The following is a 113,915-nucleotide window of genomic DNA, read 5'->3' as shown; positions in this document are numbered from 1 at the left end:
TTAAGGCACAGAAAATCCGCGTTTCGGCGCGCTAAAATTCCACCCAGTGCCGCCAGACCCTTATTGCTGGTGGTATCAACATAGATACCCTTCCCGTCTTTGTGCATGACGGCCCGGCCGGTCAGCAGCGCGTAGTAGTGGTAAAGAGAGTTTGTAACCGAAATATTATCGCCAGCCCGGAAGGTACTGGCTGCGGTTGCGGCAAACTCAGGGGCAAACTCCTCGCCAAGTTCGGCCAGTACTGACCGTCTCAGAGGTGCCGCGCTATGTTCTAGATGGTGGGTGGTGAAGGCGCCAAAGCGGTCCCACAAGAGCCGGCGATTCACGCGGGCAGAGTTTTCAAAACCGCTACGCTGTGGCTCACTAACGCCGAGCCCAATCCTGTTTGGCGAAAGCATGAAGCGGGTTATGCCGCCGGGGGTGAAGAATAATTCCGGCGAAAGTGGCCGGCCAAAGAACATGTCGTCATTGGAATACAAGAAGTGTTCGGCCAAGCCGTCAATGAGGTGCAATTGCGACTCCACCGCCATGGAATTGTGGGTGGGCAGCACTGAGGGGTCCGCAAAATGCTCGTGGCTGCGCACAAGTGTGACGTTGGGGTGCTTGGCCAACCAAGCCGGTGCAGGGGAGTCCGTGGCAATAAAAATGCGCCTCACCCAAGGGGCAAACAGGTACACGGAGCGCAGAGCATACTTCAGCTCGTCTACGTGGCGAAAGCGCGATTCGTGCTCATCGCCTTCGCCAAGCAGCGCGCCTGCTTCCATTTCCCGGCGTGCATCCTGATACGTCTGAGTGCTGCCATCAACCCAGGAGAAGACCATGTCAATCTCAAAACGAATGTCAAAAACATGGTCCATGAACATGTTTTCGATCGTTGGCCAATTTTGACCGTACATATTTACTGAACTGCGAGTGGCACTTGCGCGATCAACGGTTCGCCGCGTCAGGGAATTTTCCACCGGGAGATCAATGTGGGTATCAGTGAAAGACCAGAGTTCGATCTGGACTCCCCACGCCGCACCATAATACAAACCACCGCGTGGCTCAATGCGGGGGCGAAACAACCTCATAATGCGTGTGTTGGGTGCGGCTGCCAGCTTCCCCTCTGCAAGCAACACAGTGATTTTCTTTGCATCAACACTGCGCGCGTAGAAAGGCTCATGCGCGAAGGCAGTGGCGAGTGCTTGTTCTAGCGCTGGGCGCAGTGTGCGCTCAATTGCAAGCACCGGACGTTGATCATTGCCTCGGACTAGCAGGTAATCGATTGTGCATGCATCCAACACTGCCCGGATAGCCAGGAGGTCCTCCACCATGGCCTCGTGCGGCGTCAGCCCATTTTTCCCTGCGCCATTTTTCCCTGCGCCATTGAGCAGGGCCAGCCGACCACGGTTCAGCACCACATCATCACGGCTGAGAATAAGTTCCGCCTGGGGGCTCATTGCTGTGGTGGGACCATTGATGGGCGTGCTGGTCAGGGCTGGCTCCGGGGACTCAGTGTGGCTGGATGTGAAGGGGAACCAACACGCGGACAGAGTCCGGTGCTAGTCACTGCAAGAGTTTACCGCGCGTGTGCTTTCTATTTCTTTTGTTCTTTCCTTTTTTGTGTACGGCATGTCCGGTTGAACAGCAGTGCCACAGCAATGCCTGCCAACCAGAAATCCTTAGCCATGGAGGTGCCCTCGGGAGTTGGGCGGATACTGCCGGGCGCTGTCATGCCCGGGGCTTTGAGGTAGGTGGCCACCAGTCCGGTAGAAAAGACACCCAACGCAAGTCCGGCCAAGCGGCTGGGAATAAATGGAGTTAATATCAGCGAGCCAAGGGCAATTTCGGAAACACTTAAGGAGCGCCCAAACTGGTCAGCTGAGAGCTTCGCAGCCTGTGGGATGACGCGTTGTGCGGAAGTTTGCAGGCCCGCGGCCTGATCGGAAGTGAGGCTGAGCTTGCCAATCCCGGCGTTGAGTATGAAAGCTCCGGAGACGAGTCGGAGTGCTGCGTTGCTGATGCTAAATCCCATGGTGAGCTCCTGTGCATTCTGGTGGCTGTCTAAAGGTTCAGCCTAAGGTTGCTGGCCCTGTGTGGCTAGTGTTCTGGCACGTTGGCCGATTCAACGCGCCGAGTTGCCACTTATGGTGCCCAAAATCGAGTTTACGACACCATAAGTGGCAACTCGGCGTGAGTTTGCTGTGAATTAGCCGCTGGGAGGTCCCATAGTGGCTGCGAGTCCTGCGATCATGGCCTTTAAGCCCAGAGTAAATGCAGCATCCGCATCATTTCGAGGTGAAGCGGAACCCTCTGAAGCCCCTGAACCCGAAGGGCCGCAGCGGCCCCGACGGGCGACGGCGGCGCTGAAGTTCGGTGATTGCGGCGCCATGGTGCCGGCGTCGAAGATGTCAGCTGGGGCATTTGCATCGTAGGCGGAACCGTAGATGAACGATTCCAGGGCAACCACCGCGTCAATGATTCCCTCGGGTGCCCAGCCTGCGGCGAGAAAGCCGTTGGTGACGGCCTCATACATGGTGATGGTTTTGGGGGCGTTGGTTACCGGCAGTAGGGCAATGACGGGGATGAGCGGCAAATGCGAGGCAAAAACGTTCCTGTAAGAATGCGCCCAGGTGTTGACGGCCGTTTCCCAAGACTCGGTGGCAAAGCTTGAAACATCAACTCTTCCCATCAAGTGGTCTTCCACCAGTAGCAGTACGTCTTGTTTGGAGCGAACATGGTTGTACAGCGCCGATGGCGCTACATTCATTGACCTGGCTAGTGCCGCCATGGTGAGGCCTTTGTAACCATCGTGACTGATTAGTTTCAGGGCTGCCCTGGTGATCCGGGCGGAACTGAGCAGCGCGTGCGGGGGGCGACCTGCCCGGCGTCGTCCGTCTCCTGGCACTTCTGCAGCTGAAACCAAGGCGGGTACTCCTTCTCCACCCCGGCTGGGGCACAACTTATTTACTCACACCACTTTACGGATGTGGTGATGTCAGTTACAGTCTATTCTAAATGAACGGCATTCATTTAGTGAGGCCCATCACTGGATGCTGCACAAGAGAGGTAGTCATGAGTTCTGCAGGAAACTCCACCATCGAGCGCGAACGTAACTGTGATGTGGTCATCATCGGCGCAGGCCCATCGGGATTGACCGCAGCCCGTGAGTTGAAGAAAGCCGGGCTGAGCGTTGCAGTTGTTGAGGCGCGCGACCGTGTGGGAGGACGCACGTGGTCCAACACGATTGACGGAGCATGGCTGGAAATTGGAGGCCAATGGGTTTCCCCGGATCAGACTGCCTTGATTGGTTTACTTGAGGAACTCGGCCTGGACACGTACTCCCGCTATCGCGATGGGGACAGCGTCTACATTGCCCCGGACGGCACCCGCACCCGGTACACCGGTGAGATGTTCCCGGTCAGCTCTGATACCGAGGCGCAGATGGACAAACTCATCCAAACCCTGGATGAGTTGGCCGCCGCCATGGATCCCGCCAAGCCATGGGAACACCCGCAGGCGCGTGAACTGGATATAGTTTCCTTCCACCACTGGCTGCGCGGCCAATCCGATAACGAGGAAGCCTGCAATAACATTGGCCTGTTCATCGCCGGCGGGATGCTGACCAAACCCGCGCACGCTTTCTCGGCTCTGCAGGCTGTCATGATGGCCTCCACTGCTGGCTCCTTCACCAACTTGGTGGATGACAATTTTATCCTCGACAAGCGCGTCGTGGGCGGTATGCAGGGCGTTTCGGTAGCCATCGCCAACGACCTCGGTGAGGATGTTTTTCTGAATTCTCCTGCCCGCACCATCCGCTGGGAGAAGTACGACGGCGACTACCGGGCCACCGTGATTGCCGACGGCGTCACCGTGACTGCTCGCCGCGTCATCATGGCCGTCCCGCCGAACCTGTACAGCCGGGTCTCTTACGATCCGCCGCTGCCGCGCCGTCAGCACCAGATGCACCAGCACCAGTCGTTGGGTTTTGTGATCAAAGTTCACGCTGTCTACGAGACTCCGTTCTGGCGTGAAGATGGCCTGTCCGGCACCGGTTTCAGTGCGTCCTCGCTGGTCCAGGAGGTTTACGACAACACCAACCACGAGGACTCCCGCGGCACCTTGGTTGGCTTCATCTCGGATGAGAAGGCCGATTACGCCTTCACCCTCTCTCCCGAACAGCGCAAAAAAGAAATCACCGCAGCGCTCGCAGAGTTCCTAGGCGACGCCGCCGCGGACCCCGTTGTCTATTACGAATCCGACTGGGGAACAGAGGAATGGACTCGCGGGGCCTATGCCTCCAGCTACGATCTGGGCGGCCTGCACCGCTATGGCGCGGACCAGCTGACCCCCGTTGGACCCATCCATTGGTCTTGCTCGGATCTGGCCGCTGAGGGCTACCAGCACGTTGACGGTGCTGTCCGCATGGGTCAGTTCACCGCGGCTAACTTGATTGCCGAACTGAAGTAAAACAGCCACTAGGCGCCATCAGCAGCACAGTGACAATGACGTCCTAAGGAGGACCTTATGCGGTATGTAGTTGGGTATAGCGCCAATGCTCGTGGCGGTGACGCCGTGAACTTGGCAGTGGGTTTGGCTCGTCGGCAGGGTGCCTCCTTGGACCTCGTCATGGTCATGCCAGAAGGTTCGCCGTACAACGGCGTTTATCCGCCGGAGACCGGGTTCGGCACTATTTTGGCCAAGCAGGTCTCAAAATGGCTAGATGAGGGCTTGGCGCTCATTCCGGCTGATGTGCCGGCGCAGGCCCACATCCGTCGGGGCGACTCTGAGGCGCAGGCGCTTATTGCAGCGGCAGGGGAGTTGGGGGCCGCAATGCTGGTGATTGGTGCCAGCAGTGCCGGCTTGTTCAAGCGATTCTCGGTTGGTTCGGTTGCCAGCTCCCTGCTGCACGCCTCCACAATTCCTGTTGTCTTGGCCCCGGCAGGGTATAGCCGCACAAAAGCACTCACGCGCCTGACCTGTGCACTTGGCACCCGGGCAGGAGCCGAAGACGTGCTGCGAACAGGGATTGCTATGGCAAGACGCCGGTCTCTGCCATTGCGGCTAGTTTCGCTGGTGGCCTTGGGCTCCGGCGATTCGGGCGCCACTGTAGAGGATGCTGAACGTCACCTTAGACAGGTTGCCGAAGCTAGCCAAGGCGTTGAGAGCAGCGAGCTGGAGAAGCTGGACATCGACGTTGTGGTTGGCCACGGGCGCACTATTGAAGACGCTGTGGACAACCTCGATTGGAAAAAGGGCGAGATCCTACTGATTGGGTCAAGCCGTTTAGCTCAAAATAAATCGATCTTTTTGGGGGCAACGGCCAACCGCATCCTGCGAGCCCTGCCAGTGCCCATGATCGTGGTGCCGCGCAACTACGTGCTGCAACCGGAAGAACTCTTCCAGACAACCCAGATCCCCGTCGTCAAAGCAACGAAGCCTGAGGCCGCGGGACCAGCAGAGGTGATGAAATGACAAGTCCAGACACAGTTAGGAACGCCGCCGGCGACCACGGACTCAGTGAAAAGGGCCTTAAGGCCGGCTCCGTTGGGCTCATTGGTGCTGTTGTCATAGGCATCTCCTGCATTGCCCCGGCCTACACCCTGACAGCCGCCCTAGGACCCACGGTCTCGGAAGTGGGCGTGCACCTGCCAGCGATTTTCCTTGTGGGGTTCATTCCCATGTTGCTGGTGGCGTTGGGATACCGGGAATTAAATAATGCCATGCCCGACGCCGGTACCTCCTTCACTTGGGCAACCCGAGCCTTTGGCCCGTGGCTGGGCTGGATGGGCGGTTGGGGGTTGATTGCTGCCACCATCATTGTGCTCTCGAACTTGGCGGCGGTGGCAGTTGATTTCTTTTACCTGATGCTGGCGCAAATATTTTCCAATCCTTCACTGGCGGATCTCACCCGAAACCTTCCACTAAACCTGGCCACCACCATGGTGTTTATCGCAGGTGCATGTTGGATTTCATACCGGGGTATGGAGACCACCAAGTCCTTCCAGTACATTCTGGTTGCGTTCCAGTTACTGGTTCTTGGCTGGTTCGCCTTCGCGGCCTTCGCTCACGTGGCCAACGGCACGGCATTTGATGCCACAGCCATTCAGGCTGACTGGTTCAATCCCTTCGCCGTTGAATCGTTCTCGCAGTTCGCCGCAGGTGTTTCGTTGTCCATCTTCATCTTTTGGGGTTGGGACGTCACGCTAACAATGAACGAGGAAACGAAGAACCCGAAAAAGACGCCCGGCCGGGCAGCTACCGTTACGATCATCGTCATTGTGCTGATCTACATGACGGTGTCCTTGGCCACGCTGTCCTTCGCTGGCATCGGTACTACAGGACTCGGCGCTGGAAACCCGGAAAATCAGGGCAGCATCTTCGCCGTCCTTGCCGGACCTGTCATGGGGCCTTTCGCAATCTTGATGTCGCTGGCCATTCTGAGTTCCTCGGCGGCGTCTTTGCAGTCAACGTTCGTTTCGCCGGCCAGGACGCTGCTGTCCATGGGGCATTACCGTGCACTGCCTAAGAGCTTCGGCAAGATCAGCCCCACGCACAAGTCACCTGGCTATGCGACAGTGGCAGCAGCCATTGCTGCAGCAGGGTTCTACATCATCACCCGGACCCTGTCCGAGAACGCCCTGTGGGATACGATCACGGCTTTGGGCATGATGATTTGTTTCTACTACGGCATTACTGCACTAGCCTGTGTCTGGTATTTTCGCGCAGAAGCCTTCCACGGGATCAAGAATTTTATTTTCAAGTTCCTTGCCCCGCTCATCGGCGGTGTGATTTTGCTTGTCATGTTCTTCAAAACGGCCTATGACTCGATGGATCCCGATTATGGTTCAGGTTCCAACATTGGTGGACTAGGACTGGTATTCATCCTTGGCGCCGGGGTCATTGCCCTCGGAGCGGTGCTGATGTTCTTTATGTACCGCAGCCACCCTGAATTCTTCAAGGGTGAGGTACTGGGGAAGGCCAGCCAGCCGTACAACCCCTAGAAGCTCGCTACATAAAAAGCCACCGTTTGCGGTTTAGGCCACCCGTGGCAGGGTGGCCTAAACCGCAAACGGTGGCTTTTTTCACTTCACGGGGCTGGAGATGCCCTTTTAGACGCTAGCTCTTGGGCCGACGAGCCGTTTCCCGCTCTTTCGCCAGCTTGGCCTCGGCACGAGCCTTGGCGTGGACGGCACGCTCCTCAACCAGCCACGCAGGGGGAGCCTGCAATAGCGCGGTGATATCCGCCGTCGTCAGTGCCTCGGAAATATTCGAACGGTTAAGACCGCCAACGGAGATGTTTAGTTTCTGGGCAATGACCGGACGCGGGTGGGGTCCGTTGCGGCGCAGTTCTTCCAGCCAAGCGGGAGGCTCCTCCTGCAAAACCTTGAATTCTTCCCGGCTGATTGCGTTCTCTTGGAATTTCGCTGGTGCTGCGGGCAGGTGGATGCCCAGCTTCTTGGCTGCCGTGGCGGATTTCATGGCCTGGGGTGAAGGTTCAATGCTCATGCACTAAGCGTACCGGTGGCCAGAGAGTAGTTTTAGAGGAAAGCGGTAGGTTAGGGTAAACAGGTGCCTGAATTCCGCGAACTTACAGTGACCTTTGTCCCGGGTGTGACCCCTGGAAAGTGGATCCACCGCTGGCAGGAGCGTATGCCGGACGTGCCTTTAGTTTCGCACCCTGTGCCGGAAACGCGCCAGTTAGATTCCGTGCGGGCCGGCGAGGTCGACATGGCTTTTGTGCGGCTGCCCGTGGATAAGACGGGGCTGCACGTGATCCCGCTGTACAGCGAACTCTCGGTTGTCGTTGCCCCCAAGGATCACCCCATTGCCGCCTTCGACGAGCTTGATGTTGCGGATCTGGCGGATGAATATCTGCTTGCCGACCCCGATGACTTCCCACAATGGCGTGATATTTCTAGCGAAATTGCGGCAGGTACCCGCAAACCGCTGCCTCCCATGGCCGGGATTGAGGAAGCACTGGATCTGGTGGAGGCTGGCCTGGGTATTCTCATCCTGCCAATGTCCGTGGGCAGGCACTACAGCCGGAAAACCTTGCGTTCGCGACTGCTGCACGGTGTGCCAGAAACGAGCATTGGGCTGGCCTGGATAGACAACCCTGTCCCGTTGTCTGCAGACGATGAGGCAGTGATCCAAGAGTTTATTGGTGTGGTGCGCGGGCGTAGTGCCAATAGCTCGCGCCAGCCCTCCGTTCAGGCGAAGCAGGATGCCGCGCCTAAAAAGGGTGCCAAAGTCGCAAAAAGTTCGACGCCGGCCCGCACCGGCGCGGCCAAGGGCAAGTCCAGTGGGGCGAACCTGCGCGGCGGCGGTCGGCCTGGCGGTAAGGCTCGCGCGCAAAAGCGCGGCCGACGCTAGCGCTTCTTCGCAGCTTTCGCGCGTCGGTGTAGCTTGCGCAGCGAACCGGCACTAGCTGGCAAATAGCGTTAAACCAAAGCGCTGGCTCCCGCCCAATGGGCGGAAACCAGCGCTTTGGTTCTTGCTGTGCTTCTGTGAGCTGTGCTTACTTGGAAGCGTCGAGCTGCTGCTGCTTCTGCTTGTTCACAATGACCTTGACGTCGCCGAGGTCGCTGATGACGCGGGCAAGTGACTTCTTGGACGTGGGCCACTGGGTGCCCTTGAAGCGGGTGGCGTCGGGGCCTTCCCACTGAACGGACTGTGCCTTGCTGTCCAGGGTAGACATGACCTGAGTGATCTGGTCAATGGCGGTGCCGAGCTTTGAGGCCAAATCGGCCATGTCCTGGGGATCGTTACCAATCATTCCAGCTGCCATGATGCACTTCCTTCACTAAAAATTTGCGGTATTACCGCTGTGGTTTCACTGCGACCGGAGAGTTCCTGCCGAGCGATTACTTAGAATCTATCCCGACTTGGCCACAGCCGTCGATGGGGTGCGCTACCCATGCAGCGCTACCCATCCGGCACCGGCCTACGCAGCGGTGTCCAGGACTGGACATTGACAGGGCAAATACACCGTGCCATATTGACGGCAATGGCCTAGGACCCGCCCACGCCAGAGTTTGTCAGCTCAAAGGAGAGACGACTGTGAAAGCGGCATTGTGGGAAATTGAAACATTTGACTATCACACAGCAGGTGAGCCGTTCAGGATTGTCCCGGCCCTGCCTTTCGACATTTCTGGAAGTACCGCGCTGGAACGGCGCGAAAATGCCATTGCAGGGGATGCCGATAAAATTCGGAAGCTCCTTGTCAACGAGCCTCGCGGGCATGCCGATATGTATGGTGGTTTTGTGGTGCCGCCCAATGATTCCGGGGCCCATTTTGGCGCCATATTCTGGCACCGCGAGGGTTTCTCCACTGTCTGCGGACACGGCACCATGGCGTTGGGAACGTGGGCTGTGCGCAGTGGACTTGTCAGGGCCCCGGACGACGGCGAGACGGACGTTGTGATTGATATTCCTTCGGGTCGCGTCACGGCGCGGGTGACGATGGGAGGTGGCAAAGTCAGGGAAGTGGCATTTCACAATGTGCCCTCCTACGTTGTGGCGCGAGACATTAAGGTGAAAACCGCGGACTTTGGGTTGTTGCGTGTTGATTTGGCATGGAGTGGAGCTCTGTACGCCTCGGTTCCTGCCGCTGCTGCGGGTCTTGAGGTCACGCCGTCGAACTTGGCGAAGGTGGTTTCCGCCGGGCACCAAGTGGCGGGCGCACTAGCGGGGCACCCGGCAGCGCAGCACCCGGGGAACACCCAACTGGAAGGTATTTTTGGCACGATCTTCCACGAGCCCGTCAAAGAATCCGGGTCCGGACTTGCGCAACGCAATGTGAGCGTTTTTGCTGATGGGCAAGTGGACAGGTCGCCCAGTGGGTCAGGAACTGCCGCCCGGGTGGCGTTGCTGAGCGATTCTGGGCAACTGGCGGACGGGGACGTGCTGGAAAACTATTCAATTATTGACACTCGATTCACCGCCCGAGTTGTTGACAGGGTTACTGGCAGCATGGGCGAGAAGTTGGGCGGCTCAAGTGAGAGTGTAGTGGTTGAAGTCAGTGGCCGGTCCTTCCCTGTTGGCGAAGGTAAATTCACTTTGGACGCTGACGATGAGCTGGGATTGGGGTTTGTACTGCGGTGATGTGCCGCGCGGACAGCGCAATACGGTATGAAACGGTACATTATGCGAAAAAACTGGGACGATTGGTCAATGAACACATCCAGTTTCACCATTCAGGGGCTTCCTGCATGCCTTTGTCAGCTCGCGGATGCCTTAGTTTCATTGAAGGGCCGGTTCTGAGTTGCGCCTAATACCGGAGAAGGTCCGGGGTAGTTCGAACTATGCCGGGGTGCTGAAAGTTGGCAGTTCACCGATTCCGGCGTGGGTATCTTTCCTTGTCGCAGTTCTAGTCACTGTTTCGGCTGTTGATGATACGCGCCTGTTCATCATGAAAGCGCAGACTGGACAATTTCCCTGGTGGGCGCTGGCCGGCACTGCCAGCTACTGGGCTGTATGGATGACAATCGCGTTCTGGCCTCGCCTGACAGCTATAGCTTTTGTGGTGATGCTGGCAGCCATGTACCCAAGCACGCAGCCGGGCGGTGCACTTATTTTGGCGTTTGGGGCGCTTGCCGTTGCCGCATACCGAGTCTCCACCCGAAGTTTGGCAGTTATAGTTGGTTTTTTTCTAGCGTGGCAGATTATTTGGATATTTGGTGTCTCAGAGCTGAGCGTGGCGGCACTTTGGGCCTATTTATTCGCCACGTTGCTGCTCATAACACCAGGATTAGCGGTAAAACTCTTGAGAGAGAAGGCCCTCCGGGTTGAACGCGCTCAAAAGGAAGCAGAGGAAAAAGCCGCTCAGGCGGCCCTTGAACAGCGCATGGAATTGGCGCGTGAATTGCATGACGTTGTTACTCATGGGCTGACAATGATTGCGGTGCAGGCAAACCTTGGCACGATTTCTAAAGAGGAGAGTGACCGCGCGCATGCCTTGACCGAAATTGGTGGGATGGCGCGGAACTCACTTGATGACCTGCGCAGGCTTCTCCAGACAATGCGCGCCGATGAGGTTCCCCAGGGCGTACCTGGAACGGACTCTGATGTTTCGCCCAACCCGGCCTGTATAGATTTGGCACAGAGCATTGCCGATGCGCAGAAGATGCTCAATGGACTTAGTGTCCCCACACGTGTCACAACATCCGGAGACTTGGAGCGGACTCCCAATGGGTTGCGATCCACTGTCCTGCGGGTGTTGCAGGAAAGCGCTACTAATGCCGTCAAGCATGCCGGTGGGGGCAGCGAATGTGATATCTCCGTGGACGTAAAAGAAGAATGTATTGAGTTGAGCGTGCAAAACCGGATGACTCCTGGTAAGCCGGGCCTGCCGGTCTCCGGCACTGGTCTGGCTGGGCTGCGAGAACGGGCTTCGCGATTGGGCGGCACACTTGAGGCCGGGCCTATTAATGGGTGGTGGCGTGTGCACGTCGTGTTGCCCTTCGCCGGCCGCCCGATGTGACTATTTGACCAGTCTCTCTCTTCTAGTGCCCGATTCCCTCGTCCCTTTGGCCAGACTTGACGAGAGAGCATTGAATGCAGGCTTCTCCTTGCATAGCGTAATAACGTACGCGGGGCTGATGACAGCACAATTTCTTAAAGATGTTGCCGACTCCCCGCCTAATAGAAGGAGAAGGCCATGAATGAACTGCGCTTGCTTGGAGCTGCCCGCCCGGGACAACAGGGTGCGTCAAAGCCGGGAGGAATTTGGCCAGCCGGTTCTTTTCCCACAACGCCGACTCGCTGAGAGTTGCTGGTACCTATGGCCACTACTATGGCCACTACTATGGCCATCACCGCGAATCTAGGTACGTAGACTGTGACCATGACTTTGAATGCGGTAACAACTAAATCAATTGACGTGGTCATCGTGGACGACGAAAAATTCGTCCGAGGCGCATTGCGCACTTATCTTTCCCAAGCAACTGACGTATCGGTGGTAGCCGAAGGCGAGAACGGCGCACAGGCCGTCCGGTTGGCCCACGAACACCACCCTGACGTCATGCTCATTGACATTCAAATGCCTGTCATGGACGGCATTGCGGCAATTCGACGAATAGTGGCCGAACTGCCAGAGGTACGCATACTTGTTGTGACGGGCCACATTTCCGATGTGTACCTCAAATCCGCCCTCATTGCCGGGGCCAGCGGTTACGTAGTCAAGGATGCCAAGCCCGAGCGCATCGTGGCAGCGGTCAGAGAAGTTCATGCGGGCGAGTGCCCGATTGACCCAGGGGTCACGCACCTCCTCGTTGCCGACGTTCGCAAGAGCCTTCCCGCCACCAGGCAGCGAAGCGCCATTGAACTCTCAGAGAGAGAAGAAGACGTATTAAAGCTGCTGTGCGAGGGGCAAAGCAACAGTGAGATCGCCTCCGCCCTGCACCTTTCGGAATCAACGGTGAAATATCACTTGGTCCGTTTGGGGCGGAAATTCTCGGCTCGTGACAGGTTGCAGATTGTTATCACAGCGCTTCGAACAGGGGTCATCGCTTAGGATTTATTGGATCGAAAAGTTCCAAACCCGGCCAAAGACTGTCCAAAAAGACAGGGGTTTATAAGGTTCTTGATGTCCTTTTGGCGCACGCGTGGCCCTAAGCTGGGGAGCAGCCATGTCATGGTGATTCGCATCATTGATCTTGAAAGGTTTCCTCATGAAAAACCCCATTGCCTCCGTCGGCGTAGCCGCAGTTCTTGCCGCTGGCCTGATCCTTGCCCCGGGGCTGTCACCTGCCCAGGCCAGTCCCATTAATGCCAGTAATATAAATATTTCAATGAAACCTGGCAATGTAGCCACTACTTACGGCATGTGGTTTGTTCCATGCAACGTCTTTGGCTTTCGTATGTGCTAAAACTCCCCAAAACAGCTAACCGTCAACGATTTTAACGTTGCTGCAGTTGGCGCACTTTATGCATCAAAAGAGAGTCGCCTGTGCACTATCAGGAGAAATCCTGATAGTGCACAGGCGACTCTCTTCATTGCCAAACTACTGATTGCCAAGCTTCTGATTGCCCAGCCAGTCCGCTAGAACCCTTGGGCTTTGCGATAACGCTGCATTTGCTGATGACGGCGAATTAGGCTGTCTCGGCGTGGGGTCGCCTCGGATGAAGGGTCTTCGGCAGTGAGATCAATATGGCTTTCACCGAATTGCCACAGGAGCAGGTCATCCAGGAGCCTGTCAGGACCGGGGGAGTACCTGTGGTCCAGGGCTTTGCGCACATTAGAGATAATTTCGGGCTGCAGAAGTGCTGCAAGGTCCACTGTTTTACCTAGTCCGTGGGCCGCCACGAGTTCTGCAGACCAGCCCCAGTCGTCGTCGGACTTCCTATCAACGTGAGGCAGCAGGGTCTGCCACACAGCCTTGATCCTGTTCGGCGTCAGTGAGATATTGCCTTCACCCTCGGTGTCCCAGTAACTTGTGACAGTTTCATACCTGTCGTGGAGCTCAGAAAACGCCGACTCAACTGTCTCAAGCATGGCCGCGGTGGCCGTGAACTGCCTGTCAAAGTACGGGCTCCACGCCCGCGGATCCTGGGACTTGAAACGTATGTCGTGCTCAATTTCACTCCAGGCATGAGCAAAGATAGTCCTGATCTGGCACTCAAAAAAGTAGCTGCCATTGGCCTTGGTGCCGGGGTCAAGCTGTTCCTGATAGGCCCGCACCACATCGTTTTGGATGGTGCGTAGGATCAAGTGGCGGCTGGAATAACCATAAGTGCCGGACTCAATGGAGCCAATGTCCTTCTCCGTGTCGCCCCGGCAATCAAAAATGCTTCTTTTGCGTTTAATCAGGTTTGCGGCCAGAGCGTTTTCGCCAGGCAGAGTGGTAATGACCCGGACACCCACCATGTCAGTGAGGTTACGCAGCGGCTCAGGGAATTGCAGGGCAGGGGCGGCATCCGGCTCGGACACCATCCGGGACGCTTTTTCCCTGAAAGAATCAATGCTCTTGGTGCGGCTGGTAACAAAAAGTGGCTTATCTTCGGCCTCGCTGAGAACGTCCCTGACAAGGGATTCCATTTCAGCGGTGACTCGCTGCAAAGCCGGCAACGTCCGTTCAAAGTCAGCCACCGAAGCAGCGACAGCCGGGCGCAGTGATTCATCGAGGCGTTCCCAGTTACTACTCATACATTGAGCCTAAGCTCCCGAGCTGGCCCCAGGCGAGCAGCATCGCCGACTATCACACAAATATTCGGATAACGCACGGGTTCGGACGGCTGTTTCAATCGCACGGGCAATAGGCTAGTGCCATGTTGACAGTTATTGGTGAAGCCTTAGTTGATGAAGTGGTACATATTGGCAAGGATCCACAGCCGCATGTGGGCGGCAGCCCCATGAACGTGGCCGTCGGGTTGGCCCGCCTGGGACACCCCGTTCAGTTCCTTGGTAGGTTCGGCCGTGATGCTTATGGGGATATGGTTGCTGGCCATCTTCGAGCCAATGACGTCATGGTGCCCATAGCCCCTGATGACCAGCCAACCTCCGTGGCCCGGGCGGTCTTGGATGCGGACGGCGCCGCAACGTATGAGTTCGCGCTTGACTGGTCCCTGCCGGAGATGGGTGGGGCTGAGGGGCAACCCAACTTTATGATGACCGGGACAACCCTGCTCCACACCGGCTCCATCGCCACCATGCTGGCACCGGGCGCCGAGCAGGTCCTGGCCGCAGTCATGGGTTCACACCCTCACGCCACCATCTCCTACGATCCCAATTGCCGCCCCAGTATCATCAGCGACGTTGACTATGCCCGGGAGCAGGCGGAGAAATTTGTTTCTCTGGCAGATGTCATCAAAGCCTCCGATGAGGACCTCGCATGGCTTTATCCTGGCGTTGACCCCAAGGAATCGGCCCGCAACTGGCTTGCTCTGGGCGGTACTGAAGGTCCCGCCGTCGTGGTTCTAACCCAGGGCGGTGATGGCCCATGGGCGGTGTGTGCGGACGGTGAGAGTGCATGTGCGGTACCTCTGGTGAAGGTTGTGGACACAGTCGGGGCAGGAGACTCCTTCATGGCGGCCCTCTTGTCAGCACTTGTTGACAGGGAGCTGGACGGGGCTCAGCGGCGCCCCGATCTGCGTGCCATAGGAACCGCAACTTTGACGGAAGTGATCAATTACGCGGCCCGAGCCGCCGCCATGACCGTGTCCCGGGCTGGAGCCAACCCACCTAACCGTGCGGAAATGCGTACGTGAGCCGCACGTGAGGGAAGTTGGATAGCCTTGAGTATGCGTTTAATTGCCAGTGACATTGACGGAACTATTTTGGGCCACGACGGAAAGATCAGTAACCGCACCGTGGAGGCCTTCTTGGCTGCGGCCGAAGCGGGTATTGACATTGTGTTTGTGACGGGCCGGCCGCCGCGCTGGCTGGATCCTATCCGTGAACAGATTGGGCACACGGGCACTGTTATTTGCTCCAATGGTGCTGTGACGTATGATCTTGGCACCGAAAAAGTCCTTGATTCCCATGTGCTTACCTGGGACACGGTGGAGATGGTCCGCAACATCGTCATTGAATTGGCTGCCAAACCCTACTTTGCCCTGGAGTCTTTGGCCGGTTTGCATATTGAAGAAGGGTTTTATGGCACACGCGCCCCTGCCAGTCGTGCCGATTTCATGTCCCAGGTTCTCACCCCCGACATGGCGGATAGCGGGATCGTGAAGATGCTTGCGGTTCTGCACACTGGCAACGCGGATGAATTCATGGAGCTCGTGACCCCGAGGGTGGGCTCGCTGCTTGCAGTGACCCACTCAGCTCCCGAGATGGCCCTGCTTGAAATGGGTCCACTAGGAGTGAACAAGGCCGTCACACTGGCCCAATATGCTGGCGCCCGTGGGATTGCGGCCGCTGACGTGGTGGCATTTGGTGACATGCCAAACGACGTTGAAATGCTGGGTTGGGCCGGTGCTGGCTATGCGATGGCCAGTGGTCACCCCCAAGCGCTCGCAGCTGCAGCGCTGCGTGCACCTCGTTTTGAGGCCGACGGCGTGGCCCAAGTTATCGAGTCCCGCCTGGCTGCGCTGCGCCTGGCCTGATTGACCAAGGCATAATCGAAAATGAAGACAACCCGCAATTCAGTAAAGCCTTTTCTGGATTCAGCACAGCCACTTGCTATTGCACACCGTGGCTTTTCTTTGGACGGCCTGGAAAATTCGTTGACTGCGTTTCAAGCAGCGCTGGGACTGGGCTACGAATACCTCGAAACTGACATTAACACCACCTCTGACGGGGTTGGGGTGGTGTTCCACGATGCAACCCTTGACCGCACCACGGATCTGGCCGGCACCATTGCACAGTTGCCGCACTCGGTGGTGAGAAGTGCCCGGATTGGCGGCAGGGAGCCGATTGCCACGCTCGAAGAATTCATTACCGCGTTGCCAAACGCAAGGTTTAACGTGGATGTGAAGGATGCTGGTTCCGTGGAACCCCTCGTTGCGGCGATTGAAACCTACGGCCTGCATGAGCGCGTTTGTATTGCCTCCTTCTCAGACAAGCGCCGCCGTCAAGTGCTTGCGCGGCTGAGCCGTCCGGTGGCAAGTTCGGCGGGAATGAAACTACTTCTGACGTACTACCTTTTGACCCCGTTGTTGCCAAGGGTGCTCACCCGTTTCATCATGCGTGAGGTCGATGTGCTGCAGATTCCCAGGACCTACAGGGGGCTAAACCTTGCCAGCAGGGCAAAGGTGCGCCGGGCGCACCGGATGGGTCTGAAGGTCCATGTCTGGACTATTGATGATCCGGCACAAATGCATGAACTCTTTGAGCTTGGGGTGGATGGCATCATGACGGATAGAGCAGACCTGCTCGCCGAGGTTATGCGCCAGCGAGGTTACTGGAGGTAATCATTGAGCCATGTCGGTGAGCGGTGGCAGGATAGAGGCATGCGAATCCTCATTGCCCCCGACAAGTTCAAGGGGACCCTCACCGGCCCGGAAGCGGCCGCGGCCATGGCTGAAGGTGCTCTGCGGGTTTACCCTGACGCGGTGGTGACTGCCCTTCCCATCGCCGACGGCGGGGAAGGTACCGTTGAGGCTGCTGTCGCAGCCGGCTTTTCGGAACGCTTAAACACTGTGATTGGCCCCATTCTCAAACCCGTGGCTGCTGTGTGGGGCTTTCAGGAGAAGACCGCTGTGGCCGTCATTGAAACTGCTCAGGCCAGCGGCTACCTGCTCAGTGAGCCCACTGTTGAAAATTCCCTGCGGGCGCACTCCTACGGTTCCGGTCAGCTGGTTGCCGCCGCGCTGGAAGCTGGGGCCACGGAAATTATTATTGGCTTGGGCGGTTCTGCCATGACGGATGCCGGAACCGGAGCCCTGCGCGCCCTAGGGCTTAAATTATTGGATGCGCACGGAAATCTAGTTCCCCTAGGCGGCGGTCCGCTGGTGGACGTGGTGGCAGTGGATGCTTCGGGACTTGATCCGAGACTGGCAGGGGTTAAAGTGCGGATGGCAGTAGATGTGGATAATCCGCTGTACGGACTCCAGGGTGCTGCGCATGTATTTGGCCCACAAAAGGGAGCCGACGCGGACGCCGTCGAACATCTCGATGCTGGTTTACGCAACCTAGCATCGGTGGTCAGGGAATCCACTGGCACCAACATCAATATCTCCGGCGCCGGTGCAGCCGGTGGCTTCCCCTCCATGTTTGTGGCCTATGCCAATGCCACAGTGGAACGCGGCTTTGACTTGGTTGCAGCCCTGATCGACCTGGAAACAGCCCTTGAAAGCGCCGATCTTGTCATTACCGGAGAAGGCTCCCTTGATGCACAGTCGCTTTCCGGGAAGGGACCGCTTGGAGTGGCCGATGCCGCCCATGCCAGGGGGATTCCGGTGGTGGTTGTGGCTGGCAGAATCACTGTGAGCCCCGCGCAATTGGCCGAGCATGGAGTTGTGGCTGCCGTCAGTGCAACGGATGTGGCGGGCTCGCCCGAGGCGGCCCTTTCGGATGCGGCACGGTACACCACGATCGCCACCTCAGAGGCGCTTAACGGTATCTGAAACTCCCGGTTGAGGTTGGAGATGATGACACCCCATGGTCCTGAACTGCTCCCCGAAAGTTGGACTGAATAATTCAGTACCTTACTTTCGGGGAGTTTTTCATGCGTCCACGTAGTTCATTGACAGCCGAGCAGCGGCTAGCTGCCGTCGATCTGTTTGAGGAAGGGTTTGGGTATCGCGCGGTATCCTCAAGGCTGGGAGTCAGCGTGTCGGCTATTTGCGAGTTGAGAAGTCGTTTCAAGATCTGGGGTAGAGCAGTATTGGAAAACAAAACAACTAAGCAGGCGTATTCCTTTGATTTCAAGCTGGCGGTTGTTCGCCAATATCTCGACGGTAAGGGGACGCTGCAGGACCTTGCCCAGATGCATCAGCTCAGTTCTCTAGGCCTCTTGCGATCATGGATCCGCGCCTATCGGGACTATGGCCAGGAGGGCCTGCGCCCCAAGGCCAAGGGCCGGCCCAAATTTGTGCCTGAGACCCTATCGGTTGAAGTCAGTGAGCTGGAGAAGCTACGCCGCGAGAACGAACGTCTGGCGGCAGAGAACGCCTACCTAAAAAAAATACGGGCCTTGAGGAACCAACCACGGCGCTGAAAGTCAGCACCGTGATTTCCCTCAAGGCATCCCATGCCCTGCCCCTGTTGCTTCAAGCAGCGGGATTGGCTCGTTCCACATTTTTCCACCGTCAAGCGGCACTCAAAACCCCTGACCGGCACGCTGAGCTTCGAGCTCAGATCCACGAGGCTTTCACCGTAGCTAAGGGCCGCTACGGCCACCGGCGCATCCACGCAGTCCTGAGACGCCACGGCTGGCAGATCGCACGCAAGACCGTGCTGAAGCTGATGCGTGAGGAGAACCTGATCTGCAAAGTCCGTACCCGTCGCAAATATTCCTCTTACAAAGGCCAGGTCGGTAAGATCGCCGAGAACCTACTCAAACGAGAATTCGAAACCGATGCGCCGAACACCAAATGGGTGACCGACGTGACTGAGTTCAAAATCGCCGAACGCAAGGTCTACCTCTCACCGGTGTTAGATCTGTTTGACCGCTCGATCGTTTCCTACTCGGTTTCCCAGTCCCCGACCGTTTCCTTCACCAACGAATCACTCATCGCTGCGATTGGCACCCTCGCCCCGGGCGAGACCCCGATGATGCATTCAGACCAAGGATTCCAGTACCAAAACTCCAGCTGGCAGAAACTCCTTAGCGACGCCGAGATGGCCCAATCCATGTCGCGCAGGGGCAACTGTTTAGATAACTCGGTAATGGAAAACTTCTTCGGTCACCTCAAGGAAGAGATGTTCCATCGTCAAGAATTCACTGACACAGAAGTGTTCACCACCGAACTCCGGGACTATATCCACTGGTATAACACCGACCGCATCTCGTTAACGCTGCAGTGCCTGAGTCCGATGGAATATCGGGCTCAGGCACTGGCTGCGTAGACTCTTATTTATCGAGTCCAACTTTCGGGGAGCAGTTCATTCCTCCGGGGTGTCATCATCTCCAACCTCAACCACAGGGGCTAGGTGGTCTTTTCTATTGACGGTTCCTGAGCAGCGGCGTCAATCTCAGGATCCAGTGGATTTGTGGCAGTTCCGCGCCACTTCGCCAGTGCGCTCATGCCGTGATAAACAATCAGCGCGGCGGCGGTGCCCAGAGCAATACCCTCGAAGGTGAGGTTTCCCGCGGACCAGGTGAAGTTGGCGATGCCCACAATGAGCGCCACGGCAGCCGTGGTCAAGTTGATGTTGTTGGAGAAGCTGACCTTGTTCTGTACCCAGATGCGTACTCCCAGCACGCCGATCATGCCGTAGAGCAGGGTTGCGGCTCCGCCCAAAACGCCCAGTGGAACTGTTGCGATTAATTCGCCAAACTTGGGTGAGAAACTCAGAAGTAATGCTGCGATTCCCGCCACCCAGTAGGCCGCTGTGGAGTACACCTTGGTGGCTGCCATGACCCCAATGTTCTCCGCGTAGGTGGTGGTGCCGGAACCGCCGCCAAACCCTGCCAGGGTGGTGGCGACGCCGTCTGCGATGATGGCTCGGCCCGCGTAGGGGTCAAGGTTCTCTCCCGTCATAAGGGCCACTGACTTCACATGACCGATGTTCTCGGCCACAAGTACAAGGACTACGGGGATGAACAGGCCCAGCACTGCGAAGTGGAACGTGGGGGTCTGGAAGTGTGGCAGACCGATCCACCCAGCCTCATGGATTTTGGAGAAGTCCACTTCGTGGCGCAGCACCGCTACGCCGTAACCCACCACTACGCCAACAAGGATGGCTAAGCGGCCAAGGATTCCACGGAATAATACGCTGACAAGGATGATGACAAGCAGTGTGATGATCGCTGTGACGGGGGCTGCTTCAAAATTTGTTCGCGCTGAGGGAGCCAGGTTCAGCCCGATCAAGGCAACGATGGTGCCCGTGACGGGGGCTGGCATGAGCCGGTTGATCCACTCGGAGCCAAACTTTTGCACTATCAGGCCAAGGATGGCCAGAGTAATGCCGGCGATAACCACCCCGCCCAGAGCGCCCGCCACACCAAATTGCTGCTGTGAGGCCAAGATGGGAGCGATGAAGGCAAAGCTTGAACCCAGGTAGCTGGGGACGCGGCCCCGGGTTAGGACTAGAAAAAATAAGGTGCCGATACCGGAGAAAAACAGCGTGGTTGCCGGCGGCATGTTGGTGATCAGCGGGACCAGGAATGTAGCGCCAAACATGGCCACCACGTGCTGTAAACCAATGCCGATAGTTCGTGGCCAGCTCAGCCGTTCATCAGGACCAACAACCTGCCCCGGCTGGATGCTTTTACCATCTCCGTGGAGTCTCCATTTTGTGCCCAGCAAACTCATCTCAGCTTCTCCAGTTCTAGTCCTGGGCCCGTGCAGCCCGCAGCTAAGAATATCGGAGCCTGTTCGCTCTCGGGCGCGCAAGGCGGCTGAGCCGGGCATGGTGCTTGAATTGAGCTGTGAGTTCCGTGCCTCTCCGGGCTCCCGCGCGGCTGCATTGGGGGCTAGGATCACGGTATGTGTCGGCTCTTTGGAATGCATGCCGGAGCGGAACCGGTCAAGGCCACGTTCTGGCTGCTTAGAGCTCCACTCAGTCTTGCCGTGCAGAGCCGGCGGGAACCTGACGGGAGTGGGATTGGGGTCTTTACGGCGCGCGGAGATCCTGTCATAACCAAACAGGCCGTCGCCGCATTCAAGGACATAGAATTCGCCACGGCGGCGAAGGAACTGGAAAGCACCACCTTTGTGGCCCATGTTCGGTATGCCACCACTGGCGCGCACACGGAGGTGAACACTCACCCATTTGAGCAGGATGGCCGAATTTTCGCTCACAATGGCGCATGTGGGGAGCTAGCCAAGCTTGACGCGCGGGTGGCCGAGTTTGGCGGGGCCGATTTTGTTCGCGGGCAGACTGACAGTGAACGTATATTTGCTTTGATCACATTAGAAACTAGGCGCCACAGCGGCAACGTGGCGGCCGGCATTGAGGCGGCTTTGGGTTGGATTGCCGAGAACCTGCCGGTTTATAGTTTGAACTTAATCATCAGTACTGCCACGGACTTATGGGCACTGCGCTATCCGCAAACGCACGAACTCCATGTTCTTCAGCGCGCACCCGGTGGCAATGGAGCTGGCCGATCCTTGGCAATAGATAGCAGCCGAATCCACGGACACAGCCGCGCACTGGCCCGGAAGCGCTCGGTCATCATCGCCACCGAACCCATGAGCAGCGATCCTGGCTGGCGGATGATGGGGCCAGGTGAGCTGCTCCATATTGACGTGGGGCTGGGCCTAAGCAGCAGCTACCCCTTGCCGCAAAAGCCCGCCCGCCGGCTGCGGCTGGTCCCAGCGGAACTGCCCATGGGCACTCTTGGTAGGTCCGGCCCTACGCTGCAATAAGTAGACACGGCGAACACGCTACGGGTGCGGTATGTGGCCTTCACTGGCAAGAAGTACGACGCCGAGAAGGTCGTTGAGAGCGTGCGCCAGGTCTGGATGGGCTAGTTCATACCGCGAGCGGCGTCCTTCCGGGATAGCGACCGCCAGTCCACATTCGCGCAGGCAGGAGAGGTGGTTGGAGATGCTTTGGCGAGAAACGTTTAGTTGGTCAGCTAAATCGCCCGGGTACTGGGGTTCCTTGGCCAGGGCCATCAGGATTTCTGCTCTCGTGGGGTCTGAGAGAGCATAGCCAAAGCGGGCTAGTACCGCTGCGTTGCTAATGGGCTTCATTCTCAATATCATACAGTACTTGCTGAATTCATCGTTGGATGTACTATTGAGGCATGTCTGCTCATAGTCACTCTCATTCCCACGCGGGACCCCCCGGTGAAAGCCACCAGGGCCGCATTGGCATTGCTTTGGGAATCACACTGCTGGTTTTTATCTTTCAAGTCATTGGTTCAATCCTTACGGGATCACTGGCGCTGCTCTTTGATTCCGCTCACGTCCTCACCGATGCGGGCGGACTGGCCATGGCCCTGCTCGCAGCCCGGCTAATGACACGCCCGGCAACCAGCAAACGCACCTGGGGATTTGCGCGCGCGGAGGTTCTTGCCGCAACAGCACAAGCCGCCATCCTTCTCGCCGTCGGACTTTTCGTTTTGATTGAAGGAGTCCAGCGGCTGTGGAACCCCACGGAGATCGCCTCCAACGAAATGATCGTTTTTGGGGCGATTGGTCTGCTGGGCAACATCATTGCGATGTTCGTTTTGATGGGCGGGCGCAGCAAAAACTTCAACATGCGGGCTGCGTTCCTTGAAGTTGTCAACGACGCACTCGGGTCGGTGGCGGTGATTGTGGCGGCAATCGTGATCTCCACGACTGGGTGGATGCAGGCGGACGCCGTGGTGGCCATGCTGATAGGTTTGATGATCCTGCCGCGCACCGTGAAGTTGCTGCTGGAGACCATCAGTGTGCTGCTGGAATCTACCCCGTCGGGTCTTGACCTTGACGAAGTCCGCAGACACATTTTGGGCATCGGGCACGTGATCAGTGTCCATGACCTGCACGCAAGCCAGATTGCCACCGGGCTGCCCATTTTGTCCGCGCACGTGGTGGTTGACGATGAGTGCTTTTACGATGGTCACGTGCCGCAGATGCTCGATGCCCTCCAGAGGTGCGTAGCAGGCCACTTTGAGGTCAGCATTGAGCACTCAACGTTCCAGCTTGAAACTGCCGGGCACGCCGAACATGAGCTTGGCGCTCACCACTAAATCCACTAATGGGCCCCTGGTCCCCGGGGAAGTTATGAGATCACACCGTCCACAATAGCCTTCGCCTCTGCCTGAACTTCAGCGAGGTGCTCTGATCCCTTGAAAGACTCCGCATAGATCTTGTACACGTCTTCGGTGCCGGAAGGGCGGGCCGCGAACCAGGCGTTTTCGGTGGTGACCTTCAGCCCGCCAATGGGTGCCCCGTTACCGGGAGCCTGCGTCAGCTTTGCCGTAATTGCTTCGCCGGCCAGGGTGGTGGCTGTGACGTCGGAGGCTGAGAGCTTGCCCAGGGCCGCCTTTTGCTCGCGGGTGGCGGCTGCGTCAATGCGGGCGTACGACGGCGAACCAAAGCGATCTGTCAGATCACGGTAGTGGACTGACGGGGATTTGCCTGTGACTGCCGTGATTTCGGAGGCCAGCAGAGCCAAAAGAATGCCATCTTTGTCCGTGGTCCAGACCGAACCATCCTTCTTCACAAAAGCTGCGCCGGCTGATTCCTCCCCGCCAAAAACACCTTCGCCGGAGAGTAGACCGGGCACAAACCATTTGAAACCTACGGGGACTTCAACGAGCTTGCGGCCCAAGTCCGCCGCCACCCTGTCGATGATGGAGGAGGACACAAGTGTTTTACCAACACCGGCCGTTGCCGGCCACTGGGAACGGTGCGTGTAAAGGTACTGGATTGCAACTGCAAGGTAGTGGTTGGGGTTCATCAAACCGGCGTCGGGGGTGACGATGCCGTGCCTGTCGGCGTCGGCGTCGTTCCCCGTGGCAATGTCGTAAGGAGCGCCGTCCTTGAGCTTGTTGATCAGTGAGGCCATGGCGAAGGGGGAGGAGCAGTCCATACGGATTTTCTCATCCCAATCAAGGGACATAAAGGCCCACTGCGGATCAACTGTGGGGTTGACCACCGTTAGGTCAAGGTTGTGGCGTTCGCCGATCTCACCCCAGTAATCCACCGAGGCGCCACCCATGGGGTCAGCGCCAATCCGGACTCCGGCGGCACGGATGGCGTCCAGATCCAGTACCGACGGGAGGTCATCGACGTAACTGGAGAGGAAATCGAATTTGCCGGTGGTGGAAGCGGCCAAGGCCTCGGGGAGCTGGACCCGTTTTACCCCGCGTAACCCGTTTTCAAGAAGTTCATTGGCGCGGTTGGCAATCCAGCCCGCGGCGTCGGAATCGGCCGGTCCGCCGTGTGGAGGGTTGTATTTGAAGCCACCGTCTCCGGGAGGGTTGTGAGATGGTGTCACCACAATGCCGTCAGCCAAGGCTTCGCTGCGGTCCTTGTTATGGCTGAGAATGGCATGCGAAACCGCCGGTGTGGGTGTGTAACCGTGGCGTGCATCAATCAGCACCTCAACGCCATTCCCGGCCAAAACTTCAAGGGCGGTGTTTTGTGCGGGCTCACTGAGCGCATGGGTATCTTTGCCCATGAAGAGCGGCCCCGTGATTCCCTGCCCTGCCCGGTACTCAACAATGGCCTGGGTGATGGCTGCTATGTGGCCTTCGTTGAAGGAGGCTTTCAGCGAGGAGCCACGGTGCCCGGACGTGCCGAACGCAACACGCTGTGCCGGATCGCTAAGATCGGGGGAGAGATCGTAATACGCATCCATCAGCGTGGAAAGATCAATAAGGTCCTGGGGAAGGGCAACAGTGCCCGCGCGGCTAGCCATGCTCACAGCATGCCAGAGCATGGGGTGTATTGGCACCCGCTGACCATATTATGAAACTAGCTCTAAGCGGTGCTGCCAACGTAACTCAATTGCTGCACTACTATGGGAGGCAACTTTACCCCGCACGTTTCCCGCTCGCGGGATCAACCTTCAGCAGGAGATAGCAGTGTCGAATCAGCCGGAGCAGCCGCAACCTTACCCGGGGCAACCCGCCAACTACACACCCCCGGGGTACATTGCCCCGCCGGTGCCGCCGCAGTATCAGACACCACCTGCTGCGGATAATTATTCCGGAGGACAGCAGCAATTCCCGAATGCGCCGGCTCCTCAATACGGCCAACCACAGTTCCAGAACCCCCCGGGCTCGCAATACTCTGCCCCTACGTATTATCAGGGCGGGCCAGGCTACGTGGGTGTCAACAGTGGCCCACGGGGGTTTAGCCTGACCAGTATGATCCTGGGCTTAAGCTCACTTATTCTGGTTGGTTTCATGATTGTCCCGCAGATTGTTGGCATCGTGTTGGGCCATATAGGCCTGCGCAGGGAAAGCCCGCAGGGTCGCGCCTTTTCCATCACCGGATTGATCACTAATTACTTGGCCTTGCTGATATGGGGCGTCATCTACGCTTTTTATATCTTTTTCTTTGCCATAGTCATGAGCGATGTTGGTACAGATTACAGCTCTTATTAAGAGAATTGATAGGCGCCATATATTTTAACGAATGAGGGCATCCACCTGACGCGAAAGCGAAAAGGTGGATGCCCTCATTGGTTCGTGCAGGAAACGCTAGATAACTCCGCTCATCAACTTCTTGATCGGTTTCTTTACCGCGAACAGCAGTACGCCGAAAGCAATGGAGACCAGTCCTATAACGAGGAAGTATGGGGTCTCATTGGCTGGGTCGTACCACTGGGCCAGTACGCCGGACATGGCCGTACCAAGCGAAACCGAGAGAAAGAACAACGCCACCATCTGCGTCTGGAATGCAGCAGGTGCCAACTTCGTGGCCAGTGACAGGCCCACAGGGGAGAGCATCAGTTCAGCCACCGTGAACAGCAGCAGGATCAAAACAATCGCCATCAGCGGCACCGCGGCCATACCCGCGAACGGAATGAAGGTCAGGTAGGCAAGCCCCATCACAATCAGTGCCACAGAGAACTTTACCGGGGTCCCTGGCTGGCGCGGACCCCACTTGGTCCAGATGGCAGCGAACACCCCGGCCAGGATGATGATGAACACCGGGTTGATGGAGGTGACCCAGCTGGCAGGCATCTCCCAACCAAGAATTGTCCGGTCAAGGCGCTTGTCAGAGTACAAGGCAATGACAGTGAACTGCTGCTGGAAAAGGGACCAGAAAACGGCGCTGGCAAGGAAGAGCGGCATGAAGGAATATACGCGGCTGCGCTCGTCTCCGGTCACGCTCTTGTTGGCGAGAATAACGGCAAAGTAGGCGATCGTGGCCACAATGACAACGGCCACGATGACCCACTTGAGATTCTCGGCCGTAATAAGCTTTAGCACTACGGCGGCAACAATGACCACCACGGTGGCGCCGGCCAACCCCGCGAACTTGCCGTACTGCGACTTCGGCAGCGGGTTGGGGATTTCATGCGCACTCTGGGGGAGATTCTTACGGGTCAGCCCATATTGGAGCAGACCAAAAGCCATGCCGACGGCCGCGGCGGCAAAGCCAATATGGAAACCCCAGGTGACCTGAAGCCAGCCTGTGGCCAGGGGGCCGATGAGTCCGCCAATATTGATGCCCATGTAGAAAATTGAGAAACCGGCGTCACGCCTGTCATCGTCTTTGGAGTAGAGAGTGCCCACCAGTGAGGTGGCGTTGGCTTTCAACCCTCCGGAGCCCACACCAATGAGGATCAAGCCAGCCGCCAGGCCTCCCGCGCCCGGCAACAGCGCCAGTGAGAGGTGGCCGGCCATGATCATGATGGCGCTATAGAAGAGTACTTTTTCCGAGCCAAGTAGCCGGTCGGCAACCCAGGCACCAAGAATCGTGGAAAGGTATACGCCACCGCCGTAGGCGCCTACGATCCCGAGGGCGGTTCCCTCGTCAATGCCAAGCCCGCCGCGGGTGACGGAGTAATACATGTAGTACGCAAGGATGCCCTGCATACCGTAGAAGGAAAATCTCTCCCACAGCTCAACGCTGAAGAGGTTCAGCAGCATTTTGGGCTGGCCAAAGAAGGATGTGTCGCGGGTAATTGGGGGTGCCTTGGCCGAATCGGCGGGGCTGTTTGGTGAGCTCACAACACCAATTTTTGCACTACTGTCATGGATCTTCACATTCGGGATGTCTGAACAGGGCTACCCTTAACCAGTATTGAGCTTTAGATCCAAGGAGAAAACACATGTCAGAGATCATGAATGTCACCGTTGCCGAACTAGGTGGCGACGCGGTGATTCTAGATGTCCGTGAAGATTATGAATGGGTTGCAGGGCACGTTGATGGTGCTATCCATATCCCATTGGAGCAGTTGCCTGAACGCCTGGAAGAACTCGATCCCGACACTGACTTGAACATCATCTGCCGTACAGGAGGCCGTTCATTTCGGGCCACCACGTGGCTGAACCAAAACGGCTACAGTGCCTTCAATGTGGTTGGCGGCATGGGCGCATGGTTTGAAGCACAGAAGCCCATGATCTCCACTAACGGGGAACCCCCGCGCGTTCTTTAGAACATTAGAGAATTGTTAGCCTCAATTTCGTAGACAGGTTTTCCATGATTTCGGTGCCCCATGCTTCCTCCCTGCCCCTGACATTCCTTGGGCCGGAGGGGACGTTTACCGAGGCCGCCCTGCTGCAAGTACCAGGGGCGGTCAACGCGAAGAGGATTCCCTCAACCAACGCGGCCGCGGCGCTGGCCAAGGTGCGCGCCGGTGAAGCATTTGCTGCGATGTTGCCGATTGAGAACTCCATTGAGGGTGGCGTGCCAGCAACTCTGGATGCTATTTCCAACGGTGTGGAGCTACGAATCCTCCATGAGGTGGTGATGCCTGTGAGCTTTGTGCTGGTAGCACCTGCCGGGATCGGGCTTTCTGACATCACCGCTGTGGGAACTCACCCGCACGCTTGGGCGCAAACTCGAGACTGGTTTGGCGAACACCTGCCGTTGGCAACCCATGTGCCGGCAAATTCAACAGCGGCTGCCGCACACGCGCTGCTCAGCGGTACCGACGCGTTCCAAGCTGCGGTTTGCGCCCCATTGGTGGCTGCACAAACCGGACTCACGATTTTGGCCTCAGGCATTGAAGACAACCTGGGAGCCGTGACACGGTTTGTTCTGGTTGGCCAGCCCGGCTCACTACCCCAACCGACAGGGGCGGATAAAACTACTCTTGCCATTCCGCTGCCCGAAGACCACCCTGGGGCGTTGATGGCCATTCTTGAGCAGTTTGCCAGCCGCGGGGTGAACTTGAGTCGTATTGAATCCCGCCCTACAGGACAATTTTTAGGCCACTATATTTTTAGTGTTGACGTTGACGGCCATATCCATGATGCTCGCGTGGCCGATGCGTTGCGCGGTCTGCACCGAGTAAGCCCGGGCATGCGGTTCCTGGGTTCTTATCCCCGGGCAGACAAGGTCCCGCCACTGATCCGCCCATATAATTCCGACTCAGCCTTTGAGGATGCAACCGCTTGGGTTCAGTCGCTCTGCGGCTAGCCAGGCATGACGCGGTTTGCGTCTCCTTTGGTTGTGACCCGGGGTTTGGCGCCTAAGTAGTTCACAGCGTTCGCATCCCCTTGGATGTTGACTGTGGAGATCGTTGCTGCGCCAGCAGAACTGGCGAAGCCCTCCACATTGACGGTGCCAACGTTGTTGCAACTAACTACCAGTTAGCCGCCGGTTGACGTCAGGTTTTGTGTTTTGATCTGGCCCCTAGGGTTACTTGGGGGGACCACGGTACTCACACGTAGGCATGCGCTGCAGTGGCGGGCCTTGACTCTGGTGTCAACCGGCACGGGACGCCCTGAAGTTGCGGTGGCCGGCATGATCCGCTTGCGGCGATAGATGATGACCGCATGCTTATGCAGGGTTTAGCCGCATGGATGGAGCCACTAGAGGATGTTTTGCTTGTCATAGTTGCTGTGACAGTCCAGGAGTTCATCGACGCCAAATGCGCCGTCGATGTTGTTTTGCTTGATCTTAACCTGCGAGATGATTCCCAGCCGGCACAGAACGTCCGTCGAGTTTTGGACAGCGACGCCGCGGCAGGAACACTTGAAGTCAGCCCGGAACTGGTGTTCCTTCTCAGCACCGGGAGTAAGCACCGATAAGCGGGAGCCGCGTCCGCAACTCTCCAGCCAGGAAGCACTGGTATTGCGCGCTTATGCCTCTGGCGCCACTTTGGCGGCAACAGCCCTCAAAGCCGGGGTTGCGTATGGCACGGCTCGGGAATACTTCGAGCCGGTTAAGCGAAAAGATTCGGATGCTGGTTGGCCCACACACACTAAGTTGGACCTGGCGGATCGTCTTCGTGAAGAAGAGTTGGGACCGTAGCGCCACGGCGACTGGGCGCTAACCCAGAAAGCGTGATTTGGTGTGTTACTTCCCGCCGGAGCTCAGCAAGCCTATGCTTTGAGTATTCGGCGAGTAAGCCGGGCACCGAGCGTAAACACAGCAGGAACAGAAAGGGGCTGGTAGCCATGGACGCCCAAGGAGCCAAAGATAGCCACCAGGACGGCACTATCATCAATCCTGATCAGGATGAGGGTCCGGATACCTCGGTGGGGGATGAGGGCGACGACGCCAATGAGTTGCGCTTCGATGAAGAGCAACGCCTCATCAATGAACAATCGCAGCGCCCCGAAACCGACTGATCCCGTTCGGCCCTGATGCCTCCGGCCCTGAAATCCTTCGGGGCTGAACTGGCGGCGCTACACGGGATTATTGGGCGCGGCCACGCGCACCAAGACCGCTTTGGTTTCCACACTGACCTTCACGCACGTGGCAGGGCCCGTGGGATCGCCGTCAATCTGGGTTTCAACGGGCATGACTGTGCGAATAACCAGATTTTGGGAGCGGTAAAAGTCAATGACCGGCAAGTGATTCTTGTGCTGAAATACCACCTTGCCTGCCATCGCCATCCAGCCAAAAGCGCTGCGTGGGCTGATCACCACAACGTCCAAGACGCCGTCGTCAATCAAAGCGCCAGGAACAAAATCAATGCCACCGGGCAACAAGCCGCAGTTGGCAAACAGCACCGAACGGACCTTGCGCTGCTGAGCCGGTTCATCATCTAAAGCAATGCTGACTTTTTTGCGCGCCCCAGCCATGTGGCGCAGCCCGGCCTCACTGTAGGCGAGCCAGCCTACGTGCGCTTTCAGCTTGGATTTGGTGTCGTTCATGACGTCGGCGTCCATGCCGAGTCCGGCGATCACCATAAAAGAATGTTTGGAGACGGACCCTGTAACGCCATCCTCAATTTCCATCAGACCGGCATCTATGTGGCGTTGATGCCCAAACAAGGCAATCTGGACGTTGCCAGCAATGTCAGTGACATCCAGTTTCAGGTTCCGGGCCAGCAGGTTCCCGGTGCCCAAGGGAATGATGGCAAGGGGCACCTCGGTATGCCGTAGGGTCTGGGCCACAGCGCGAACTGTGCCATCACCACCGCCCACAATAACGACGTCGGCCTTGGCATCCAGCGCCGCAGCAGCCATGGAAAAACCAGGATCTTCAACGGTGGTTTCCAGAAAAATGGGGGCGGGCCAGCCAGCTTTCGACACGGAGCGGGTGATGAGCGTCTTGGCATCCGTGGACCCATGCTTGGCGGGGTTATAGATAAACACAACCTGCTGTTTTGCAAGATGGATCTTGTGCGGGAAATCGCCCACAGCGCTGCGGGTATGCTTCTGGGCGAGTTTGCGCACACCCAGCCAGCTGATGGCAGCGGCGAGCACAATGGCCGCCACAATGATGGCTACAAGTATTTCAGTTGGCATGATTATCCAATCTTATCCCGTGAAGTTGTTTTGATTGGATAGGCTAAGGGAGTGATCGATGTACGAGACCTCTGCGAAAATCCTGAAATATACCGTGCCAGCCAGCGTGCCCGCGGTGCCGAACCGTCTGTGGTGGACTCCATCATCGCCGCTGATAGCGCCCGCAAGGCCGCAATTACCTCTTTTGAGGCACTGCGCGCCGAGCAGAATGCGTTTGGTAAAAAAGTTGCGAAAGCCAAGGGTGAAGAAAAGCAAACTCTTCTGGCTGAGGTCAAGGAGTTGGCGTCCGCAGTAAAGGCCGCCTCAGCCGCCTCTGATACGGCCGCTGCCACGGCCGATTCGCTTTTGCGCAGTATGGCCAACCTGATCTCAGAAGGTGTCCCCGAGGGGGGCGAGGATGACTTCATCGTCCTGAAGACCGTTGGTACCCCGCGTGAATTCCCGGACTTCAAGGCCAAAGACCATCTGGAAATCGGTGAACTCATCGGTGCCATCGATATGGAACGTGGTGCCAAGGTTTCCGGTTCGCGTTTCTACTTCCTTAAGGGAGTGGGCGCACGCCTGGAACTGGCGTTGTTGCAGATGGCTATGGACCAGGCCATCGAGGCCGGCTTTACACCCATGATCACCCCCACTTTGGTCCTGCCTGAAACCATGGCCGGCACAGGCTTTGATGTTGAGCACGACGCAGAAATTTATCGCCTGGCCGAAGACAACCTGTACTTGGTGGGCACTTCCGAGGTGGCTCTTGCGGGCTACCATGGCAATGAAATCATCAACGTTCAGGAACCCCTCAGGTACGCCGGATGGTCCTCCTGTTACCGCCGCGAAGCCGGTTCGCACGGCAAGGACACCCGCGGTATTATTCGCGTCCACCAGTTCAACAAAGTGGAAATGTTTGTTTACACCACTGTGGAGAAGGCCGCGGAGGAACACCAGCGCCTGCTCGCATGGGAAGAGGAAATGCTTGCCAAGGTGGAGCTGCCCTACCGTGTCATTGATACGGCGGCAGGTGATTTGGGTGGTTCCGCAGCCCGCAAGTTCGACTGTGAAGCATGGGTTCCTACGCAGGGGGACTACCGTGAACTGACCTCCACCTCTAATTGCACCAGCTATCAGGGACGCCGTTTGAATATCCGCGAACGCCTCGCAGCGGACGACGGCGGCAAGGGTGGCACCCGCGCGGTTGCTACACTCAACGGCACGCTAGCAACCACTCGCTGGATCGTGGCCATCCTGGAACACCACCAGAACGCCGACGGCTCCGTCAATGTCCCTGTTGCGCTGCGCAAATATTTGGGTGGCATGGAAGTGTTCCCGGTCCTGTAGCGGAACGGCTACTAACGCCTGTTTCTGCTGGCGCTGTCTGTGGCAGGTTTCTGCCGCGAGGTGAACACCGGGTTAATACTCACAGTGTGCATAAGAGTGTGAGTATTAACTCCTCTCACTCCTAGGCCCAGTAGCAGCTATTTACCCACTGTTCATTCAATGATGTGGGCCACGCCATGGCAACTTCAAAGCACGCTCTGTTCTACTTGAGGTATGACAATTACTGCAAATTCCGCAAAACCTGGCATCGATGACCGGTCAATAGCAACACAGAACTTCCTGGTGGCCCTTGATGTAGACGGCACCCTGGTGGACCATGACGGAGTAATGACCGACACTGTTAGGCACGCTGCTCGCGCCGTTGTCGCAGCCGGTCACGAGGTCATTATCTCCACCGGGCGCTCCTTAGGCGCAGTGCTGCCCGTCCTTGAGCTACTGGGCTTGGTCCGCGGCTACGCCGTGTGCTCCAACGGCGGTGTGACCCTCCGGCTGGATCCCGCACTGGATCTTGGCTATGAAATTATTGACCGCGAAACGTTTAGCCCCAAACTAGCCCTGACCACGTTGCGAGAAAAAATCCCTGGCGCGCGCTTTGCCTTGGAAGATGCCAATGGGGACTTTCTCTCAACCTCCCGTTTCCAAGACCCCAGTTTCGGCATTGAAGCCCGCGGGGTGGACTTCCATCACTTGCTAGAAGCTGAGGCGGTGCGGGTTGTGGTCAATTCTGCCGAGGCCAGCACGGCAGAATTTAGTGCCGCCATTGCCGCAGCCGGCCTGCATGGGGTGACCTACGCGGTGGGTTGGAGCGCCTGGCTGGACATTGCCGCAATGGGCGTCACCAAAGCCTCTGCGCTGGAGAAGCTGCGCGTGAGGCTGGGCATCACTCGGGAACTGACAGTCGCCGTGGGTGATGGTTCCAATGACATCGATATGCTTCGTTGGGCAGGCAGGGGAGTTGCCATGGGCCAGGCCGAACCGGACGTGAGAGCCGCAGCAAATGAGATTACGGCCTCCGTATACGACGACGGTTTGGCCACCATCCTGCACAGCCTGCTCTAGCCCGAGCCCTTTTGGGTTGAAAAGCGGCGCCACCTGTGAAGGTGAGCGCCGCTTTTTTGTTTCAGGAAATAATTAGTGCTGGGTGTCTTTGAACCGTTGAATGGATGCGTTCAGCTCGGTCTCCGCGGCGGCGCGGTTGTCCCAGCCCGCAGCCTTGACCCATTTGCCGGGTTCCAGATCCTTGTAACGGGTGAAGAAGTGCTCGATTTCCTTGACCAAGAAATCGTCCACGTCGGAGAGCTCCTGGATGTGATCAAAACGCTTGTCATCAACAACACACAAAACCTTGGCGTCTCCGCCGGATTCATCGGTCATGTTAAAAACTGCGATGGGGCGGGCATCAACAACTACGCCCGGGTGCAGATCAAAATCCTGCAGCATCACGAGTGCGTCAAGAGGATCGCCGTCTTCGCCCAGAGTGTCATCAAAGAAGCCGTAATGGGTGGGGTACGCCATGGACGTAAACAGCACACGGTCCAGGCGTACACGGCCGGTCTCGTGGTCAACTTCATACTTAACACGTGATCCACGGGGGATCTCGATAGTGACGTCGTGCTTCATCGTTGTGCTCCTGAATATGTTGGTGTGCGAGACCGGGCGAGCCCGCGCACAAAAATTCCGTCTAGACTGAGGATATAGGCGCTTTCGCTGCGCCGAAACCCGCCTGGACCTTCTAGGCCCATTATTGCCCAATTCCTGCAGCCAATTGCACGCAGGGACCATCACAGACGAAGGAATTGCCTGCAGTATGGGACGCACGTCAAAAGTGGTGACGAGCGGCCTGCTCGTATGTGCACTCGCCGCTGTGAGTGTTCCCGTGGGCCTGCAAGTGATCCCGGCGTTCTTCCCGCTTGACCCGGGCTCGGTAGTTGTGCTGCCGGCGGCACAGCAGGCACCCACATCACTTGGCGAAATTTCCGGTGTCTCCCCGCTTGCGGCCACCGCGCCCATCCCCGATCCTGGTGCGCTTTCTGCCGGGTTGAAGAAAGCCTTGATGTTCGACGGCGAGGGAACCTTCAGCATGTACGTCACCGATGCGCTGACAGGCGAGACGCTGTTCTCCCAGGACGGCGAAAAAGCCAGGACTCCTGCCTCTAACCTGAAACTTTTGACAGCGGGTGCCGTTCTTAAAACGCTCGGACCAAGCACACAGTTCAGTACCCAAGCCATAGCAGGGTCCAAGGCCAATGAGATTGTGTTATTAGCCGGTGGTGATTCGCTGCTGACAGCAGGTGCCAGCCGAGCGGACTCAACGATGGGGCACGCTGGACTGGCCACCTTGGCGCAGCAAACCGCTAAAACTCTGGCAACGGCGGGAGTCACAGGTCCAGCAACGCTGAGCATTGATGACACTTTGTTCACGGGACCTGCATTGAACCCCAAGTGGGGTGATGGTGATGTTGAGGTAGGCGAGATTGCCCCCATTTTCCCCATGGCACTTTATGCAGGACGCTATATCCCGGGAGTTTTATCGGGTCCTCGTCCCCAAGATTCGGCTGTTGCCGTGGCGGAAGCGTTTGCACAGGCGTTGGAGGATGCAGGAGTTAAAACAACCGGGGCCATCACCCGAGGCAAGGCACCTCCTCCGGCTGATGGTGCGGGGACAAATCAGCCTGGTGCGGTACTTGGGACCGTGAAATCGGCCAGTGTCACCGAACAGGTCAGGTACATGCTTGAAGAGTCGGATAATTACGTAGCCGAAGTTCTTGGCCGTATGACGGCGGCGAAACTGGGCAAGGAAGCCAGTAACTCTGGGGCAGTGGCCGCGGTTCGACAGGTGGTTCAGGAGCTGGGGCTGGAGATGACAGGTATTTCCATCACAGATAATTCCGGTCTGGCAGCCGGGAACTTGATCAGCTCCCAGCAGCTAGTTCAGATGCTGTCTCTGATGTTGGCGGACCCGGCAGCAGAGATTGGCCAGGCCCTGCCTGGCCTTCCCATCGCAGGGCTCACAGGTTCTTTGGCGCACCGTTTTGTTTCAGCACCATCGCTTGACGGAGCAGGGTTGGTCCGCGCCAAGACCGGATCCTTGAACCTTGTCACATCGCTGTCAGGCTACGTAGTGAACTCACAAGGGCGCATACTTGTCTTTTCAATGATGGCTAACGGATTGACCGGTGGCCCCATCCCCGCCCGGTCAGTGGTTGACAGAGCCGCGAGCGTCTTGGCGTCAAGCTAGGGGCGCAGGGCGCAGGGGCCAGCAGGCAGTCAGGGTTTTGTGGTCTGATGGTTCCATGACTCCGCAGAGCAACTCCGCAACGACACCGTCCACTTCTCCCAGCATGGTCAATTGGGAGTTGGCCGCTAAGACGGCCGCCAACTTGGCACCGGCCGGTCCGGCGCTGACCGGTTCCGAAATCTCCGCAGCCGTGGACAACCTGCGCCTGATGGCTGAACGCTCAGTTCCATACGTGCATGAAATCAGTCGGCTTGAGGCCGCCAAGGACTTGCATGACTCCGAGGTACTGGTGGTAGACCGGGCCTCATGGGCCAAGGCCAATACGCAAAGTTTCGCCGTCATGATGGACCCCGTGCTGCGTGCCGTGGCAGCCAAGCAGGCCCAGAGTGCACAAGAAGCCGGGGGGAAACCGGTCCCCGGGGGCTCAAGCACGGCCGTGAGTGCCACCGTCACTGGTGCACAGCTGGGCGGCGCCCTGGCGTTTCTCTCTAGTAAAGTGCTTGGGCAGTATGATCCTTTCTCCGCGCTGGCGCCAGCTACTTCCGATCGAGAGCAGGCAGCGGGTGGGCGCCTTCTTCTCGTGGCGCCAAATATCATCACCATCGAACGCGAACTGAAGGTGGCACCGGCCGATTTCCGCCTTTGGGTGTGCCTTCATGAGCAAACCCATAGGGTGCAATTCGCCGCTGCACCCTGGCTTCGCCACCACATGCTCAGTGAGATTGAAAAACTGGGGGCACTGTTAGTGGGGGATTCGGAGAACTTTGGGGAACGCATTATGCAATCCGCCAAGCAGCTTGGCAGCAAGTCCAGCAAGCCCAAAGAGTTGGCGAAACCGGGTGAGGGTTTGCCATTGGAAGATCAACCTCGTGGCGGGGTTCTGGATTTGCTTCAGAATCCTGAGCAAAAAGCGGCACTTTCACGCCTGACGGCTGTTATGAGCCTGCTTGAAGGACACGCCAACGTTGTGATGGACGGTGTTGACCAAAGCATTGTTCCTACAGTGCGTACTATCCGCCAACGCTTCAACAGCCGAGGAAAGGACCGAGGCGTTGTTGAAAAATTCTTCCGAAACCTTCTAGGTCTGGACGCAAAAATGCGCCAGTACAGTGACGGTGCCAAGTTTGTCCGGGATGCTGTGGCAGTGGTTGGCATGGAGGGGTTCAATCATGTGTGGACGCAGGCGGAGAACCTGCCCACAGAAAAAGAAATCCACAACGCCCGGCTTTGGGTTGAGCGGATGGGTTTGTAATTGCGTCCCGAAACGAGAACAAGAAGCCCTCAACCGCGCCGCCGCCTTGACCCCACCGTTGGCAAGGCTCGGGCCATGGTGGGGGAACTTTTGGGACTGAAAACCACAGGTAAAAACCGCGAGGTTCAGAACCCGCCCCTAATCTTGGTTGGTTGCAGCGGCGGGCCGGACTCGCTTGCGTTGGCTGCTGTTTGCGCGTTCTTTGCCAAACGTGGGGAAGTTCGTGTTGGCGCCGTCGTGGTTGACCATCAGATGCAAGCCGGCAGCGCCGAGGTTGCTCAGGCTACTGCGCTCCAGCTCCGCACGCTGGGACTGAACCCCGTACTTGTGCGCGAAGTTGAGCTGGACTATGACGGCGCCGGCCCGGAAGCGGCTGCCCGGGCTGCTCGCTTTGGGGCGCTTGAGGCCGCGGCGCATGAAGTGGGTGCTCACAGTGTGTTGTTGGGACATACCCTCGATGACCAAGCCGAATCGGTGTTGCTGGGACTCGCCAGAGGGTCAGGGACGCGTTCGTTGGCCGGCATGCGGGCACGCCGGGGGATCTATCTACGACCCTTTTTGGGACTGCGCAGAAGTGAGACTTTGGCCATATGTGATGCGTTAGAACTCACGCCATGGCATGACCCGGCCAATCAAGACCCGGCATACCTACGGGTCAGGGTCCGAAACGAGCTGATCCCCCAACTACGGGCCGAGCTGGGCCCCGGGATCACCGAATCCCTGGCCAGATCAGCGAACATTTTGGGTCATGACGCGGACTTTCTTGATGAGCTTGCCGCAACCGAATACAACAAAATTGCCATCCGGACCAGCGCGGCCAACCACACCAGCATAGCCAGAGACACGGGTGATTCTCCGGGGAAACTTGCGGAAAACCGTGCTGACAACTGCCGGAAAAACCATGCTGATGACAGTGGCGCTGATGAGATCATCCTGTCCGAAGATGCGCTCAGATCAGCGGCTCCGGCCCTGAGGATGAGAATGTTGGCGCTGGCCGTCGTCGAACTTGGCGGAGTCCAGCCAAGCCTTGAGCGACTCGGTGCGGCCGAAAAATTGCTGGACCGAACAGGCTCTGCCGGGCCCGTTCAACTCGCAGGAAAAGTCAGTGCCTACAGAATCTCCCGCAACCAGAGTGTTCCCCACGAGGGCCCCGGCTATGGGAAGCTAGTTCTTAGACGCAACACGTAAGCGCCCAATAGTACTAAAACCAGTACCAAAACCTTCACAATCAGGAGTCATTGGTGGATTCACAAGACGTCCAAGCCGATCTTAAGCACGTTCTCTATACAACAGAACAAATTCAAACCCGCGTAGCCGAGCTGGCCGCACAGATTGATGCTGACTACCAGGGCCGTGACGTCCTCTTGGTCGGCGTACTCAAGGGTGCTGTCATGGTTATGGCGGATTTGTCCCGGGCCTTGCACAGTCACGTCACCATGGATTGGATGGCGGTTTCCTCCTACGGCTCCGGCACCCAGTCCTCAGGTGTTGTGCGTATCCTGAAGGACCTTGAAACGGACCTCATGGGCAAGCACGTACTCATCGTTGAAGACATCATTGATTCCGGTCTGACCTTGTCATGGCTGCGAGCCAACCTGATGTCACGTGGACCGGCATCCGTTGAAATTTGTACTTTATTGCGTAAACCAAAAGCCGCAAAAGTTGAGATTGACGTTAAATACGTTGGCTACGAGATTCCCAACGAATTTGTTGTTGGTTATGGCCTTGATTTTGCTGAAAAGTACCGCAACCTGGACTTCATCGGCACCTTGGCTCCGCACATTTACGAGTAGTCACATCCGCGCGTGAGCGGATGTGGGCATGAGCCTGCCCTTGGGGGCGATATTTTTTGTAGGTGAGGAACAGCAGACCCTCAAGCCGTTGGTGGCTGACGGGTCGCAGATTTGCCAAGGAAATCTCGGCCCCAGGGCGGGCTGTTTGCGTCTAAGGCACCGTTTAGCGGGAAATCTTTATGCCCACAGGGAACTAAAGGCAATTCCTGTACGTGTACTTAGGCGAACGGTGTAAAGCTATTACTCGAGGACGTCTCGCAGCGTCTTGTACAGGTATGAATTGGTTGAGCGGGAGGGACGAGGCCTAGCCTCGAACACATGAAAGTCAAAAAACTCTTCAAAGGTCCATTTGTCTGGATCATTGTGGTGGTTGTGCTCATTGGGGCCGGCCTATTCACGTTGACTGGCACAGGGCAGAGCCGCGTCGGCACTTCTGAAGCCTTGGACCTGCTCAAGAATGACAAAGTTGTCTCGGCCAAGATTTTTGGGTCCGAAGGCCGCGTGGACTTGGTCCTCAAGGACGACTACACAACGCTCGATGACCGCAAGGCTGGCAAGAACGTCCAGTTCTACTACGGCGGCTACCGGGCAACCACCATGGTTGATGCTATTGACAATGCCAAACTGGAAAAATTTGACGACCAGCCGGCGTCCAATAACTTCTGGTCAAGCATGCTTTCCTTGCTGATCCCTTTCGTGCTGATCGGCCTGATTTTCTGGTTCCTGTTCTCCCGCATGCAAGGCGGCGGCAACAAGGTCATGCAATTTGGCAAGTCAAAGGCCAAGCTGCTCACCAAAGACCACCCGCAGGTGACGTTCAATGACGTTGCGGGCGCGGATGAAGCGGTGGAAGAACTCCACGAAATTAAAGACTTCCTGCAGAACCCTGACAAGTTCACCGCCGTTGGCGCCAAGATTCCCAAGGGTGTTCTTCTGTACGGGCCTCCCGGAACCGGTAAAACCCTTCTGGCCCGTGCCGTGGCAGGCGAAGCCGGCGTACCGTTCTACTCCATCTCCGGATCTGACTTTGTTGAGATGTTTGTTGGTGTGGGTGCCTCCCGTGTCCGTGACCTCTTTGAGCAGGCCAAAACCAACGCCCCAGCCATCATCTTCGTTGACGAGATCGACGCCGTGGGCCGTCACCGTGGTGCCGGGATTGGCGGCGGCAATGACGAGCGCGAGCAGACGCTGAACCAGCTGCTGGTTGAAATGGACGGCTTTGATGTAAAAACCAACGTCATCTTGATTGCCGCCACCAACCGTCCGGATGTCCTGGACCCCGCCCTGCTGCGGCCAGGCCGCTTTGACCGTCAAATTCCTGTTGAGGCGCCCGATCGTTTGGGCCGCGAACAAATCCTGAACGTTCACTCCAAGGGCAAGCCCATGGCGCCCGGTGTGGACTTGAACGCCGTTGCCAAGAAGACACCCGGTTACACGGGTGCTGACCTGGCGAACGTTCTTAACGAGGCCGCACTGTTGACTGCCCGCTCCAACGCGCAGCTCATTGATGACCGTGCCTTGGATGAGTCAATTGACAGGGTTATGGCCGGGCCGCAGAAGCGCACCCGCGTCATGAAGGAACTGGAACGCAAGATCACCGCCTACCACGAGGGTGGTCACGCATTGGTGGCTGCGGCCATGCACAATACTGCCCCCGTCACCAAGATCACCATTCTGCCTCGTGGCCGTGCGTTGGGCTACACGATGGTTGTTCCCGAGGATGACAAGTACTCAATCACGCGTAATGAACTGCTCGATCAGATGGCGTACGCGATGGGTGGCCGTGTCGCTGAGGAGATCGTGTTCCACGATCCCTCAACCGGCGCCTCAAACGATATTGAGAAAGCCACCGCCACCGCCCGTGCCATGGTTACCCAGTACGGGATGAGTGAGCGGATTGGTGCCGTGAAGCTTGGCTCCGGCGCAGGCGAGCCGTTCATGGGTCGTGACGCTGGCCAGGATAGGGGCTACTCGGAGTCTGTTGCCGGGGTTGTGGATGAAGAGGTTCGCAAGCTTATTGATCAGGCGCACGACGACGCCTATGAGGCGTTGATAGCCAACCGCGATGTCCTTGACCGTTTGGCTCTTGAACTCCTTGAGCGTGAGACCCTGAACCAGGCTGAGATCGCGGAGATTTTCACGAATCTGCGCAGGCCGCCCCAGCGCAAGGTGTGGCTATCTAAGGATTCCCGCCCCGTCTCTGATCTGCCCCCTGTCATTACCGACAAGGAACGCCGTCAGGCGCTGGAAGCGGGTGTCCCTGCTCCGGATGCTACCTCCCCTCAGGACCAGCTTGCCAACGCCCACCTGGACGGTGAAGTAGATGCGCCAAACTCCCAGCAAGGCATCAATCTTGGCAAGGGCGATACCCCGCAACTGCCAGGACAGTCATAATCGGCGATAGAATCACATCCGTGACTGATTACGACGACGAACTCGACTTCCAGCAGGGCGGTGCCAATGGCGCCGCCCTCGCGGGTGACGAAGCTGGGATGGATCTGCCACGTATTGAGGCGGCAGTCCGGGAGATACTTTTAGCTATTGGTGAGGACCCGCAACGCAGTGGACTCCTCGACACTCCCAAACGTGTAGCCAAGGCCTACCGAGAAATGTTTGCCGGCCTGCACCAAGACCCAGCCGATGTTTTAGGTACAACTTTTGATATTGCCCATGAGGAAATGGTGCTTGTCAAAGACATCCCGTTTTATTCAACGTGTGAACACCACCTGGTGCCATTTCATGGCAGTGCGCACGTAGGTTACATCCCGTCGTCGGACGGCAAAGTCACCGGGTTAAGCAAGCTCGCGCGGCTGGTGGATATATTTGCCAAACGTCCACAGGTGCAAGAACGGCTCACGAGCCAAATTGCTGATGCTTTGATCGAACACCTCAAGCCCCGCGGCGCCATTGTTGTCGTTGAGTGTGAGCACATGTGCATGTCCATGCGTGGCGTGCGTAAACCAGGGGCCAAAACAGTCACAAGCGCTGTCCGCGGTCTGCTTCACGAGCCTGCCACCCGGGCCGAAGCCATGAGCCTGATTCTTGGAAGGTAACTAGACACACAATGGATTCTCTCGCAGCGGCACCCGGCACGGGGCCGGCCACTTCTCCTTTGCCTGTCCTTCGCGCCCGGCGGTCAAATGCAACATTTGCGGCCTTGCCGACGGACCGTCTGGTGGTGATGGGGATATTGAACTGCACCCCGGATTCCTTCAGCGACGGTGGCGATTATGACTCCACAGAGACTGCCATTGCGCACGGACTGCGGATGTTTTACGGTGGCGCAGACATTATTGATGTGGGTGGCGAGTCCACCCGCCCCGGCTCCCTCGAGGTCGATGAGCTCGAGGAGCAACGGCGCATCCTGCCCGTCATTTCAACCCTTGCAAAGGCTGGGGCGTTGATCAGTGTGGACACACGTCACGCCTCAACAGCTGCACTGGCACTGGATGCCGGCGCCGGGTTGATCAATGATGTTTCTGGTGCCCGCGTCCATGAGGACATGATCGCGCTGATTGCGCAGCGTGCGGTCCCCTACGTCTTGATGCACAGCCGTGGGAACTCCCGTTCCATGGACTCCCTGACTCAGTACACGGATGTAGTTGATGACGTGGTGCGTGAGCTGGGCGAGGTGCGCGAGAAGTTCTATGCAGCAGGAGTTAGCCCTGAAAATTTGATCCTTGATCCGGGCATTGGCTTCTCCAAGAACGCCGATCAGAATTGGGAATTGCTGGCTAACCTGCATCGTGTGGCTGACATGGGCAACAAGGTATTGGTGGGGACCTCTCGCAAACGCTTCCTGGGTTCTTTGCTGACAAGTGCCGGAAAGGCTGCCGCACCCAAGGAACGTGACGACGCTACATCGGCAACCACAGCACTTGCCGGTACCCAGGGTATTTGGGGTGTTCGCGTGCACGACGTTGGAGCGAGCCTTGACGCCGCGAAGGTTGCCGCCCGGCTCCTAGTTGGCAACGCTAACCGCAACGCCCGGTTGGCGGCGGCGCGCCAGACAGAACCCTCCTGTGTGGATACACAGTGATGGGCCAAGACAGCATCAAGCTGACAAGCGTGACCGCCATCGGCTATCACGGCGTTTTTGAGCATGAGAAACGTGACGGTCAGCCGTTCATCACTGACGCTGTGTTGCATTTGGATGTCTCCGCCGCAGCTGCCACGGATGATCTGCACAAAACAGCAAACTACGGCGCTGTCGCTGAGACCATTGTGGCTATGGTGACAGGGCAAGCATTTGATTTGATTGAGACATTGAGTGTTCGCATGGTTGAGAAAATCCTCATCGACTTCCCCATCCTCAACGCCGTTGAAGTGACAATTCACAAACCCAAGGCTCCGATTCAGGTACCTTTTGGTGACGTGAGCGTCACTGTTTTTAGGTCCCGTGAACAACTCCGCGCAAGCGAGCTCGAGGCCGGAAAAGTCAAGGAAATCGAGTCTGTCACCAGTGAAAGCAAAGCCGTCCTGGCGGGTAAAGCGTGACTGCGCTCCACCCACTTACTCGAGCCATCCTGGCATTGGGAAGTAACCTAGGTGAGCGTGCAGGCACACTGCAGAGTGCCGTTGGGGACCTAGTTGATCCACCCGAAGTTCGGCTATTAAACGTTTCACCTGTTGTGACCACCAAAGCAGTGGGTGGGCCCGAGGGGCAACCAGATTTTCTGAACATGGTCATCGCCATTGAAACGGCGCTGACATCAACAGAACTTTTGGCCCATTGCCAAGCGGTTGAGCTCTCCCACCACAGAACCCGGACTGTTCGTTGGGGTGCGCGAACCCTAGACGTCGACATCATCACGTATGGGGAAGAAAGCAGTGTGGATCCAGTGCTAACCCTGCCTCATCCACGCGCTGCCGGTCGGGCCTTCGTGCTGTACCCGTGGTCGTTGATGGAGCCCAATGCCAAACTCAGTGGCTCTTCGGTGGCAGAACTGGCGGCCGCGGCACCAGACATGCCCGGCATCAGCGTTGAGCCAGATAACTCCGCGAACCAAGACTCCTAAACGGCAACGGGCGAACCACCGTCAGTAAAAATCCCAAAATGGGAAAAACCGGTACGGTTGAATGTGTAGTCCAACGCGAATCGAAGAGGCAACAATGAGAAGCACAATGCGGACCATCAGGCCTGCGTGGCTGGTGACGGTGACGGTTATTGTGGCCGCGGTTGGGTGGGCCACCACCGAGCTGACCTCACGCGCCAGCCTGGCCCTGCCGGTTCTACCTTTGAGTTCCTTGATCACCATGGCCCTGATCGCCGTAGTGTCCCTGGTCCTTGGCTTGAAGGTCCGTCGCTGGCGGGACGGAAATCGAGATAAAGCCCTGGATCCGCTGATGGCAGCCCGCACAGTGGTGCTGGCCCAAGCCTGCGCTTATGCTGGAGCCGTGCTTCTTGGCTGGCACCTGGGCATTTTAGTTGATCAGCTGCCCACCATTGCCATGCGCGCAGATCTGGCCGTGATCTGGCAGATGGTTGCCCTGATAGCGGGTGCCCTGGTGATGGTTGCCGTGGGCGTTATCGTAGAGCGTTTTTGTAAAGTTCCGCCCGAGGACAGTGAACCCACAGCAAAACCCCGCCCCAAACATGAGGGGCGAGGAGAGGAAGAATTTGCGTAAGCAAAAAAGCAGTCTGATTGACCCGCAAGACGTTACCTTTCTGCGCGTCTCTGACAGGCTCATCACGGCACGCTTCATTTCCAGTGGTATTGGCGCCCTGATATTTTTGGCCGTGACAGCAGTGCCGCTGACGCTAAAGCTGACAGGAGTCTGGAGCGGCTACCCGGCATGGTTAGCATGGGCAGCCCCTGCAGTAGTTGTCATCATCATTGTGTGGGAAATGATCCTCATCCCCCGACAGGTGCGTGCTATTGGCTATGCGGAACGTAACGAGGACCTACTGATCCGCGGTGGCATCATGTTCCACCGGGTCATGGTTGTGCCCTACGGTCGCATGCAGTATGTGGACGTGACCATGGGGCCATTGGAACGCTTGCTCGGGCTCAGCACCATCCACCTCCACACGGCATCCCCTGGCACTAATGCCCTGATCAATGGTCTGCCGGCAGTTGAGGCCGCACGCCTCCGTGAGCAGCTCTCTGCCCGTGGTGAGGCAAAATTGGCTGGCTTGTGAACGAGGAAGCTCGCGCTCATGAGCAGTTTTTCCGGACCGACGCCGAGGACTCCTGGCATCGAGTACACCCTGTCTCGCCCTTTGTCCGCGGCTGGGTTGCCATCGTTGCCGTTATTTTCGTTTTTGGCAGGAACTCGCTGAGTTCTCTATTTAGCGAGGATTGGGGCGGCGGTGGTTCCCCCACTGGTGGCGCTCCAGCGTTATTTATTGCGATGGTTGTAGGTGCTGCCATAGTCATTTTTGGTGTGGCGTTCTTCCTGTCGTGGCGCTTCACCCGCTACCAAGTAACCGATCAGCACGTGCACATTAACTCCGGTGTGGTGTTCCGGCAACAGCGCAGGGCCCGCATTGATCGGGTACAGGCGATCGATGTGGTGCAACCGCTGGTGGCAAGGATGTTTGGGCTTGCGGAACTGAAATTTGAAGTGGCCGACGGCGGGAAGTCGGCTATGAAACTCTCCTTCCTTAAGCTCACCGAGGCCAAGCGGCTGCGGGCAGCAATTCTTGCCCGTGCGGCAGGGGTGAGCGTTGATCCGCAAGCCCCGGAGCAGGTCCAGGAGGCCCCAGAGCATCACGTGCTTAGTCTGAATACAGGCCGGATTATTGGTGCGGCAGTTATCAGCAGCACAACAGTGTTTGCCCTGCTTGTCATTGCCGCAGCCGTGGTGGCCGTTGTCTGGAGTGGGAGCCCCGGAATCCTCGTTGCCGCTATCCCCATTTTTATCGGTATTGGGGCGGCGTACTGGAAATCCATCACGACAGATTTTAATTTCAGGGTTGCGGTTTCCCCGGATGGTGTGCGGCTCCACTATGGCATGCTGGAAACCCGTTCCCAGACTATTCCCCCTGGCCGAGTTCAAGCTGTTGGTATCAGCCAAGGACCTATATGGCGCCCATTTGGTTGGTATCGGGTACATGTGAATGTTGCCGGCTATGGCGCTGATGCCTCGGATAATGGTTCACGGACGGTGCTGTTGCCGGCTGGAACGCTTGAGGAAGTCATGACGGTGCTTTCGCTGGTGTTTCCGGATCCGGGAGTTGAAAATCCCTTTGACGTCTTCACCGCCGGGCTGCGCGGGCCGGGTAACACCGAAGGATTTGTTCACTCGCCGCGCTCGGCTCGTTGGATCGACCCTTTGGCATGGCGCTATAACGCTTTCCGGGCTACGCAGACGGCTCTGCTTTGCCGTCACGGAGTACTTTTTAGAAGGCTCCAGGTTGTGCCCCATGAGCGCACCCAGTCGCTGGGCCTGCGCCAGGGACCACTTATGGCAGCACTTGGTTTGGTCGACTTTGAACTGCATTCAACAGTGGGCCCTATCCGTCCACTGGTGCACCACATGTCGGTGGCAAACGCTCTGCAGCTATTCGATGAACAGGCCGTCCGGGCTGCCACGGCACGGCGTTTGCATCGCAACGAGAGATGGCTTGAATCTGAGGTAGACCCTTTTCCGGGGATCTCCACGCAGCCGCCGCGTTTAGTGAAGACAGCTGACGAGCAAAAATTCTTCCCAGAGGAGCATGAACGTGGCCATTAAGCCAGGCCGCCTTGGCATAGGAATCATCGGTGCGGGCAAGGTAGGTGCCGTATTGGGTGCGGCACTGCGCTCCGCCGGGCATGCTGTTGTAGGAGTGTCAGCTGTTTCGGAGGCGTCTTTAGAGCGTGCTGAACTGCTGCTGCCTGGGGTTCCGGTGCTTGAGGTCTCTGACATTGTTGAACGCGCGGAACTGGTTCTACTTGCCGTTCCGGATGATGTGTTGGCTGACTTGGTGGCTGGTCTTGGGGCCATGGGTGCCTGGCAGGTGGGCCAGCTGGTGGCTCACACCTCGGGTCGTTTTGGCACCGGCGTTTTGGCTCCGGTAAAAGCGGCCGGTGGAATTGCGTTGGCGCTGCACCCCGCCATGACGTTTACCGGAATGAGCCTGGATTTATCCCGGCTCTCCGATTGTTGCTTCGGGGTCACTGCGGACCCGGCCATGCTGCCCATCGCCCAAGCCCTTGTGGTTGAGATGGGTGCCGAGCCGGTGGTCATCGCCGAAGCTGATCGGGTCCTGTACCACGGCGCATTAGCCCACTCAGCGAACCATATGGTCACACTTGTAGCCCAGGCAGCACAAATTTTGGGTGATATTGGTGTGGAATCGCCCAACCAGGTCCTGGGACCGCTGCTGCGGGCCGCCTTGGAAAACGCTCTCACTTCGGGTGAATCGGCACTGACGGGCCCGGTAGCCCGGGGCGATGTTGGGACAATCGCGGCCCATTCAGCCGCGCTGCGAGAACACGCTCTTGACACGGGCTCGCGTGACGTACTGGATGCTTATCTGGCCATGTCAGGTGCAACGGCGGCCCGCGCGGCAAGACGCCGGCTCTTGTCCGCCGAAGCGTATTTAGGAGTCCAAGCAGCTTTGGCCAACGACGACGCTGAAACGGACCCCGGGGCACCGCTTAGCTAGTCATTGATACAAGTGAACAAGTGTTTTTCAGACCTTGCCGAAAGTGAAGATCATGAGTATTGCCCTAGTGAAAACCATCGCCGAACTCAAGGCTAGGACGGCGCAGCTGCTGCACTCTCGCGCGCAGAGCCAGGGCTTAAGCGCAGAAACGGCGATTCGCCCGGGCACGCTTGGGTTGGTTCCTACGATGGGGGCGCTGCACCACGGACACAGCGAACTGGCCGGCACTGCCGTTGCGGAAAACTCGGTGGTGGTTGCTTCGGTGTTTATCAACCCTCTGCAGTTTGGTGATGCCGGGGATCTGGCCCGTTACCCCCGGAGCACTGAAGCCGATCTTGCCCTGTTGGATCAGGCCGGCGTTGACTTCATGTTCTGCCCGTCCGTGGCGCAAATGTATCCCGGTGGTGAGCCGATGGTTAGAGTGACTGCTGGAAAAATGGGGGAGATTTATGAGGGTGCCTCACGTCCTGGACACTTCGACGGTGCACTGACAGTTGTCTCGAAGCTGCTGCATGTGGGGTTGCCCGACGGCGGCCTGGGCGCCCCCGAGCTGTCTGGGCGTCCGGCTTACCGGGCGTATTTTGGCCAGAAGGATGCGCAGCAATTGACCTTGGTGCGCACAATGGTGAAGGACCTGAATTTTCCTGTTGACATCGTGGCCGTGCCAACAGTGCGTGACGCGGATGGGCTTGCCTCCTCCAGCCGGAATCGCTTTCTCTCAACGCAGGAACGGGAGGCAGCTCTGGTACTTTCACGTGCGTTACGGCTTTTAAAGCAGCGTGCCGATGCCCATGAGCCACTTGATATCTTCTCAGCCGAGGAATTGGTCCGTAGCGCGCCCGGGGTGGAGCTGGATTATTTGGAAGTTGTGGATCCGCAGACACTTGCCGCGCGTGGTGAGAACTGCCAAGACACCCCGTTCACTGGAGAGGCATTAGCCCTTATCGCGGCCAAAGTGGGGGCTGTCCGGCTGATCGATAACATGCTCCTGGGCTGATCTCTAAAACTCGCGGACCACGATTTTTCCCGCCGCTTCCGTTGATATTGGAGATGATGACACCCCGGAGGGGGTGTCATCATCTCCAATATCAACGGAAGTTCCAGATCACGCACACCCGATTACGTGTTTTCCTCCCGCTCCGTCTAACATTGCTCAAGCGTGCCCTGCGCCACAATCGTGGTCCGTATTCTCGCGTTTTTGCAACTGCTTCGACCCGAGGATCACCATGAAACTGTTGAAATCAATCCCGCTACTTGGCTGGATTATCCTAGCCATCGTCCTAGGTATTCTTACGGGCCCGGTGATGCCCGTATGGCTCGGCAGCGTATTCATGACTTACAACTCGATCTTCTCGGGTTTCCTGGGCTTCGTTGTCCCACTGATCATTTTGGGGCTTGTCATGCCAGCCATTGCCGAGCTTGGCAAAGGCGCCGGCAAGTGGCTAGGGATTACGGCCTTGATCGCCTACGGGTCCACTGTCCTGGCGGGACTGCTCGCGTACTTCGTGAGCAGGTGGCTGTTCACCTCGACCCTCTCAGGGGGTGGGCTTGATGCGTTTGGTGATGAGTCCGGCTCGGGGTTCAGTCCCTACCTGACGGTGGTGGCCAGTGCCAGTGACTCGGCGACAGAGATTGTCCTGCCTCCCGTGATCGGCGTCATGAGTGCTCTGGTGCTCGCGTTCATACTTGGCATTGGACTCACAGCTTTCCACAGCAAGGTGCTCTTTCGCGGAGCCGTCGAATTCCGCACAGTCATTGAGTCAGTGATCCGGCGCATTATTGTGCCAGCACTGCCGCTATTTATCTTTGGCATCTTCATGGATCTTTCAGCCAGTGGCTCCGCCGTTACCGTTGTAACAAAGTTCCTGCTCGTAGCCGTTGTTTCCTTTGCCCTGACGTTCGTGGTGCTGCTTGCGCAGTACTCCGTGGCGGGGGCAATGTCCGGCCTTAACCCGTTCAAAGCACTATGGAACATGCGTGATGCGTATTTCACAGCATTGGGTACCTCATCCTCAGCTGCGACAATTCCTGTGACGCTTGCCTCTACCAAGAAGAATGGAGTTTCGGACTCGGTATCGGGCTTTGTCGTGCCGCTGTGTGCCACCATCCACCTGTCGGGTTCGATGGTGAAGATTACCTGTTTCTCAATCGCCGTCCTATTGCTCACGGGCGGCAGCGTCACCTTAGGCTCTTACCTGCCGTTTATCCTGATGCTCGGAGTGATGATGATTGCCGCGCCGGGCGTTCCTGGCGGTGCGATCGCTGCTGCCGCGGGACTACTTTCGCAGATGCTTGGGTTTGGCGAGGCCGAGGTGGGGCTCATGTTTGCGGCGTACATCGCGCTGGACAGCTTCGGCACGGCCACGAACGTGACAGGCGATGGCGCCATTGCCTTGATAATGAACAAGCTCACGCGGGGGCACTTGGGTAGCCAGGCGCAGGATCCGGCAGATGAAAATGTGGAAGCTGGAGAAGGCGGCACGGCCACCTCACACGCTCTGGCCTAGAGGTGGGGGCCTAGAGGTGGGGTGGCCTAGAGATGGGCGGCCTAGGGATGGGGCGGGAGACCAAGCATATCTTCCATCAGCTCAACACTCTGATCGAAGAGTTCCGCGTAATTGCTGAAGGCCCCTTCCAAGTGACCAAACACTTCTTGGCTGATGATGCCCAGCACTTGGCTCCAGGCGGTGAGGGCACGAATGAGAGTGGCAGGGGCAACTGTGCCGGCAGGGGCAACTGTGTCGGCAGTGGCCCGGTAGTCCGTGACGAACGAGCCGTAAATCAGGGTGAACTCTCGTGGGTGCGCTACCGCCCAATCTCGGACCGACTGGCATACGGCACGCCACCGGCCGCTGTGATCGCCTCTAGGCGTGTTTTTGACTGCTTGTTCTGCCTGCTCGCCCAGGGCGTCGTAGGCCCCAATGATCAACGCTGTGAGCAAAGCATCGCGGTTCTCAAAGTACCGATAGAGCCCAGAGGGCACCATCTCCAACTCCTGTGCCACCGCTCGAAGGGATAACTCACTAGCCCCGACAGTGGCTAGTTGGCGGTGAGCCACGTCCAGGATTTCTTGGGTCAGGGCAGTGCGAGCTCTAGCGCGCGCGGTTCCAGATGCAGTCGTGGATTTAGCGTAGCGGTATGAGAACGCTCGACTACATAGTGAACGGTGTTCTTTAGGTGTTCGGTGAGGTTGGAGATGATGACACCCCATCCTCCGGGGTGTCATCATCTCCAACCTCACCGGGGTGGGGCAGGCGGCAGGGGGCAGTGGCGGTGGATGAGGCGGTTAGAGGTGCGCCTGGAGCTGATCTGCCGTTGGGTAAGCGGCTTGAGTGCCCTTCTTTGTTGCGGCCAATGCTGCGGCAACTGATGCGTAGCGGGCGGCTTCAATCAGGCTGTCCCCAGCTGCCAATCGCGCGGCAACAGCGCCGGTAAAGGCATCTCCGGCCCCGGTGGTGTCTACAGCGTCAACCTTGGTTGGCGATATCCGAACCACCTGCTCGGAGGTGTTCAGCGAATCCAGCACAACGGATCCGGCAGCTCCTAAAGTGAGAAGAACCTTGTGCAGCCCGCGCTGGCCAAACTGCGCTATTGCACCATGCCAGTCAGTGACCGGGGCGTCCTGGGCAGGCATGTCAAAGCCGTCAAGGAACTGGGAAGCCTCGTGGGAGTTGACGAGCAAAACATCGGTAAGCTCGGCCAGTTCCTGGGTGATGGGAGCGTAAGGCGAAAGGTTTAGCAACACTGTTGCTCCGGCGTAGTGCCCGGCCTGTGCGGCGGCTTGGACGGTATCCAGGGGAACCTCCAGGCATAGACAAACCACCCCCGCATCAGCAAACACGGCTGGAGACATGTGGTCAGCGGACAGTGTTCCGTTGGCTCCGGCGGAGATAATGATGGTGTTCTCGCCGTTGGCATCCACGGAAATCACGGCAACACCTGTGGGCTCAACGACCTGCTGAACATGGCTGACATCAACGCCAGCGCCGGCCGTTGAAGCAAGTAACATCCGGCCATTGTCATCGCGCCCAACGGCGCCAAGCAAGGTGACAGTGCCGCCCAACTTGGCGGCGGCAACAGCCTGGTTGGCGCTCTTGCCGCCGGGATTGACGGCAAAACCATTGCCGTGCAGAGTTTCTCCCGGAGAAGGGAGCCGTTCACAATATATGGTGAGGTCGGCATTGAGCGAACCCGCCACCACTATTTTCTTTGTGGTCATGGTGCAACCTCCGCATCAAGGGGTTTGGGCACTAGCAGGGAGGCGGCAAAAGCTGCCGCCGTGATGGCGATCGCCACGAGAACTACGCTTAGATAAGAGCCATGGCCATTGAGCGGGCCGGTCGCCACCAGAATCGCCGGTAGAACCAAAAAGCTCAGGCCGGCACCCAGGTTGAAGGCTCCGGCGTTCATGCCGGGCAGGAAACCGGGGTTGCCCTCGGGGGAGAGGACCACGCCAAGGCCATTGAGCATGATGTTCACGGTACCGGCGTACATGATTCCCAGCAAGACGGTGCCCGTAATCATCCATGGCAAGCTATGCAGGCCCAAGAATCCGATGATGGCCAGCGCTGCGATGCTACCCAGCAGCCCAACCCGCAACATCTTGGTATAGCCAAAGACGGGTGCGATCCGGCCGGTAATAGGTCCAAAGAGCCACCCCAGCAACGCGTAGGGAGTCAGGATCAACAAACTCATCTGGGTTGCGCCAATTCCAAAGCCGGGGTCCACTGCTTGGACGAACGCCGGAACAATTCCGTTGATTACGGCAAAGATGCCTGTCATTGTCAGTGTTGTTGTTAGAAGTGGGGCCCAGGTGGAACGTTGGCGCAGATGTACTGTCTCAACCATGGGATGTGTGGAGCGTTTTTCCACAGCCCAGAAGGCCATGAAAGCAATAACGGCAAGCACGCCCAGTGCCAGTGCACTGAGCAGTGGACCGGTTTCCATGCCACCAACCAATTTGGTGGCCTCATTCAAAGCAGTCAGAAGGGCGCCGACGGCAACAACAATGAAGAACACGCCAAGCCAGTCCATTGTGGTGCCTTCGCCGGGTTTGCTCTCTCCTGCCAAAACGGCGATCAAGACGGTGGCGATCGCGGCAATGACAACCATCAGCCAGAAAATACTCCGGAAACCAAAGTGTTCGGCAAAGTAGCCGCCCACAAAAGAATCAATGCCAGCGATGCCTCCGTTGACGGCCGTGATCAGGCCCATGAGTGCGCCGTACTTTTTGGGATCCTTAACGGCTGAGTGCAGCATGATCAGGCACAGCGGAACGGTGGGTCCGCTAATGCCTTGGATGATGCGGCCAACAAACAGCCACGTGATATCCGGTGCCATGGCGGAAATGACCGAGCCAATGCCCATCAGGACCATCATGGCGATGAGCACCTTCTTGCGCCCGATGATGTCGCTCAAGCGCGGCAAAAATAGTGAGAAGACGGCTGCCGCTGTGAAGAACCAGGTCTGGGAAAGGCCAATCGATGCCTGATCGGTTCGCAGTTCCTCACCCATTGTCACAAGTGCCGGGCTGAGCATTGAGGCGTTTAGCTGGAAAGCCACACAGGCCGTCAATAATGCAATCATTAAAGCCGTGACGTTACCGGGCTTGGTTAGTGCTCCGGACTTTGCTAGCTGGGATGGCCGGCTCAAAGTTCAACCTCGCCAATGCGTACAAGAGCGTCTGTGATCAGGTTCCAGAACTTTTTGTGGTCAAGGCTCACAGCCACGGAGGTTTTGCAGTCAACAGGAGCTGGTGCGCGGAAGTCAGCTACTGTCATGCCGAGGGTCAGGGTGCCGGTCAGCTCAATGTCAACGGGCACCTTGTGCGTTGTCATGACTGTGGGGTCAATGACATAGGCGACGGCGCAAGGGTCATGGACGGGCGGGTAGTCGAAGCCCTGGATGTCCTTGTATGTTTTGGTGAAGAACTCCATCAATTCCATGACGAACTTGGCCGGTTTGGTGCCCACTGCCTCGATCGCGGCAACAACCTCAGGGGTTGCCAGCGCCTGGTGCGTGAGGTCAAGGCCCACCATCACTACTTCCCACCCGGCGTTGAACACGATATGGGCAGCTTCGGGATCGATCTTGATGTTGAATTCAGCCACGGGGGACCAGTTGCCCACGTGGTAGCCGCCGCCCATGAGGACAACTTCCTTCACGCGCTGAACAATGCGCGGCTCCTTGCGGGCAGCCATGGCAATGTTTGTTAGCCCCGCAGTGGGGACAAGGGTCACAGTGCCGGGCTCGTGCGTCATGATGGTTTCAATGATGAGGTCGACGGCGTGACGAGGGTCAAGAGTGATGCTCGACTCAGGCTGGGCTGGTCCGTCCATGCCGGAATCTCCATGGATGTCGGCGGCGGTTTCAATACTGCGCACCAAGGGGCGGTCGCAGCCGGCGGCAAACGGCACTCCTGTGATCCCGGCAATTGTGCCTACGCTGAGCGCGTTGCGCGTTACTTTTTCCAAGGTCTGGTTGCCCACAACAGTTGTTACTGCCAATAGTTCAATGTTTGGGTTGCCGTGCGCTAGCAGGAGCGCAACTGCGTCATCATGGCCGGGATCGCAATCCAGAATGATCTTGCGAGGTGTTGTGAGCGCATGTGCGGCGTCAACTGGCTGGCTGAGGATTTGTTCCGGATTCACTTTTTCTCCACGTCGTTGGGGCGATTCAGGGTCCAGGGACCGTGCGCAGGATTCAGTCTGACATTGAGGTCTTACGTACGTCAAGCGCTTAACGCGGTTCACGTTAAGCGCTTGACGTCCGTTGGTTGACGCAGCGTGCTCAACGCACCGATACGATCGATTCATGCAGCTGCCAACAACACAACAGTCCGGCAGTGCCGTGAGGCCACGCGTCACTGCAGCAATGGTCGCCACCCGGGCGGGTGTTTCAGCGGCAACCGTCTCCCTTGTGACAAGCGGCAAGACCGCCGGGCGGGTCTCCGCTGAGAACATCGCCAAGGTTGATGCCGCCGTCGCAGAGTTGGGCTATGTGGTCAATGGGTTGGGCAGTTCTCTGGCCAAAGGTCGCAGCAACATAGTGTTTCTCGTGGCTCCAGATGTCTCCAACCCGTTTTATGCAAAGGTCATTGCGGGTGTCAAGGAAGCCATTGGCAAAGACTTTCAGCTATTGCTCTCCGTTACCGAGGCTGGGCAGACACCGAAACCGCAGGACGTGCGAAGGCTGCTTGCACTGCGACCGGCGGGACTACTCATTGACGCGCCCAGCGCGGAGTTCCTCACAGAGCTGCGGGCCAGCGATCCCATGGTGCTCTTGGACGCTGCCGGGATTGAAAGTGAAGTCCCTTCCGTAAACTTTGATGTGGCCCATGGGGCACGGATGTTGGCGGTGCATTTGGCCGAGCAGGGACATAACACAGTCTGCTATCTGGATAGTTCAACAGGTACTGGGACCTTCCGGGTCCGCCGGGAAGCTTTTTGTGAAGAAGCACAGCTGCGGGGGATTGCTGTTGTCGCCACGGCGTCCACAACCGTCGATGTTGGCACGGCGGCGCTGGCGTTCACCAGTCACTGGCCAGCCTGGTCAGCTCAGGGGGTGACCGCTCTCGTATGTGCCACGGACACTCAGGCTTATGGGATCTTGCAAGAAGCTCGTGTGGCAGGAGTTGCGGTACCGGAATCTTTGGCCGTTACAGGGTTTGATGACTTGCCGTATTCAGAAACATCCAACCCGGGACTCACATCCGTGCACCTGCCCGCCGGGGAAATGGGAAGTTTGGCAGGAGGGGAATTGCTGAAAATAATATCCGGGGAAGATACCACCGGCACACATTTGACTCTAGAAGCCACCCTCGTCATTCGGGGGTCCACACGCGCAACTTTGCACAGTGATTAGTCACCAACTGAGTGTTTAGTAAAGGGCACGGAGGGTTCACTCAGATTCACCAACTAAGCTGTTATATCGTGAGCGCAGAAAATAACCCCACCCCCGAGCCCAGTGACGCCTCCGAGCAGATGCTCGTCCGCATGGACAAGCGTGCCAAATTGCTTGAGCGAGGTGACCAGGCCTACCCGGTTGGGGTGGCACGAACCCACACGTTAGAAGAAATTCGGGCCAAATACCCGGATTTGGAAGCGGATTCCGCGACAGGCGAGATCGCAGGAGTCACAGGACGCGTTGTTTTTGTGCGGAACAAGGGAAAGCTCTGCTTTGGCACATTGCAGTCAGGCGCGGGAACACGCCTGCAGGTAATGCTCTCTTTTGCCAACGTTGGCGAAGATGCCCTGGTTGACTGGAAGTCACTTGTGGATCTTGGTGACCACGTCTTTATCAAGGGTGAAGTCATCAGCTCCCGCACCGGCGAGCTTTCCATTATGGCCACAGAGTGGGCCATGGCCTCCAAGGCGCTACGGCCGTTGCCGGTGTTGCATGCGGAGCTGTCCGAGGAGATGCGCGTACGCAGGCGCTATGTGGACTTGATTGTCCGTGACGCTGCCCGTGAACAAGTCAAAACGCGCTCCGCTATTGTCAAAGCAATCAGGGACACTCTTCATGGCGAGGAGTACATTGAGCTGGAAACACCCATTTTGCAGCTCGTCCACGGTGGAGCCTCCGCCCGACCGTTCCACACACATCTTAATGCGTTCGACCAACCGATGACGTTGCGTATTGCTATTGAGCTTTACCTTAAACGGGCCGTTGTTGGCGGTATGGACAAAGTCTTTGAAGTTGGCCGAATCTTCCGCAATGAGGGTGTTGATTCCACGCATAGTCCCGAATTCACCATGCTTGAAGCGTATGAAGCGTATGGTGACCAATTCACCATGGCTGCAACCATGCAGCGAATTATTCTTGCCGCAGCAGACGCAACTGGTTCGCGAGTCATTGAAACGGCTCGCGGACAGATTAATCTCGACGGCGAATGGCCTTGGCTTCCTGTCTACAAGGGACTTTCGGATGCTGTTGGAGTTGAAATTACTCCGGCCACCACAGCACAAGAATTACGGGATATTGCAGCCAAGCAGGAAATCGGAATTGATTCGGCCTGGGATGCGGAGAAACTGGTAACCGAACTATTCGGTGAAATTGTTGAGCCAACACTTATTCAACCAACATTTGTTTGCGATTATCCTCCGTCGGCTCAGCCGCTGGCGCGTCAGCACCGTGAAAAGCCTGATCTGATTGAAGCCTGGGATCTTGTTATTGACGGTCGCGAAACGGGAACCGCTTTTTCTGAACTCATTGATCCAGTTGTTCAGCGTAACCGTCTCACACAGCAATCTCTTGCGGCCGCGGCCGGAGATCCTGAGGCAATGCAACTTGATGAAGATTTTTTGCGTGCCTTGGAATACGGCGCCCCGCCCATGGGTGGACTCGGGTTGGGCGTGGACAGACTAGTGATGCTCTTCACGGGTGTTGGAATCCGCGAAGCCATTCTCTTTCCTTTGATGAAACCCGAGTAGGAACGGCGAAATTATGGAATATGTTGCGGTTATCCTGCCTTCTTTAGGTGTAGGAGCCCTTTTCTACTTCGCAATGAAGGCGATATTTAATGCTGATAGGTCTGAACGTGATGCGCTAGCGCGGGCTGAACAGGATGCGGATAGCGACCAGGACCACGCAGCGCAATAGTCATTACACTGATCGTTCTTTGACGTAAATGAATTTTAGAACCATAATTTGTTATGTAGCATTCATTAAATCTAATGTGAGGCGATAACCCCCATGGCACAAAAAATTCACATCACACTCGTGGACGATATTGATCAGAGCCCTGCAGATGAAAATGTCACGTTCGGTTTAGACGGAATCAATTACGAGATTGATCTGTCTGCAGAGAATGCGAACTCATTGCGCGAAGCCTTGGCCACGTACGTTGGCGCAGGCCGTCGCGTAGGTGGCAGAGCTGTTCGCGGCCGCGGCCCGGCAACCGCAACAAAGTCCAGCAGCGATGTGGCACAGATTCGCGCCTGGGCGCGTGAGAACGGCTACACAGTGCAAGAACGTGGCCGCATTCAAGCTGAAATTCGCGATGCTTACTACGCGGCGCAGGGCTAATACTTGCGTGATCCCATAAATCGGTAAATCGATTTTTTGGAAGTTGGCCAGAAGTCGGCCGGAAGTTAAAGAAGTTTCTGAGGTATCTGGTGGGTGTTGAATCAGCACCCGTTTGGGGAGCCAATTACCATAGATCAACGGCGGGATCACCTGAGATGGTGGTCCCGCCGTCGTACTTTAAGAACACAGTGCCGCGCCCGGATGCAAACTTGCTATTTCCCCTGTGGCGAACATGCCCCCATAACGGCCGGGCACTGCGTAGCATCAAAGTACGCAGTAAGAGGAGTGTGGCGAAATGTTTGAGCGATTTACTGATCGAGCCCGACGTGTTGTTGTGCTGGCCCAAGAAGAGGCCCGCATGCTCAACCACAATTACATTGGCACGGAGCATATTCTGCTCGGCCTCATCCACGAGGGTGAAGGTGTTGCCGCCAAGGCCCTAGAGTCCTTGAACATTTCCCTTGACGGTGTCCGGGAACAAGTTCAGGAGATCATTGGGCAGGGGCAACAGGCTCCTAGCGGGCATATTCCCTTCACCCCGCGCGCCAAGAAAGTTCTTGAACTTTCACTGCGGGAGGCCCTACAACTGGGCCACAACTACATTGGCACTGAGCACATTCTGCTTGGACTGATCCGTGAAGGCGAAGGCGTTGCCGCTCAGGTACTAGTGAAGCTCGGCGCTGATCTGGGCCGTGTGCGCCAGCAAGTCATCCAGCTGCTCTCCGGTTACCAAGGCAAGGAACCAGTGGCCAGTGGTGGCGGCCAGCCTGAAGGGCAGCCCGCGGGCTCGGCTGTTCTTGACCAGTTCGGCCGTAATCTGACACAGGCTGCACGGGAAAATAAGCTTGACCCTGTCATCGGACGCGAGCATGAGATGGAACGCGTCATGCAGATCCTCTCCCGCCGCACCAAGAACAACCCTGTTCTCATCGGTGAGCCCGGCGTTGGCAAGACTGCAGTTGTTGAAGGTTTGGCCCAGGCCATTGTGCGCGGAGACGTCCCTGAGACCATCAAAGACAAGCAGCTGTACACCCTTGACTTGGGCTCCCTCGTGGCAGGTTCTCGGTACAGAGGTGACTTCGAGGAACGTCTGAAGAAGGTGCTCAAGGAGATCCGCACCCGCGGAGACATTATCTTGTTCATCGATGAAATCCACACGTTGGTGGGGGCAGGTGCCGCCGAGGGCGCCATCGATGCCGCTTCTATTCTGAAGCCCATGCTGGCCCGCGGTGAGCTGCAGACCATCGGTGCCACAACACTGGATGAGTACCGCAAGCACATTGAGAAAGATGCCGCCCTGGAGCGTCGGTTCCAGCCCATTCAGGTGCAGGAACCAACGGTTCCGTTGACCATTGAAATCCTCAAGGGCCTGCGCGACCGTTACGAGGCACATCACCGTGTCTCCATCACCGACGGTGCACTGACCGCGGCTGCCACCTTGGCAGATCGTTACATCAGCGATCGGTTCCTGCCAGATAAGGCCATTGACTTGATTGATGAGGCAGGTGCGCGTCTGCGTATCCGCCGCATGACGGCTCCGCCGGAGCTCAAGGCCATGGATGGTGAAATTGCTGCCGTGAAAAAGCGCAAGGAAGACGCCATCGACGCCCAGGACTTTGAGGGTGCCGCATCCTTGCGAGATGACGAGCAGAAAATCATCACTGCCCGTGCCGAAAAGGAACGTCTTTGGAAGTCCGGTGGATTGGATGAGATATCCGAGGTGGATGAAGAACTCATCGCCGAAGTTCTTGCCAACTCCACAGGTATCCCTGTCTTCAAGCTGACCGAGGCCGAGTCCACGCGTCTGCTGAAGATGGAAGATGAAATCCACAAGCGCGTGATTGGCCAGAATGAGGCCATCAAGTCAATTTCGCAGGCCATTCGCCGGACGCGTTCGGGGTTGAAGGATCCCAAGCGTCCAGGCGGCTCGTTCATTTTTGCCGGCCCCACAGGTGTTGGTAAGACTGAGCTGGCCAAGGCGCTTGCTGACTTCCTCTTTGGCGATGAAGATGCGCTCATCACGCTGGATATGTCCGAATATTCAGAGAAGCACACAGTGTCTCGACTCTTCGGTGCTCCTCCGGGCTACGTTGGCTATGAAGAAGGTGGGCAGCTGACCGAAAAGGTCCGCCGTCGTCCGTTCTCCGTGGTTCTGTTCGATGAGGTTGAAAAGGCCCACGCCGACCTGTTCAACTCACTGCTGCAGATCCTTGAAGATGGCCGTCTCACAGACAGCCAGGGCAGGGTTGTGGACTTCAAGAACACCATCATCATCATGACCACGAACTTGGGCACGCGCGATATTTCCAAGTCGATCGCCACCGGGTTCCAGTCAGGTTCAGATACTCAGACCGGTTACAACCGGATGCGAGCACGGGTAACAGAGGAGCTCAAGCAGCACTTCCGCCCCGAGTTCCTGAACCGTGTTGATGACGTTGTGGTCTTCCCGCAGCTCACCCAGGATGAGATCATCGAGATCGTTGACCTGATGATTGCACGTTTGGAGTCTCGTCTTGCAGATAAAGGTATGGGCATTGAGCTCACACCGGCAGCCAAGATTTTGCTCGCCACCAAGGGCTACGACCCCGCTATGGGTGCACGGCCGCTGCGCCGCACCATCCAGCGCGAGATCGAAGATCACCTCTCCGAGAAGATCCTGTTCGGGGAACTCAAGGATGGCGACATTGTCACCGTGGACGTTGAAGGCGAAGGTGACGAGGCAAAATTCACTTTTGTGGGCGCAACCAAACCGAATGTTCCGGAGGCCATCACTGCCTCAGCTGAAGCAATCGATGTAGTAAAGCACTAAAGCACCAAAGTACAGCGAAGGGCGCATGACCTGAATGGGTTGTGTGCCCTTTTTGCGTGCTGGTTTATTACGCAGGCCGGATTTGCGACGTCGAAAAACTCCGGCCAAGGGTCGTAGACTGAAATGGTGACTACCAATACCTCCAACCCAGCTATTTCACTGCGGGCCGCCCGCACTTCCGACGTTCATGCCATCAAGGAACTTGTGGCGCCCTTGGCGGAAAAACGAATCTTGATTTCCAAAGAATCAGTCACCTACTTTGAAGCTATCCAGGAATTCCTTATCGCTGAGGTTGACGGGAAGATCGTTGGCTGCGGGGCGTTACACATCATGTGGGAAGATTTGGCGGAAATCCGCACATTGGCCACCGATGATGGATGGCGAGGGCATGGGGTTGGCCGGGCGCTGGTTGATCAACTACTTGCAAACGCTCAAGAGTTGGGTGTGGGACGGGTATTTTGCCTGACCTTTGAGGTGGACTTTTTTCTTCGCAACGGATTCGCAGTCATGGCCGACCAAAGTGTTGTGGACCCTGCTGTTTATTCTGAACTGTTGCGCTCGGCAGATGAGGGTATTGCCGAGTTCCTTGACCTGGCTAGGGTCAAGCCCAACACTTTAGGCAACACACGCATGATCCGGACGCTTCCGGCCTTACCAGCAGGGAACTCTCCGGGGTAAGGTTCGGATGGGAGCCAGACTGAAACTGGTTTGCCATTCACCGCTGTGCGATTCGGAAGGTTTTGCCTTGAAAAAGCTCATCAATGATCCCAAAACAGTTGTCGATGAATCTGTGGAGGGGTTTGGTCAGGCCCACGCAGACCATGTAAAAGTTCATCCGGACCCGTTGTTCATTACGCGCAAAGATGCGCCCAGGGAGGGCAAGGTTGGCCTGGTCTCCGGTGGCGGTAGCGGGCATGAGCCCTTGCACGCCGGGTATGTTGGTTACGGCATGTTGGATGCGGCTGTGCCGGGGGCCATGTTCACCTCACCCACGCCGGATGCGATCATTCCGGCAACCCTCGCAGCGAACGCGGGCGCCGGCGTCGTCCATATTGTGAAGAACTACACCGGTGACGTACTTAATTTTGAGACGGCGGCGGAAATGGCTGAAGCTGAAGGTGTCTTAGTGCGCACCATTTTAGTGAACGACGACGTAGCCGTGGAAGATTCGCTGTACACGGCTGGCCGGCGCGGGGTTGCGGGCACGGTTCTTGTAGAGAAGATCGCCGGGGCAGCCGCGGAACGCGGAGACGATCTGGACGCCGTCGCAGCTATTGGTAACAGGGTCAATGATAATGTGCGCAGCATGGGGGTCGCACTATCAGCGTGCACAGTCCCGCACGCGGGTGTCCCCAGCTTTGAGCTGGCAGAGGACGAGATTGAGATCGGCATTGGCATCCACGGCGAACCGGGCCGGCACAAAATACCGATGGAGAACGCGGACGGGATCACCGAAAGACTGCTTGAACCCATTCTGGCCGACCTCAAGCCAAAAGCGGGGGATAAAGTACTGCTGTTCGTCAACGGGATGGGTGGTACACCAACAAGCGAGCTTTACATCGTTTACCGCCATGCTGCCAAAGTTCTGGCGCAGGCCGGCCTGGTGGTTGAACGCTCACTGGTGGGCAACTACATCACGGCCCTTGAAATGCAGGGCTGTTCCATCACAGTGCTTCGGCTGGATGATGAAATGACCAAACTATGGGATGCTCCGGTGAACACGCCGGCACTGCGTTGGGGGATGTAAATGTCAGAGACAACACTTGATGTGGCGTGGGCCGTGGACTGGCTCCGCCGCAGTGCAGCAGTAGTGGGCGAAAACCGGGTGGCACTGAGTGAGCTGGACAGGGCCATTGGAGATGGAGACCACGGTGAAAATATGGATCGTGGATTCAGTGCCATCCTCCAAAAGCTGGACGCCGAGCCTCCTGCCACGCCGGGAGCTGCATTCAAACTTGCTGCCATGACCTTGATGTCCAAGGTGGGCGGGGCGGCCGGACCGTTGTTTGGCACAGCCTTCCTGCGCGCGGCAACCGCAGTGGGGGATGCCACTGATATTGATTCCGGCATGCTTGCTGCGGCACTGGGAGCTGCCCGCGATGGAGTTGTTGCCCGCGGCAAGGCTGCTGTGGGAGAGAAAACGATGATCGATGCCTGGAGCCCCGCCGTGGATGCGGCAGCAGCTGCTTCCTCTGCCGGGGCTTCGCCGGCGGTGTTGCTGGAGAACGCTGCCGCGGCGGCCGAAGCCGGCGCAGTATCTACCGACCCGCTGATCGCGCGAAAGGGGCGGGCCAGCTATTTGGGGGAGCGGGCAATCGGGCATAGGGATCCCGGAGCGGCCTCGTCGGCGCTCATTTTGCGTGCTGCAGCGCAAGCGGCAGGGGTTAGCGCATGAACGTTGGATTAGTGATCATCTCGCACAGCGCCCAGCTAGCTGCCGGGGTGGTTGAGTTGGCCGCCCAGATGGCCCCGAATGTTGTTCTGGTTCCTGCCGGCGGCATGGACGACGGCGGCATTGGAACTTCCCTGGAAAAGGTCATGACGGCGCTGTCGCGAGCAGATACCGGCAGTGGTGCCGTGGTGCTGACCGACCTAGGGTCAGCCGTTATGACTGCCGAAGCGGCTCTTGAGTTCATGGGCAACCCCGAGGAGCTAAAACTGGCAGAGGCTCCATTAGTGGAGGGTGCGGTTGCAGCCGCCGTAGCGGCTGAATCGGGCGCCTCCCTAGCCGATGTATGTAAAGCCGCTGAGACGGCGTTGCAACCAAGCGCGGTGGCAACGCTGCCAGCGGAGGAAAACGGTTCGGATCTAGATGGTGATGGCGCAGTAAGTGCCGTTCTGACATTGCTGAACCCGATGGGCTTGCATGCACGGCCGGCTGCGGTCTTAGCGGGAAAGTTGGGTGCCATGGATGTTCAGATCGATATCAACGATGTGGATGGCCAATCGGTCATGATGCTGATGACCCTGGGCGCAGGGCAGGGGACCGAGCTGAACGTTTCTGCCACTGGACCGGATGCGCAGCGTGCGGTTGATCTGGTGCGCAGCGAAGTTGCCGCTGGTTTCGGAGAGCTCTGAGGGCCCGCTTTCCAGGGGAGAATTTTTTCTTGCTCCTGATCCCCCGTCTTTACTGGGGGGATCAGGAGCAAAAGGAGAGTCAGGTCAATGCGGTAGGTGATAGCCGGCGTCGGAGAGCTCTGCCAAACCATCTGCCACCAGCCCGGTTAGGGCACGTTGCAGCTGGGGGGCGTGTGTGTTCAAACTATGTAGCTTGCTTAACTCGGAACCGACCTCAGCATGCACCAAGGCTGCCGCCGCGTCCCAGAAGAGATCCGCGTGCACCGGGGAGCTTGCGGCGCGCAGCACGGCCATGACCGCGCCACGAACTTGCCTGTCGGTGCCTGCCCAAGGCTGCCCCTTGGGAATGTATGTGGGTTCGGGCTGGCCGGCCGCGATCCAAGCACACTTATCTAACACCGGGCAACTCTGGCACTTTGGATTGCGGGCAGTGCAAATTAGTGCACCCAACTCCATCACACCCGCATTCCAGAGCACCGATTCTTGGGTGTCTTGGGGCAGCAGCTTAGTGGCCAAAGCCATCTCGGCAGCTGTGAGAGTGGGCGCCGGCAGGGCTTGTCCAATAACGAGCCGGGCGTGTACACGGCGGATATTTGTATCAACAACTGTGCTCCGCTGACCGAAAGCGAAGGCGGCAACTGCGGCGGCCGTGTAGGTGCCCACGCCTGGAAGGGCTAACAGTTCCGCGTAGGTACCTGGCACGGCACCATTGTGCTGTTGAACAATCTGTTGCGCGGCGGAATGCAATCGCAGTGCTCTGCGTGGATAACCTAGTTTGCCCCAGGCGCGAAGCACATCAGCTGCGGGTGCGGCGGCGAAATCAGAAGGGGTGGGCCAGCGCTCCAACCACTGCTCCCACACTGGCCGTACCCTCACTACGGGAGTCTGTTGGAGCATTATTTCACTGACAAAGATTCCCCACGCTGAACAATCCCCACGCCACGGCAGGTCTCTAGCCTCGCGGCTGAACCACTCCTGGATTTCTTTGTACACCCAAACTCCTTGTAGCTTGCTGTTTCTCATGTCGCTGCTGGTGGATACCATGGCGCAGTGGCAGTTCCACTGTAGATTACCCACGGCTCAGTGGCGCCCAGGCCGCCTCATCATGCGGGCTGGGCGCTGCGTTGATCCATCCCACGACATCATTTGGCGGCGTGGTTAGCGATGGGTGGAGCACGATTTAGATAAGCTGAGGATGTGGGAACAAAAGGGAAGTCCGGAGCGGGCAGGGGTCCTTCCTCCGCGCCTCGATCCAAACCCAGAGTTTCGGCCAAAGTGTACCGACGGCGCCGGTTGGTGGCTCTTATTTTGCTGATGGGCGTCATTGTTGGACTTGTTGTTGGTGGGTTCTTCATCGCGGGCTTGCTTGGAACAGGCAGCAGTACCCAGGATTCCCCCGGCCTCGATTCAGGCACAGCGAATCCGAAGAGTGCGCCGAAACCCGGCACACCGCCGTCGGCCGTTTGCGATGAAGCTGGCATCAAGGTAACGGCCGCTGTAGATAAACCGGCCTACGGGCCGGAGGAAACACCTATTCTGACATTGCAGGTGACAAACTCCGGCAAAACATCTTGCGATATCAACGTGGGAACAAGCCAAATGGAGTATCAAATCACCAGCGGAGATGACATCATCTTCAACTCCAGGAACTGCCAGCTGGATCCGAGTGATCTGGTGAAAAACCTCAAACCGGGGGCCTCAGAGTCAGCGAATTTTGTCTGGAAAGTCAACAGAAACGCACCTGAATGCGCCGAGGTTCAGAGCAAGCCAGGCCGGGGCGGGGCAACCTACATGTTTGTGGCAACGCTAGGTAAGTGGTCAAGTGAGAAGGTCACCTTCACCTTGCAGTGACAGCACTAGTGCGGACCTCTCATTCAAGGCAACGCGTAAGCCTACGGATTAAAGGAAACGGTCCAGCAGGCTGGCTTCTGCAATCCGAGACAGGCCCTCCCGGACATTACGGGCACGAAGTTCGCCAATACCGTCTACCCGCATGAGCTCATCAATGGTTGCTGCCATCAAATTCTGTAGTCCGCCAAAGTGGTCAACAAGGCGTCCCGCAACTGCGCGCGGAACCGCCTTCAGTCCTGACACCAAGCGGTACCCACGGGGTTGAATGATGGCGTCGAGTGAGTCGTTTCCACTGGTCAGCCCCACAATTCGCGCAATGAGACTCAGATCGATCAGGTCAGCTTGATCGATCTCCTGCAGGGCGGCAACGGCACCGTCAACATCGGTTGAGCCGCCGTCTGTGTAATCGCGGATGACCATATCTGCACCCGACCCGCGGGCAGTTGAGAGTTCTTCCAATTGCAGGGACAGCAAGCGCCCGTCAACACCAAGTTCAAGGACGTATTGGGCAATTTCTTCCGAAATTCTGCGTACCATTTCATGGCGTTGCAAGGTGACGGCCACGTCGCGAACGGTGACCATCGCCTCAATCTCTAGGGCAGAGAGGGAGTTTGTTACCTGATCCAGGCGGGCTCGGTAACGTTCCAAGGTGGCCAAAGCCTGGTTAGCGCGGGCCAAGACTTTTTCCGAGCCTTCCAAAACGTAACGCAAGCCATCCACGTACAAGGCAATGATCTGCATGGACTGGCTCACGGATACAACCGGCACCCCAGTCTGGATGGCGACGCGCTCTGCCGTACGGTGCCGAGTTCCTGATTCCTGAGTTTCAATGCTTGGGTCTGGTACCAGCTGGACGGCGGCACGCAGGATCTTGGTTACGTCCTTATCGCAGACAATGGCGCCGTCCATTTTCGCTAATTCGCGCAAACTTGTGGGAGCAAAATCTATGTCAATTTCAAAGCCACCGGAGCACAGGCTCTCAATTGTTTTATCTGAACCAAGCACAATCAGTGCCCCAGTGCGCCCGCGAAGAATCCGTTCCAGCCCGTCACGCAGGGGTGTCCCCGGTGCGACTCGAGCAAGCGTGGCCTTGAGGGCCTCTTCGGGACTGCGAAGCATGGAAGCTCCTTCTTTTCACGCACGGGAATCCGCGCAGGTATCACTTCCCATAATAGTGGGAATTCCGCGTATTTATGGGCTTGCATGCCCAAATGGACAGGGCATCGTGACCGATCTGTGTCTTTTGGGCTGATACATGGCCATTACTGCTTGGTGTCAGGAGCCGTTAACTCCTCGCCACGCCCCGTCGCCACGCCCCGTAGCCGCTCGTTCCGTATCTGGAAACACCGTAGCTGGAAACCCCGCAACTGGGCACCCCGTGCCAAAGATGAGGAAGCCGTGACGCTCCGAAGGGGCACCACGATGATGGGCAGCGTTAGATTCGAGGCTCTGGTGAGCCATGGAGGATGAGTTCAGTGGCTTCGGCGATATGTTCAATCTCCTTTACGGTGAAATCAGGGGGGATGATGCCAGGCCCGGCCGGGCTGCGAGGGACAAGGGCATAGGAGTACCCAAGCCGGCTGGCCTCGTGAATTCGTTGGTTAATGCCCGGTACCGGGCGTACCTCACCGGCTAGTCCAACCTCGCCAAACGCAACCATCTTGGTATGGACGGGTTTGTTGGTTTTGGCGGAAACTATTGACAGTGCCACGGCCAGATCCATGGCTGGCTCGCTCAACCGGGCCCCGCCTACTGTTGCCACATAACTGTCGTCAGCATCGAGGCGTAGTCCGGCCCGTTGCTGAAGGACCGCAAGCAGCATGCCAATGCGGGTGGAGTCTAAACCGCTAACCGTGCGACGGGGCTGGGAACCTAGAGCCGGTGTCAGCAACGCTTGAACCTCAGCCAGCAGTGGGCGGCGGCCTTCCATTGTCACTGTGATGCAGGTTCCGGACACCGGTTGGGACGTTCTGGAGGTGAAAAGTCCGCTGGGATCGGCAAGCCCCTCAATGCCATCATCGGTCAGATCAAAACAGCCGACCTCGTCAGTTTGGCCGTATCTGTTTTTCACAGCCCGCAACAGGCGTAATCGGGAGTGACGTTCGCCGTCGAACTGACACACAACATCCACCAGGTGTTCCAGCAGGCGTGGCCCGGCAATGGAGCCATCCTTTGTGACATGCCCAACCAGTAGGGTCGTCATATTCAGACGCTTGGCAGCAGCAATAAGCGAGGCTGCCACCTCACGGACCTGTGACACGCCACCAGCGCTGCCATCGACCATTGCACTGCTGAAGGTCTGCACAGAGTCCACAATCAACAGAGCTGGTTGCACCGCCTCGACCTGGCCAAGAGCCGTGCCAAGGTCAGTTTCAGCACTGAGATAAAGAGTGTCCGCAACGGCGCTAATGCGTTCTGCACGCAGCTTCACCTGCGCGGCGGATTCTTCACCCGTCAAATAAAGCACTACTTTTGGTTCGCGTCCATGTTCGTTGCGGGCAAATTTAGCTGCCACGTCCAGTAGCAGGGTGGATTTGCCGACGCCGGGTTCCCCTGCCAGCAGGATTACGGCGCCCGGAACCATGCCACCGCCTAGAACGCGGTCGAGCTCGGGGACACCTGTGAGATTGTGGGCAGCGTGAGAGGCATCAACTTCGGAGATGAGCTGGGCTGGGCGCACCACTGTAGTGGCCGCTGTTGTCCGCACAACAACTGTCCCGATTTCCTCCAATGTGCCCCACGCCTGACACTCGCCACAGCGCCCTACCCATTTGACAGCGCTCCAGCCACATTCGGCACAGCGGAAGTTTTTCCCAGCGTTCGTCTTTGCACTCTTTGTTGCCATGGTTCAACACTATCGCCGGGTACTGACAACGGTATTAGTTGCTGATCGATTCGTTCGCGCGGAGGTGTCATTATCTCCAATCTCACGAGGGCGGGGTGGTGAGGGAGAGGGATAGATGAGGGTGGGGTGGTGAGGGAGAGGGATAGATGAGGGTGGGGTGGTGAGGCTGGCTACAGCTTGGGCAGCATGGATCTGGCTTCGGAGGGTGTCATTTTGGCCGTCTCAAGAAGATCAACCATCAGCGTGCGGAATAACAGCACCACAGCTTCACCTTCCATTCGGGTGATTTCCAATTTTGTGGGGTGCAGTCGGGTAGCAATGTCTGCCAGGGTGTGGCGGGCATGGCTGAGCATGGAGTGAGAAGTTGTGTCGGAAAGGGCGGCACCTAGCTCATCCACGGCTGCAGCCGTATCGCTGAGTGCATCGGCAAGATGAACTGTGCCGGTGTCTGAAAGTGCTGCATTGTTGATCACGCTTGCAAGCCGTCTGGCGAGTACCCGACTTGAACGCATGGCGTAATCCACGTGCACCATCAGTTTCGTCAACCCCTCAACTTCCTGCAAATGTTGCCTGTACACGGGGGAAAGCCTGGCAATTTCAACTGAGCCTCGCAGGCCTTGGCGCATGGCGTCAATGCGGGTCTGTTGATTGCGGGCTCTGACAAGGGCGTGCCAAGCGGTGGTTGAGTCGTTGTATGAGAGTGCAGAGGCACATTCACGCAGGACAAGGGAGAGCTCGCCAAGGACCTCTTTAAGGTCGTCTTTGGGTTGCCGGCGAGGATCCCGTGGCAGTAGAAATGTTGCGGCCAACGCAAAGCATCCACCGACGACGGCGTCCAGGCTGCGAGTGAAAGGGCCGCCCACAGGAATTGGCAGCAACACTACAAGCAGGGACTGTAAGGCCAACTGGGTGGTGAAAATAGCGCCGCTGTCAAGGAACCGTGCCAGCAGAATGGATAGGAAAAGTACCAGTGCCGCCTGCCAGATGCCGGAACCAAGGAAGTGCAGAAGCAGGTCTCCCACAGCAATGCCAATGGTGCAGCCCAACCCCACCTCGAGCACACGGCGCAGGCGCGGATCTCTGGAGAACCCCAAAGCGATAATTGCACTGGTTGCCGCAAACAATGGGCCGTGATGCCCCAAAACCAGCTCAGAGAAATAGTAAGCGCCCACGGCACAAACGGCCATCAACAGCGCGGGGAGAATGGAGCTCCAGCTTCGGCGCAAGCCCAAACGGACACGCCGCTTCAGAAAGATGACGGTTTTGGCGGACCGATCCAGCTCTGACATGGGCACCAGTCTATGCCAGGGCGGCACCTGCGCGAGCCACCGGAAACGTTAGTCCGCGTTCTCATTGAGACGGCCAAGCAGGTCGGCAAAGCGGCGGACTTCCACGGGGTCCCACGTCGAGAGTCTGTCGTAGAGCACGCGCCGGGTGTTGGCTAGCGAGGCGCTGTAACGGGTGTGGGTTTCCTCTGTCATGGCAACCAGCATGGCCCGCCCGTCATCGGGATCCGCGGTGCGGTGGACCAACTTGAGCACTTCCAAATGCTTGACTGTGCGGCTCATGAGGGCCTTATCGACCCCCATCTCCTCCGCCAGCGTCACCTGCTGGGAAGGCCCCAGTTGCGAGAGGATAGTCAGCACCTTGAAGCCCGTAGGCTGTAATTCCGGGTGGATGGCTGCTGCACGTTTCCGGATGGCATTTCGGGTCCTGATGACCATGGTGCCAAACTGTTTCTCCACGTCCGCAATGGCATCGATCATATGCTGATCGGAGTCGGGTAGAGATGGTGGCGACTCACACTGTTCATTGACACGATTCACGTCAGCTTCGTACCCCTGTGTCTTCTTTATTAAGAGTTGGGGTGATCGCAACGAGCGCTTCGCTAACCTCAACAAGATTTTGTTCAGCAGCCTCTAGTGCTTGGCTTGAATTCTCTGCGGCTATGTCGCTTTTAGCTCGTTCGTCGCGGGTCTGAGCGCTCAGCTCAAGGTTGGGAAGGAACGCGACGGCCAAGATTGTTAGGATGCTCAGCGGCGCGGCGATCATGAAAATGTAGGCCACAGAATCACCATAGCTTGATTCGATGATGGTGCGTACCGAGTCCGGGAGGTTATGTACGGCAGGGATGTTCCCGCTGGCCAGAGCCGCACCGATGTCCTTGCCCTTGTCCCCCAGGGCGGCGATGGCCGTTTGAAGTTCGGCTGATTTACTTGACATCAAGTCCATGACCTTGGTGGCCATCAGGGCGCCCAATACGGAGACCCCGATGGTGCCGCCAAGTGAGCGGAAGAACGCAATCCCCGAGCTCGCCACGCCGATTTCGGCAGGGGTGACGGCGTTTTGCACAATCAGCACCAGGTTCTGCATGACCATGCCCAAGCCCGCTCCGAGCGCGAACATGTAGAGGGAGACAAGTGCAAAATTTGTGTCGTAATGAATGGTGCCCAGTAGGAACAAACCAAGTAGCTGGAGCACTGATCCCGTCACCATAATGGCTTTCCACTTACCGTGCTTGGAAATCAAGGCCCCGGCAACGGTAGAAACAATCAACAGTCCGGCCATCATGGGGATGGTCATGAGTCCGGACTGTGTGGCGTTGGCGCCGCGAGCCAGCTGCATGTATTGGGCCAAGAAGACTGAGGTGCCAAACATTGATACTCCCACGGAGATGGAAGCAAGCACTGACAGCGTGAATGTGGGGTTCTTAAACATTGTCAGTGGGATAATCGGCTCAGCTGCCTTGAATTCCACAATCACGAACGCGATCAGGGATACGACTGCGCCACCAACCATGACATAAGTGTTGATGCTGGCCCATTCAAACTGGCTTCCGGCCAGCGAAACCCAAATCAACAGCAGTGAAACTCCTGCCGAAAGCAAAGCGATCCCGGCGTAGTCGATGGAGACTTTGCGTTTGGGCTGAGCAGGGAGGTGGAGAGTCTTTTGAATCAAGATGATGGCAAGAGCCGCAAAGGGCAGGGCTACAAAGAAGTTCCAACGCCAGTTGATGGCGTCGGTGATGAACCCGCCGATCAGCGGCCCACCCACGGTGCCCAAAGCCATCACGGCGCCAAACAATCCCATGTACTTGCCGCGCTCACGCGGAGAAATGATGTCTGCCATGACAATCTGGGTCAGTGCCGTCAACCCGCCAGCGCCCAACCCCTGAAAAACGCGCATGGTGATCAACATGGTGGTGTCTTGGGAGAACCCAGCGATAGCTGAGGAGATGACAAACACCAGTAAGGAGATCTGCAGCAGCAGCTTTCGGTTCGAGAGGTCGGCAAGCTTGCCCCAGATGGGCGTTGAAATTGTCGTGGCCAGCAAAGTGGCCGTGACCACCCAGGTGTAGGCGGTCTGAGTGCCGTTCAAATCCGAAAGAATGACGGGAAGTGAAGTGGAGACAACCGTTCCAGCAAGGATTGAGACGAACATTCCCATGAGCAGACCTGTCAGTGACTGCATCACCTGACGATGGGACATGCCGGATTCAGGTGGCGCCGAGGCTGGCTGTGCGGTGGTTGGTGCGTGGGACAAAAGAGCTCCAAAAAATACTTACGAATGGTTGATGTGTATCAACTATATATTTTAAGTTGTCCCAGGACAACCATCTCTCGTGTGAGCTGCCTCAAATTTTTCGCCGACGCCCCGGATTCGTTCAAAAATGTGACTCGCGTCCTACCAGGTTTCCAAGAATCCCCGCAGCGTTAACCTTCCGTTCACTTGGCGGCGGCCGTTGAGTCACTTCCGGCTCTTAGGCTCAAGGAGTAATGAATCGAAAGCAGCGCAACGAAGACGTAGAAGAGGTAAAAAGCGTGAAGTCACTTCACATTGGCCGCGTGGCAGCAGTTCTCACTGTTGGCGCATTGGCACTGACAGCTTGCGGTACCGACGCAGTGGTGGACTCCGGCAGCGGAGCAACGACTCCGGCAAACGCTGGCCCCTCCGTCACCGGCACTCTGACCGGCACCGGCGCAAGCTCCATCTCCGCAGCCATGGACGCCTGGAAGGCCGGCTTCGAGTCCTCGAACTCAAATGCCAAGATCCAGTACTCCCCGGAAGGCTCCGGCGCCGGGCGCAAAGCCTTGATCGCAGGAGCCGTGCAGTTCGCTGGCTCGGATGCGTATCTGAAGGATGAAGAGCTAGTCTCCGCACAGGAAAAGTGTGGTCCGGACGGCGCCATAAACATCCCCTGGTACATCTCACCGATCGCTGTCGCGTTCAACGTTGAAGGCGTCAAGACGCTCAAGCTCGACGCCGGCACCATTGCGAAGATCTTCCGCGGGGACATCAAGAACTGGAATGACGAAGCCATCAAGGCCGCCAACCCAGAGGCAACTCTGCCCGACCTGGCCATCACGCCCGTGCACCGCTCCGATAACTCGGGCACCACCGAGAACTTCACTGACTACCTGGCGGCAGCAGCTGACAGCGTATGGACCGATAAGAAGTCCGGCGACTGGCCCGCATCGCTACCCGGTGAGAATGCCAAGGGCACCTCGGGCGTTGTCAAGACTGTTACTGAAACCGCTGGTGCCATCACATACGCTGATGACTCCGCTGTAACCGATGCTCTTGGCAAGGCCGAACTGAAGGTTGGAGACTCCTTCGTTGCCGTCACCGCCGAGGCAGCAGCCAAGGCAGTAGACGCAGCCAAGATGGTTGAAGGACGCTCTGCTAACGATCTGTCCCTGAAGCTGGACCGCAAGACAACTGCTCCGGGCGCTTACCCCGCAATCCTGGTCTCCTACGGTGTGTTCTGCGCCCATTACCCGGACGCCGCCACCACCGATCTGGTGAAAGCCTTTGGCAACTTTGTCCTTAGCGATGAGGGTCAGAAGCAGTCCGCAGCTGCGGCTAAGAGTGCGCCACTGTCCGCTGAGCTGGCCGGCAAGGCCAAAGCAGCAATCGACTCTATCAGCGTCGCCAAGTAAGCATCAGTAGAAAGCACTAGATTGTCCACCACAAAGCTCGAACCGAAAGCAGCTGGGCAAGCCCGGACGGGCCGCATTGGAGACAAGGTTTTCTCCAGTGCGGCCCTAGCCGCGGGCGCGCTGATTGTTGCCGTGCTGTTTGCCGTAGCCCTGTTCCTTGTTGTTCAGGCACTGCCAACCTTTAGCGCACCATCCTCCGATATCAGCGGTGGTGAGGGGTTCTTCTCCTACATCTACCCGATCGTTATTGGTACGCTCATCGCAGCCACGATCGCCCTGCTCATTGCCACACCCATTGGGGTGGCTGTGGCATTGTTCATCTCCCACTACGCTCCGCGCAGTCTCGCTCGAGGGTTGGGATATGTGGTGGACCTTCTGGCGGCCATCCCATCAGTTATCTACGGCGCCTGGGGTGCCAGTTTCTTGGCATCCCAACTAAAGACACCGTACGCGTGGTTGGCTGAAAACGCCGGCTGGATTCCAATCTTTGGCGGGCCTGCATCTGGAACTGGAAAAACTATCCTGACGGCCGGTATCGTCCTGGCTGTCATGGTGCTTCCCATCATTGCCTCACTAACCCGCGAAATTTTCCTGCAGGCACCAATGCTGCATCAGGAAGCGGCGTTGGCGTTGGGGGCAACACGGTGGGAAATGGTCCGTATGGCTGTTCTTCCCTTTGCTCGCGGCGGCATCATTAGCGCCGTCATGCTGGGTCTGGGCCGTGCACTGGGTGAAACCATGGCCGTGGCGCTTGTCCTCTCCTCCGGCCCGTTGATCGCCTCCTTGATCCGTTCCGGCAACCAAACAATTGCCGCTGAGATCGCACTGAACTTTCCTGAAGCCTTCGGTCTGCGCATGCACGAACTCATCGCTGCCGGACTCGTATTGTTCCTCATTACGCTGGTGGTTAACATGGTGGCTCGATGGATCATCAACCGTCACAAAGAATTCTCGGGAGCCAACTGATGGCCACGCTCATGACCGAACGCAAACGATCGGCGCTGACCCGCGGTCACTTGCCGCGCTACACCCCTTATGTGATCGGCGGCAGCGCCATTGTGGTGGCCGCAGCACTCATGTCACTGATCGGATTCAACGTCTTTGGCTGGGCCGTGCTTTCGGCGGTGCTGTTTGCTGCAGGAAACGTCACCAGCGCTGCAGTTGTTGAAGGCCGCCGGAAGGCAACAGACAAACTAGCCACCTCACTTGTTGTGGGCGCATTCCTGGTGGCGTTACTGCCGCTTATCTCAGTCATCTGGACGGTACTTATCAACGGTGTGCCGGGCCTGCTGACACCTGGATTCCTGAGCACCTCAATGAATGGCGTGACAGGTGCCGTGGATAATGCCTCGGTCAAGGACGGTACTCCCGTCCTTGGTGGTGTCTACCACGCCCTGATCGGCTCGGTTCTGATCACTCTCTGGGCAACTTTGATCTCGGTGCCTGTAGGGCTGCTGACAGCCATCTATCTTGTGGAATACAGCGGCGACAACTATTTCTCAAAGGTCATCACCTTCCTGGTAGACGTCATGACAGGGATTCCTTCGATCGTTGCCGGCTTGTTCGCCGCGGCCTTCTTCGCCATGATCATGGGGCCGGGGACCAAGACCGGGTTCGTGGCCGCAGTCGCCCTTTCAGTGCTCATGATCCCTGTGGTTGTTCGCTCGAGCGAGGAAATGCTTAAAATCGTGCCCAACGAACTTCGGGAAGCGGCGTATGCACTGGGTGTGCGCAAGTGGCGCACCATTCTCAAGATCGTCATTCCGACGGCGATCTCGGGTATCGCTTCCGGTGTGACCTTGGCGATCGCCCGGGTCATTGGGGAAACAGCACCACTACTTGTCACGGCCGGGTTCGCCTCCTCCATCAACATGAACGTTTTTGCCGGTTGGATGTCATCCCTGCCCACGTTTATCTACACGCAGATCATGACGCCCACCTCGCCGTCAAACTCGGATCCCTCCACGCAGCGTGCCTGGGCTGCGGCGCTGTTGTTGATCATCCTTGTCATGCTCCTGAACCTTGGTGCCCGCCTGGTGGCCCGCCTCTTTGCGCCGAAAACCGGCCGCTAAATTATTCTGAAATGGAACTCTAGCTATGTCCAAACGTATTGATGTCAGCGATTTGAACGTCTACTACGGTGATTTCCGTGCCGTGGAGGACGTCAGCATCACTCTCGACGCCAAGAGCGTCACAGCATTCATTGGCCCGTCAGGCTGCGGCAAGTCAACGTTCCTGCGCACCTTAAACCGCATGCACGAGGTCATCCCGGGTGCGCGCGTAGAGGGGAAGGTTCTGCTCGACGGGGACAACCTCTACGCCGACGGCGTCGACCCAGTGACCGTGCGCAGCCAGATCGGCATGGTGTTCCAGCGACCCAACCCGTTTCCCACCATGAGCATCCGTGACAACGTGCTGGCAGGGGTCAAGTTGAACAGCCGCCGCATGCCCAAATCCGATGCCGATGCACTCGTGGAGAAATCCCTCCGCAGCGCCAACCTGTGGAACGAGGTCAAGGATCGTCTGGAGAAGCCCGGCTCCGGCCTCTCCGGTGGTCAGCAGCAGCGCCTGTGCATCGCCCGCGCCATAGCGGTATCACCGGATGTAATCCTGATGGACGAGCCCTGCTCGGCCCTTGACCCCATCTCCACGCTCGCTATTGAGGACCTCATTAACGAGCTCAAGGACGAGTACACGGTGGTGATCGTGACGCACAATATGCAGCAGGCCGCCCGTGTTTCTGACAAGACAGCGTTCTTCAACATTGCAGGCACCGGGAAACCGGGCAAGCTCATCGAGTTCGCCGAGACGGCAGCGATCTTCAATAACCCGAGCGAGAAGTCAACCGAAGACTACGTCTCCGGCCGCTTCGGTTAGTCCCCACGCCCTCCCCCTGTTCGCAAGCTCACAGCGGGGCCCTCGGGCGTGTGGGCCCACCCACGCCCTCCCCCTGTTCGCAAGTTCACAGCGGGGCCCTCGGGCGTGTGGGCCCACCCACACCGGTCCATGTTCACAGCGGGGCCCTCGGGCGCGTGGGCCCACCCACACCGGTCCATGTTCACATAATGTACGACGGCGACGCTCACCATAACGGTGGGGTCGCCGCCGAACGTTAACGGCTCATTTTTCTCCCGCAACACAGCCTGAAAGCCTGGGCGTAGTTTTACGCCAGTGGTGCGGTTTTACGCCAGTGGTGCCAGGGCCAGGAAGAACAGCGCGCCCAGGAGCAGGCAGGCAATGGGAGTTGCTACCCAGGCCCCGGCAATCCGGGTCAGCACCCGTCCGTTGGTGGCTGCAAAGCGCTGATTCCCCCCGGCGCCGACAATGGCGGCAGTAACAGTGTGGGTTGTGGACAAGGGCATATGAAGTCCAATGGCGCCAATGAACAATAGCCCGGCGCCCACCAGCTGGGCGACAAATCCACGCATGGGGTCGATGCGGACAAGTCGGTGTCCCAGCGTGTAGGAGATCCGCCAGCCACCAAATAGTGTGCCTATTGTCAGAAACGCGGCGGTGAAGATCGGCACCCACAGGGGTATTTCGCCAGCCCCGATGGTGCCGGCGGCTATGAGGGCAAACAAGACAACCGCCGTCGTGCGTTGGCCGTCCTGAAGCCCATGCCCAAATGCCACTGAGGCTCCAGCAACTGACTGTAACTGCCGGGTGCGTTGGTTTACTTTGTTGGGTGCGGTGTTTCGTGCGGCCCAAGATGTGGGGTAAACAGCCAGGAAACCAAGGATGAAAGCAACGACGGGGGAGACCAGCAGCGGCACCAGCACCAAAATCAGCATGGTGGCGTAAATGCCTTCAAGCGGGGGTTGCCCAATAATGGTTGAACCCAAGGAAGCCCCGACGAGCGCACTGATCAGGGCGTGCGTTGAGGATGATGGGAAGCCGCGCCACCATAGGTAGACACCCCATAAATTGGCGCCAATAAGTGCTGCAAGTAGCAGGATCAGACCACTGCGGCCTTCAGGTACCGAGAACAGCTTCTCGGCGAACGTAGCCGTCAGCGCCACGCTAGCTATAGCACCCAGACAGTTGAATAAACCAGCCAAGAGCAGCGCCACGGTGGGCGTTAGCGCGCGGGTTCGCACTGAAAGTGCGACGGCGGATGAGGCATCGCGAAAACCGTTCAGGAACGCGAATATTGCTGCAGTGACGATCACAGCACTGAGCAGGACGGTGATCAACGCTTAGGATTCCTTGACGATGATGCTACCGACCTGTGTGGCCACTGCACGAATTCGGTGGCTGGCTGCTGCGAACTGGTCTGTCAGCATCCTGTACTTGGTAAAAGTTGTGGGACTGTGAGCGGCAAGCAATTCAGAAACAACGGCGCGGTGAGTGTGGTCAGCCCGCTTGGATAGCCGCAAGACCTCCAGCCAATAGTCCTCCAGGCTGTCCAAGTCGTTAAGGGACTTCATGGCAGTCAAGGTCAGTTCGCACTGCCGCGCTAAGATCTCAAGCTGGTCGCTGACTCGGGACGGAACACGGTCCAGGGTGTACAGCTCCACGATTTCTCCAGCACCTGTGAGGACTTCGGTGGTTTCGTTCAGCAGCCGTCCCAGTGCGTAGAGGTCCTCACGCGGCAGTGGGTTGATGAAACTTGTGCGCATGGTGGTCAGCAGGGTGGCGAAATTGGCTGAGGAGGCGGCCTCGTGCTGGCGCAAGGATTCCGTGAGGGAGGAAAAATTGGACCTCCCGGCCCCAAGGAGTTCGGCCAACGTGTGAGTTCCGGCGAGGACGTGCTCGGCCATGCTTACCAGAGCCTGAAGGCCGGCAGTCTCCTGAGGGAAAAGTCGAAACTTCACGATGAGGCCTTTTTGTTAGCGGATCGAACGGAGTGCCCGGTTAGATTCACGGCATAAAAGTGGTGCCGAACCGGGAGCGCCTCTCGGCACTGGGCCGCTCGTAGCGGCTATAAAATGGAGCCCGGGGGTTCCACGGTTCGACACCGCTTTCAGTCTTCTACGTCCTGCCCCGACTGTCAACTGGGGTCTGTGGATCAGTGGATTAGTCCAGTTCGCCTTTACGCCAGGATCTGGCGGCGCCCTCCAAGTCTTCAGCTGTCCGAACCAGCTGGTGAGCCTTTTTCGTCAGTGTGGCCGAGTGCTCCGGGTGAGCCACTTCACGCTCGCCGGCCATGGTGGCCTGACCTAGCGCGATGACGCGGCAAAATGCGGCTGAACGTTCCAAGGCAACATCGAAATCGCCGTCAAAGGCGCCAGATAAGATCGCATCAGCCATGACGGTGATCTCTTCAGCACCCGGCGGCTCGGCCACACCGGCGACTGCGTTGGAGACCTGCGCGGTGTGCTGCCCTGCTCGGAAGAATACGCTGATGCCTTCTGGATCCTGCAGTGTTGCTGCTCGCAGTGCGTAGAGCCGCCACAGGGCGCCGGGGAGGGAACGGGCAGGGCTGGCCGCCCACATCTCCGCGATGGCTTCCAGTCCTTGCTTATCTGCAAGCTTCACTAGCCGTTTGGTGACCGCGGGGTCATTGCTTGCACGGCCGCTATGGACAAGGGCACGGGCGGCAAGGTGAGCCGCTTCTGAAACGCGTGCCGGGTCGGTGCCGCCTGCATACTGCTCAAAGTCAATAGGAGCAAATGGGACAGGCTTATGCGGTCGGGGGGTGTTGCTGGCTGGTCGATCATTCATGACACGACACTACCCCTGCTGTCCGGTGTGGTCGAGAGAGACAAAGCGAGCGCACTCAAATCGTTCGATTTCATCGGTGCAGACACATGCGGCTGGGGTTCTGTGAGTAAAACGGTGGGTAGGATCCGTGGCGAAATTGCATTCTGGTGGCGGTGGTGCGGTAGTCTAATATGCGTCAACTTTTGCAGAGATGAATTCATCGCTGCGCGGTTGTCATTAGGTCGGGCCTTTAGCTCAGTTGGTAGAGCATCGGACTTTTAATCCGTGGGTCGCGGGTTCGAGCCCCGCAGGGCCCACCGACAATGCCGCAGTTCAAAACCATATTTTATGGTTTTGAACTGCGGCTCTTTTTTAAGTTCTTTTGAGGAGCCCTGGCAGGCCACGGGACGGCAGGCCACGGGACGGCAGGGGAAGGCACTGCTGGGCGCTGATGAGGTGGCAAGATAGTTCTATGACCAAACATGCCCCCGCACTTGCCCTGACCATCGCCGGCTCCGAAGCAACCGGCGGTGCCGGAGCCCAGGCCGATCTTAAAACGTTCCAAGAACTGGGTGTATTCGGCATTGTTAATCTCACCTGCATTGTTTCCTTTGACCCTAAGGACAATTGGAACCACCGCTTTGTGCCGGTTGACCAGCAGGTTATTGCCGACCAGTTAGAGGCAACGCTGGCGGCCTATGGTGCCGGCTCCGGGGCGCCTGCACTGCTTCAGACGGTGAAGATAGGTATGTTGGGCAGCCCCGCCACTATCAGCACGGTTGAAACTGCGCTTAAAGCTGCGTCTTTCAAGAATGTTGTCCTTGACCCGGTTCTGATTTGCAAGGGCCAGGAGCCCGGGCATGCCCTTGACACCGATCAGGCCCTGAAAAATCAGATCCTGCCGCTGGCAACCTTCGTCACACCTAACCATTTTGAGGCGGAATCGCTGTCCGGTCTGAAGATTAACAACGTTCAGGATCTAAAAGATGCGGCCCGGAAGATCCATGAGATCAGTGGAGCAGCGGTGCTCGCCAAGGGTGGGGTGCGGCTGGAAGGTGCTGACGCCGTCGACGTCTTCTTTGATGGTGAAACTCTGGAAGTCCTCTCTGCCCCGAAGGTTGGCAACGTAGCCGTATCCGGTGCCGGTTGCTCACTGGCCGCCGCTGTGAGTGCTGAATTGGCCAGGGGTGCTACACCTTTGGAGGCTGCGCGCACGGCCAAGGCGTTTGTTACAGAAGGTATCAAGAACCGGGTTGTATCCGGCGCTCCGTTCACTGCTTTGTGGCAGGGTGGCGCCGGAGCGTAGGGACATCAGCAAAGGGTTGTTGCCAGTACCTGCTCAGTGTGCCAAGCTCACTTTATGAGTGTGAATGCAGCCCCAGATTCTGACCCCTTTGATGCAACGGTGCGGATGACCCGCAATGATTCTTTGCACCAGTATGAACTTTTTGCGGCCAACGATTTAGCCGTGGTCATCACCTTCGAGGATTTACCAGGGCACGTAGATCTCACCCATACGGTGGCCCAAACGGGCTTCGAAGGCCGGGGTCTGGCCAAAGTGCTGGTCCGGTACGCGCTCGATGACGTAGTGGCTTCGGGGAAGAGAATCATTGTGCACTGCTCGTATGTGGCTCACTTCATCCAAAAGCATCCCGATCTCTACACGCAGTACACCGACCTTCCCCAGGAGGCATAAGTGAACCGGCCAACCGCGCTCATTACAGGTGCCACCTCGGGCTTGGGTGCCGAGTTTGCCCAACAGCTTGGCCGTGCCCAGCACGATTTAGTGCTGGTTGCCAGGGATGTGCCGCGCCTTGAAGCGAAGGCTGTACGGCTGCGAAATGACTTTGGCGTTCACGTGGAGGTTTTGCCAGCGGATTTAGTGACGGACGACGGCGTTGCCTCCGTTAGAGCCCGGCTGGCGGACCCTGCCCGGCCCGTCTCGGTGCTCGTGAACAATGCAGGCTTCAGTTTACTTAAACCATTTGAAGTCAACAGCATCCAGGATGAGATCGCGCACCTACGCATTCTGGCCCAAACTCCCATGGAGCTGATGCATGCTGTGCTCCCCGGGATGTTGGAACGCGGCAACGGGAGAATTATCAATGTTTCCAGCATTGCGGGGTTCATCCCCAGAGGCAGCTACGGTGCAGCGAAAGCTTGGGTAATCAACTTTAACCGCTTCGCGAACCTGAGATACGGTGCCCAGGGCGTAAAAGTGAGCGCCGTGTGCCCCGGATTTGTGCACACCGAATTCCACCAACGCATGGGTGCCAACATGGGCGGGGTTCGTTCCTGGATGTGGCTCAACGCGGATCAAGTGGTGCGTGAAGGGCTCATTGACAATGCAGCCGGCAAAGCAGTGTCAATCCCGTCAAGGCGTTATGCAACGCTGATGGGCTTGGCCAAACTGCTTCCTGACAAAGCTCTAGCGGCCGCGGGAAACCGCGGCCGCTAGTGCCAGGCTCAGCCGGCGTTGTTGGCTTTTGTTCAGTTCTCGGAGTTCTCCGGGCGGCCCACGGTGATCGGGATGCCTGTGCCAGGAGTTGGCGGCTCGTAGGTTTCATCGAAAGGCAAGTAGTCCATATCCAACAATGGATTTTCATCCTGCGTCTCAACCAGCTCACGTGCTTCTGCTTCCGAAGCCACGCTGGGCATGGAGCCAGGTAGCGGCTTTTGTGAGGATTCACGCAGGAAGTAAATGCCGATGGCACCAACTGTTGATGTCAACATCAAATAGTAGGCAGGCATCATGTCGTTGCCGGTAAGTGTGATCAGACCCTTCATGACGAAGGGTGCTGTGCCACCGAAAATTGCAACGGCAAAGTTGTATGAGATGCCCATGCCACCGTAGCGGCTTGAGGTCGGAAACAGTGCCGGCAGCGAGGACGCCAGGTTGGAGACGTAGAACGTTACAGGGAAGGCGATGAGCGCCAAACCGAGCAAAGTGGACCAGATATGCCCCAGGCTGATGAACATGAAGGCTGGGGTTGCCAGCACCACTGTGCTCAGCGCACCAATCCACAGCACGGGACGGCGTCCGATTCTATCGGAGAGACGTCCGGCCAGGGGTATGCACAGAGCCATCGCCACCAAGATGGGGATGGTGAGTATGGTTCCGTGGACGGGGTCGTAGCCCTTTGATTCGGTCAGGTAGGTCGGCATGTAGGACGTGAGAGCGTAACCCGCTGTGTTGGCTGCGGCCACCAGGATCATCGCCAGCAGGACCTGGCGCCAATACACCTTGACCAGTTGGACGGGGCCGTTTGAGGTGTTCTCGTCGCCAGCGGCGGCAGACTTTGACTTCTCCTCGTTGGCGTCAAGAGTTGCCTGGAACTGGGGGGATTCCTCGATTTTGAGGCGGAAGTAGATGGCAATCAGGCCCAACGGACCGGCGATCAAGAATGGGACGCGCCAGCCCCACGCCTCCATGGCTTCCTGGCCAAGAGTTAGCTGCATCACCGAGACCAGCGAGGCGCCAATTGCAAAGCCCATGTAGCTGCCGAGGTCCAAGATGCTGGCAAAGTAGCCGCGGCGCTTATCTGGGGCGTATTCGCTGACGAACGTTGTAGCGCCTGCGTACTCGCCACCTGTTGAAAAGCCTTGGACGAGCTTAACCACGACCAGAAGCACTGCAGCCCAGATTCCGATCTGTGCATAGCCTGGCAGAAGACCAACGGCGAATGTGGAGGCAGCCATGACTATCAGCGTCAGGGCCAGTACCTTTTGGCGCCCAACTTTGTCACCGAGCCAACCAAAGACCACGCCACCCAGAGGGCGCGCTATGAACGTGGCAGCAAAGGTACCAAGTAAGAAGAGCGTCTGAACGTCCGGGTCTGCATCTGGGAGGAAGACTGGACCCATGGTGGCGATCAAGTAGCCGAACACACCGACGTCGTACCATTCCATGGTGTTTCCAACAACGGTGCCACCCAGTGCCTTTTTGAGCATGGGGCCATCAACAATATTTACATCGTCAACACCGAGTCTGCGCTTTTTAAGTTTAGGCATCCGGGGTTTCTTACCCCGGGGCTGCGCTCGGGTCGGGGTGTCTTTTGTACCCGTTTCCGGTTGAGCCAAGCTTGGATCTTTGGGCATTTGTTCATTCCCTTAAGGAGGTCATTTGCTTGCGACTTACTACAACATCGCTACGGGCAGACCACAAATTCTAGCAGATGGGACATTGCGGACCTTTAGATCAGACAATGTCAACCGTGAAAATACCGGTGGAGAATACCTCTGACAGCCCTCTCCACCGGTATTTTTCAACGTCCGGGCGTTTACCTCAGAGGCCTAGTTCTTTTAGGGCAGGAAGTGCATCGCGGACGAGGTCGCGAGCCTCGGTTGCCGATGACGCAGCAACCGCCTTATGGGCGAGTTGGCGGGCCTGTGCCAACGTGACTGTGCGCAGAACTGCGGCGACGGCCGGAAGCGCTCGCGCAGTCATCGACAGTGAAGAAACACCCAGGCCCGCAAGGACCACGGCGAGGACAGGGTCAGCTGCCGACTCACCGCACACGCCCACCGGCTTAGGTAGTGAGTCTTCAACCGCCAGGGAAGCTGAATGTTTCGCCTGGGAAATGGCGCCTTCTACAGTTGCTTGGATCAAAGCTAGGACGGCAGGCTGCCAGGGATCGTTCAACGCGGCTAGTGGGCCAAGCTGCCTGTCGGCTGCCATGGTGTACTGCGTGAGATCGTTGGTGCCCAAGCTGGCAAATTCCACTCGGTCAAGAATATGCCGTGAGGTCAGTGCCGCGGAGGGAACCTCAACCATGACCCCTGGAATTTGCAGCCCGGCCTCCGCGCATTGGGCAGCAAAATCTGCGGCCTCGGCCGGTGTTGAAATCATGGGAGCCATGACCCAGACCACGGCTTCACTCTGAGCTGCCGCGTCTGCAATGGCGCCAAGCTGCCGGAGGAGAACCCCGGGGGTGGTGGTCTCAGTACGGTACCCGCGAACACCCAGTGCGGGGTTTGGCTCTGTGGAATCAGTCAGGAACGGTAGCGGTTTATCCGCGCCCGCATCCAAAGTCCGTATAACAACTTTTTGTCCGGGGAACGCGTCAAAAACTCCCTTATAGGCGGCCACTTGATCGTCATGGCTGGGCTCGGTGCTATTGCCAAGAAAACAGAATTCCGTGCGCAGCAGACCAACACCTTGGGCCTTAGCTTCTGCTGCTTCCTGTGCATCCTTAGCGCCACCAACATTTGCAAGAAGAGGCAGCAATGTGCCACAGCCAAGCTGTCCGTTCCCGTCGAAGACGCTGAGCAGGGCGGCTTTCTCCTGCCAGAGAGCCACGGCTGACCGTTCATTTTCGCCAGGCTCGGTGCTCACCACTCCGGTTGAACCGTCAACGAATATTAGCGAATCCTCAACGAGTTCATAGGCACCTGCGGCAGCAACAACGGCCGGCAGGCCCAGCGCGCGGGCAATGATGGCTGTGTGTGACTGCGGACCACCGCCGGCGGTAACCAAGGCGATGACCTTTTCCGGGTCAAGTGTTGCTGTGTCTGCCGGGGCCAGATCTTCTGCCACCAAAATGAACGGTTCAGGGAAGTCTGGAATCTCCGGCACGTGAACCCCGCGCAATACGGCAATAATGCGCAACTTTACGTCGTGGACGTCGTGTGAACGTTCAGCCATCATGCCGCCAAGGTCATGCAGCAATTGTGCCACCGACTCGCCAGCTTCCCAAATGGCCCTTTCGGCAGAACTTCCGGCGTTGATGAGCTTGATAGCTGCTTTGATCAACATAGGATCGGTGGCCATGAGCGCGGTGGCTTCGAGCACGTCCTTGCCAGCACCGGTTGCACGGCTGGCGCGGTCCTGGAGCTGAGCTTTCACTGCTGCCCCAGCGTCCTTGAGGTTTGCCGCAGCAGCCTCGGGCGTCGTCGAACTTTCCAACTGTTCACCTGCGGGCGGCTCTGCCAGGGCCGGTGGCATGTGCCGGACGGGGCCAATGACGCGGCCGCGGAAGACGCCAACTCCAACAAAATTTTGCATAGGTGCTCCTTCGAACTCAATTTCAGGACCTGGCTGGTCTCGCTTGCAAGCTGCGCTGATGCAAGCGTATCAACGCATTTCTTATGGTCTCCCCGGCAAGGAGACGTGTCTGCTCTAGGCTTGGCCGTATGGATACCGTTTTATTCTCGCGGACGGAAGACGCACGTGAGGGCACACCGCTTTTATTGTTGCTGCACGGGTATGGCTCGGATGAAAATCGAATGGCGGCGCTCTTTAATTGCATGCCAAAAGGGTTCACGTGCGCGGCCCCGCGGGCACCGAGGGAGATCGCAGGCGATCGCGGCTGGTTCCTGCTGGATTATTTTCTGACAAACGACTTTGCCGAGGTGGTTGGTGCCGCATCGAGCGTTCTTGGCTGGTTAGACACCCTCATGAAAAAATATAAGTTCAGTTCTGTCTCGGTTCTTGGTTTCTCACAGGGTATGGCCATGGCCACCACTTTGATGCGGCTGCGCCCGGAGATGTTCACTGCCGGCGTTGGGCTCTCAGGCTTTGTACTGGAGAATGAACTGCTCGCTGCCATGGAACCATTGGCGGTAAAGATACCCTTTTTCTGGGCCCGGGATCCAGAGGATCTTGTGATTAACCCGGATGCCACGGAATTCAGCGCTCAATGGCTTGCCGCTAACACTGAGCTGACGAAGGCTCGCTACGCAGGCATTGGCCACGGTATGGGCGCCGAGGAGCTAAGTGATGTTTCCGCTTTTCTCACTGGCCACGTGTCTGGTTCTTTTGTGCCAGGTGTCTAGGGGCACAATTCAGCCCGAACCGCTGGGTCCACTGAAGCCGCTTAGTTCTCCTACAGTGAACTCCAGGTTTCTGGCACAGTTGCCGGTTACCCTATTAAACACAGAAGGGGAGGGGAAATGATGGCACGCAAAGATCTCAACCACGTAGGCATTCCGTCCGGTCCGGGATTCGCAAAATCTGCAGGCAAGCCCAACCCGGCCGTGAAAATGGTGGCCGGGGCAGCTTTTGACGAGCAGGGCGCTCCCGCCCCAGCCGTACACGGCATGCTGCTGCGAGCAGTTGAAGTTCAGCGCCCGTTGGTGCTGGCTAATTTGCGGAGGTTGCGCAAGCGGCACCCGAACGCCACAGCGTTTGAGCTAAGCCAGCGTCTAGAGCGGGATTTTCTCAACGGCGTTGGTACGGGAGGTGCTGCCATTGGGGCCACAGCCATTATTCCGGGCGTTGGAACCATCGCTGCCCTGTCCATCTCTGCCGCAGCAACAGTTGTGTTCTTGGAAGCCACCGCGCTTTACGCGCAATCTATCGCCGAACTCCACGGCGTCAGATTGGCGAATCCGGAAAGTGCCCAGCTCACTGTCATGGCCGTCATTTTAGGTGATGAGGGGCAAGCCATGTTGGCTGGCCTGACGGGACATGCGCTGGGGTCAGGCAAAACGCCCATGCAGGCCTGGGGGAAAACTGTCAGCAAAAGTATTCCACTGACAACTGTCCGCAGCCTTCTTGCACCCATGCGGAAAAAATTCCTCAAGAAATTCGCGCTCAAGGGAAGCGCCTCCGTTGTGGGACGGGCATTGCCGTTTGGTATCGGCGCAGCCGTTGGCGGGGTGGGCAACTACATGATGGGGAAAGCTGTCATTGCCTCGGCCAACCGTGCTTTTGGACCGGCTCCGCTGGAAATCCCGCATGAACTACTGGCCGAACTGAATGCCACGGCCAAGGCACCTAAAGCCGCCAAGGCCCCTAAAGTCCCGAAGGCGCTCAAAGCCGCCAAGGCCCCTAGAGTGCCGAAAATGCCTAAGGGACCCAAACCGCCGAAGGTACGTTAAATCTTTCCAGTTCCCTGAACCGTTAGAGCTCTTCGACCAATGGTTAATACCTTAGGATCGCGGCAACCTCGCTGTTGGGCGCAACAGTTTGGGAAGTCGCAAAGATCAGTCCGTTCGTGTGTAGCGTCGCCACTGCCGCCGCATCAACAAGCTCGCAATCGGCGAATCTTTCATCAGCACCGAGCTCCACAACCGGGGCGTCTTCATCCGTGGCTCTTTCCCAACACCAAGGATCGGCTTTAACGAAGAGAGTTTCTACCCGGCCCGCTGTAGCCGCCTCGAGGATCGTGCGCAGATCGCCGGAAACACGTCCAGTTCCGTTAAGTTCCTGGAATCGCCCGATCACCCGGGCACGCTCTGCGCGTAGCCGGCTCTCGATTAGCGGCCACGCCATCTTGTGCAGCTCATCCTTGGAGAGCTGATCGGGGTTGTGCTCGATCGCCTCATCAATGACGTTTGAGTACGTGTTGACCTCTCGATAGGCGGTAACGAGGTGTTCCAAGCCCACAAGCACCATTGGAATTGTTTGACCGGCCAGAATGTCCTTCAAGCCCGTGGACACACTGCGAAGGAACTGCTGGACCTCAATGTCCTTCACATGCCGATCTCCTGCGCCGTGTCCGTAGAATACGGCAGAGCTTCCGCGACCGGCCGAGGCGGCAGGCCTAGCCATAGTGTCTGATCGGGGGTCTCTGGGGATGCTGGCATCCTTCGAACTGGTGGGGACATCCGTGAGCTGTAGATCTTCCACGGTGTTGCGGCTTCCTTCCATCAATCGGATTTCGCGCTGGCTCAGGGCTAAAACGAGGAACGCTCCGTCACCGGAGAGGAGTCGCAACATTGGGCCAAGGACTGCTTTGTCACCAACTGTCGCCAGGGTGGGCATGGGCGCTGCTACCCGGAAGGTGCGCTGGCGATCCTTGCTCAAAAACATGGCCAGACCATCACTCATGTACTGCCACTCCATGGCGTCATCACGCAGCTGATGTGCCGGAGCAAGCAGATCATCGATCTCTGCCTGCTTCATCCGTTTTCCGAGGGACGCTTCGACTCCCGCCACAAGATTTTTAAATCGCAGCCGGTCCGCATCCACACCCCGGCCAAACCTGTGTGTGGGCATGAATAGAGAGATGTTTAGGCCCCCTTGTCCCGGTTCCGCCAGTGCTGCGATATCGGCGCTTGTCAACAGATCCACGAGTCCTCCTGCGTTCGAGTTGGCTTACACCCTTACCATACCTTGGACCGTTCTCAGACCAGCTTCTTGGTTGCGGGCGCACTTCGGTGGATGGTGGGCTGTGGCAGGCGTGGCCAAATCCGTGCGTGCTCTTTCCAAATCCGTGCGCGCTCTTTAACCGAACACCAGCGTTGCAACTGTGAAGATGGCCAGCCCAGCCAGTGAACCAACCACTGTGCCGTTAATGCGGATGAACTGCAGATCCTTGCCCACTTGCAGTTCAATCTTCTGGCTTGTCTCCTCAGCATCCCAACGCTCAACCGTATCTGTGATCAGTGAGGTGATCTCGTGCTTGTAGGTTCCCACAAGGTAGGCCGCAGCATCTGAAATCCACTTGTTGACCTTGGCCGACAGTTCAATGTCCTGGACAAGCCGGGTGCCGAAGTCCCGGACGGCTGCCGTGAATTTTATCCGCAGCTCTGAGTTGGGGTCTTCAACGGCTTCTGTGAGAGCTGACTTGATTGTTTCCCAGGTACGCCCTGCCAGTTCGCGAACTTCCGGATCCCCCAGCACCTGGGCCTTGATGGACTCAGCCTTGGCGATCATGGCGGGGTCATGCTGCAGCTCTTGAGCCAGTTCCTTCAAATAGCTATCCAGTTGTTGGCGAACCTGGTGGTCTGGGTCTTCCTGAACTGCGCGGGCAAACTTGTAGATCTCGTTGTAAATCTTGTCTCCCACCAGTCCGTCAACAAATTGTGGGACCCAACCGGGGGAGCGGTCTGAGACAAGACCACTAATGGTTGTGTGGTTTGCCCGGATCCACGTTGCGGAGCGGTCAATCAACAAATCCACAAGTGAATGGTGGTGGCCTTCGGCAAATATCCGCTCAGCCAGTTTCCCGATGGGTGGTCCCCACGGCGGTTCGAGCAAGTGCTTGCGCACCATGGACTCAATGATGTCCTGGACGTCTTCATCTTTAAGCACCGCAATAGCACCGCGCAACGCAGCCGCGCCCTCCGTGGCAACACGTTCGGCGCTCGCAGGCTTTGTCAGCCAGGTGCCGACTTTCTGCGCAATTTCGATCGTTGCCAGTTTCTGGGCAACAACAGTTTCCGAGAGGAAGTTGGTTTCCACAAACTCCGCCAAGGATGCGCCAATCTCATCCTTGCGGTTGGGAATAATGGCAGTGTGTGGGATTTTGATTCCCATGGGGTGCTTAAACAATGCTGTGACGGCAAACCAGTCGGCAAGCGCGCCCACCATGCCACCCTCTGCGGCTGCCCGGACGTATACAAGCCACGGGTAGTGGTGTTGCAGTGCAAAGGCAAAGCAGAAAACAACAGCCATGAACAGCAGTAGCCCCAGGGCAATGTTCTTCATGCGTCGCAAGGCCGCAGCTTTTTGAATGTCAGGATGCGGTACCGGTGAGGTGCCAACCGGGCCAAGTTGTTCTGTCTGCGCCATGAAGTAAGCGTAACGTGATGCCATGACAGTTCAGATCTACGCCCACCGTGGGGCGAGCGAGATGTATGCCGAACACACCCGGGCAGCCTATCTTCAGGCTCTTGCCGAGGGCGCAGACGGGGTTGAATGCGATCTTCACCTCACGGCTGATGGCGAACTTGTTCTGATTCATGACGACGAGGTGAGCCGGACCTCCAACGGCTCCGGTGCGGTAGCGGCATTGACGCTTGCCGAGCTGCGTGGATTGGATTTCAGCTCGTGGCATGGGGCGTCCATTCCGCCCAGCTACGGGACTACGAGCACACAATTGTTAACGCTTCCTGAGCTGCTAAAGATACTTGGCGGGGCGGGCAGGACTATCGGCTTAGCCATTGAATTCAAGTACGGGGCCGTGTTCGATCCCGTGCTCATTGAGGCCACTTTCAAAACGCTGCGTCGCCACGGTTGGTCCCCCGAGAACTCCACCGCCGGCAATGTGATGATTTCATTTATGAGTTTTCACCCTGCAGCGGTGAAGTATTTGGCCGTGCATGTGCCAGCAAAACACTTATGCCAGCTGTTGGAACTGATTGATGGCCAGGACGCCTACGCCAACCAGGAGTTGGTCTCCCTCATGCGAGCTGCCATGGCTGAAGGGGAACAATTATTGGACGACGGCGTTGCGCACCTGGCCGGGCCCGGCGTCGAGTACCTGCGCACTTTCCCGGAAAAAGCAGCACGGTGGCTTGCCAGTGGCAGAACCTTCCGAGTGTGGACTATTGACACGGCAGATGACGTGCAGTTGTGCCTGAGCGCAGGGGTGAGAGAACTAACAACCAACAAGCCACGAGAGATTCGCTCACGGCTGGCCGCAGAGCGGCGTATTTAGCAGCTATTGGTGCCATGTGGAACCATAGAACCATGGCATCAAGAATTGAAGACTATGCACTGCTTTCCGACCTGCACACGGGAGCCCTGGTGGGCCGTGACGGAAGCATTGACTGGCTGTGCTTTCCCCGCTTTGATTCGCCTGCGGTGTTCACCGCCCTATTGGGCAACTCCGACAACGGACGGTGGCTCATAGCGCCAACCCATGCGGATGCGAAGGTAGCGCATCGGTCCTATCGTGGCAGAACTTTTGTGCTGGAGAGCGAATGGCAAACACCAGAGGGCACGGCACGCATTACCGACTACATGCCCGTGGGAGACCGCCGAGCTTCCATTGTGCGCCGGATCGAAGGTTTAAGCGGCAACGTTGAGTTTGGTCAGACGATCACCATGCGCCCTGGCTATGGCAAAGTCTTGCCCTGGGTGCGACGCGTTGATGACGGCAATGATACGGAAGCCATCGTTGCAGTTGCCGGACCAGACGCCCTGGTTCTTCGCGGCGATGAGCTGCCTCACGCCGTCGACCGTGAACACGCAGGAAAGTTCACCGTGGCCGCCGGGGCCAGAGTGGAACAGGAATTGATGTGGTACCCCTCCCACCGCCCGGTCCCCACCGCCATTGACACCGATCTGGCGCTGGAACAAACCTGTGCGTACTGGGAGGACTGGGCGGCCCGTTATAACAAGGACGGGAAATATGCCAGCATTGTGGAGCGTTCGCTGTTGGTCCTGCGTGCGCTGACGCATGAAGACACTGGTGGCATCGTGGCAGCGCCAACCACTTCGCTACCGGAGGATTTTGGTGGGGCACGGAACTGGGACTACAGATTCTGCTGGTTGCGGGACGCTGCGCTGACGCTTGAAGCCATGCTCACGCACGGCTACGCGGACGAGGCTCTGAAATGGCGTGACTGGTTGTTGCGGGCTGTTGCAGGAGACCCCGAAGACTTGCAGATCATGTATGGACTGGCAGGGGAACGGGACCTTTCTGAGGGCGAGCTTTCGCATTTGTCCGGCTACGAGGGTGCCCTGCCGGTCCGGATCGGCAATGGGGCAGTGGGACAGTACCAAGCCGATGTGGTTGGCGAAGTCATGGTGGCTCTTGAAAAACTGCGCCTAGCCGGTGGACACGAGGACCATTTCTCGTGGCCGCTGCAACAAGCAATGCTTGGCTTCATTGAAAAGAATTTGCAAGCAAAGGACCACGGCATCTGGGAAATGCGCGGGGACCTGCTGTACTTCACGCACTCGCGGGTCATGATGTGGGCGGCCTTTGACTGTGGAGTCCGAGCTGTTCGCAATCATGGTTTGGAAGGAAGGGTGGAGCTCTGGGAGAGCATTAGGGAACAGCTCCACGCTGAAATCATGGAGCACGGGTTCAATAAGGAACTCAACACGTTCACTCAAACTTATGGCGGAAAAGTTACCGACGCATCGTTGCTTGTTATTCCTCAGGTCGGGTTTGTTCACTACAACTCACCCGAGATGCGCGGTACCGTCACTGCTTTGGAAAACGAGCTTGTGGATAAGCACGGCCTGATTCTGCGCTATGAGACATCTGCGGGTCTGGACGGACTGGCGCCGGGGGAACACCCCTTCCTTGCCTGTTCTTTCTGGCTGGTGGAACAATATGCGCACACGGGACGGCGGGATGAGGCCGTAGCGTTGATGGACACTTTGGTGGGATTGGCCAATGAGGTGGGCCTGCTCAGCGAGGAATATGACATGGACCAGGGCAGAATGGCCGGGAACTTTCCGCAAGCCTTCTCGCACCTGGCCTTGGTCCGGGCAGCAGATGCGCTGCACGGTACCGAGAATCTGTGCTTGTCCAGCGATCCGAACAGCACAGTGGCCGAAACTGAGCCCGCAGACATTCTTCAGACGTGAGGACATCCCTGCAGCCTGAAAATCTATGGAGATGAAACTTAGAGATTCACCGGCCGCCAAAATCGGGGTCTCGATTGCCGTAGCCACCGGGCTGTACGGGGTATCTTTTGGTGCGCTTTCAGTAGCCTCCGGTCTGAGCTTTTGGCAGACAATGGTGCTGAGTTTGTTGCTCTTTAGCGGGGGTTCACAGTTTGCGTTCATTGGTGTGGTGGCTGCCGGTGGTACTGGCGTAGCCGCAATGAGCGCTTCGGCACTATTGGGTATCCGCAATGGTGTTTACGGGATGCAGCTGAACGCTCTGTTGGGTCCCAAAGGATGGCTCCGTCTGGCTGCCGCCCACATCACCATCGACGAATCAACTGCAACAGCTACCGGACAAACGGATCCCGACGAACAAAAACGCGGATTCTGGGTGGCAGGGCTAGGAATTTTCCTTTTGTGGAACCTCATGACTGCTGTGGGTGCCGTCATCGGTGACGCCTTGGGAGACCCCAAACAGTGGGGACTGGACGGGGCCGCAGTGGCGGCATTCCTAGGCTTGTTGTGGCCGCGAATCAGGGCATTCCAACCGGCTGCGATCGCTGTGGTCTGCGCCGTTGTAACACTGCTGGCCGTGCCGCTTGTGCCCCCGGGCGTGCCCATTTTGGTGGCTGCCCTGGTAGCTGGACTGATTGGCTGGTTCAGAAGCGGGAACTCACCTGCTCATGCACTAGGTCACGTCCAGGACGGCTTGGAACCCGATATTGATCCATACCAAAACCACCCCGGCACCCGCGATCCCATAGGCACCAGTCAGAGCGCTAACGACGGCACTACTGGCACTGTCGATGACAGCGCACAGGGGAGCAGGGCATGAACATGTGGGTTTGGCTACTGGTGGCGGCCGCAGTTTCCTATGCCACCAAATTGCTGGGCTACCTTGTGCCAGCGAAAGTACTGGCCAACCCGCGAATGTCCCGCGTGGCAGGAACCCTAACAATAGGGCTTCTGGCTTCGCTCACCGTTGTTAATGCGGCAGCAAGCGGTACAAGTGTGGTGCTGGATGCTCGAGTCGGCGCCCTGGCAGGGGCGGCAATCGCCCTCTGGCTCAAGGCGCCGTTTCTCCTAGTGGTGCTGGCAGGTGCGGGCGCCGCCGCCGGGTTAAGGCTGCTGGGTTGGCCCTGAGCCGTACGGGTTCTGGTTGGGATCCTGCTGGCCGTACTGAGGCTGAGAGTGTTGTTGCTGTTGCTGTTGCTGTTGCTGTTGCTGTTGTTGGCCATATTGCTGCTGCGCGGAGGGCTGTCCATACTGTTGGCCGTACTGTTGCTGGGCGTACTGTTGCTGTCCGTACTGTTGCTGGGCGTACAACTTTTGATCGGCGCTCATGTAGGACGGGCCGCGGTACTGGGCATCCCCGTAAGAGAGGATCGCAGCAAAAATAAGCGGGAGCAAAACCAGGCCAACGGTGAATCCGGTGTCTTTGCCGAACGACTTGGACATGTCATTCATGATCACAATCACCATGTAAATGTTGAAGTACGGAATAAACAGGAACCAGAAGTGTGACTCGGGACGGCCCGTCATTTTCACCATGATCCACGAGCTATAAAAAGGTACGAAGGCTTTCCATTTCGCGTAGCCTGCCTTCTCGAATGCGCCTGCCCAGGCGAGGCCTGAAAGGGCAAAGGCCACCAAGAAAATCAGCAGGTAGAGGCCGAGCGTCATAGCGATGATTGCCAGGACGGCACCCGGCTCCATGGTGCTGTCGCTGTAATAAGGGTCGTCGTAGCCGTCAAGGGCAAGAAAGGAAGCAAGCATGGTGCAACGTTATATGCACCAGTGGGTAGATCCCAATGGGGTGAACTGCCCATAATGGAAGAAGTAGCAGAAATAATACCAAAATAGGCAATATCTATAGCCGTCAATATTTATATCCAACGGGAGATACTCATGATCGTGGCATTTTCAGTGGCTCCCAGTGGGACACCCGGTGATGTGGCCGCCGGGACAGGCGAGGACGCCTCAGTGCACACCGCTGTTGCGGCAGCAGTAAAAGTGGTCCGCGAGTCGGGGCTGCCAAACAATACAAGTTCCATGTTCACCGAAATTGAGGGTGAATGGGATGAGGTTATGGACGTAGTTAAACGCGCAACAGAAGCAGTTGGACGCTACGGCTCCCGCGTTTCCCTGGTCTTAAAGGCAGATATCCGCCCCGGCCATACCGGTGAACTTACTGGCAAAGTTTCTAGGCTGGAACACGCCCTCGAGAAGCTCGGTCAGTGAGAGCGCCGTACAGCAGCTACCGCAGCTCTGGACTACGCTGACAGGGTGATTATTCGCCTCCATGATGTCCGCGTCCCGCCCCTTGAGGGTTTCTAATGGGACGCAAACGCGTGCCGAAAAATGTGGTTGCACAGCTGGGTGCAACCACTACCGGGCCCGTGGCAGGCACATTCCAAACTGACACCGGCCTGGCCGAGCTGATTCCCGACGGTGACAACCCCCATGGTTGGCTGCTCATGCTCAATGGGGTGCAAAGCTCGCACGTGGATCTGGTTGACCCGCTCCGCCTTGAGTTTGAATATATGCGCTGGATCATGGCACTTGTGCAGGACAGGTGGACGGGGGCGGAAAAGCTGCGCACGCTGAGCCTGGGCGGAGCGGCCTGTGCAATGCCCCGTTATTTGGTTGCCGCGTACCCGAGTTCCCGGAACGTTGTGGTGGAGATAGATGGCAAATTGGCCAGTTACGTGCGGGATTGGTTTGACCTGCCGCGGGCGCCGCTGCTGAAGATTCGGGTGGGGGAGGCCCGTGAGGTCACAGAATCGCTCACCGAGGGAAGCCGGGATTTAATCATTCGCGACGTTTTTGCCGGCGCCCAAACCCCACACGCGCTAACAACGGCAGAGTTCACAGCATCCGCCCACAAAGTTCTTATTCCCGGTGGGATATATATGGTTAATTGTGGTGACTCTCGTGCCCTCACTAATGCCCGGAGTGAGGCTGCCACGATTGCCGCAGTGTTTAAGTACACAGCTATCGTTGCTGACCCGCCCATGCTCAAGGGCCGACGCTCAGGTAACGTCATCATCGCCGGAAGTGACCTGCCTTTGGGGGACGGTGCAGGGCTACCCAGAGCATTACTTGGCGGCGCCATGCCGGCGCACATCTGGAACGATGCTCAAGTGCGCCAGTTTGCTCGTGCTTCCGCGGTCCTTACCGATGCCGCCGGGTCATGAATCGTTTGCCCATAAACTAGCGCAAGGCTAGCCAAGCGTCAGGGGCGGGTGTCCGTCGTCGTACTTGGTGAAAGGCGCCCGCGCTTGCTCACGCGGACGCTGGATTCATCCACGAGAACAGCACGTTCCCGACCCTCGCCGCGCACCCATATTTTGTACGCGATGGTTAGCAGCACTAGCCAGACACCTCCCACATACAGGGCCACCCGTGTATCGGAGAACAAGCCCAACAAAACGATCACGCCAAGCATGAATGCCCCGTTCAGTATCGATGCCGGGGGCCAAAAAGGGGTTGGAAAATTCGATGGGGCAAGGCGCTTACGGCTGACTTCACGCTTCATAGCCACATGGGAGGCCAAAATCATCAGCCAGACTCAAACAGTGGCAAACGTGGCGATCGAGGCGATGAGTAGGAACATCTCGTGAGGGATGGCGGCGTTGAGAACCACGCCGGCAAGCAACACCCCCGTCATGAGCACAACTCTCATCCACGGAACCCCTGAACGCGAAATTCTGCCAAATACGCTGCGGGCGCGACCCTGCTCGGGGAGCCCGAGGAGGACGCGGCCGGCACCAAAGGTATCGCTATTGACAGCGGAAAGAGCGGCGGTGATCACCACCGCGTTGAGGATATGTGCGGCAAGGGGATGCCCAACGAATCAAAGATCTGTACAAAGGGGCTGGTTTCGCCGATGATTTCATTCCACGGGACCAAGCTCATAAGTATGCCGATTGTCAGCACGTAAAAAAGCAGGATGCGAACCGGAACGGTGTTGATGGCAGAAGGGATCGACCGGCCAGGATTTTCTGCCTCACCGGCGCTGACACCGATGGTCTCGATGCCACCAAAAGCAAACATGACCGCAGCAAATGAGGCCAGTAAGCCCACCCCTTCGTTGGGCACGAAGCCGCCGTAATCCACCAAGTTTCCCAATCCCGGGGTGGCTGAACCAGTGTCCAGATGGAAGCCCAGGACAATGATGGCAAGGCCGCCTGCGATCATGGCCATGATGGCTGCGACCTTGATAAGGGAGAACCAAAACTCCAGCTCACCAAAAACTCTCACGCTGAGCAGGTTGATGGCAGCCAAGAAGAAGATGATGGCGAGGACCCAGAGGAATCTGGGATTTCAGACTGCAATATTCTATAGTGTTGGTGCTGTGATCGCGATTCCGGAACCATCCCAAGGCACCACGACAAGTCCTCCCCGGACATTCGAAGGGGACCATCTGGCACGGTCCGCGCCAGCGACCTCGGCCAAGACGCCTTCCAAGGTTCCTGCAGCAGAAAATACGCTGCGAATCTTGAAGTTGTTGTCCTCCAAGCGTGGACCGCTGGCGGCGTCGACCATAGCCAGCACATTGAAACTTCCGCGTTCAAGCGTCTATCACCTCCTAAATGTTATGGAGCAAAGTGGCTTTGTCATGCACTTGCATGAAGAGCAGCGCTATGGACTGGGCGTAGCCGCTTTTGAGCTCAGCAGCGCGTATTCGCGGCAGGAACCCTTGTCTCGGCTTGGCCGGCCCCTGCTGGTGGCGCTGGTGGATAAGATTGGTGAAAGTGCCCATCTTGCCGTGCTACATGGGCGCGATGTGGTCTATATTGCAGAGGAACGAGCAAAGAACCGGCCATCTCTTGTGACAGATGTTGGGGTCCGCTTGCCCAGTCACCTCACAGCTAGCGGTCGGGCCATCCTTGCGGCGCTGCCAAAGTCCCAGGTCAGGGTGCTCTACCCGAATGTTGCGGCGTTCAGTTCATTGACCGATGTTCCAGAGCCCATCAGTAAATATTCCACCCTCTCCGCCCACCTCGATCAGGTGCGGATCCGGGGCTACTCCACTGAGCACGGTGAAGTTAGCGATGGTTTTGGTTCCGTTGCGGCCGTGGTGACCGATCACCTCGGTTGGCCGGTTGCCGCGGTGGCCGTCACATTTTTAGAAGAAAAGGTGCCCGTTGAGAAGTGGCCTGCCCTGGCTGAGAGGGCAAAGAAGGTTGCTGCTGAGCTCTCAATCCGCATTTACGGGCGCCGCGAGGAGTAAGCCTGGTGCTCGGGGGTAGCTAATACTTTGTGCAGTACGTCTGCCACGGGCGAAAAGTACTAGCTACCCCCTAGCCCCTGTCGTTGCCCGGATTGTTGAGGGCAACCCGGCCTCGGAGAGGAGCTGAGCCAGCCTCCGTGGATCTTTGAGGTCACGCCAAACCCACCGAACCACGTTGTAGCCTTTGGCGCGCAGGCGGTTCTCACGGTTCTTTTCAGTAACAACCACTTCAGATGGCGTCCTGCCTCGGAGGAATCGTTGATCTGAGTACTTTTCGTAGCCATCGAATTCACCTATCAACCTATATTCTTCCCAATGGAAATCTGTTCTTCCGATGAGTCCTTCTCGATCTGTAAAGAGACTCTGCAGGACTGGGAGTGGGAAACCATACTCGATCATGAAGGCCCGGCTGACAGATTCGCCAGGCGACTCGGAGTGTGGGTTTGCCACCTCCAATACCCGCAGAACTCGGCGACGTTGGACGCCGTAGAGCAGCGGGGCCAGGCTGTCCTGAACGCTGGTTTCGGAAAAGGTCAGCTGGGTGTTGATGGGGGAGCCCGGCAGGATCTTTCGTTGCAGGAGGTAGTCCATGGCTGGAAGCGATTCACTCAGTGGTAAACGCACGGCCAAATCACGCACTGTTTGCGGCGGTGGCGTTACCAGCAGACCGAACATCTCCCACGGTGGAGGATCGCCGGCAACGGCACTGATCCGGTGAACTCCGTAGTTACTCTGCCCACCATTGTTATTGGGGGAGATCACCGTTTGGACTTCTTGGGGAATGCGTACCAGTGGAAGACCCATAATCTGGGCGGCAGACTCTCTGGCAAAAACCGGCGGATACTGAGCCAATTCATGGACGGCTTGAATTTTCATGCGGTATTTTTCCCAAGGTCTTAATGACTCCCACACCTCCGTGGGGAGATAGCACCCGCGCCGTACGCGGATCAAGGAGCCTTTCTTAGCTTGCTGAGCAAGACGCCTGGTGGAATATTCGTCGGTGTATTTACTTGAGGCAGTAATAAACGGGGGCAGTAGAAAGTTCGTCATGTCTCAAGAATGGGAGGCGCCTGGCCGGCGGAACATGGAGACCCACACGAATGTGGAAAACCTTGCCCGCTGTCCGGAGTGTGGAGGAGTGATTCCACAGAGCCGCCTTGGTGCTCGGGGGTAGCTAATACTCTGTGCAGTACGTCTGCCACGTGCGAAAAGTATTAGCTACCCCCGAGTGTTCAAAAGGGCACCGGTTGTGACAAAACCTACGCCAAGTTGCCATGTCTGGCATCCCGGACAGCCTGCGCGTCAACGGGCAGATTTCGCGGCAGTTAAGCGCCATAGTTGAAGGCAAGAGCACTGCAACATAAAGGATTCCGCAATGAGCGCCGCCGTACAGTCCCCAGAAGTCACACTCTCATCCACGGGCGTCACCCCCGAAGATGTCATCGCTGTTGCCCGCCACGGCGCACAGGTGGTGATCAGTGCGGAGGCGCTGGCTGGCGTGGAACGCGTTCGGGCGCACATTGAAAAACTGGCACACTCCGAGACACCTGCTTATGGTATCTCCACCGGTTTCGGTGCCTTGGCCAACCGGCATATCCCGACGGACATGCGAACGCAGTTACAAAAATCGCTCATCCGGTCCCACTCAGCGGGCATGGGCCCTGCCGTGGAGCGTGAGGTGGTGCGCGCCTTGATGTTCCTGCGGGCCAAGACCCTGGCCAGTGGCCGCACAGGGGTCCGCCCCGTTGTGGTCCAAACGATGGTGGATGTACTCAACGCCGGAATTACCCCTGTGGTCCGCGAATTTGGCTCATTGGGCTGTTCCGGCGACCTTGCACCGCTCTCACACTGCGCCTTGGTGCTTATGGGTGAAGGTGAGGCGGCCGGCCCCGACGGCGAGATCCGCCCCGTCCCCGAACTGCTCGCCGAAGCCGGTATCACGCCGATCGAACTGGCCGAGAAGGAGGGCTTAGCGCTTGTCAACGGCACCGACGGCATGCTTGGGATGCTCCTGATGGCCATCGCCGATCTAAAAATGCTGCTGACGACGGCGGATATCACGGCCGCGCTCAGTGTGGAGGGTCTGCTCGGTACCGACCAGGTGTTTGTGCCCGAACTGCACATGGAACTGCGCCCGCACCCCGGCCAGGCCGCTAGCGCCGAAAATATGCTGGCCGTACTGGCGAATTCACCCATCGTGGCCTCGCACCGTGTAGGGGACTCCCGCGTGCAGGACGCCTATTCATTGCGCTGCGCCCCGCAGGTGGCCGGGGCCGCCCGCGACACAGTGGATCACGCACTCATGGTTGCCACGCGCGAGCTTGCCGCCACCATCGATAACCCCGTGGTGCTTCCCGACGGCCGCGTGTCCTCCAACGGCAACTTCCATGGCGCTCCGGTGGCGTATGTGTTGGATTTTTTGGCGATTGTCTGCGCTGATGTGGCCTCCATCGCCGAACGCCGTACCGACCGCATGTTGGATCCGGCTCGCTCACACGGCTTGCCCGCGTTCCTTGCCGGTGACCCCGGAGTTGATTCAGGATTGATGATCGCCCAGTACACGCAGGCAGGTCTGGTCTCCGATTCCAAGCGTCTGGCCGTGCCCGCATCCGTGGACTCCATCCCGAGCTCGGCCATGCAGGAAGACCACGTATCCATGGGCTGGCATGCCGCTCGCAAGTTGCGTAGTTCCGTGGAAAACCTCCGCCGGGTGCTCGCCATCGAGCTGGTCACAGCCACGCGCGCCATTGACATGCGCACTTCCATGTCCGACGGCGAATTGCTCCCCGGCCCAGCTGGCGCGGCAGTGCTTGAGGTGCTTCGTGCAACGGTTCAGGGCCCTGGTAGTGACCGCTTCTTATCCCCGGAACTTGAGGAAGCGGACCGCTTGGTGGGTTCCGGGGCCATCCGGGCTGCCGCAGAGAAAGCCACTGGGCCGCTGAACTAAAGCGGGAAAGGCTGATAGGTGGAGTGAGGCTGGCGTCAGCTTAATCTGCCGCTGCCCCGAGGACGGCATCCAGTAAGCCAGGGAATCGTAGGTTCAGATCTGCTGTGCGCAGGTTGTTTAGAATTGATGTGCCGCGGTAGTGCTGGGAGATGACGCCGGCCTCACGCAGTACCCGAAAGTGGTGTGTGGTGGTTGATTTACTCACAGGCAGCGCGAAAGCAATGCATCGCTGGTCCTCGTGACCACAGGACAACTGCGCCACGATGGTGCGGCGGATGGGGTCGGCCAGGGCGGATAGGACTAAGTCCAGACTCATTTCTTCGGCGGTGGGGTGCTCAAGGTTCCGTGGGGACACCATTGATTGCTGCTCTCTTTCCTCCGGCTTGCTTGTACGAGTTTCATCATACTACGATGAGGCTCGTACTAAGAATGAGACATGCCAACATATGGGAGATCCTGCGCATGACTGAGTTGTTCGAGCCCCTGACCATTCGGGGAACCACCATCCCCAACCGTGTGTGGATGTCCCCGATGTGCACATACTCCGCGCTCTCGGAGGGCAAGGAGGCGGGTGCTCCAAACGATTTCCATCTGGCTCACTATGCTGCCCGCGCCGCAGGTGGTGTTGGTTTGGCCATGGTTGAGGCCACTGGGGTGACGGCGCAAGGACGGATCTCTGCCTACGATCTAGGGCTGTGGGACGACACTCAGATTTCCGCCCACCGCAGACTGGCACGTGCCATCAGCGATGCCGGTTCCATCCCTGGGATCCAGCTGGCTCATGCGGGGCGCAAAGCGTCTATGGAACGGCCTTGGTTTGGCGGTGGACCTGTGGCGGTAGCCGACGGCGGTTGGGACACGGTGGCGCCTAGTAGCGTTGCCTTCCCCGGCTATGCCGACCCAGCCGCCATGACAGTGGCGGAGATTGGTGACGTCGTTGCGGCGTGGGCAGAGGCGGCGCGGAGGGCACTTACAGCTGGCTATCAAGTGGTTGAAATTCACGCGGCCCACGGCTATCTGCTGCACTCTTTCCTGTCCCCGTTGAGCAACATCCGTACGGACGCTTACGGCGGGAGCTTGGAAAATCGGGCCCGCATAGTCCTTGAAGTCCTCGATGCCGTTCGGAACGTGTGGCCTACTGAGAAGCCCGTATTCCTGCGCATCTCCTCCACTGATTGGGTGGCTGAAAACCAGGAGAGCAACGGCAATGTCAGTGAGGCCTGGACGCTGGAGGACTCAATTGTGCTCTCACGCTGGGCTCGTGAGCACGGCGCAGATTTGATCGATGCGTCCTCGGGTGGCTTGGTTCCGGCGAAGATTCCGCACCGGGACGACTACCAAACGTTCAATGCAGCGCAGCTGAAAGCTAGCAGCGGCGTGGCTGTTGCCGCCGTGGGAAGGATAACTGACCCGGTTGCGGCAGCACAACTGCTAGAAAATGGTTCTGCAGATGCCGTCTTCATTGGTCGGGCGCTCTTGCGAGATGCCTCCTGGGCCAACAATGCCGCAGCGGTTTTGGGCGCTCGTGGCCGTTTCATGCATCAGTACGACTACGCCGTCTAAGGGCTTCGGTGGCGTCCTGAGGCGCTGACATTCTTTAAAAGCAACTGTGTGCAACGGGCATCACTGTTGCCAGAGGTTGGTGGCGCGGGGATAATATTCGAAGACAGCGAAAGATCAAACATCACTTCGAATGGGATCCCTCGTGACACTTCTCCGGTTGGCGATTCGCCACGCCCGGCCCTATCGCCGCTGGATTGCCGCCGTGCTCCTCCTGCAATTAATAGCAACCATTGCAGCTCTGTACCTGCCCAGCCTTAACGCGCAAATCATCGATCAAGGTATCGCTAAGGGTGACACCGATTTCATCTGGTCAACGGGTGTCCGGATGATTATTGTCTGCTTCGTGCAGGTTGCGGCGGCGATTGGCGGTATTTATTTTGGTGCCCGCACAGCCATGGCCATTGGTCGCGATCTGCGGCGTGAGGTGTATTACCGGGTCAACGCCTTGGGAGCCCTGGATGTCACCCGGTTCGGTACGGCAACCCTGATCACCCGCAACACCAATGACGTCCAGCAGGTGCAAATGCTAGTGCTGATGGCCCTGAACTTCATGGTTTCAACGCCCATCATGTGCGTAGGTGGGATCGTCATGGCCTTGCGAGAAGACGTGGGGCTGTCTTGGCTACTGTGGGTTTCTGTGCCTCTACTGTTTGTGGTGGTTGGTTTCCTGGTGGTTAAGCTGCTGCCGTTGTTCCGTGAGATGCAGGAGCGGATTGACACCGTCAATGCAGTGCTGCGTGAACAAATTGTTGGCATCCGGGTGATCCGTGCCTTTGTGCGCGAGAAGTTTGAGGCTGAACGCTACCGAGGCGCGAACCTGGCGCTGACCCGTGTCTCAGTGCGCGTGGGGAACTTGTTTGTGCTCATGTTCCCGCTGATCATGATGATCCTGCACCTGGCCACCGCCGCCGTCCTCTGGTTTGGCGGCCACCGTGTGGATGCCGGACAGATGCAGATCGGTTCACTGACCGCTTTCCTGCAGTATCTGCTGCAGATCCTGATGGCCGTGATGATGGGCGTCTTCATGGTAATGATGATTCCCCGGGCAGCTATCTCGGCCGAGCGCCTGGAGGAGGTGCTCAGTGCCAAACCCTCGCTGGCCGTGCCGCAGGAGAGAACTCTGCCGGAAAATCACGCCGTCGAATTTTCCTGCGTTTCCTTTGGTTACCCCGGCGCTGAGCGTCCCGTGCTGAATAACGTGAGCTTTACTGCGGTGCAAGGGGCGACGACGGCGATTGTGGGCTCCACTGGTTCGGGCAAGTCCACCCTGTTGAACCTGATTCCGCGGCTTTTTGATCCGCAGCAAGGCACGGTGCGTATTGGCGGTGTGGATGTTAGTGAGCTCAGCCGGAGCCAGCTGGCGAAACTTGTGGGACTGGTGCCGCAAAAGCCGTACCTGTTCTCGGGAACGGTGGCATCCAACCTGAAATTTGGCCGGCCGGAAGCTGACGACGACGAGCTGTGGGAGGCTCTGCGGGTGGCCCAGGCCAAAGACTTTGTGCAGCAGAAGCCCAAACAGCTCAATACTGGCATCTCCCAAGGCGGCACCAACGTTTCAGGCGGCCAGCGGCAGCGGCTATGCATTGCCCGGGCGCTGGCTTCACAACCACGAATTTTCCTGTTTGATGATTCTTTCTCAGCCCTGGACGTGGCCACCGATCAGCGGCTGCGTGAATCGCTTAGTGCTGCCACCAAAGGAGCAACAGTGATCATTGTTGCCCAGCGGATAGCAACCATCAGGGAAGCGGATAACATCATTGTGCTTGAGAACGGTGAGATTGTGGGCTCCGGCACCCATGATGAGCTCCTTGCGGATAATGCAACGTATCGCGAGATTGTGCAGTCGCAGCTCAGTGTTGAGGGGGTGGCGTAATGGCGCGCAAAAATAAGGCAAACGGACCCGCCGATTCCAAACCCCAGGATGCCCGCACAATGGCGGAAGCCGAAGCTGATGAAGAACTAGTCTCCGAATACAAGCCAACAGAGGCTGATGGGGACATGTTTGGTGGAACTCCGGCGAAGAAAGCCGAACATTTCTGGCCGGCCGTGAAACGGCTAGTTGGTCTGCTGCGCCCGGAGCGCATGATGTTCTCTGTGGTGATCATGTTCGTTGCCGCCTCAGTGGTGTTGACCGTCATTGCACCTAAGATTCTCGGTGCTGCCATGGATGTGATCTTCAACGGAGTCATTGGTTCGCAACTGCCCCAGGGCGTGCCGCTGCAGACGCTGGTGGAGGCGCAACGAGCTGCCGGCAACGAGCAGTTCGCGGACATGCTCGCAAAGACCGCACTGACCCCCGGTGCGGGCATCGACTTTGTTGAACTGAGCCGGCTCATAGTCTTTGTATTAGCCCTGTACATGGTGGCCTCAACACTCATGTGGCTGCAGGGTTATTTGCTGAACGCCTTGGTGATGCGGGTTGTCTTCCGCCTCCGCGAGGACATTGAACGCAAGCTCAACCGGCTGCCCCTGGGCTACTTTGACACCCGCCAGCGCGGGGACCTGATGTCTCGGGTGACCAACGACGTTGATAACATCCAGGCCGCCCTGCAGCAGGCTTTCTCGCAACTGGTGCAGTCCGCACTGACGGTTATAGGCATTGGCGTCATGATGTTCATAGTGTCTTGGCAGCTTGCGTTGATCGCGTTGATTGCCCTGCCACTCTCGGCAGTCATTGCTGGGGTGATAGGGACCCGTTCGCAGAAACTTTTTGCCGCGCAGTGGAAGCACACGGGCTCACTTAACGGCCACATTGAAGAGACGTTCTCTGGGCTTGAACTTGTTCGAGCGTATGGCCGGGATAAGGAGATGCTGGAAGAATTTGATGAGCGCAACGAGGACCTGTTCAAGGCTTCCTTTGGGGCCCAATTTGTTTCAGGCATGATCATGCCGGCAATGCAGTTTGTCTCCTACCTCTCCTACGTTCTGGTGGCCGTGGTTGGCGGCCTGCGGGTGGCCACGGGGCAAATGACGTTGGGTGATGCAACAGCGTTCATCCAGTATTCGCGGGAGTTTTCCCAACCCATTGGTGAGATGGCCGGCATTGCCAATATGATCCAGTCGGGTGTGGCCTCGGCTGAGCGAACCTTTGAGATTCTCGACGCCGATGAGCAGGAAGCTGAAGAAGACTCGGCGTTGCTGCCCGAACAAGCAGACGGCCACGTACGTTTTGAGAAAGTGTCTTTCAGTTACTCACCTCAGACCCCGCTCATCAACGATGTCTCCTTCACCGTGGAACCAGGGCAGACAGTTGCCATTGTGGGGCCCACCGGTGCGGGCAAAACAACGTTGGTGAACCTTGTTATGCGCTTCTACGAGGTCACCGGCGGGCGGATCCTGCTCGATGGGGTGGATACCCGGGCGCTGACCCGTGAACAAGTCAGAGCCCAAGTGGGAATGGTCCTTCAGGACGCGTGGCTGTTTGAGGGCACCATCCGGGAGAACATTCGCTACGGTCGGTTGGAGGCCACCGACGAGGAGATTATCGCGGCGGCCCAGGCCACCATGGTGGACAGATTTGTGCGGCAACTTCCTGATGGATATGACACGGTGCTCGATGCCGATGGGGGCACGGTCTCGGCCGGTGAACGCCAGCTCATCACCATTGCGAGGGCCTTCATTGCCCAGCCATCGTTGTTGATCTTAGATGAGGCAACGTCCTCGGTGGACACCCGCACGGAGTTGCTTGTTCAACATGCCATGGCCGCGCTGCGCACTGACAGGACCTCATTTGTGATTGCGCACAGACTTTCAACCATCCGCGATGCTCACGCGATTTTGGTCATGGAAGATGGAGACATCGTTGAACACGGCACCCATGAGGAATTGCTGAGCCGTCGGGGTGCGTACTACAAGCTCTACAAGACCCAATTCCAAGGTGGTCATGAGCTGGACGACGAGGTAACAGCCCAAGCCCACTGATGCTAACGGGCTGCCCTCCACTTCCACTTAGCGCAAGAGGGTGTCGATCAGCCGGGCCGCAACTTTGGCCGTACGGTTATCGATGTCAAACTCCGGGTTTAACTCCGCAACATCGAAATGGAACAGCTTTCCACTGGCTGCAACCTGGCGGCACACGGCGGCGATCACCGGTAAAGGCACCCCGTAGGCTGCAGGGGCGCTAACCCCGGGCGCCACGGCGGCTGGGAGCACATCCAGATCAATCGTGAGGTACACAATGTCCACGGTTTCCAAAAACGCATCAACAAACCCTGCACTCCGTTCATCGCTGCAGTCCTCATCCAGCAGGTACTTCACATCGAGTTCATGAGCCGTATCAAAAAGGGCGCGCGTGTTGTTGGGTTCACTGATGCCGACGACGGCGTAATTGAGTTCCCGGTCCGCGGCAGCTTCGGCGCGGGCCATCTGTAGAAACGGTGTGCCCGAGCTAGGTGCTGGGTCAGCACGTAAGTCAAAGTGGGCGTCCAGGTTCAATACCCCGAGCCGGGCCCCGTTGCGCACAGCCGCTGTGCCGGCCACACCCAGATAGCTGGCATAGGCGGTCTCGTGGCCCCCGCCAAGAACGAACGTGAGGTAACCGGCGTCGAGCATCTGCGTGAGGGCCGCACCGGCACGGATCTGGCCGTCCTCAAGTCCGTCACCAGCAACCACAATGTCGCCGGCGTCTGTGATGGAGCGGGCGCCGTGGAAGGCCAGCGAGCCCAGCGCCGAGCGGATCGAGGCGGGGGCTGCGGCGGCTCCCGTGCGCCCGTGGTTGCGCAGAACGCCGGCATCCGAGGCGAAACCCATCAGGGCGGCGGGGCCGGGTAGCGAGGCGTCCAGGGAGGTGTCCGGGGAGGCGTCCAGGGAGGATTGCGCAGATATTTTCACGGCTTGCCACCAACGGCGGTGGGCGGGACCGTCGCCGTCGTTCCTTCCAGTCCACGCAGAAGGGGCAACGTCCATGGTGAGCCGGGAAAAGTCCATACTTCCAGAGAACATCAGGGCGCCGTTAAATGCCAGCCCGGCACGCAATGAGCTGTCTCACCGGGCAGACTCCACGGTCGCGGCGCCCGTCATGGTTGAGTTGGTCAGTTCCTAACCGATGCCAAACAGCGCTTCAACCGTGCCAATCCCAAAGAACAGCAAGAAGGCTGCCGCAACGGCCCACATCAGCGGGTGAATTTCGCGTGCACGGCCCTGGAACAAGCGGATCAGCACAAAAGCGATGAAACCTGCGCCTAAACCGTTAGCGATCGAGTACGTGAAGGGCATCAACGTAAACGTCAAGAAAGCGGGGATGCCAATGCCCCAATCGGACCAATCGATTTTGCCCACCTGGGAAACCATCATGAATCCAACCACCACCAGGGCCGGGGCCACTGCTTCGAAAGGAACCAGCTTGATCAGGGGAGTGGCAAACATGGCGACCAGCAGCAGCAGACCCGTGACGATAGAGGCCAAACCGGTTCGCGCGCCCTCACCAATTCCGGCCCCGGATTCCACGTAGATCTGGTTTGAGGAAGCAGAGGCGCCACCGCCGGCGATCGCACCAAATGCGTCAACTAGCAGCACACGGTCCACATTGGGAATGTTGCCGTCTTTGTCGAGTGTTCCAGCTTCAGCGGCCAGCCCAACCATGGTTCCCATGGCGTCAAAGAAGATACTGAGCAGGATCACAAACGCGAGCAGAATCGCTGCAAGGGCTCCGAGCTTGCTGAAAGCACCAAAGAGGTTGACCTGCCCCAACAGCGACAGATCGGGCAGGGACCATTGCGAAAGCTGCGGGGAAACAAGTGACCAGCCCTGCGGATTGCTGGTGACGCCGTCAAAGGAAGGACCGATGTGGAGGGTCATTTCCAAGATGTTTGCAAGGATGGTCGACACCACAATGCCGATCAAGATTGCACCCTTGACCTTGCGTACTACCAAGCCAATGGTCAGTACCAAACCAACCACAAACACCAACGTGGGCCAGCCCATGAGTTTTCCATCGAAGCCCAGTCCCACGGGAACTGTTGTGCCGGCAACATCGGGAATACGGCGGACAAAGCCTGCATTAACGAGACCGATAAGTGCAATAAACATGCCGATGCCCACCACAATGGCGGTTTTAAGTCCTTCGGGGACGGCTCTGAAGACGGCTGTGCGGAATCCTGTAAGCACCAAGATGAACATGGTGATACCGGAGAGCACCACAAGACCCATCATGTCCGGCCAAGTCAGGCCCGGGTTGGTGGCAACTGTGACGGCCACAAACGCATTAACGCCCAGTCCGGCTGCCAGCGCGAAGGGATGTTTAGCCCAGGCTCCCATCAGGATGGTCAGGATACCTGCAACAAAAGCTGTGACGGCGGCTACGCGCTCCAGCCCCAGCTCACCACCAGTGGCGTCCGCACCACCAAGGATCAGCGGGTTCAACACCACGATGTAGCTCATGGCAAAGAAGGTCGCAAAACCACCGCGGATTTCCCTTGAGTAGTTCGAGCCGCGTTCGGTGATCATGAAATATTTGTCGACCGCAGACAAGCGGGTAGCCGTCTTCGTTGCCATAAGGAGCCCTCCGGGCGAAGTGAAATGAAAAAGGTTATTCCCACAAATTCTAGCTGCTAAAGGCATGGGGCAATTTATTGGCTCAGGCATAGTCGCCTCGGGTGCCCCAACTTTGCGGCTACTCACATAATCTTGGGGTAGCGTGTGATAGCTTCCCTGAATCTATCGAAGGATATTGCGCTGTGAACAGTCCTGTAGGTCATCGCCGGAATGAGACGAATCTTTCGCTGCACAGGCTTGTGCGACGCAGCTTTGCAGGAGCCATGGCTGTGCTGTTTTTGCTGCTTGGTTCATCGACAATGGCCAGTGCCCATGACGTTGTCACAGGCACTGCACCGACGAATGGCTCAACCGTGGAGAGCATGCCTGAAAATGTTGAAATCAGCATGAGCAACACCCCTGCCGTGATTGGTTCACAGGTTCTGGTTGTTGACGATGCTGGTACCAACTGGGCTAGCGGGGAAGTAGATGTTTTAGATCAGATTGCCAGCCAAAACATACGTACTGGTGCTCCAGCAGGTAAATACACCGTGAAGTGGCGTCTGGTGTCCTCCGATTCCCACCCCGTTGAGGGCGAATTCAGCTTTAGCGCGAAAACCGCCTCAACCAGCACAGCTGCACCGGGTGCTGTTGCCGGTCCGGTGGCATCGGTGGAACCTGCCCCGGAAGCCGCGCCGCAACAAACACAGGATGAGTCCGCCGTGCCGTGGAGTGTAATCGGCCTTATTGCTGTCTTGATTGGCGTGGTTGTGGCCATGGTAGTTGTTGCTCGACGGCGTTTGTCCAGGGAAGACTGACCTTCCCCAGCACTGACCTTCCCCGGCACGCACCTTCCCCAGCGAGGGCAGATACTGCTGGGAATGACTGGTTGGGCTAAGCCACTACTGCGTGAGTGCCCAGTTCGCGGGCGGCGACGCGTGTGGAGATCGACTGGCTGGCACGTTTTGCCTGATGCAGTATTTCCTGCGTTGTGGGGATTGCCAGGTCGCCAACACCCACCAGATACAAACCCAAGGAATGCATACCCGAGCGGACGTCGGTTGCCGTTGTAACACCCATGCTGTGCAGCACGCGGCCCAGCTGGCTCAACGCGCCACGGGTGAAAACTACGCTGTGTGCGCTCAAAGTCCCGTTGGATGTATGCACGCGCCATTGCTGTTGCGCGGCCACGCTCTGGTGTACCCGGGTAAGCTCCAATGCCTGAGTTTCAGGGCGGATATCAAGACTGTTTCGACGAGCGTAGTGCTCAAGTAAACGAACAATTTCACTGCGCTCACTGAGTGCGTCCAAGCTGATGCCGCCGGTGGTGGCTTGCAGCGGCGCGGATTGCTTTAAGGGACAAAAAGTATCAACAACGATTGCCTTAACACCCTGCCTGTTGAGTTCGGCAGCCACAGCCAACGCGGAGAATCCTGAACCAATCACAATGGTGGAGGTTACCTCAGGTGCGCCAGACCGGGCCGCCGGGGAATTGGCAGTCAAAGTCGCAGCAATCATGGCTCATGCCTCCACCAACGGTAACGGAACAGACGGGTGGCGCCACCCGTGAACCAGGTGATGCCTTGATGAATATCAGGGTAGTACCCGGTCCAGGTATGCGTTGGAAAACACGCGTTTGGGATCGAGAACATTTCGAACTTTACAGAACTTTTCAAGGTCTGGGTAGAGCTGGCTAAAGTCTTTCGAATGGAGGAAATGCCACTTGCCCCAGTGCGGGCGTCCGGCGTAAGAGCGGAAAATTTCTTCCGCCGTTTGGAAGTACTCGCTGTGCTCTGAATTGATGTGCTGGTGGATGGCTATATACCCACTTGGGCGTTGATTGGCTGTGGATAAGGCTATGTCGTCACCAGCAGCGCTGCGCACCTCCACAGGGAATGAAATCTGCAACCCGCGCCGGTTAATCATTGCCTTAAGATCCCGCAGCGCTGCTGGAATGCTCTCCAACGGTAAGGCATACTCCATTTCCCGAAAACGGACTGTCCGGGATGTAGTAAACACCTTGTGTGAGGCATCGCCAAACTCCCTGTGTCCGGTCAAAGTAGATGCCAGCCTGTTGACCCGTGGAATGGTCTTGGGCATTTTGCCTGTGACGTTGCACAGCGCAGAAAAGAGGGTGTTTGAAACAATCAGATCATCCACTATGTGTGAGGACACACTTAGGGGGCGGACACCGTCCGGCAAAGTGCCCGGTGCATGCCGGGTATTGCTCTTAGTGAGTGCGATCTCGGTGTGCGGAAACCAGTAAAACTCGAAGTGATCATGCGTAGCGTTGCGTTCAGCCAGGCTTTGAAGCACCTCGGCCAACGGTTCAGGACGCTCAACCGCGTGCAGCATGAAGGCGTCAACGCATTGCAGGGTGACTGCGGTGATGATGCCCAGGGCTCCGAGGCCAACCCGGGCGACGGCGAATATCTCGGCATTGTGCGTGGCGGAGCAATGCAGCACCTCTCCGGTCCCCGTAACCAACGTCAGCGCCCGCACTTGTGTGGCGATACCACCAAATTTCAGTCCCGTACCGTGCGTCCCGGTGGAGATGGCTCCGGAGATTGACTGTGCATCGATATCACCCAGGTTCTCCATTGCCAGCCCGTAGGGCTTCAGCAGGGCAGGTATCTGGTGCAGGCGCGTGCCGCCCCATAAGGTGATGAGTTTAGCGTCGCGGTCCACGTTCAAGAGCCCGGTGAGCGAGTCAAGGCGCACTTGCACACCGTTCGTTAAGGCAATATCCGTGAAGCTGTGCCCGGCACCCACCGCTTTGATGGTATGCCCGGAGGCCCCGGCCTCGGCAACCAGTGAGCAGAGCTCTCCCACGGTGCTAGGCCACGCTACGGCAGTAGGTCTGCAGCGCTGATCCCCGGCCCAATTACGCCACTGACGCCTAGCACCACTCATACAAAAGCCTTCCCTTCGCCACGGTAGGTACGTGCTGAACCCACTCGTTGGCCGCCGTCGAGCAGTTCCAAGGCATCCACATGTTCACAAACCTCCCCGGACTTGGCGTGCCTGAACCAAACATTATCGCCAATACACAGCTGCGCGGCGGCAGAACCGCGCAGTGGGGTTTGCACCTCACCGGCGCCTTCTGTGCCGATGGTTGAGAGTCCGGGCGGATACACCGGCACGGGGGACCTATCCGGGCCGGTGGGCCCCGAGGCAATCCACCCTCCGCCAAGCACTGTGACAATTTCAGGTCCGGGCCGGCGCACCACAGGGGCGGCGAAGCCAACGGCATGGGCTGGCATGAAGCGTGAATAACCGTCAAAGAGGGCCGGACCAAAAAAGCCTGACCCCGCGGCAAGTTCCGTCACAGAGTCATCGGCACTTGTTAGCTCGATGCTGCCGGTACCTCCGCCATTGACGAATTCTAATTCGGCAACGTTGCGCACAGCTGCCACGACGTTGGCACGTCGCTGGGTTATTTCAGTCATGGAGGCGCGCTGCATTTGCTGCAGAACAGCGGCTTTGGCTGCGTCTGCCACCTTGTTGCTTGAACGTGGTTTGTCCTGCAAACCCGCAACTTGGGCCTCGTAGGCCATGATGCCGGCAAGTCTGAAGCGTGGCGCGGAACCGTGACGGTAGCCACCAATCGCCAGGGCCAGCGCGATGGCGTCGGCACCTGTGCGCAAGGGTGAACGGTACACACCAATGTGTCCTACGGTCCGGCCCCGAACCGTGGGCCGCCAGGATGCGTCCAAGTCCAGGCAGAGCCGGATGGGGGCGCTTTGGAACTGTCCTGCCAACGTGGCATTCATCCACTCCAGTTGTTCGGTGGAGTCAACCATGAGCGTCACGCGCTCGCAGGCGAGAGGATCAGCGGCCAATGCTTGCAGGGCTTGGGTATCAGCCGTGGGATACGCAACAACAATGTCAGTGAAAACGTTTGAGGGATCAGTTGCAAGCCATAAGGCTTCGGGCAAAGTAAATCCTAAAATTCCTGCAAATCCGGGCTGTTTCAATAGGGCTCGGAGCACTTCTTTGCTACGGATCGATTTACTAGCCAGACGGATGGGCTTCCCGGCCGCCCGGCGCAGCAATGACCCGGCATTGAAGGACAGAGCTTGGATATCCAAAACCGCCATCGGAGCGGATAATCCCCTGCATGCAGCATCTGCGTCAGCCCAGATAGTTGCAGGGGCGCCCTCGCCGGCGCGCCCACGGGCAAGGAACGGAACAAGTAACTCCAGCATCGTCGCCTACTTTCTCAGTGTGGTTCAGGTCTCAACTCTTGCATATGTCTTGCATAAGCGGGCATGTGTTTGGCGATGGGTAAGAGCAGTGGGCACGCACTGCCAGGCCATGGCCGCCTCGAGGTGGAACTTGACGAGCCAAGCCGAACCCGCAATAGTCACAAGTACAGGCCGCGAAGGGGAGGCGCCACGGCGTTTGTGTACCCTCCGGCATACCAGAACCAGGAGGCGCAGCATGAGTAGCCCAGAAGAAAACCTGCAGGGCGCATCGCCTACGGAGGTTCCCAGTCCCACAGGAATCGTTGTTGGTATTGATGGGTCCGAACAAAGCAATTGTGCCCTGATATGGGCCGCCCGGGAAGCCAAGGCACGGAATCTTCCGTTGCATCTGGTCACCGCCTACACAGTGCCTATTTTCGCTGCCTCAGGGCTCGACGGTGGATATGCCACAGTGGACGACGACGTTATCCGCCAAGGCGCCGAAGCTGTCCTTCGTGAGGCGGCCGCGAAGATTGCCCACCTGGACATTCAGATCGACGCACGCGTTGAAAACGGTGACGCCGCAGGGGTGCTGCTTGAGTTAAGCGAAACTGCGGAGTTACTGGTCTTTGGTTCACGTGGCCGCGGCGGCTTTCTCGGGCGGCTTCTTGGCAACGTCAGCACAGCGCTTCCGGCGCACGCCAAATGCCCCACTGTGACAGTGCCCCTGAGTTGTGCGCCACGCCTTGGGGAGGGCCCTGAGGGTGAAAAAGCCGATTCGAAGGTTGAGAAGGTCATCACGGCCGGCGTTGATGGTTCAGATCAGGCGCGCTACGCCGTCCTGCTTGCCGCCGAGGCGGCCGAACGGGCTGGCAGCACACTGCGTATTATTTGCGCAGTCCAGCCGTACACCGGCTCACTTGCGTGGATGCCGGCACCTGTGGATCGGGAAGCCCTGTTCGTAGAAATTCAGGGCCAGCTGGATGCTGGCGAGAAATGGCTTCGCAACCACTTCCCGAAACTTCCCATTGAGGTTGTGCTGCTCGAGGGATCGGCAGTTGACGCACTGGTCACTGCCTCGGCAACGTCGGAATTAGTCGTGATGGGTACTCGCGGGCGGGGCGGGTTCGCCGGCATGCTCCTTGGCTCAACCACGGATGGAGTCCGGCACCATGCCAAGGGCCCCATCATGGTTGTTCGCGACAATGAAGACCCGCGTCTGGGCGACCGTTCAGCATTTGGTCCACTCTTGCAGGCCTGAAAATTCGGAGATCTTGCACAGAAATAACTGAGGCGCTTTGCTCCATGAAATCCATGGAGCAAAGCGCCTCAGTTATTTGATCCTTGACTTTTGCGAACCAGCCTTTTAGTACCTGGCCGCATAGGGGTACAAGCTCATACCTGACATCCAGGACAGCGATGTGATACCCAAAGGCTGGCTTGGATTTAGGGCCTGAACCACCTGGTTATTACCAATGTAAATAGCGATGTGGCCAAACCGGCCGGCTCCGTTGTCGTCAAACACCAGCAAATCCCCGTACCGCATCTGGGAGAGCGGGACTCGTTGCGGTGCGGCCCAGAACTGGTCGCTGCCTTGGCGAGGGACCGCGATGCCAGCGGAGGCAAAGGCCTGCTGCACCAGCCCGGAGCAGTCAAACGCAGTGGGGCCATTGCCGCCCCACTGGTAGGGCCCGCCAATTTTGGACATAGCGTAGTTGACCATGACCTGCGTGTGCGAGCCTGACGGGGCTGGCGCTGGCGCTGGCGGCTTGGGAACCGGTGCGGGAGCCGGAGCGGGCGGTTTTGGTGCCGGTGGCCTGGGAACTGGTGCGGGGGCCGGTGCTGGTGGTTGAGGCGCTGGTGGTTTGGGGACTGTCGGGGCAGGCGGGGCAGGCCGGTTGGGTGCCTGCGGTTGCACAGGCAGTGGGCGGGTAATTATATTACCGGCAGGGAGTAGTTCATTTGCCGGGGGGCGCAGTGGTTCAGGGGCGCTGGTTGATTCGGCGATTTGCTGCTTCAGGGC

At 57.8% G+C, this 113,915-nt stretch carries 108 protein-coding genes, 1 tRNA gene and 1 pseudogene (2 of these 110 running past the window's edge); 71 read left to right on the top strand and 39 right to left on the bottom strand.

Annotation, left to right across the window (positions count from 1 at the left end; translation table 11 throughout):
- The 3 genes from AAFM46_RS15915 to AAFM46_RS15905 form a co-directional block, all read right to left on the bottom strand.
- Positions 1 to 1,439 carry the 5' portion of a stealth conserved region 3 domain-containing protein gene (locus AAFM46_RS15915; RefSeq protein ID WP_343318775.1) on the bottom strand. The gene continues 100 nt to the left of window position 1, outside the view, so 1,439 of the gene's 1,539 nt are visible here — the first part of the coding sequence; it begins with the start codon at positions 1,437 to 1,439; its stop codon lies off the left edge, out of view.
- A 137-nt stretch (positions 1,440 to 1,576) separates the two neighbouring features.
- Complete coding sequence (locus AAFM46_RS15910; protein ID WP_343318774.1) at positions 1,577 to 2,014, bottom strand: hypothetical protein; 438 nt, start codon at positions 2,012 to 2,014, stop codon at positions 1,577 to 1,579.
- Positions 2,015 to 2,188: 174 nt separating this feature from the next.
- Positions 2,189 to 2,905 (bottom strand): TetR/AcrR family transcriptional regulator, encoded by a 717-nt coding sequence (locus tag AAFM46_RS15905; protein WP_343318772.1) that lies wholly within the window; start codon positions 2,903 to 2,905, stop codon positions 2,189 to 2,191.
- Positions 2,906 to 3,054: 149 nt separating this feature from the next.
- On the opposite strand from AAFM46_RS15905, the gene AAFM46_RS15900 reads away from it, so the two are divergent.
- The 3 genes from AAFM46_RS15900 to AAFM46_RS15890 are packed head-to-tail and all read left to right on the top strand — an operon-like array spanning position 3,055 to position 6,983.
- Positions 3,055 to 4,449: an NAD(P)/FAD-dependent oxidoreductase gene (locus AAFM46_RS15900; protein WP_283528925.1), complete on the top strand. Its 1,395-nt coding sequence runs from the start codon at positions 3,055 to 3,057 to the stop codon at positions 4,447 to 4,449.
- A gap of 57 nt (positions 4,450 to 4,506) precedes the next feature.
- Positions 4,507 to 5,454 carry a universal stress protein gene (locus AAFM46_RS15895; RefSeq protein WP_343318771.1) on the top strand — a complete coding sequence of 316 codons (948 nt, stop codon included), beginning with the start codon at positions 4,507 to 4,509 and terminating at the stop codon, positions 5,452 to 5,454.
- On the top strand, positions 5,451 to 6,983 hold the full coding sequence (locus AAFM46_RS15890) for an APC family permease (RefSeq protein ID WP_283528929.1): 1,533 nt from the start codon (positions 5,451 to 5,453) through the stop codon (positions 6,981 to 6,983). Before AAFM46_RS15895 ends, AAFM46_RS15890 begins: the two co-directional genes overlap by 4 nt.
- A 115-nt stretch (positions 6,984 to 7,098) precedes the next feature.
- On the opposite strand, the gene AAFM46_RS15885 is transcribed toward AAFM46_RS15890, so the two are convergent.
- Positions 7,099 to 7,461: a DUF5997 family protein gene (locus AAFM46_RS15885; protein ID WP_283530093.1), complete on the bottom strand. Its 363-nt coding sequence runs from the start codon at positions 7,459 to 7,461 to the stop codon at positions 7,099 to 7,101.
- 90 nt (positions 7,462 to 7,551) lie between these two features.
- Between AAFM46_RS15885 and AAFM46_RS15880 the strand changes: the two genes are divergently transcribed.
- Entirely contained in the window at positions 7,552 to 8,355 is an 804-nt protein-coding gene (locus AAFM46_RS15880) for a substrate-binding domain-containing protein (protein ID WP_343318769.1), read from the top strand.
- 145 nt (positions 8,356 to 8,500) lie between these two features.
- Here AAFM46_RS15880 and AAFM46_RS15875 read toward each other — a convergent pair whose 3' ends face one another.
- Entirely contained in the window at positions 8,501 to 8,770 is a 270-nt protein-coding gene (locus AAFM46_RS15875; RefSeq protein ID WP_283528933.1) for a hypothetical protein, read from the bottom strand.
- Between the two features lie 272 nt (positions 8,771 to 9,042).
- Between AAFM46_RS15875 and AAFM46_RS15870 the strand changes: the two genes are divergently transcribed.
- From AAFM46_RS15870 to AAFM46_RS15855, 4 genes are all read left to right on the top strand, one after another.
- The gene (locus tag AAFM46_RS15870) at positions 9,043 to 10,086 is read left to right on the top strand and encodes a proline racemase family protein (RefSeq protein ID WP_343318767.1); all 1,044 of its coding nucleotides are present in this window, start codon (positions 9,043 to 9,045) and stop codon (positions 10,084 to 10,086) included.
- A 307-nt stretch (positions 10,087 to 10,393) separates the two neighbouring features.
- Positions 10,394 to 11,464, top strand: coding sequence for a histidine kinase (locus AAFM46_RS15865; protein ID WP_343318766.1), 1,071 nt, complete (start codon positions 10,394 to 10,396; stop codon positions 11,462 to 11,464).
- Between the two features lie 363 nt (positions 11,465 to 11,827).
- On the top strand, positions 11,828 to 12,496 hold the full coding sequence (locus AAFM46_RS15860) for a response regulator transcription factor (RefSeq protein ID WP_343318765.1): 669 nt from the start codon (positions 11,828 to 11,830) through the stop codon (positions 12,494 to 12,496).
- Positions 12,497 to 12,653: 157 nt separating this feature from the next.
- The gene (locus AAFM46_RS15855; protein WP_343318764.1) at positions 12,654 to 12,851 is read left to right on the top strand and encodes a hypothetical protein; all 198 of its coding nucleotides are present in this window, start codon (positions 12,654 to 12,656) and stop codon (positions 12,849 to 12,851) included.
- Between the two features lie 173 nt (positions 12,852 to 13,024).
- Here AAFM46_RS15855 and AAFM46_RS15850 read toward each other — a convergent pair whose 3' ends face one another.
- Positions 13,025 to 14,128 carry a (p)ppGpp synthetase gene (locus AAFM46_RS15850; RefSeq protein WP_343318762.1) on the bottom strand — a complete coding sequence of 368 codons (1,104 nt, stop codon included), beginning with the start codon at positions 14,126 to 14,128 and terminating at the stop codon, positions 13,025 to 13,027.
- 122 nt (positions 14,129 to 14,250) lie between these two features.
- On the opposite strand from AAFM46_RS15850, the gene AAFM46_RS15845 reads away from it, so the two are divergent.
- From AAFM46_RS15845 to AAFM46_RS15820, 6 genes are all read left to right on the top strand, one after another.
- Positions 14,251 to 15,189 carry a carbohydrate kinase gene (locus AAFM46_RS15845; RefSeq protein ID WP_343318760.1) on the top strand — a complete coding sequence of 313 codons (939 nt, stop codon included), beginning with the start codon at positions 14,251 to 14,253 and terminating at the stop codon, positions 15,187 to 15,189.
- Between the two features lie 33 nt (positions 15,190 to 15,222).
- Positions 15,223 to 16,032, top strand: a complete 810-nt coding sequence (locus AAFM46_RS15840) for an HAD family hydrolase (RefSeq protein ID WP_343320480.1) — start codon at positions 15,223 to 15,225, stop codon at positions 16,030 to 16,032.
- A gap of 21 nt (positions 16,033 to 16,053) precedes the next feature.
- Positions 16,054 to 16,839, top strand: a complete 786-nt coding sequence (locus tag AAFM46_RS15835) for a glycerophosphodiester phosphodiesterase (protein ID WP_343318758.1) — start codon at positions 16,054 to 16,056, stop codon at positions 16,837 to 16,839.
- 39 nt (positions 16,840 to 16,878) lie between these two features.
- Positions 16,879 to 17,994 carry a glycerate kinase gene (locus AAFM46_RS15830; protein WP_283528950.1) on the top strand — a complete coding sequence of 372 codons (1,116 nt, stop codon included), beginning with the start codon at positions 16,879 to 16,881 and terminating at the stop codon, positions 17,992 to 17,994.
- 101 nt (positions 17,995 to 18,095) lie between these two features.
- Positions 18,096 to 18,587, top strand: coding sequence for a transposase (locus AAFM46_RS15825; RefSeq protein ID WP_343318362.1), 492 nt, complete (start codon positions 18,096 to 18,098; stop codon positions 18,585 to 18,587).
- Positions 18,588 to 18,598: 11 nt separating this feature from the next.
- Positions 18,599 to 19,438 carry an IS3 family transposase gene (locus tag AAFM46_RS15820; RefSeq protein WP_343318360.1) on the top strand — a complete coding sequence of 280 codons (840 nt, stop codon included), beginning with the start codon at positions 18,599 to 18,601 and terminating at the stop codon, positions 19,436 to 19,438.
- An 80-nt stretch (positions 19,439 to 19,518) separates the two neighbouring features.
- Here AAFM46_RS15820 and AAFM46_RS15815 read toward each other — a convergent pair whose 3' ends face one another.
- The gene (locus tag AAFM46_RS15815; protein WP_343320478.1) at positions 19,519 to 20,847 is read right to left on the bottom strand and encodes a solute carrier family 23 protein; all 1,329 of its coding nucleotides are present in this window, start codon (positions 20,845 to 20,847) and stop codon (positions 19,519 to 19,521) included.
- Positions 20,848 to 21,021: 174 nt separating this feature from the next.
- On the opposite strand from AAFM46_RS15815, the gene AAFM46_RS15810 reads away from it, so the two are divergent.
- Positions 21,022 to 21,903: a class II glutamine amidotransferase gene (locus tag AAFM46_RS15810; RefSeq protein WP_343318757.1), complete on the top strand. Its 882-nt coding sequence runs from the start codon at positions 21,022 to 21,024 to the stop codon at positions 21,901 to 21,903.
- A gap of 18 nt (positions 21,904 to 21,921) precedes the next feature.
- On the opposite strand, the gene AAFM46_RS15805 is transcribed toward AAFM46_RS15810, so the two are convergent.
- A complete protein-coding gene (locus AAFM46_RS15805) occupies positions 21,922 to 22,233 on the bottom strand; it encodes a metalloregulator ArsR/SmtB family transcription factor (protein ID WP_283528954.1) in 312 nt (103 codons plus the stop codon).
- 53 nt (positions 22,234 to 22,286) lie between these two features.
- Between AAFM46_RS15805 and AAFM46_RS15800 the strand changes: the two genes are divergently transcribed.
- On the top strand, positions 22,287 to 23,216 hold the full coding sequence (locus AAFM46_RS15800) for a cation diffusion facilitator family transporter (protein WP_283528957.1): 930 nt from the start codon (positions 22,287 to 22,289) through the stop codon (positions 23,214 to 23,216).
- A gap of 32 nt (positions 23,217 to 23,248) precedes the next feature.
- Here AAFM46_RS15800 and pgm read toward each other — a convergent pair whose 3' ends face one another.
- A complete protein-coding gene (gene pgm, locus AAFM46_RS15795; protein WP_343318756.1) occupies positions 23,249 to 24,892 on the bottom strand; it encodes a phosphoglucomutase (alpha-D-glucose-1,6-bisphosphate-dependent) in 1,644 nt (547 codons plus the stop codon).
- A 451-nt stretch (positions 24,893 to 25,343) separates the two neighbouring features.
- Between pgm and AAFM46_RS15790 the strand changes: the two genes are divergently transcribed.
- Positions 25,344 to 25,583 (top strand): hypothetical protein, encoded by a 240-nt coding sequence (locus AAFM46_RS15790; protein ID WP_283528962.1) that lies wholly within the window; start codon positions 25,344 to 25,346, stop codon positions 25,581 to 25,583.
- Positions 25,584 to 25,679: 96 nt separating this feature from the next.
- Here AAFM46_RS15790 and AAFM46_RS15785 read toward each other — a convergent pair whose 3' ends face one another.
- Positions 25,680 to 27,158, bottom strand: coding sequence for a peptide MFS transporter (locus AAFM46_RS15785; RefSeq protein ID WP_283528964.1), 1,479 nt, complete (start codon positions 27,156 to 27,158; stop codon positions 25,680 to 25,682).
- Positions 27,159 to 27,259: 101 nt separating this feature from the next.
- On the opposite strand from AAFM46_RS15785, the gene AAFM46_RS15780 reads away from it, so the two are divergent.
- The 5 genes from AAFM46_RS15780 to AAFM46_RS15760 all read left to right on the top strand — a co-directional run bounded on the left by AAFM46_RS15780 (position 27,260) and on the right by AAFM46_RS15760 (position 29,729).
- Entirely contained in the window at positions 27,260 to 27,586 is a 327-nt protein-coding gene (locus tag AAFM46_RS15780; RefSeq protein ID WP_283528966.1) for a rhodanese-like domain-containing protein, read from the top strand.
- Between the two features lie 44 nt (positions 27,587 to 27,630).
- A complete protein-coding gene (pheA, locus tag AAFM46_RS15775; RefSeq protein WP_343318753.1) occupies positions 27,631 to 28,572 on the top strand; it encodes a prephenate dehydratase in 942 nt (313 codons plus the stop codon).
- A 359-nt stretch (positions 28,573 to 28,931) separates the two neighbouring features.
- A complete protein-coding gene (locus AAFM46_RS15770) occupies positions 28,932 to 29,186 on the top strand; it encodes a hypothetical protein (RefSeq protein ID WP_343318752.1) in 255 nt (84 codons plus the stop codon).
- A 43-nt stretch (positions 29,187 to 29,229) separates the two neighbouring features.
- Positions 29,230 to 29,409 (top strand): hypothetical protein, encoded by a 180-nt coding sequence (locus AAFM46_RS15765; RefSeq protein WP_343318750.1) that lies wholly within the window; start codon positions 29,230 to 29,232, stop codon positions 29,407 to 29,409.
- Between the two features lie 146 nt (positions 29,410 to 29,555).
- Entirely contained in the window at positions 29,556 to 29,729 is a 174-nt protein-coding gene (locus AAFM46_RS15760; protein ID WP_283528975.1) for a hypothetical protein, read from the top strand.
- A gap of 57 nt (positions 29,730 to 29,786) precedes the next feature.
- Here the strand turns inward: AAFM46_RS15760 and AAFM46_RS15755 are convergent, their stop codons facing one another.
- Positions 29,787 to 30,854 (bottom strand): diacylglycerol kinase family protein, encoded by a 1,068-nt coding sequence (locus AAFM46_RS15755; protein WP_283528977.1) that lies wholly within the window; start codon positions 30,852 to 30,854, stop codon positions 29,787 to 29,789.
- A 51-nt stretch (positions 30,855 to 30,905) separates the two neighbouring features.
- On the opposite strand from AAFM46_RS15755, the gene serS reads away from it, so the two are divergent.
- Positions 30,906 to 32,183 (top strand): serine--tRNA ligase, encoded by a 1,278-nt coding sequence (serS, locus tag AAFM46_RS15750; RefSeq protein ID WP_343318747.1) that lies wholly within the window; start codon positions 30,906 to 30,908, stop codon positions 32,181 to 32,183.
- Positions 32,184 to 32,396: 213 nt separating this feature from the next.
- Positions 32,397 to 33,242 (top strand): HAD family hydrolase, encoded by an 846-nt coding sequence (locus AAFM46_RS15745; protein WP_283528981.1) that lies wholly within the window; start codon positions 32,397 to 32,399, stop codon positions 33,240 to 33,242.
- A 72-nt stretch (positions 33,243 to 33,314) separates the two neighbouring features.
- Here the strand turns inward: AAFM46_RS15745 and AAFM46_RS15740 are convergent, their stop codons facing one another.
- Complete coding sequence (locus AAFM46_RS15740; protein ID WP_283528983.1) at positions 33,315 to 33,803, bottom strand: inorganic diphosphatase; 489 nt, start codon at positions 33,801 to 33,803, stop codon at positions 33,315 to 33,317.
- Between the two features lie 187 nt (positions 33,804 to 33,990).
- Here AAFM46_RS15740 and dacB point away from each other — a divergent pair, with 187 nt between their 5' ends.
- The 15 genes from dacB (at position 33,991) to AAFM46_RS15665 (ending at position 49,569) form a co-directional block, all read left to right on the top strand.
- Entirely contained in the window at positions 33,991 to 35,421 is a 1,431-nt protein-coding gene (gene dacB, locus AAFM46_RS15735) for a D-alanyl-D-alanine carboxypeptidase/D-alanyl-D-alanine-endopeptidase (RefSeq protein ID WP_343318745.1), read from the top strand.
- A gap of 55 nt (positions 35,422 to 35,476) precedes the next feature.
- On the top strand, positions 35,477 to 36,673 hold the full coding sequence (locus tag AAFM46_RS15730; protein ID WP_283528988.1) for a zinc-dependent metalloprotease: 1,197 nt from the start codon (positions 35,477 to 35,479) through the stop codon (positions 36,671 to 36,673).
- Positions 36,674 to 36,748: 75 nt separating this feature from the next.
- Positions 36,749 to 37,861 (top strand): tRNA lysidine(34) synthetase TilS, encoded by a 1,113-nt coding sequence (gene tilS, locus AAFM46_RS15725; RefSeq protein ID WP_343318742.1) that lies wholly within the window; start codon positions 36,749 to 36,751, stop codon positions 37,859 to 37,861.
- Positions 37,862 to 37,914: 53 nt separating this feature from the next.
- Positions 37,915 to 38,466, top strand: a complete 552-nt coding sequence (gene hpt, locus AAFM46_RS15720) for a hypoxanthine phosphoribosyltransferase (protein WP_283528992.1) — start codon at positions 37,915 to 37,917, stop codon at positions 38,464 to 38,466.
- A 318-nt stretch (positions 38,467 to 38,784) separates the two neighbouring features.
- On the top strand, positions 38,785 to 40,860 hold the full coding sequence (gene ftsH / locus AAFM46_RS15715; RefSeq protein ID WP_283528993.1) for an ATP-dependent zinc metalloprotease FtsH: 2,076 nt from the start codon (positions 38,785 to 38,787) through the stop codon (positions 40,858 to 40,860).
- Positions 40,861 to 40,958: 98 nt separating this feature from the next.
- Positions 40,959 to 41,519 (top strand): GTP cyclohydrolase I FolE, encoded by a 561-nt coding sequence (gene folE / locus AAFM46_RS15710; protein WP_283530099.1) that lies wholly within the window; start codon positions 40,959 to 40,961, stop codon positions 41,517 to 41,519.
- A gap of 11 nt (positions 41,520 to 41,530) precedes the next feature.
- Positions 41,531 to 42,505 carry a dihydropteroate synthase gene (folP, locus tag AAFM46_RS15705; RefSeq protein WP_343318739.1) on the top strand — a complete coding sequence of 325 codons (975 nt, stop codon included), beginning with the start codon at positions 41,531 to 41,533 and terminating at the stop codon, positions 42,503 to 42,505.
- A complete protein-coding gene (gene folB, locus AAFM46_RS15700; RefSeq protein ID WP_343318737.1) occupies positions 42,505 to 42,963 on the top strand; it encodes a dihydroneopterin aldolase in 459 nt (152 codons plus the stop codon). The genes folP and folB overlap by 1 nt, the downstream gene beginning before the upstream one ends.
- Positions 42,960 to 43,484: a 2-amino-4-hydroxy-6-hydroxymethyldihydropteridine diphosphokinase gene (folK, locus tag AAFM46_RS15695; protein ID WP_283528997.1), complete on the top strand. Its 525-nt coding sequence runs from the start codon at positions 42,960 to 42,962 to the stop codon at positions 43,482 to 43,484. Before folB ends, folK begins: the two co-directional genes overlap by 4 nt.
- A gap of 94 nt (positions 43,485 to 43,578) precedes the next feature.
- Entirely contained in the window at positions 43,579 to 44,094 is a 516-nt protein-coding gene (locus AAFM46_RS15690) for a DUF3180 domain-containing protein (RefSeq protein WP_343318735.1), read from the top strand.
- Entirely contained in the window at positions 44,063 to 44,608 is a 546-nt protein-coding gene (locus AAFM46_RS15685; RefSeq protein WP_343320477.1) for a PH domain-containing protein, read from the top strand. Before AAFM46_RS15690 ends, AAFM46_RS15685 begins: the two co-directional genes overlap by 32 nt.
- The gene (locus AAFM46_RS15680) at positions 44,605 to 46,146 is read left to right on the top strand and encodes a PH domain-containing protein (protein ID WP_283529003.1); all 1,542 of its coding nucleotides are present in this window, start codon (positions 44,605 to 44,607) and stop codon (positions 46,144 to 46,146) included. The genes AAFM46_RS15685 and AAFM46_RS15680 overlap by 4 nt, the downstream gene beginning before the upstream one ends.
- The gene (locus AAFM46_RS15675) at positions 46,136 to 47,062 is read left to right on the top strand and encodes a DUF2520 domain-containing protein (RefSeq protein ID WP_283529005.1); all 927 of its coding nucleotides are present in this window, start codon (positions 46,136 to 46,138) and stop codon (positions 47,060 to 47,062) included. Before AAFM46_RS15680 ends, AAFM46_RS15675 begins: the two co-directional genes overlap by 11 nt.
- A gap of 52 nt (positions 47,063 to 47,114) precedes the next feature.
- Positions 47,115 to 48,059 carry a pantoate--beta-alanine ligase gene (gene panC / locus AAFM46_RS15670; protein ID WP_343318734.1) on the top strand — a complete coding sequence of 315 codons (945 nt, stop codon included), beginning with the start codon at positions 47,115 to 47,117 and terminating at the stop codon, positions 48,057 to 48,059.
- 229 nt (positions 48,060 to 48,288) lie between these two features.
- The gene (locus AAFM46_RS15665; RefSeq protein ID WP_343318732.1) at positions 48,289 to 49,569 is read left to right on the top strand and encodes a dicarboxylate/amino acid:cation symporter; all 1,281 of its coding nucleotides are present in this window, start codon (positions 48,289 to 48,291) and stop codon (positions 49,567 to 49,569) included.
- Positions 49,570 to 49,610: 41 nt separating this feature from the next.
- Here AAFM46_RS15665 and AAFM46_RS15660 read toward each other — a convergent pair whose 3' ends face one another.
- The 4 genes from AAFM46_RS15660 to AAFM46_RS15645 all read right to left on the bottom strand — a co-directional run bounded on the left by AAFM46_RS15660 (position 49,611) and on the right by AAFM46_RS15645 (position 53,712).
- Positions 49,611 to 50,120: a TetR/AcrR family transcriptional regulator gene (locus AAFM46_RS15660; RefSeq protein ID WP_343318730.1), complete on the bottom strand. Its 510-nt coding sequence runs from the start codon at positions 50,118 to 50,120 to the stop codon at positions 49,611 to 49,613.
- Between the two features lie 228 nt (positions 50,121 to 50,348).
- Positions 50,349 to 51,281 (bottom strand): ribokinase, encoded by a 933-nt coding sequence (locus AAFM46_RS15655; protein ID WP_343318728.1) that lies wholly within the window; start codon positions 51,279 to 51,281, stop codon positions 50,349 to 50,351.
- Entirely contained in the window at positions 51,278 to 52,648 is a 1,371-nt protein-coding gene (locus AAFM46_RS15650; RefSeq protein ID WP_343320475.1) for an MFS transporter, read from the bottom strand. Before AAFM46_RS15650 ends, AAFM46_RS15655 begins: the two co-directional genes overlap by 4 nt.
- 62 nt (positions 52,649 to 52,710) lie before the next feature.
- Positions 52,711 to 53,712, bottom strand: coding sequence for a nucleoside hydrolase (locus tag AAFM46_RS15645; protein ID WP_343318726.1), 1,002 nt, complete (start codon positions 53,710 to 53,712; stop codon positions 52,711 to 52,713).
- Between the two features lie 163 nt (positions 53,713 to 53,875).
- Here AAFM46_RS15645 and AAFM46_RS15640 point away from each other — a divergent pair, with 163 nt between their 5' ends.
- The 8 genes from AAFM46_RS15640 (at position 53,876) to dhaM (ending at position 62,975) form a co-directional block, all read left to right on the top strand.
- Positions 53,876 to 54,925 (top strand): LacI family DNA-binding transcriptional regulator, encoded by a 1,050-nt coding sequence (locus tag AAFM46_RS15640; RefSeq protein WP_283529015.1) that lies wholly within the window; start codon positions 53,876 to 53,878, stop codon positions 54,923 to 54,925.
- A gap of 119 nt (positions 54,926 to 55,044) precedes the next feature.
- Complete coding sequence (gene lysS, locus AAFM46_RS15635) at positions 55,045 to 56,493, top strand: lysine--tRNA ligase (RefSeq protein ID WP_343320474.1); 1,449 nt, start codon at positions 55,045 to 55,047, stop codon at positions 56,491 to 56,493.
- A 262-nt stretch (positions 56,494 to 56,755) separates the two neighbouring features.
- Entirely contained in the window at positions 56,756 to 57,088 is a 333-nt protein-coding gene (locus AAFM46_RS15630; RefSeq protein WP_283529017.1) for an Lsr2 family protein, read from the top strand.
- 295 nt (positions 57,089 to 57,383) lie between these two features.
- Positions 57,384 to 59,897, top strand: coding sequence for an ATP-dependent Clp protease ATP-binding subunit (locus AAFM46_RS15625; RefSeq protein ID WP_343318725.1), 2,514 nt, complete (start codon positions 57,384 to 57,386; stop codon positions 59,895 to 59,897).
- Positions 59,898 to 60,020: 123 nt separating this feature from the next.
- A complete protein-coding gene (locus tag AAFM46_RS15620) occupies positions 60,021 to 60,575 on the top strand; it encodes an amino-acid N-acetyltransferase (RefSeq protein WP_343318723.1) in 555 nt (184 codons plus the stop codon).
- A 67-nt stretch (positions 60,576 to 60,642) separates the two neighbouring features.
- Positions 60,643 to 61,644 (top strand): dihydroxyacetone kinase subunit DhaK, encoded by a 1,002-nt coding sequence (dhaK, locus tag AAFM46_RS15615; protein ID WP_283529023.1) that lies wholly within the window; start codon positions 60,643 to 60,645, stop codon positions 61,642 to 61,644.
- A complete protein-coding gene (gene dhaL, locus AAFM46_RS15610) occupies positions 61,645 to 62,292 on the top strand; it encodes a dihydroxyacetone kinase subunit DhaL (protein ID WP_343318722.1) in 648 nt (215 codons plus the stop codon).
- A complete protein-coding gene (gene dhaM / locus AAFM46_RS15605; protein ID WP_283529027.1) occupies positions 62,289 to 62,975 on the top strand; it encodes a dihydroxyacetone kinase phosphoryl donor subunit DhaM in 687 nt (228 codons plus the stop codon). Before dhaL ends, dhaM begins: the two co-directional genes overlap by 4 nt.
- 84 nt (positions 62,976 to 63,059) lie before the next feature.
- On the opposite strand, the gene AAFM46_RS15600 is transcribed toward dhaM, so the two are convergent.
- Positions 63,060 to 63,998: an A/G-specific adenine glycosylase gene (locus tag AAFM46_RS15600; RefSeq protein ID WP_283529029.1), complete on the bottom strand. Its 939-nt coding sequence runs from the start codon at positions 63,996 to 63,998 to the stop codon at positions 63,060 to 63,062.
- 273 nt (positions 63,999 to 64,271) lie between these two features.
- Here AAFM46_RS15600 and AAFM46_RS15595 point away from each other — a divergent pair, with 273 nt between their 5' ends.
- On the top strand, positions 64,272 to 64,826 hold the full coding sequence (locus tag AAFM46_RS15595; RefSeq protein WP_343318720.1) for a hypothetical protein: 555 nt from the start codon (positions 64,272 to 64,274) through the stop codon (positions 64,824 to 64,826).
- Between the two features lie 48 nt (positions 64,827 to 64,874).
- On the opposite strand, the gene disA is transcribed toward AAFM46_RS15595, so the two are convergent.
- From disA to AAFM46_RS15570, 5 genes are all read right to left on the bottom strand, one after another.
- Positions 64,875 to 65,945 (bottom strand): DNA integrity scanning diadenylate cyclase DisA, encoded by a 1,071-nt coding sequence (disA, locus tag AAFM46_RS15590; protein ID WP_283529033.1) that lies wholly within the window; start codon positions 65,943 to 65,945, stop codon positions 64,875 to 64,877.
- A 316-nt stretch (positions 65,946 to 66,261) separates the two neighbouring features.
- The gene (radA, locus tag AAFM46_RS15585) at positions 66,262 to 67,671 is read right to left on the bottom strand and encodes a DNA repair protein RadA (protein WP_343318718.1); all 1,410 of its coding nucleotides are present in this window, start codon (positions 67,669 to 67,671) and stop codon (positions 66,262 to 66,264) included.
- A gap of 170 nt (positions 67,672 to 67,841) precedes the next feature.
- Positions 67,842 to 68,960, bottom strand: a complete 1,119-nt coding sequence (locus AAFM46_RS15580) for an FUSC family protein (RefSeq protein ID WP_343318716.1) — start codon at positions 68,958 to 68,960, stop codon at positions 67,842 to 67,844.
- Positions 68,961 to 69,008: 48 nt separating this feature from the next.
- Positions 69,009 to 69,497, bottom strand: a complete 489-nt coding sequence (locus AAFM46_RS15575) for a MarR family winged helix-turn-helix transcriptional regulator (protein ID WP_283529039.1) — start codon at positions 69,495 to 69,497, stop codon at positions 69,009 to 69,011.
- Position 69,498: 1 nt separating this feature from the next.
- Positions 69,499 to 71,160, bottom strand: a complete 1,662-nt coding sequence (locus AAFM46_RS15570) for an MDR family MFS transporter (RefSeq protein ID WP_343320472.1) — start codon at positions 71,158 to 71,160, stop codon at positions 69,499 to 69,501.
- Between the two features lie 332 nt (positions 71,161 to 71,492).
- Here AAFM46_RS15570 and pstS point away from each other — a divergent pair, with 332 nt between their 5' ends.
- From pstS to pstB, 4 genes are read left to right on the top strand one after another with little or no spacing between them, the layout of a single operon-like run.
- Positions 71,493 to 72,611, top strand: a complete 1,119-nt coding sequence (pstS, locus tag AAFM46_RS15565; protein ID WP_343320471.1) for a phosphate ABC transporter substrate-binding protein PstS — start codon at positions 71,493 to 71,495, stop codon at positions 72,609 to 72,611.
- 21 nt (positions 72,612 to 72,632) lie between these two features.
- Complete coding sequence (pstC, locus tag AAFM46_RS15560; protein ID WP_283529040.1) at positions 72,633 to 73,577, top strand: phosphate ABC transporter permease subunit PstC; 945 nt, start codon at positions 72,633 to 72,635, stop codon at positions 73,575 to 73,577.
- A complete protein-coding gene (pstA, locus tag AAFM46_RS15555; protein WP_283530111.1) occupies positions 73,574 to 74,683 on the top strand; it encodes a phosphate ABC transporter permease PstA in 1,110 nt (369 codons plus the stop codon). The genes pstC and pstA overlap by 4 nt, the downstream gene beginning before the upstream one ends.
- Before the next feature lie 25 nt (positions 74,684 to 74,708).
- The gene (gene pstB / locus AAFM46_RS15550; RefSeq protein WP_283529042.1) at positions 74,709 to 75,488 is read left to right on the top strand and encodes a phosphate ABC transporter ATP-binding protein PstB; all 780 of its coding nucleotides are present in this window, start codon (positions 74,709 to 74,711) and stop codon (positions 75,486 to 75,488) included.
- 305 nt (positions 75,489 to 75,793) lie between these two features.
- Here the strand turns inward: pstB and AAFM46_RS15545 are convergent, their stop codons facing one another.
- From AAFM46_RS15545 to AAFM46_RS15535, 3 genes are all read right to left on the bottom strand, one after another.
- Positions 75,794 to 76,804 (bottom strand): inorganic phosphate transporter, encoded by a 1,011-nt coding sequence (locus AAFM46_RS15545; protein ID WP_283529044.1) that lies wholly within the window; start codon positions 76,802 to 76,804, stop codon positions 75,794 to 75,796.
- 3 nt (positions 76,805 to 76,807) lie between these two features.
- Complete coding sequence (locus AAFM46_RS15540) at positions 76,808 to 77,425, bottom strand: nuclease PIN (RefSeq protein WP_343318714.1); 618 nt, start codon at positions 77,423 to 77,425, stop codon at positions 76,808 to 76,810.
- 202 nt (positions 77,426 to 77,627) lie between these two features.
- On the bottom strand, positions 77,628 to 78,275 hold the full coding sequence (locus AAFM46_RS15535; RefSeq protein WP_283529048.1) for a hypothetical protein: 648 nt from the start codon (positions 78,273 to 78,275) through the stop codon (positions 77,628 to 77,630).
- A gap of 223 nt (positions 78,276 to 78,498) precedes the next feature.
- Here AAFM46_RS15535 and AAFM46_RS15530 point away from each other — a divergent pair.
- The 4 genes from AAFM46_RS15530 to AAFM46_RS15515 all read left to right on the top strand — a co-directional run bounded on the left by AAFM46_RS15530 (position 78,499) and on the right by AAFM46_RS15515 (position 80,712).
- Positions 78,499 to 78,571: transfer RNA gene (locus AAFM46_RS15530), tRNA-Lys, on the top strand.
- Positions 78,572 to 78,726: 155 nt separating this feature from the next.
- Positions 78,727 to 79,560, top strand: coding sequence for a hydroxymethylpyrimidine/phosphomethylpyrimidine kinase (locus AAFM46_RS15525; RefSeq protein WP_343318713.1), 834 nt, complete (start codon positions 78,727 to 78,729; stop codon positions 79,558 to 79,560).
- A 54-nt stretch (positions 79,561 to 79,614) separates the two neighbouring features.
- Positions 79,615 to 79,950, top strand: a complete 336-nt coding sequence (locus tag AAFM46_RS15520) for a GNAT family N-acetyltransferase (protein ID WP_283529052.1) — start codon at positions 79,615 to 79,617, stop codon at positions 79,948 to 79,950.
- On the top strand, positions 79,951 to 80,712 hold the full coding sequence (locus tag AAFM46_RS15515; protein WP_343318712.1) for an SDR family NAD(P)-dependent oxidoreductase: 762 nt from the start codon (positions 79,951 to 79,953) through the stop codon (positions 80,710 to 80,712).
- Between the two features lie 32 nt (positions 80,713 to 80,744).
- On the opposite strand, the gene AAFM46_RS15510 is transcribed toward AAFM46_RS15515, so the two are convergent.
- On the bottom strand, positions 80,745 to 82,265 hold the full coding sequence (locus tag AAFM46_RS15510; protein ID WP_283529056.1) for an MFS transporter: 1,521 nt from the start codon (positions 82,263 to 82,265) through the stop codon (positions 80,745 to 80,747).
- A 274-nt stretch (positions 82,266 to 82,539) separates the two neighbouring features.
- Positions 82,540 to 84,258, bottom strand: a complete 1,719-nt coding sequence (locus AAFM46_RS15505) for a putative PEP-binding protein (protein ID WP_343318711.1) — start codon at positions 84,256 to 84,258, stop codon at positions 82,540 to 82,542.
- Positions 84,259 to 84,386: 128 nt separating this feature from the next.
- On the opposite strand from AAFM46_RS15505, the gene AAFM46_RS15500 reads away from it, so the two are divergent.
- Both AAFM46_RS15500 and AAFM46_RS15495 read left to right on the top strand, forming a co-directional pair.
- Positions 84,387 to 85,028, top strand: a complete 642-nt coding sequence (locus tag AAFM46_RS15500; RefSeq protein WP_283529060.1) for a phospholipase — start codon at positions 84,387 to 84,389, stop codon at positions 85,026 to 85,028.
- A 117-nt stretch (positions 85,029 to 85,145) separates the two neighbouring features.
- Complete coding sequence (locus AAFM46_RS15495) at positions 85,146 to 86,075, top strand: hypothetical protein (RefSeq protein ID WP_343318710.1); 930 nt, start codon at positions 85,146 to 85,148, stop codon at positions 86,073 to 86,075.
- 43 nt (positions 86,076 to 86,118) lie between these two features.
- On the opposite strand, the gene AAFM46_RS15490 is transcribed toward AAFM46_RS15495, so the two are convergent.
- Together AAFM46_RS15490 and AAFM46_RS15485 are read right to left on the bottom strand one after the other, a co-directional pair.
- On the bottom strand, positions 86,119 to 87,270 hold the full coding sequence (locus tag AAFM46_RS15490) for a hypothetical protein (protein WP_343318709.1): 1,152 nt from the start codon (positions 87,268 to 87,270) through the stop codon (positions 86,119 to 86,121).
- Positions 87,271 to 87,423: 153 nt separating this feature from the next.
- Complete coding sequence (locus AAFM46_RS15485; RefSeq protein ID WP_283529066.1) at positions 87,424 to 88,713, bottom strand: DUF445 domain-containing protein; 1,290 nt, start codon at positions 88,711 to 88,713, stop codon at positions 87,424 to 87,426.
- 22 nt (positions 88,714 to 88,735) lie between these two features.
- Here AAFM46_RS15485 and AAFM46_RS15480 point away from each other — a divergent pair, with 22 nt between their 5' ends.
- Genes AAFM46_RS15480 through AAFM46_RS15465 form a run of 4 tightly spaced genes read left to right on the top strand, consistent with a single transcriptional unit; the run spans position 88,736 to position 92,631 of the window.
- Positions 88,736 to 89,581 carry a glycerophosphodiester phosphodiesterase family protein gene (locus AAFM46_RS15480; protein ID WP_343318708.1) on the top strand — a complete coding sequence of 282 codons (846 nt, stop codon included), beginning with the start codon at positions 88,736 to 88,738 and terminating at the stop codon, positions 89,579 to 89,581.
- A 14-nt stretch (positions 89,582 to 89,595) separates the two neighbouring features.
- Positions 89,596 to 91,467 (top strand): glycoside hydrolase family 15 protein, encoded by a 1,872-nt coding sequence (locus tag AAFM46_RS15475; protein WP_343318706.1) that lies wholly within the window; start codon positions 89,596 to 89,598, stop codon positions 91,465 to 91,467.
- Positions 91,468 to 91,498: 31 nt separating this feature from the next.
- Entirely contained in the window at positions 91,499 to 92,323 is an 825-nt protein-coding gene (locus tag AAFM46_RS15470; RefSeq protein ID WP_343318705.1) for an AzlC family ABC transporter permease, read from the top strand.
- Entirely contained in the window at positions 92,320 to 92,631 is a 312-nt protein-coding gene (locus AAFM46_RS15465; protein ID WP_343318704.1) for an AzlD domain-containing protein, read from the top strand. Before AAFM46_RS15470 ends, AAFM46_RS15465 begins: the two co-directional genes overlap by 4 nt.
- Here AAFM46_RS15465 and AAFM46_RS15460 read toward each other — a convergent pair.
- Positions 92,608 to 93,264 (bottom strand): DUF5684 domain-containing protein, encoded by a 657-nt coding sequence (locus tag AAFM46_RS15460; RefSeq protein ID WP_343318703.1) that lies wholly within the window; start codon positions 93,262 to 93,264, stop codon positions 92,608 to 92,610. The two genes, AAFM46_RS15465 and AAFM46_RS15460, sit on opposite strands and share 24 nt — an antisense overlap.
- Positions 93,265 to 93,396: 132 nt before the next feature.
- On the opposite strand from AAFM46_RS15460, the gene AAFM46_RS15455 reads away from it, so the two are divergent.
- Together AAFM46_RS15455 and AAFM46_RS15450 are read left to right on the top strand one after the other, a co-directional pair.
- Positions 93,397 to 93,729 carry a thiamine-binding protein gene (locus AAFM46_RS15455; protein WP_343318701.1) on the top strand — a complete coding sequence of 111 codons (333 nt, stop codon included), beginning with the start codon at positions 93,397 to 93,399 and terminating at the stop codon, positions 93,727 to 93,729.
- Between the two features lie 95 nt (positions 93,730 to 93,824).
- A complete protein-coding gene (locus AAFM46_RS15450; protein WP_343318700.1) occupies positions 93,825 to 94,685 on the top strand; it encodes a fused MFS/spermidine synthase in 861 nt (286 codons plus the stop codon).
- Positions 94,686 to 94,723: 38 nt separating this feature from the next.
- On the opposite strand, the pseudogene AAFM46_RS15445 reads toward AAFM46_RS15450, so the two are convergent.
- Positions 94,724 to 95,808 (bottom strand): annotated as a pseudogene (locus tag AAFM46_RS15445) (amino acid permease); the annotation flags it as partial.
- Between the two features lie 106 nt (positions 95,809 to 95,914).
- Between AAFM46_RS15445 and AAFM46_RS15440 the strand changes: the two are divergent.
- Positions 95,915 to 96,724: an IclR family transcriptional regulator gene (locus tag AAFM46_RS15440; protein ID WP_283530113.1), complete on the top strand. Its 810-nt coding sequence runs from the start codon at positions 95,915 to 95,917 to the stop codon at positions 96,722 to 96,724.
- 63 nt (positions 96,725 to 96,787) lie between these two features.
- On the opposite strand, the gene AAFM46_RS15435 is transcribed toward AAFM46_RS15440, so the two are convergent.
- Complete coding sequence (locus AAFM46_RS15435; RefSeq protein ID WP_343318698.1) at positions 96,788 to 97,600, bottom strand: hypothetical protein; 813 nt, start codon at positions 97,598 to 97,600, stop codon at positions 96,788 to 96,790.
- 499 nt (positions 97,601 to 98,099) lie between these two features.
- Between AAFM46_RS15435 and hutH the strand changes: the two genes are divergently transcribed.
- Complete coding sequence (gene hutH, locus AAFM46_RS15430) at positions 98,100 to 99,671, top strand: histidine ammonia-lyase (protein ID WP_343318697.1); 1,572 nt, start codon at positions 98,100 to 98,102, stop codon at positions 99,669 to 99,671.
- A 40-nt stretch (positions 99,672 to 99,711) separates the two neighbouring features.
- On the opposite strand, the gene AAFM46_RS15425 is transcribed toward hutH, so the two are convergent.
- Entirely contained in the window at positions 99,712 to 100,029 is a 318-nt protein-coding gene (locus AAFM46_RS15425) for an ArsR family transcriptional regulator (RefSeq protein WP_283529087.1), read from the bottom strand.
- Positions 100,030 to 100,133: 104 nt separating this feature from the next.
- Between AAFM46_RS15425 and AAFM46_RS15420 the strand changes: the two genes are divergently transcribed.
- From AAFM46_RS15420 to AAFM46_RS15410, 3 genes are all read left to right on the top strand, one after another.
- Positions 100,134 to 101,234: an NADH:flavin oxidoreductase/NADH oxidase gene (locus tag AAFM46_RS15420; protein WP_343318696.1), complete on the top strand. Its 1,101-nt coding sequence runs from the start codon at positions 100,134 to 100,136 to the stop codon at positions 101,232 to 101,234.
- Positions 101,235 to 101,376: 142 nt separating this feature from the next.
- On the top strand, positions 101,377 to 103,107 hold the full coding sequence (locus AAFM46_RS15415) for an ABC transporter ATP-binding protein (RefSeq protein ID WP_343318694.1): 1,731 nt from the start codon (positions 101,377 to 101,379) through the stop codon (positions 103,105 to 103,107).
- A gap of 59 nt (positions 103,108 to 103,166) precedes the next feature.
- A complete protein-coding gene (locus AAFM46_RS15410; RefSeq protein WP_343320469.1) occupies positions 103,167 to 105,155 on the top strand; it encodes an ABC transporter ATP-binding protein in 1,989 nt (662 codons plus the stop codon).
- Positions 105,156 to 105,182: 27 nt separating this feature from the next.
- On the opposite strand, the gene hutG is transcribed toward AAFM46_RS15410, so the two are convergent.
- On the bottom strand, positions 105,183 to 106,160 hold the full coding sequence (gene hutG / locus AAFM46_RS15405; RefSeq protein ID WP_343320468.1) for a formimidoylglutamase: 978 nt from the start codon (positions 106,158 to 106,160) through the stop codon (positions 105,183 to 105,185).
- Positions 106,161 to 106,271: 111 nt separating this feature from the next.
- Positions 106,272 to 107,726, bottom strand: coding sequence for an NCS2 family permease (locus AAFM46_RS15400; RefSeq protein WP_283529095.1), 1,455 nt, complete (start codon positions 107,724 to 107,726; stop codon positions 106,272 to 106,274).
- A gap of 182 nt (positions 107,727 to 107,908) precedes the next feature.
- Here AAFM46_RS15400 and AAFM46_RS15395 point away from each other — a divergent pair, with 182 nt between their 5' ends.
- Complete coding sequence (locus tag AAFM46_RS15395; RefSeq protein ID WP_343318691.1) at positions 107,909 to 108,523, top strand: copper resistance CopC family protein; 615 nt, start codon at positions 107,909 to 107,911, stop codon at positions 108,521 to 108,523.
- 76 nt (positions 108,524 to 108,599) lie between these two features.
- On the opposite strand, the gene AAFM46_RS15390 is transcribed toward AAFM46_RS15395, so the two are convergent.
- The 3 genes from AAFM46_RS15390 to AAFM46_RS15380 all read right to left on the bottom strand — a co-directional run bounded on the left by AAFM46_RS15390 (position 108,600) and on the right by AAFM46_RS15380 (position 111,913).
- Positions 108,600 to 109,223 (bottom strand): FAD-binding protein, encoded by a 624-nt coding sequence (locus AAFM46_RS15390; RefSeq protein ID WP_343318689.1) that lies wholly within the window; start codon positions 109,221 to 109,223, stop codon positions 108,600 to 108,602.
- Positions 109,224 to 109,298: 75 nt separating this feature from the next.
- The gene (locus AAFM46_RS15385; protein WP_343318688.1) at positions 109,299 to 110,618 is read right to left on the bottom strand and encodes a D-arabinono-1,4-lactone oxidase; all 1,320 of its coding nucleotides are present in this window, start codon (positions 110,616 to 110,618) and stop codon (positions 109,299 to 109,301) included.
- Positions 110,615 to 111,913 carry an amino acid deaminase/aldolase gene (locus tag AAFM46_RS15380; RefSeq protein WP_343318687.1) on the bottom strand — a complete coding sequence of 433 codons (1,299 nt, stop codon included), beginning with the start codon at positions 111,911 to 111,913 and terminating at the stop codon, positions 110,615 to 110,617. The genes AAFM46_RS15385 and AAFM46_RS15380 overlap by 4 nt, the downstream gene beginning before the upstream one ends.
- 235 nt (positions 111,914 to 112,148) lie before the next feature.
- Between AAFM46_RS15380 and AAFM46_RS15375 the strand changes: the two genes are divergently transcribed.
- The gene (locus tag AAFM46_RS15375; protein ID WP_283529106.1) at positions 112,149 to 113,153 is read left to right on the top strand and encodes a universal stress protein; all 1,005 of its coding nucleotides are present in this window, start codon (positions 112,149 to 112,151) and stop codon (positions 113,151 to 113,153) included.
- A gap of 105 nt (positions 113,154 to 113,258) precedes the next feature.
- On the opposite strand, the gene AAFM46_RS15370 is transcribed toward AAFM46_RS15375, so the two are convergent.
- Positions 113,259 to 113,915: the 3' end of a C40 family peptidase gene (locus tag AAFM46_RS15370; protein ID WP_343318685.1), read on the bottom strand. The gene runs 843 nt beyond the window's last position; 657 of the gene's 1,500 nt are visible here — the last part of the coding sequence; the start codon falls outside the window, past its right edge — the gene reads right to left on this strand; it ends in the stop codon at positions 113,259 to 113,261.

This window comes from Arthrobacter sp. TMP15, assembly GCF_039529835.1.
Lineage (GTDB): Bacteria > Actinomycetota > Actinomycetes > Actinomycetales > Micrococcaceae > Specibacter.
Note: the sequence above shows the minus strand (reverse complement) of the source record. Positions and strands in the feature narration are given on the sequence as shown.

Coding starts and splice junctions, on each gene's coding strand:
- AAFM46_RS15570 (WP_343320472.1), bottom strand. CDS start 71,160: ATGTCCCATCGTCAGGTGATGCAGTCACTGACAGGTCTGCTCATGGGA.
- AAFM46_RS15890 (WP_283528929.1), top strand. CDS start 5,451: ATGACAAGTCCAGACACAGTTAGGAACGCCGCCGGCGACCACGGACTC.
- pgm (WP_343318756.1), bottom strand. CDS start 24,892: ATGGCTAGCCGCGCGGGCACTGTTGCCCTTCCCCAGGACCTTATTGAT.
- AAFM46_RS15630 (WP_283529017.1), top strand. CDS start 56,756: ATGGCACAAAAAATTCACATCACACTCGTGGACGATATTGATCAGAGC.
- lysS (WP_343320474.1), top strand. CDS start 55,045: ATGCTCGTCCGCATGGACAAGCGTGCCAAATTGCTTGAGCGAGGTGAC.
- AAFM46_RS15625 (WP_343318725.1), top strand. CDS start 57,384: ATGTTTGAGCGATTTACTGATCGAGCCCGACGTGTTGTTGTGCTGGCC.
- AAFM46_RS15450 (WP_343318700.1), top strand. CDS start 93,825: ATGGGACGCAAACGCGTGCCGAAAAATGTGGTTGCACAGCTGGGTGCA.
- AAFM46_RS15535 (WP_283529048.1), bottom strand. CDS start 78,275: ATGAATGATCGACCAGCCAGCAACACCCCCCGACCGCATAAGCCTGTC.
- AAFM46_RS15685 (WP_343320477.1), top strand. CDS start 44,063: ATGAGGGGCGAGGAGAGGAAGAATTTGCGTAAGCAAAAAAGCAGTCTG.
- AAFM46_RS15495 (WP_343318710.1), top strand. CDS start 85,146: ATGATGGCACGCAAAGATCTCAACCACGTAGGCATTCCGTCCGGTCCG.
- AAFM46_RS15780 (WP_283528966.1), top strand. CDS start 27,260: ATGTCAGAGATCATGAATGTCACCGTTGCCGAACTAGGTGGCGACGCG.
- AAFM46_RS15815 (WP_343320478.1), bottom strand. CDS start 20,847: ATGAGTTTGCTGGGCACAAAATGGAGACTCCACGGAGATGGTAAAAGC.
- radA (WP_343318718.1), bottom strand. CDS start 67,671: ATGGCAACAAAGAGTGCAAAGACGAACGCTGGGAAAAACTTCCGCTGT.
- panC (WP_343318734.1), top strand. CDS start 47,115: ATGAGTATTGCCCTAGTGAAAACCATCGCCGAACTCAAGGCTAGGACG.
- AAFM46_RS15840 (WP_343320480.1), top strand. CDS start 15,223: ATGCGTTTAATTGCCAGTGACATTGACGGAACTATTTTGGGCCACGAC.
- disA (WP_283529033.1), bottom strand. CDS start 65,945: ATGCTTCGCAGTCCCGAAGAGGCCCTCAAGGCCACGCTTGCTCGAGTC.
- AAFM46_RS15470 (WP_343318705.1), top strand. CDS start 91,499: ATGAAACTTAGAGATTCACCGGCCGCCAAAATCGGGGTCTCGATTGCC.
- dhaM (WP_283529027.1), top strand. CDS start 62,289: ATGAACGTTGGATTAGTGATCATCTCGCACAGCGCCCAGCTAGCTGCC.
- AAFM46_RS15380 (WP_343318687.1), bottom strand. CDS start 111,913: ATGCTGGAGTTACTTGTTCCGTTCCTTGCCCGTGGGCGCGCCGGCGAG.
- AAFM46_RS15480 (WP_343318708.1), top strand. CDS start 88,736: ATGACAGTTCAGATCTACGCCCACCGTGGGGCGAGCGAGATGTATGCC.
- AAFM46_RS15410 (WP_343320469.1), top strand. CDS start 103,167: ATGGCGGAAGCCGAAGCTGATGAAGAACTAGTCTCCGAATACAAGCCA.
- folE (WP_283530099.1), top strand. CDS start 40,959: ATGGATCTGCCACGTATTGAGGCGGCAGTCCGGGAGATACTTTTAGCT.
- AAFM46_RS15770 (WP_343318752.1), top strand. CDS start 28,932: ATGCTTATGCAGGGTTTAGCCGCATGGATGGAGCCACTAGAGGATGTT.
- hutG (WP_343320468.1), bottom strand. CDS start 106,160: ATGGACTTTTCCCGGCTCACCATGGACGTTGCCCCTTCTGCGTGGACT.
- AAFM46_RS15745 (WP_283528981.1), top strand. CDS start 32,397: ATGACAATTACTGCAAATTCCGCAAAACCTGGCATCGATGACCGGTCA.
- AAFM46_RS15580 (WP_343318716.1), bottom strand. CDS start 68,960: ATGTCAGAGCTGGATCGGTCCGCCAAAACCGTCATCTTTCTGAAGCGG.
- AAFM46_RS15790 (WP_283528962.1), top strand. CDS start 25,344: ATGATCCTGGGCTTAAGCTCACTTATTCTGGTTGGTTTCATGATTGTC.
- AAFM46_RS15600 (WP_283529029.1), bottom strand. CDS start 63,998: ATGAGAAACAGCAAGCTACAAGGAGTTTGGGTGTACAAAGAAATCCAG.
- AAFM46_RS15465 (WP_343318704.1), top strand. CDS start 92,320: ATGAACATGTGGGTTTGGCTACTGGTGGCGGCCGCAGTTTCCTATGCC.
- AAFM46_RS15900 (WP_283528925.1), top strand. CDS start 3,055: ATGAGTTCTGCAGGAAACTCCACCATCGAGCGCGAACGTAACTGTGAT.
- AAFM46_RS15420 (WP_343318696.1), top strand. CDS start 100,134: ATGACTGAGTTGTTCGAGCCCCTGACCATTCGGGGAACCACCATCCCC.
- AAFM46_RS15455 (WP_343318701.1), top strand. CDS start 93,397: ATGATCGTGGCATTTTCAGTGGCTCCCAGTGGGACACCCGGTGATGTG.
- AAFM46_RS15505 (WP_343318711.1), bottom strand. CDS start 84,258: ATGCAAAATTTTGTTGGAGTTGGCGTCTTCCGCGGCCGCGTCATTGGC.
- AAFM46_RS15860 (WP_343318765.1), top strand. CDS start 11,828: ATGACTTTGAATGCGGTAACAACTAAATCAATTGACGTGGTCATCGTG.
- ftsH (WP_283528993.1), top strand. CDS start 38,785: ATGAAAGTCAAAAAACTCTTCAAAGGTCCATTTGTCTGGATCATTGTG.
- AAFM46_RS15655 (WP_343318728.1), bottom strand. CDS start 51,281: ATGACCACAAAGAAAATAGTGGTGGCGGGTTCGCTCAATGCCGACCTC.
- AAFM46_RS15800 (WP_283528957.1), top strand. CDS start 22,287: ATGTCTGCTCATAGTCACTCTCATTCCCACGCGGGACCCCCCGGTGAA.
- AAFM46_RS15855 (WP_343318764.1), top strand. CDS start 12,654: ATGAAAAACCCCATTGCCTCCGTCGGCGTAGCCGCAGTTCTTGCCGCT.
- AAFM46_RS15640 (WP_283529015.1), top strand. CDS start 53,876: ATGCAGCTGCCAACAACACAACAGTCCGGCAGTGCCGTGAGGCCACGC.
- AAFM46_RS15760 (WP_283528975.1), top strand. CDS start 29,556: ATGGACGCCCAAGGAGCCAAAGATAGCCACCAGGACGGCACTATCATC.
- AAFM46_RS15475 (WP_343318706.1), top strand. CDS start 89,596: ATGTGGAACCATAGAACCATGGCATCAAGAATTGAAGACTATGCACTG.
- AAFM46_RS15835 (WP_343318758.1), top strand. CDS start 16,054: ATGAAGACAACCCGCAATTCAGTAAAGCCTTTTCTGGATTCAGCACAG.
- AAFM46_RS15810 (WP_343318757.1), top strand. CDS start 21,022: ATGTGTCGGCTCTTTGGAATGCATGCCGGAGCGGAACCGGTCAAGGCC.
- AAFM46_RS15375 (WP_283529106.1), top strand. CDS start 112,149: ATGAGTAGCCCAGAAGAAAACCTGCAGGGCGCATCGCCTACGGAGGTT.
- AAFM46_RS15690 (WP_343318735.1), top strand. CDS start 43,579: ATGAGAAGCACAATGCGGACCATCAGGCCTGCGTGGCTGGTGACGGTG.
- AAFM46_RS15825 (WP_343318362.1), top strand. CDS start 18,096: ATGCGTCCACGTAGTTCATTGACAGCCGAGCAGCGGCTAGCTGCCGTC.
- AAFM46_RS15385 (WP_343318688.1), bottom strand. CDS start 110,618: ATGAGTGGTGCTAGGCGTCAGTGGCGTAATTGGGCCGGGGATCAGCGC.
- AAFM46_RS15830 (WP_283528950.1), top strand. CDS start 16,879: ATGCGAATCCTCATTGCCCCCGACAAGTTCAAGGGGACCCTCACCGGC.
- AAFM46_RS15460 (WP_343318703.1), bottom strand. CDS start 93,264: ATGCTTGCTTCCTTTCTTGCCCTTGACGGCTACGACGACCCTTATTAC.
- AAFM46_RS15850 (WP_343318762.1), bottom strand. CDS start 14,128: ATGAGTAGTAACTGGGAACGCCTCGATGAATCACTGCGCCCGGCTGTC.
- AAFM46_RS15865 (WP_343318766.1), top strand. CDS start 10,394: ATGAAAGCGCAGACTGGACAATTTCCCTGGTGGGCGCTGGCCGGCACT.
- AAFM46_RS15485 (WP_283529066.1), bottom strand. CDS start 88,713: ATGGCGCAGACAGAACAACTTGGCCCGGTTGGCACCTCACCGGTACCG.
- AAFM46_RS15525 (WP_343318713.1), top strand. CDS start 78,727: ATGACCAAACATGCCCCCGCACTTGCCCTGACCATCGCCGGCTCCGAA.
- AAFM46_RS15845 (WP_343318760.1), top strand. CDS start 14,251: ATGTTGACAGTTATTGGTGAAGCCTTAGTTGATGAAGTGGTACATATT.
- AAFM46_RS15665 (WP_343318732.1), top strand. CDS start 48,289: ATGAAACTGTTGAAATCAATCCCGCTACTTGGCTGGATTATCCTAGCC.
- pstB (WP_283529042.1), top strand. CDS start 74,709: ATGTCCAAACGTATTGATGTCAGCGATTTGAACGTCTACTACGGTGAT.
- AAFM46_RS15650 (WP_343320475.1), bottom strand. CDS start 52,648: ATGATTGCATTATTGACGGCCTGTGTGGCTTTCCAGCTAAACGCCTCA.
- AAFM46_RS15520 (WP_283529052.1), top strand. CDS start 79,615: ATGAGTGTGAATGCAGCCCCAGATTCTGACCCCTTTGATGCAACGGTG.
- AAFM46_RS15755 (WP_283528977.1), bottom strand. CDS start 30,854: ATGCCAACTGAAATACTTGTAGCCATCATTGTGGCGGCCATTGTGCTC.
- tilS (WP_343318742.1), top strand. CDS start 36,749: ATGGTGGGGGAACTTTTGGGACTGAAAACCACAGGTAAAAACCGCGAG.
- AAFM46_RS15390 (WP_343318689.1), bottom strand. CDS start 109,223: ATGATTGCTGCGACTTTGACTGCCAATTCCCCGGCGGCCCGGTCTGGC.
- AAFM46_RS15910 (WP_343318774.1), bottom strand. CDS start 2,014: ATGGGATTTAGCATCAGCAACGCAGCACTCCGACTCGTCTCCGGAGCT.
- AAFM46_RS15885 (WP_283530093.1), bottom strand. CDS start 7,461: ATGAAATCCGCCACGGCAGCCAAGAAGCTGGGCATCCACCTGCCCGCA.
- AAFM46_RS15435 (WP_343318698.1), bottom strand. CDS start 97,600: ATGAAAATTCAAGCCGTCCATGAATTGGCTCAGTATCCGCCGGTTTTT.
- pheA (WP_343318753.1), top strand. CDS start 27,631: ATGATTTCGGTGCCCCATGCTTCCTCCCTGCCCCTGACATTCCTTGGG.
- AAFM46_RS15740 (WP_283528983.1), bottom strand. CDS start 33,803: ATGAAGCACGACGTCACTATCGAGATCCCCCGTGGATCACGTGTTAAG.
- dhaL (WP_343318722.1), top strand. CDS start 61,645: ATGTCAGAGACAACACTTGATGTGGCGTGGGCCGTGGACTGGCTCCGC.
- folP (WP_343318739.1), top strand. CDS start 41,531: ATGGATTCTCTCGCAGCGGCACCCGGCACGGGGCCGGCCACTTCTCCT.
- AAFM46_RS15805 (WP_283528954.1), bottom strand. CDS start 22,233: ATGAAGCCCATTAGCAACGCAGCGGTACTAGCCCGCTTTGGCTATGCT.
- AAFM46_RS15400 (WP_283529095.1), bottom strand. CDS start 107,726: ATGGCAACGAAGACGGCTACCCGCTTGTCTGCGGTCGACAAATATTTC.
- AAFM46_RS15875 (WP_283528933.1), bottom strand. CDS start 8,770: ATGGCAGCTGGAATGATTGGTAACGATCCCCAGGACATGGCCGATTTG.
- AAFM46_RS15500 (WP_283529060.1), top strand. CDS start 84,387: ATGGATACCGTTTTATTCTCGCGGACGGAAGACGCACGTGAGGGCACA.
- folB (WP_343318737.1), top strand. CDS start 42,505: ATGGGCCAAGACAGCATCAAGCTGACAAGCGTGACCGCCATCGGCTAT.
- AAFM46_RS15730 (WP_283528988.1), top strand. CDS start 35,477: ATGACTCCGCAGAGCAACTCCGCAACGACACCGTCCACTTCTCCCAGC.
- AAFM46_RS15510 (WP_283529056.1), bottom strand. CDS start 82,265: ATGCCTAAACTTAAAAAGCGCAGACTCGGTGTTGACGATGTAAATATT.
- hutH (WP_343318697.1), top strand. CDS start 98,100: ATGAGCGCCGCCGTACAGTCCCCAGAAGTCACACTCTCATCCACGGGC.
- dacB (WP_343318745.1), top strand. CDS start 33,991: ATGGGACGCACGTCAAAAGTGGTGACGAGCGGCCTGCTCGTATGTGCA.
- AAFM46_RS15895 (WP_343318771.1), top strand. CDS start 4,507: ATGCGGTATGTAGTTGGGTATAGCGCCAATGCTCGTGGCGGTGACGCC.
- AAFM46_RS15620 (WP_343318723.1), top strand. CDS start 60,021: ATGGTGACTACCAATACCTCCAACCCAGCTATTTCACTGCGGGCCGCC.
- AAFM46_RS15425 (WP_283529087.1), bottom strand. CDS start 100,029: ATGGTGTCCCCACGGAACCTTGAGCACCCCACCGCCGAAGAAATGAGT.